107 protein-coding genes, 3 tRNA genes, 1 pseudogene and 1 riboswitch are annotated in these 115,343 nt (G+C 72.5%); of the genes and pseudogenes, 76 read left to right on the forward strand and 35 right to left on the reverse strand.

The features are described from left to right. Positions 1-600 (forward strand): annotated as a pseudogene (locus I847_RS27155) (glycosyltransferase family 2 protein); the annotation flags it as partial. On the opposite strand, the gene I847_RS0114020 reads toward I847_RS27155, so the two are convergent. Together I847_RS0114020 and I847_RS23810 are read right to left on the reverse strand one after the other, a co-directional pair. Further along, positions 575-2,695 carry a hypothetical protein gene (locus I847_RS0114020; protein WP_155856157.1) on the reverse strand — a complete coding sequence of 707 codons (2,121 nt, stop codon included), beginning with the start codon at positions 2,693-2,695 and terminating at the stop codon, positions 575-577. The pseudogene I847_RS27155 and the gene I847_RS0114020 sit on opposite strands and share 26 nt — an antisense overlap. A gap of 71 nt (positions 2,696-2,766) precedes the next feature. After that, positions 2,767-3,741, reverse strand: a complete 975-nt coding sequence (locus I847_RS23810) for a lysylphosphatidylglycerol synthase domain-containing protein (protein WP_051274913.1) — start codon at positions 3,739-3,741, stop codon at positions 2,767-2,769. Between the two features lie 58 nt (positions 3,742-3,799). Here I847_RS23810 and I847_RS0114030 point away from each other — a divergent pair, with 58 nt between their 5' ends. Then, complete coding sequence (locus I847_RS0114030; RefSeq protein WP_028050197.1) at positions 3,800-4,885, forward strand: glycosyltransferase family 4 protein; 1,086 nt, start codon at positions 3,800-3,802, stop codon at positions 4,883-4,885. Here I847_RS0114030 and I847_RS0114035 read toward each other — a convergent pair. Beyond that, a complete protein-coding gene (locus tag I847_RS0114035) occupies positions 4,882-5,607 on the reverse strand; it encodes a TIGR03089 family protein (RefSeq protein ID WP_028050198.1) in 726 nt (241 codons plus the stop codon). The genes I847_RS0114030 and I847_RS0114035 overlap by 4 nt on opposite strands. Positions 5,608-5,828: 221 nt before the next feature. Between I847_RS0114035 and I847_RS0114040 the strand changes: the two genes are divergently transcribed. The 3 genes from I847_RS0114040 (at position 5,829) to I847_RS0114050 (ending at position 11,366) form a co-directional block, all read left to right on the forward strand. After that, positions 5,829-6,158 (forward strand): WhiB family transcriptional regulator, encoded by a 330-nt coding sequence (locus I847_RS0114040; protein ID WP_028050199.1) that lies wholly within the window; start codon positions 5,829-5,831, stop codon positions 6,156-6,158. A 67-nt stretch (positions 6,159-6,225) separates the two neighbouring features. Further along, complete coding sequence (locus I847_RS0114045) at positions 6,226-9,756, forward strand: glycosyltransferase (protein ID WP_028050200.1); 3,531 nt, start codon at positions 6,226-6,228, stop codon at positions 9,754-9,756. Further along, the gene (locus I847_RS0114050) at positions 9,753-11,366 is read left to right on the forward strand and encodes a DUF5719 family protein (RefSeq protein WP_028050201.1); all 1,614 of its coding nucleotides are present in this window, start codon (positions 9,753-9,755) and stop codon (positions 11,364-11,366) included. The genes I847_RS0114045 and I847_RS0114050 overlap by 4 nt, the downstream gene beginning before the upstream one ends. On the opposite strand, the gene I847_RS0114055 is transcribed toward I847_RS0114050, so the two are convergent. Together I847_RS0114055 and I847_RS0114060 are read right to left on the reverse strand one after the other, a co-directional pair. Then, positions 11,363-12,226 (reverse strand): glycosyltransferase family 2 protein, encoded by an 864-nt coding sequence (locus I847_RS0114055; protein ID WP_028050202.1) that lies wholly within the window; start codon positions 12,224-12,226, stop codon positions 11,363-11,365. The genes I847_RS0114050 and I847_RS0114055 overlap by 4 nt on opposite strands. A 12-nt stretch (positions 12,227-12,238) precedes the next feature. Beyond that, the gene (locus tag I847_RS0114060) at positions 12,239-12,736 is read right to left on the reverse strand and encodes a metallopeptidase family protein (RefSeq protein ID WP_231384231.1); all 498 of its coding nucleotides are present in this window, start codon (positions 12,734-12,736) and stop codon (positions 12,239-12,241) included. A gap of 75 nt (positions 12,737-12,811) precedes the next feature. On the opposite strand from I847_RS0114060, the gene I847_RS0114065 reads away from it, so the two are divergent. The 6 genes from I847_RS0114065 to ahcY all read left to right on the forward strand — a co-directional run bounded on the left by I847_RS0114065 (position 12,812) and on the right by ahcY (position 17,725). After that, on the forward strand, positions 12,812-13,177 hold the full coding sequence (locus tag I847_RS0114065) for a DUF3499 domain-containing protein (protein ID WP_028050204.1): 366 nt from the start codon (positions 12,812-12,814) through the stop codon (positions 13,175-13,177). A 1-nt stretch (position 13,178) separates the two neighbouring features. Beyond that, positions 13,179-13,454, forward strand: coding sequence for a hypothetical protein (locus tag I847_RS0114070; RefSeq protein ID WP_028050205.1), 276 nt, complete (start codon positions 13,179-13,181; stop codon positions 13,452-13,454). Positions 13,455-13,485: 31 nt separating this feature from the next. After that, positions 13,486-14,949 (forward strand): phosphomannomutase/phosphoglucomutase, encoded by a 1,464-nt coding sequence (locus I847_RS0114075; RefSeq protein WP_028050206.1) that lies wholly within the window; start codon positions 13,486-13,488, stop codon positions 14,947-14,949. Continuing rightward, a complete protein-coding gene (locus I847_RS23815; protein ID WP_051274914.1) occupies positions 14,946-15,164 on the forward strand; it encodes a Trm112 family protein in 219 nt (72 codons plus the stop codon). The genes I847_RS0114075 and I847_RS23815 overlap by 4 nt, the downstream gene beginning before the upstream one ends. Next, complete coding sequence (locus I847_RS0114085; RefSeq protein WP_028050207.1) at positions 15,164-16,096, forward strand: cation diffusion facilitator family transporter; 933 nt, start codon at positions 15,164-15,166, stop codon at positions 16,094-16,096. Before I847_RS23815 ends, I847_RS0114085 begins: the two co-directional genes overlap by 1 nt. A gap of 147 nt (positions 16,097-16,243) precedes the next feature. After that, positions 16,244-17,725 (forward strand): adenosylhomocysteinase, encoded by a 1,482-nt coding sequence (ahcY, locus tag I847_RS0114090; RefSeq protein ID WP_028050208.1) that lies wholly within the window; start codon positions 16,244-16,246, stop codon positions 17,723-17,725. 9 nt (positions 17,726-17,734) lie between these two features. On the opposite strand, the gene I847_RS0114095 is transcribed toward ahcY, so the two are convergent. Beyond that, positions 17,735-18,547, reverse strand: coding sequence for an RDD family protein (locus tag I847_RS0114095; protein WP_028050209.1), 813 nt, complete (start codon positions 18,545-18,547; stop codon positions 17,735-17,737). Positions 18,548-18,645: 98 nt separating this feature from the next. Between I847_RS0114095 and I847_RS0114100 the strand changes: the two genes are divergently transcribed. Continuing rightward, positions 18,646-19,635, forward strand: coding sequence for a stage II sporulation protein M (locus tag I847_RS0114100; RefSeq protein ID WP_028050210.1), 990 nt, complete (start codon positions 18,646-18,648; stop codon positions 19,633-19,635). Positions 19,636-19,662: 27 nt separating this feature from the next. On the opposite strand, the gene I847_RS0114105 is transcribed toward I847_RS0114100, so the two are convergent. The 6 genes from I847_RS0114105 to I847_RS0114130 all read right to left on the reverse strand — a co-directional run bounded on the left by I847_RS0114105 (position 19,663) and on the right by I847_RS0114130 (position 26,529). Continuing rightward, positions 19,663-20,826 carry a winged helix DNA-binding domain-containing protein gene (locus I847_RS0114105; RefSeq protein ID WP_028050211.1) on the reverse strand — a complete coding sequence of 388 codons (1,164 nt, stop codon included), beginning with the start codon at positions 20,824-20,826 and terminating at the stop codon, positions 19,663-19,665. 56 nt (positions 20,827-20,882) lie between these two features. After that, positions 20,883-22,175, reverse strand: a complete 1,293-nt coding sequence (locus I847_RS0114110; RefSeq protein ID WP_028050212.1) for a DUF58 domain-containing protein — start codon at positions 22,173-22,175, stop codon at positions 20,883-20,885. Positions 22,176-22,200: 25 nt separating this feature from the next. Next, positions 22,201-23,229: a MoxR family ATPase gene (locus I847_RS0114115; RefSeq protein WP_028050213.1), complete on the reverse strand. Its 1,029-nt coding sequence runs from the start codon at positions 23,227-23,229 to the stop codon at positions 22,201-22,203. 149 nt (positions 23,230-23,378) lie between these two features. Further along, positions 23,379-24,581, reverse strand: coding sequence for a DUF4350 domain-containing protein (locus tag I847_RS0114120; RefSeq protein WP_028050214.1), 1,203 nt, complete (start codon positions 24,579-24,581; stop codon positions 23,379-23,381). After that, positions 24,578-25,258, reverse strand: a complete 681-nt coding sequence (locus I847_RS0114125) for a DUF4129 domain-containing protein (protein ID WP_051274915.1) — start codon at positions 25,256-25,258, stop codon at positions 24,578-24,580. Before I847_RS0114125 ends, I847_RS0114120 begins: the two co-directional genes overlap by 4 nt. Then, positions 25,255-26,529, reverse strand: coding sequence for a proline-rich domain-containing protein (locus I847_RS0114130; RefSeq protein ID WP_028050216.1), 1,275 nt, complete (start codon positions 26,527-26,529; stop codon positions 25,255-25,257). Before I847_RS0114130 ends, I847_RS0114125 begins: the two co-directional genes overlap by 4 nt. A 198-nt stretch (positions 26,530-26,727) precedes the next feature. On the opposite strand from I847_RS0114130, the gene mtrA reads away from it, so the two are divergent. The 7 genes from mtrA (at position 26,728) to secA (ending at position 36,897) form a co-directional block, all read left to right on the forward strand. Further along, the gene (mtrA, locus tag I847_RS0114135; RefSeq protein ID WP_028050217.1) at positions 26,728-27,411 is read left to right on the forward strand and encodes an MtrAB system response regulator MtrA; all 684 of its coding nucleotides are present in this window, start codon (positions 26,728-26,730) and stop codon (positions 27,409-27,411) included. Positions 27,412-27,486: 75 nt separating this feature from the next. After that, a complete protein-coding gene (mtrB, locus tag I847_RS23820) occupies positions 27,487-29,157 on the forward strand; it encodes an MtrAB system histidine kinase MtrB (protein ID WP_051274929.1) in 1,671 nt (556 codons plus the stop codon). Next, complete coding sequence (locus I847_RS0114145; protein ID WP_028050218.1) at positions 29,154-30,851, forward strand: LpqB family beta-propeller domain-containing protein; 1,698 nt, start codon at positions 29,154-29,156, stop codon at positions 30,849-30,851. Before mtrB ends, I847_RS0114145 begins: the two co-directional genes overlap by 4 nt. Before the next feature lie 77 nt (positions 30,852-30,928). After that, complete coding sequence (locus tag I847_RS23825) at positions 30,929-31,684, forward strand: ComF family protein (protein WP_034610372.1); 756 nt, start codon at positions 30,929-30,931, stop codon at positions 31,682-31,684. Positions 31,685-31,880: 196 nt separating this feature from the next. Next, positions 31,881-32,510: a ribosome hibernation-promoting factor, HPF/YfiA family gene (gene hpf / locus I847_RS0114155; RefSeq protein WP_028050219.1), complete on the forward strand. Its 630-nt coding sequence runs from the start codon at positions 31,881-31,883 to the stop codon at positions 32,508-32,510. Between the two features lie 131 nt (positions 32,511-32,641). Beyond that, on the forward strand, positions 32,642-33,868 hold the full coding sequence (locus I847_RS0114160; RefSeq protein WP_034610375.1) for a winged helix-turn-helix domain-containing protein: 1,227 nt from the start codon (positions 32,642-32,644) through the stop codon (positions 33,866-33,868). Between the two features lie 233 nt (positions 33,869-34,101). Continuing rightward, a complete protein-coding gene (gene secA / locus I847_RS0114165; protein WP_028050221.1) occupies positions 34,102-36,897 on the forward strand; it encodes a preprotein translocase subunit SecA in 2,796 nt (931 codons plus the stop codon). 110 nt (positions 36,898-37,007) lie between these two features. On the opposite strand, the gene I847_RS25760 is transcribed toward secA, so the two are convergent. Then, positions 37,008-37,586, reverse strand: a complete 579-nt coding sequence (locus I847_RS25760) for an Rv3235 family protein (RefSeq protein ID WP_051274916.1) — start codon at positions 37,584-37,586, stop codon at positions 37,008-37,010. Next, entirely contained in the window at positions 37,583-38,578 is a 996-nt protein-coding gene (locus I847_RS27615; protein WP_028050223.1) for a LysM peptidoglycan-binding domain-containing protein, read from the reverse strand. Before I847_RS27615 ends, I847_RS25760 begins: the two co-directional genes overlap by 4 nt. 220 nt (positions 38,579-38,798) lie before the next feature. Here I847_RS27615 and I847_RS23830 point away from each other — a divergent pair, with 220 nt between their 5' ends. Then, complete coding sequence (locus I847_RS23830) at positions 38,799-39,326, forward strand: hypothetical protein (RefSeq protein WP_034610410.1); 528 nt, start codon at positions 38,799-38,801, stop codon at positions 39,324-39,326. Positions 39,327-39,378: 52 nt separating this feature from the next. Here I847_RS23830 and I847_RS0114185 read toward each other — a convergent pair whose 3' ends face one another. Continuing rightward, positions 39,379-39,606 (reverse strand): helix-turn-helix domain-containing protein, encoded by a 228-nt coding sequence (locus I847_RS0114185; protein WP_028050224.1) that lies wholly within the window; start codon positions 39,604-39,606, stop codon positions 39,379-39,381. Positions 39,607-39,732: 126 nt separating this feature from the next. Between I847_RS0114185 and I847_RS0114190 the strand changes: the two genes are divergently transcribed. The 15 genes from I847_RS0114190 to I847_RS0114260 all read left to right on the forward strand — a co-directional run bounded on the left by I847_RS0114190 (position 39,733) and on the right by I847_RS0114260 (position 53,204). After that, positions 39,733-40,395 (forward strand): hypothetical protein, encoded by a 663-nt coding sequence (locus I847_RS0114190; protein WP_028050225.1) that lies wholly within the window; start codon positions 39,733-39,735, stop codon positions 40,393-40,395. Position 40,396: 1 nt separating this feature from the next. Beyond that, complete coding sequence (locus I847_RS0114195; protein ID WP_028050226.1) at positions 40,397-41,647, forward strand: hypothetical protein; 1,251 nt, start codon at positions 40,397-40,399, stop codon at positions 41,645-41,647. A 119-nt stretch (positions 41,648-41,766) separates the two neighbouring features. After that, complete coding sequence (locus I847_RS0114200; protein ID WP_028050227.1) at positions 41,767-42,222, forward strand: hypothetical protein; 456 nt, start codon at positions 41,767-41,769, stop codon at positions 42,220-42,222. Between the two features lie 139 nt (positions 42,223-42,361). Beyond that, positions 42,362-42,433: transfer RNA gene (locus I847_RS0114205), tRNA-Gln, on the forward strand. A gap of 99 nt (positions 42,434-42,532) precedes the next feature. Beyond that, positions 42,533-42,605, forward strand: a tRNA-Glu gene (locus I847_RS0114210). 145 nt (positions 42,606-42,750) lie between these two features. Continuing rightward, a complete protein-coding gene (locus I847_RS27570) occupies positions 42,751-42,876 on the forward strand; it encodes a hypothetical protein (RefSeq protein WP_255346397.1) in 126 nt (41 codons plus the stop codon). A 171-nt stretch (positions 42,877-43,047) separates the two neighbouring features. Next, positions 43,048-44,400, forward strand: a complete 1,353-nt coding sequence (locus tag I847_RS0114220; protein WP_028050228.1) for an LLM class flavin-dependent oxidoreductase — start codon at positions 43,048-43,050, stop codon at positions 44,398-44,400. A gap of 32 nt (positions 44,401-44,432) precedes the next feature. Further along, positions 44,433-45,974 (forward strand): ABC transporter substrate-binding protein, encoded by a 1,542-nt coding sequence (locus tag I847_RS0114225; protein WP_034610378.1) that lies wholly within the window; start codon positions 44,433-44,435, stop codon positions 45,972-45,974. Positions 45,975-46,040: 66 nt separating this feature from the next. Then, entirely contained in the window at positions 46,041-47,033 is a 993-nt protein-coding gene (locus tag I847_RS0114230; RefSeq protein ID WP_051274917.1) for an ABC transporter permease, read from the forward strand. 3 nt (positions 47,034-47,036) lie between these two features. Continuing rightward, positions 47,037-47,906: an ABC transporter permease gene (locus I847_RS23835; protein WP_051274918.1), complete on the forward strand. Its 870-nt coding sequence runs from the start codon at positions 47,037-47,039 to the stop codon at positions 47,904-47,906. An 8-nt stretch (positions 47,907-47,914) separates the two neighbouring features. Beyond that, on the forward strand, positions 47,915-48,769 hold the full coding sequence (locus tag I847_RS0114240; RefSeq protein WP_028050231.1) for an ABC transporter ATP-binding protein: 855 nt from the start codon (positions 47,915-47,917) through the stop codon (positions 48,767-48,769). Beyond that, positions 48,759-49,595: an ABC transporter ATP-binding protein gene (locus tag I847_RS0114245; RefSeq protein WP_028050232.1), complete on the forward strand. Its 837-nt coding sequence runs from the start codon at positions 48,759-48,761 to the stop codon at positions 49,593-49,595. The genes I847_RS0114240 and I847_RS0114245 overlap by 11 nt, the downstream gene beginning before the upstream one ends. 15 nt (positions 49,596-49,610) lie before the next feature. Continuing rightward, entirely contained in the window at positions 49,611-51,311 is a 1,701-nt protein-coding gene (locus I847_RS23840) for an FAD-dependent oxidoreductase (protein WP_034610381.1), read from the forward strand. 25 nt (positions 51,312-51,336) lie between these two features. Beyond that, a complete protein-coding gene (locus I847_RS0114255; protein ID WP_051274919.1) occupies positions 51,337-52,149 on the forward strand; it encodes an alpha/beta hydrolase in 813 nt (270 codons plus the stop codon). Continuing rightward, positions 52,149-53,204, forward strand: coding sequence for an LLM class flavin-dependent oxidoreductase (locus tag I847_RS0114260; protein WP_028050234.1), 1,056 nt, complete (start codon positions 52,149-52,151; stop codon positions 53,202-53,204). Before I847_RS0114255 ends, I847_RS0114260 begins: the two co-directional genes overlap by 1 nt. Before the next feature lie 130 nt (positions 53,205-53,334). On the opposite strand, the gene I847_RS0114265 is transcribed toward I847_RS0114260, so the two are convergent. The 3 genes from I847_RS0114265 to I847_RS0114275 form a co-directional block, all read right to left on the reverse strand. Then, positions 53,335-54,189: a LysR family transcriptional regulator gene (locus I847_RS0114265; RefSeq protein ID WP_028050235.1), complete on the reverse strand. Its 855-nt coding sequence runs from the start codon at positions 54,187-54,189 to the stop codon at positions 53,335-53,337. A 71-nt stretch (positions 54,190-54,260) separates the two neighbouring features. Continuing rightward, on the reverse strand, positions 54,261-54,491 hold the full coding sequence (locus I847_RS0114270; RefSeq protein ID WP_028050236.1) for a hypothetical protein: 231 nt from the start codon (positions 54,489-54,491) through the stop codon (positions 54,261-54,263). 2 nt (positions 54,492-54,493) lie between these two features. Next, the gene (locus tag I847_RS0114275) at positions 54,494-55,213 is read right to left on the reverse strand and encodes an IclR family transcriptional regulator (RefSeq protein ID WP_028046824.1); all 720 of its coding nucleotides are present in this window, start codon (positions 55,211-55,213) and stop codon (positions 54,494-54,496) included. A 105-nt stretch (positions 55,214-55,318) separates the two neighbouring features. On the opposite strand from I847_RS0114275, the gene leuC reads away from it, so the two are divergent. The 6 genes from leuC to I847_RS0114305 all read left to right on the forward strand — a co-directional run bounded on the left by leuC (position 55,319) and on the right by I847_RS0114305 (position 61,404). Continuing rightward, a complete protein-coding gene (gene leuC / locus I847_RS0114280) occupies positions 55,319-56,773 on the forward strand; it encodes a 3-isopropylmalate dehydratase large subunit (protein WP_028050237.1) in 1,455 nt (484 codons plus the stop codon). A 30-nt stretch (positions 56,774-56,803) separates the two neighbouring features. After that, positions 56,804-57,472, forward strand: a complete 669-nt coding sequence (gene leuD / locus I847_RS0114285; RefSeq protein WP_028050238.1) for a 3-isopropylmalate dehydratase small subunit — start codon at positions 56,804-56,806, stop codon at positions 57,470-57,472. A gap of 96 nt (positions 57,473-57,568) precedes the next feature. Further along, complete coding sequence (locus I847_RS25765) at positions 57,569-58,189, forward strand: HU family DNA-binding protein (RefSeq protein ID WP_051274920.1); 621 nt, start codon at positions 57,569-57,571, stop codon at positions 58,187-58,189. Positions 58,190-58,286: 97 nt separating this feature from the next. Further along, complete coding sequence (murA, locus tag I847_RS0114295; protein ID WP_028050239.1) at positions 58,287-59,615, forward strand: UDP-N-acetylglucosamine 1-carboxyvinyltransferase; 1,329 nt, start codon at positions 58,287-58,289, stop codon at positions 59,613-59,615. A gap of 20 nt (positions 59,616-59,635) precedes the next feature. Then, entirely contained in the window at positions 59,636-60,400 is a 765-nt protein-coding gene (locus I847_RS0114300; RefSeq protein WP_028050240.1) for a 1-acyl-sn-glycerol-3-phosphate acyltransferase, read from the forward strand. A 5-nt stretch (positions 60,401-60,405) separates the two neighbouring features. Further along, positions 60,406-61,404 carry an NAD(P)H-dependent glycerol-3-phosphate dehydrogenase gene (locus I847_RS0114305; protein WP_028050241.1) on the forward strand — a complete coding sequence of 333 codons (999 nt, stop codon included), beginning with the start codon at positions 60,406-60,408 and terminating at the stop codon, positions 61,402-61,404. Between the two features lie 297 nt (positions 61,405-61,701). Here the strand turns inward: I847_RS0114305 and I847_RS0114310 are convergent, their stop codons facing one another. Next, entirely contained in the window at positions 61,702-62,853 is a 1,152-nt protein-coding gene (locus I847_RS0114310; protein WP_028050242.1) for a PLP-dependent aspartate aminotransferase family protein, read from the reverse strand. 97 nt (positions 62,854-62,950) lie between these two features. On the opposite strand from I847_RS0114310, the gene I847_RS0114315 reads away from it, so the two are divergent. Both I847_RS0114315 and I847_RS0114320 read left to right on the forward strand, forming a co-directional pair. Continuing rightward, positions 62,951-64,084 (forward strand): D-alanine--D-alanine ligase family protein, encoded by a 1,134-nt coding sequence (locus tag I847_RS0114315; protein ID WP_028050243.1) that lies wholly within the window; start codon positions 62,951-62,953, stop codon positions 64,082-64,084. A gap of 334 nt (positions 64,085-64,418) precedes the next feature. Next, positions 64,419-65,498, forward strand: a complete 1,080-nt coding sequence (locus tag I847_RS0114320) for an acyl-CoA desaturase (protein WP_034610385.1) — start codon at positions 64,419-64,421, stop codon at positions 65,496-65,498. Between the two features lie 4 nt (positions 65,499-65,502). On the opposite strand, the gene I847_RS0114325 is transcribed toward I847_RS0114320, so the two are convergent. Next, a complete protein-coding gene (locus I847_RS0114325; RefSeq protein WP_028050245.1) occupies positions 65,503-65,979 on the reverse strand; it encodes a DUF3515 family protein in 477 nt (158 codons plus the stop codon). A gap of 47 nt (positions 65,980-66,026) precedes the next feature. Between I847_RS0114325 and I847_RS0114330 the strand changes: the two genes are divergently transcribed. After that, positions 66,027-67,004, forward strand: coding sequence for a thiamine-phosphate kinase (locus I847_RS0114330; RefSeq protein WP_028050246.1), 978 nt, complete (start codon positions 66,027-66,029; stop codon positions 67,002-67,004). 32 nt (positions 67,005-67,036) lie between these two features. Here I847_RS0114330 and I847_RS0114335 read toward each other — a convergent pair whose 3' ends face one another. Together I847_RS0114335 and rpmB are read right to left on the reverse strand one after the other, a co-directional pair. Then, positions 67,037-67,561, reverse strand: coding sequence for a GNAT family N-acetyltransferase (locus tag I847_RS0114335; protein WP_028050247.1), 525 nt, complete (start codon positions 67,559-67,561; stop codon positions 67,037-67,039). Positions 67,562-67,648: 87 nt separating this feature from the next. Then, positions 67,649-67,840, reverse strand: coding sequence for a 50S ribosomal protein L28 (gene rpmB / locus I847_RS0114340; RefSeq protein WP_028050248.1), 192 nt, complete (start codon positions 67,838-67,840; stop codon positions 67,649-67,651). A gap of 199 nt (positions 67,841-68,039) precedes the next feature. Here rpmB and I847_RS25770 point away from each other — a divergent pair, with 199 nt between their 5' ends. The 5 genes from I847_RS25770 to rsmD are packed head-to-tail and all read left to right on the forward strand — an operon-like array spanning position 68,040 to position 74,826. Continuing rightward, complete coding sequence (locus I847_RS25770) at positions 68,040-69,626, forward strand: DAK2 domain-containing protein (protein ID WP_051274921.1); 1,587 nt, start codon at positions 68,040-68,042, stop codon at positions 69,624-69,626. Positions 69,627-69,628: 2 nt separating this feature from the next. After that, positions 69,629-71,941: an ATP-dependent DNA helicase RecG gene (locus I847_RS0114350; protein ID WP_231384233.1), complete on the forward strand. Its 2,313-nt coding sequence runs from the start codon at positions 69,629-69,631 to the stop codon at positions 71,939-71,941. Between the two features lie 43 nt (positions 71,942-71,984). Then, positions 71,985-72,674 (forward strand): ABC transporter ATP-binding protein, encoded by a 690-nt coding sequence (locus I847_RS0114355; RefSeq protein WP_028050250.1) that lies wholly within the window; start codon positions 71,985-71,987, stop codon positions 72,672-72,674. Next, the gene (locus I847_RS0114360) at positions 72,671-74,287 is read left to right on the forward strand and encodes a DUF6297 family protein (protein ID WP_028050251.1); all 1,617 of its coding nucleotides are present in this window, start codon (positions 72,671-72,673) and stop codon (positions 74,285-74,287) included. The genes I847_RS0114355 and I847_RS0114360 overlap by 4 nt, the downstream gene beginning before the upstream one ends. Beyond that, complete coding sequence (gene rsmD, locus I847_RS0114365; protein WP_028050252.1) at positions 74,284-74,826, forward strand: 16S rRNA (guanine(966)-N(2))-methyltransferase RsmD; 543 nt, start codon at positions 74,284-74,286, stop codon at positions 74,824-74,826. The genes I847_RS0114360 and rsmD overlap by 4 nt, the downstream gene beginning before the upstream one ends. Here the strand turns inward: rsmD and I847_RS0114370 are convergent. After that, positions 74,818-75,462, reverse strand: a complete 645-nt coding sequence (locus I847_RS0114370; RefSeq protein WP_051274922.1) for a GNAT family N-acetyltransferase — start codon at positions 75,460-75,462, stop codon at positions 74,818-74,820. The genes rsmD and I847_RS0114370 overlap by 9 nt on opposite strands. Positions 75,463-75,527: 65 nt before the next feature. Between I847_RS0114370 and coaD the strand changes: the two genes are divergently transcribed. From coaD to mutM, 6 genes are all read left to right on the forward strand, one after another. After that, positions 75,528-76,016: a pantetheine-phosphate adenylyltransferase gene (coaD, locus tag I847_RS0114375; protein WP_028050254.1), complete on the forward strand. Its 489-nt coding sequence runs from the start codon at positions 75,528-75,530 to the stop codon at positions 76,014-76,016. Next, the gene (locus I847_RS0114380) at positions 76,013-76,501 is read left to right on the forward strand and encodes a hypothetical protein (protein ID WP_028050255.1); all 489 of its coding nucleotides are present in this window, start codon (positions 76,013-76,015) and stop codon (positions 76,499-76,501) included. The genes coaD and I847_RS0114380 overlap by 4 nt, the downstream gene beginning before the upstream one ends. A 110-nt stretch (positions 76,502-76,611) precedes the next feature. Continuing rightward, positions 76,612-77,190: a DUF177 domain-containing protein gene (locus I847_RS0114385; protein ID WP_028050256.1), complete on the forward strand. Its 579-nt coding sequence runs from the start codon at positions 76,612-76,614 to the stop codon at positions 77,188-77,190. 2 nt (positions 77,191-77,192) lie between these two features. Further along, positions 77,193-77,390 (forward strand): 50S ribosomal protein L32, encoded by a 198-nt coding sequence (gene rpmF / locus I847_RS0114390; protein ID WP_028050257.1) that lies wholly within the window; start codon positions 77,193-77,195, stop codon positions 77,388-77,390. 49 nt (positions 77,391-77,439) lie between these two features. Then, complete coding sequence (gene rnc, locus I847_RS0114395; RefSeq protein WP_028050258.1) at positions 77,440-78,138, forward strand: ribonuclease III; 699 nt, start codon at positions 77,440-77,442, stop codon at positions 78,136-78,138. A gap of 18 nt (positions 78,139-78,156) precedes the next feature. After that, positions 78,157-79,047: a bifunctional DNA-formamidopyrimidine glycosylase/DNA-(apurinic or apyrimidinic site) lyase gene (gene mutM, locus I847_RS0114400; protein WP_028050259.1), complete on the forward strand. Its 891-nt coding sequence runs from the start codon at positions 78,157-78,159 to the stop codon at positions 79,045-79,047. On the opposite strand, the gene I847_RS0114405 is transcribed toward mutM, so the two are convergent. After that, positions 79,044-79,991 (reverse strand): NAD(P)-dependent oxidoreductase, encoded by a 948-nt coding sequence (locus I847_RS0114405; protein ID WP_028050260.1) that lies wholly within the window; start codon positions 79,989-79,991, stop codon positions 79,044-79,046. The two genes, mutM and I847_RS0114405, sit on opposite strands and share 4 nt — an antisense overlap. A 68-nt stretch (positions 79,992-80,059) precedes the next feature. Between I847_RS0114405 and I847_RS0114410 the strand changes: the two genes are divergently transcribed. After that, complete coding sequence (locus I847_RS0114410) at positions 80,060-80,686, forward strand: response regulator transcription factor (protein WP_028050261.1); 627 nt, start codon at positions 80,060-80,062, stop codon at positions 80,684-80,686. 21 nt (positions 80,687-80,707) lie between these two features. Here I847_RS0114410 and I847_RS0114415 read toward each other — a convergent pair whose 3' ends face one another. The 5 genes from I847_RS0114415 to I847_RS0114435 are packed head-to-tail and all read right to left on the reverse strand — an operon-like array spanning position 80,708 to position 88,333. After that, positions 80,708-82,384, reverse strand: a complete 1,677-nt coding sequence (locus tag I847_RS0114415; protein WP_028050262.1) for a GAF domain-containing sensor histidine kinase — start codon at positions 82,382-82,384, stop codon at positions 80,708-80,710. After that, on the reverse strand, positions 82,377-84,137 hold the full coding sequence (gene cydC, locus I847_RS0114420) for a thiol reductant ABC exporter subunit CydC (RefSeq protein WP_028050263.1): 1,761 nt from the start codon (positions 84,135-84,137) through the stop codon (positions 82,377-82,379). Before cydC ends, I847_RS0114415 begins: the two co-directional genes overlap by 8 nt. After that, complete coding sequence (gene cydD, locus I847_RS0114425) at positions 84,134-85,768, reverse strand: thiol reductant ABC exporter subunit CydD (RefSeq protein ID WP_028050264.1); 1,635 nt, start codon at positions 85,766-85,768, stop codon at positions 84,134-84,136. The genes cydC and cydD overlap by 4 nt, the downstream gene beginning before the upstream one ends. After that, entirely contained in the window at positions 85,765-86,826 is a 1,062-nt protein-coding gene (gene cydB / locus I847_RS0114430; protein ID WP_028050265.1) for a cytochrome d ubiquinol oxidase subunit II, read from the reverse strand. The genes cydD and cydB overlap by 4 nt, the downstream gene beginning before the upstream one ends. A gap of 13 nt (positions 86,827-86,839) precedes the next feature. Continuing rightward, entirely contained in the window at positions 86,840-88,333 is a 1,494-nt protein-coding gene (locus I847_RS0114435) for a cytochrome ubiquinol oxidase subunit I (RefSeq protein ID WP_028050266.1), read from the reverse strand. Between the two features lie 499 nt (positions 88,334-88,832). On the opposite strand from I847_RS0114435, the gene I847_RS23855 reads away from it, so the two are divergent. The 5 genes from I847_RS23855 (at position 88,833) to proB (ending at position 95,884) form a co-directional block, all read left to right on the forward strand. Then, complete coding sequence (locus tag I847_RS23855; protein ID WP_081680958.1) at positions 88,833-92,147, forward strand: Rne/Rng family ribonuclease; 3,315 nt, start codon at positions 88,833-88,835, stop codon at positions 92,145-92,147. Between the two features lie 272 nt (positions 92,148-92,419). Further along, positions 92,420-92,728, forward strand: coding sequence for a 50S ribosomal protein L21 (gene rplU, locus I847_RS0114445; RefSeq protein ID WP_196804576.1), 309 nt, complete (start codon positions 92,420-92,422; stop codon positions 92,726-92,728). 60 nt (positions 92,729-92,788) lie between these two features. Beyond that, on the forward strand, positions 92,789-93,049 hold the full coding sequence (gene rpmA / locus I847_RS0114450) for a 50S ribosomal protein L27 (RefSeq protein ID WP_028050268.1): 261 nt from the start codon (positions 92,789-92,791) through the stop codon (positions 93,047-93,049). Positions 93,050-93,162: 113 nt separating this feature from the next. Continuing rightward, positions 93,163-94,686: a GTPase ObgE gene (gene obgE / locus I847_RS0114455; protein ID WP_028050269.1), complete on the forward strand. Its 1,524-nt coding sequence runs from the start codon at positions 93,163-93,165 to the stop codon at positions 94,684-94,686. A gap of 49 nt (positions 94,687-94,735) precedes the next feature. After that, on the forward strand, positions 94,736-95,884 hold the full coding sequence (gene proB / locus I847_RS0114460; RefSeq protein WP_028050270.1) for a glutamate 5-kinase: 1,149 nt from the start codon (positions 94,736-94,738) through the stop codon (positions 95,882-95,884). 135 nt (positions 95,885-96,019) lie between these two features. Here proB and I847_RS0114465 read toward each other — a convergent pair whose 3' ends face one another. From I847_RS0114465 to I847_RS0114480, 4 genes are all read right to left on the reverse strand, one after another. Next, on the reverse strand, positions 96,020-97,669 hold the full coding sequence (locus I847_RS0114465) for an ABC transporter substrate-binding protein (RefSeq protein ID WP_028050271.1): 1,650 nt from the start codon (positions 97,667-97,669) through the stop codon (positions 96,020-96,022). A 63-nt stretch (positions 97,670-97,732) separates the two neighbouring features. Next, entirely contained in the window at positions 97,733-99,364 is a 1,632-nt protein-coding gene (locus tag I847_RS0114470) for an ABC transporter ATP-binding protein (RefSeq protein WP_028050272.1), read from the reverse strand. Next, a complete protein-coding gene (locus I847_RS0114475) occupies positions 99,361-100,290 on the reverse strand; it encodes an ABC transporter permease (protein WP_034610391.1) in 930 nt (309 codons plus the stop codon). Before I847_RS0114475 ends, I847_RS0114470 begins: the two co-directional genes overlap by 4 nt. Before the next feature lies 1 nt (position 100,291). After that, positions 100,292-101,338, reverse strand: coding sequence for an ABC transporter permease (locus I847_RS0114480; protein WP_231384234.1), 1,047 nt, complete (start codon positions 101,336-101,338; stop codon positions 100,292-100,294). After that, positions 101,336-101,443: riboswitch (SAM riboswitch) on the reverse strand. Its footprint overlaps the gene before it by 3 nt. A gap of 183 nt (positions 101,444-101,626) precedes the next feature. Between I847_RS0114480 and I847_RS0114485 the strand changes: the two genes are divergently transcribed. The 11 genes from I847_RS0114485 (at position 101,627) to nadD (ending at position 112,600) form a co-directional block, all read left to right on the forward strand. After that, entirely contained in the window at positions 101,627-102,445 is an 819-nt protein-coding gene (locus I847_RS0114485; protein ID WP_028050275.1) for a nitroreductase family protein, read from the forward strand. Then, a complete protein-coding gene (locus tag I847_RS0114490; RefSeq protein ID WP_028050276.1) occupies positions 102,442-102,909 on the forward strand; it encodes a GNAT family N-acetyltransferase in 468 nt (155 codons plus the stop codon). The genes I847_RS0114485 and I847_RS0114490 overlap by 4 nt, the downstream gene beginning before the upstream one ends. Further along, complete coding sequence (locus I847_RS0114495) at positions 102,906-103,862, forward strand: aldo/keto reductase (protein WP_034610394.1); 957 nt, start codon at positions 102,906-102,908, stop codon at positions 103,860-103,862. Before I847_RS0114490 ends, I847_RS0114495 begins: the two co-directional genes overlap by 4 nt. 9 nt (positions 103,863-103,871) lie before the next feature. Then, complete coding sequence (locus I847_RS23860) at positions 103,872-105,392, forward strand: MFS transporter (RefSeq protein ID WP_051274923.1); 1,521 nt, start codon at positions 103,872-103,874, stop codon at positions 105,390-105,392. 18 nt (positions 105,393-105,410) lie between these two features. After that, positions 105,411-105,824, forward strand: a complete 414-nt coding sequence (locus tag I847_RS0114505) for a rhodanese-like domain-containing protein (RefSeq protein WP_028050278.1) — start codon at positions 105,411-105,413, stop codon at positions 105,822-105,824. Beyond that, the gene (locus tag I847_RS0114510) at positions 105,824-107,170 is read left to right on the forward strand and encodes a M20 family metallopeptidase (protein WP_028050279.1); all 1,347 of its coding nucleotides are present in this window, start codon (positions 105,824-105,826) and stop codon (positions 107,168-107,170) included. The genes I847_RS0114505 and I847_RS0114510 overlap by 1 nt, the downstream gene beginning before the upstream one ends. 43 nt (positions 107,171-107,213) lie before the next feature. Further along, complete coding sequence (locus I847_RS27445) at positions 107,214-108,212, forward strand: GNAT family N-acetyltransferase (protein WP_081680960.1); 999 nt, start codon at positions 107,214-107,216, stop codon at positions 108,210-108,212. Continuing rightward, entirely contained in the window at positions 108,209-109,315 is a 1,107-nt protein-coding gene (locus tag I847_RS0114525; protein WP_028050280.1) for an LLM class flavin-dependent oxidoreductase, read from the forward strand. The genes I847_RS27445 and I847_RS0114525 overlap by 4 nt, the downstream gene beginning before the upstream one ends. After that, positions 109,287-110,426 carry an LLM class flavin-dependent oxidoreductase gene (locus tag I847_RS0114530; RefSeq protein ID WP_231384235.1) on the forward strand — a complete coding sequence of 380 codons (1,140 nt, stop codon included), beginning with the start codon at positions 109,287-109,289 and terminating at the stop codon, positions 110,424-110,426. The genes I847_RS0114525 and I847_RS0114530 overlap by 29 nt, the downstream gene beginning before the upstream one ends. Beyond that, positions 110,423-111,733: a glutamate-5-semialdehyde dehydrogenase gene (locus I847_RS0114535; protein WP_034610398.1), complete on the forward strand. Its 1,311-nt coding sequence runs from the start codon at positions 110,423-110,425 to the stop codon at positions 111,731-111,733. Before I847_RS0114530 ends, I847_RS0114535 begins: the two co-directional genes overlap by 4 nt. Before the next feature lie 258 nt (positions 111,734-111,991). Next, on the forward strand, positions 111,992-112,600 hold the full coding sequence (gene nadD / locus I847_RS0114545; protein ID WP_028050283.1) for a nicotinate-nucleotide adenylyltransferase: 609 nt from the start codon (positions 111,992-111,994) through the stop codon (positions 112,598-112,600). A gap of 34 nt (positions 112,601-112,634) precedes the next feature. On the opposite strand, the gene I847_RS0114550 is transcribed toward nadD, so the two are convergent. Both I847_RS0114550 and I847_RS0114555 read right to left on the reverse strand, forming a co-directional pair. Next, positions 112,635-113,183, reverse strand: a complete 549-nt coding sequence (locus tag I847_RS0114550) for a hypothetical protein (protein ID WP_155856159.1) — start codon at positions 113,181-113,183, stop codon at positions 112,635-112,637. A 114-nt stretch (positions 113,184-113,297) separates the two neighbouring features. Beyond that, on the reverse strand, positions 113,298-113,768 hold the full coding sequence (locus I847_RS0114555) for a hypothetical protein (protein WP_155856160.1): 471 nt from the start codon (positions 113,766-113,768) through the stop codon (positions 113,298-113,300). On the opposite strand from I847_RS0114555, the gene I847_RS0114560 reads away from it, so the two are divergent. From I847_RS0114560 to I847_RS0114575, 4 genes are all read left to right on the forward strand, one after another. After that, positions 113,761-114,048 carry a hypothetical protein gene (locus I847_RS0114560; protein WP_155856161.1) on the forward strand — a complete coding sequence of 96 codons (288 nt, stop codon included), beginning with the start codon at positions 113,761-113,763 and terminating at the stop codon, positions 114,046-114,048. The two genes, I847_RS0114555 and I847_RS0114560, sit on opposite strands and share 8 nt — an antisense overlap. 22 nt (positions 114,049-114,070) lie before the next feature. Then, the gene (gene rsfS, locus I847_RS0114565) at positions 114,071-114,460 is read left to right on the forward strand and encodes a ribosome silencing factor (RefSeq protein ID WP_028050287.1); all 390 of its coding nucleotides are present in this window, start codon (positions 114,071-114,073) and stop codon (positions 114,458-114,460) included. After that, positions 114,457-115,149, forward strand: a complete 693-nt coding sequence (locus I847_RS0114570) for a histidine phosphatase family protein (protein WP_028050288.1) — start codon at positions 114,457-114,459, stop codon at positions 115,147-115,149. Before rsfS ends, I847_RS0114570 begins: the two co-directional genes overlap by 4 nt. A gap of 72 nt (positions 115,150-115,221) precedes the next feature. Beyond that, positions 115,222-115,294: transfer RNA gene (locus I847_RS0114575), tRNA-Ala, on the forward strand. Positions 115,295-115,343 lie beyond the last annotated feature (49 nt).

The raw sequence follows: 115,343 nt of genomic DNA on the forward strand, positions 1-115,343 counted from the left end.
ATCGCGGACCGGCAGACGTCCACGATCGAGCACTTCTCGCCGTTCAAGAAGATGATGCAGCGCGTGGGGAGCCGGGTCGTCAACTTCGCCGCCGACACGGACCTGCCGGACGCGGCGAGCGGGTTCCGGGCGTACTCGCGTGCCTCGCTGTACCGCCTGAACATCGTCACCGAGTTCAGCTACTGCATGGAGACGATCATCCAGGCGGGGCACAAGCGGCTGCGCATCGAGAGCGTTCCGGTGACGACGAACGCGAAGACCCGCGAGTCGCGGCTCTTCACCAGCAGCTTCCAGCACATGCGCAAGTCCGGCTCCGCGATCGTGCGCAGCTACCTGATGTTCAAGCCGTACGTGATCTTCGTGACCCTGACGGTCGTGTTCGGCGTGCTGGCACTCATCCCGTTCGTTCGCTTCGCTTGGCTCTGGACCAGCGGCGAGGGAGCCGGCGGCCACGTGCAGTCGCTGGTCTTCGGGTCGATCATGGCCGTCGCGGCCCTGCTGTCCGTGTCGCTCGGCGTGCTCTCGGACCTCCAGCGCGTCAACCGCGTGCTGCTCGAGGACCAGCTCGAACGGATCAAGGAGCTGCAGTACCGGAAGTGACCTCGTCGGGGTCGACGGGCGTGAGCGCGCCGTCCGCGCCGATCGTCGCCACCCACAGCCGCGAGGTCGTCCGGCCCGCCCGGTAGGGGATCCTCTGCAGGCGCTCGTGCCAGGCCGTGATCGTCGTCGTGCGCAGCGGGTCGGGCACCACCCCGTCCGGCCACGGCACGTTGTACGGGTCGAAGGTGACGAGCTTGACCTCCTGGTCGCCCCACGCCTCCTTGAGCGCCACCAGGTCGGCGGTCGACAACGTGGTCAGCGCCTGGATGACCTGGACGTCGCACATCGTCCGGAGCGTGGCCAGGTAGGGCGGCGCCTCTCCGGCGTGGACGTAGACCACCGGGTCGTCCCCGACGGCGTCGCACACCGTGTGTGCCTCGGGGAGGCGCCCGTCCTGCTCGATCGAGACCGCCGCGGGCCCCCAGGTCAGCGCTGGGAAGAGGGCGACGACGACGGCGCCGACGACGGCGGCTGCGGGGGCGGCCCATGACGACCTTCGGGACCAGAGCGCGTCGAGCGTCACGGCGGCGGCCAGCAGGAAGCCGGGGATGGTCACCGGGAGGAACCGCCGCATCGCCCAGATCTGGTCCGGCGTGATGTTGACGACCCACAGGTAGAGCAGCGACGGCGCGACGACGACCCCGAACACGAGCGCGAGTCGGGGGTCGCGCTTGGCCACGACCCGGTGCAGGACGACCGCCAGCCCGATGACCGCGAGCACCACCATGGGCCAGCCGTAGTACCAGGCGTGCCATGACAGGGACGACTCGTCGTAGCTGCGGGTCGGGTCGAGCACCATGCCGGCCTTCTCCTGCAAGGAGGCCACGTGCGCGGAGTACCCGCTGTGGGCCGGGACGTGGTGGTTGACCATCCACAGCGGGCGGCTGGCCAGGAAGACGGCGACGACCACCACGGCGGCCGCCGCGGCGTTGGCCAGCCTGGGCTTGTGTGCAAGGACCCACCGGCGCGCGGGGTCGAGCCGGTAGAGCATCCCGAGCACGACGACCCCCACCACCGCGACGACGAGCACGGCGATGAGCGAGGTGAACTGCTGGTAGTGGTCGAAGAGGTAGCCCTCGCTGTAGAGGCGCAGGTCCAGGTAGCCCAGCAGGACCATCGAGAGTGCGCCGCCCGCGACGAGCCCGACGGCGACGAGCTGACGGCGCCGGGTCCGCGGCGGGACTGCGGCGGCGGCCGTCAGCCCGATGCCGACGACCAGCCCCACGACCGACGCGGCCCCGTCGATGCGCACGAGGGCGGTCGCACCGATCATGGCCCCGGCGACCAGGTACCGGGGCGACGACCGGGTCTCGATCGCCGACCACGCCATGGTCAGCCCACCGAACACCAGGGCGAGCGCGAGCGGCTCGGTGTAGGCCGCGCGCGAGAAGACGACCATCGGCATGGAGAGCGCGAGTGCGACGACGGGGACGAGCGAGAAGGCGGGCCGCACGACCCGACGCGCCAGCGCGAAGACCGCCAGCAGGCCCACGGCGCCGATCAGCAGGTTCGCCCGCATCACGGCGTGCTCACCCCCGGCCCAGCCGGCCAGGCCGAGCATCCCGGGGAGCAGCTTGGCGCCCTGCACCTGCAACGACCCGCCCACCATCTCGTACGCACCGGTCGCTGCCGTCACGTCCTGGAACCCCAGGTCGACGGCCCGGGCGGCGCCGACCGGGATGTTGGGGGAGGCGTGGCCGGACAGCCAGAGACCCTCGAGCGTGAGGAAGCCCGGGTCGCGCCAGACAGTGATGAACTGGGACGCGAACGGGATGTTGACGCCCAACCAGACGACGACCGTCCCGAGCGCGGCGAACGACGACACGAGGTGCGCGCGCGTCACCGTGATCGCGGCGGGCGTCAGCCGCCAGGTCGCGACGACGACGACGACGAGCAGCGGCAGCACGACGAACGGCCGGAACTGCGAGCAGAGCACGCACACCGCGACCACGAGGGCGGTCCAGAACAGCAGCATCACGATCCGGTCGGGCAGACCCACCACGACCTTGGCCCAGCGGGCCGGCTCGGACTTCACGGGCGCGTGTGGGCTGGCCACCTGCTGCGGCTCGGCCGTACTCGTGCGCGTTGGGTTCACGTGCGCGGTCTCGTCTCTCTTCGGGGGCTGGGCACCGGCGACCCTATCCGCGCGGTCGGTGTCGCCGATTCTCACTGATCATCGCCGAGCACGGCGCCGGGCGCTCGACGTGCGAGCGCGGCACGGTGCCGGTTGTCGGCCAGGACGGCCGCGCCGGCGCTGAGGAAGTCGCCGGCGATCATCAGCGCACGGCTGACGAGAGCGAGCGCGAGAGCAGCGGACGCGTCCATCACCGGCGCCAGGGCGGCCACCAGCGCCACCTCACGCGCGCCCGCACCGGCGGGCAGGAAGACGATCACGAACCCGACCACCCAGGCCAGCGCGTAGGCGCCGGTGGTCAGCAGGCCGAGGCTCGGCGACGAGAACCCCGAGCCGGCCGCCAGGATCCACAGGTGCGCGCCGAACGCGACCCACATCACGAGCGCCCACACCGAGGACCGCAGCAGCGTCGGACCCGTGATCGCGTCGCCGCCGGGTCGGTGCAGGACCCGACGCGCGAGCGTCATGACCCTGTTGAACACCGCAGGCACGAGCATCACGATGCCCGCGACGGCGACGAAGAGCAGCCACCAGTAGGTGCGGACGGCGTCGGCCGACGCGATCGACAGGGTCGACCCCGCGACCACGATCCCCACGACGAGCCCGATGACGAGCTGGGTGAGCGCGGCCGACGCGGCCCTGCTGCGCGGGACGCCGTACTCCGTCGACAGCTCCGCCTGCGCGAGGACCGGCCAGATGGAGCCGGGGATGTACTTGCCCAGCTGGCTCAGGAAGAAGACCCGCGCGGCCGCGGGCACGGGCAGCGGCGAACCCATGCCCGCCAGCACGGAGCGCCAGGACAGCGCGGCAGCGACGAGCCCGACGAGCACGAACCCGAACGCACCGGTGATGCTGGCGGCGTCCAGCTGCCGCACGGCGTCCACGATGTCCGACCAGTGTCCGGCGAGGAACACCGCCACGAACGCCACGACGAGGACCGCCGCGGCCGCCTTGACCCACTGGGTGCGGGTACGGCGAGGGGTCGCCTGGTCCGGGGTGGGCTGCACCCGTCGATCGTACGGGCGCGTCGGCGCCGTCCCGGGCGCCGCCGGTACTCTCCGAGCCATGTCCACCGTGCTGTTCGTCACCAGGAAGTTCCCGCCGTCGGTCGGCGGGATGGAGACGCTGGCGGCGGACGTCTGGCACGCGCTCGAGGGTGACGGTGCCCGGCTCGTCGCTCACGGCGGCTCCAACAGGTCGCTGCCGGCGTTCCTCGTCCGCGCCGTGCGCACGACCAGGCGGGCGGCCCGTCGGCGGGAGGTCGACCTGGTCCTCGCGGGCGACGTCCTGATGTTCCTGGCCCTGCGGCCGTTCGTGCGCCCGGGGCGGGTGCGGCTCGCGACCATGGCCATGGGCAAGGACGTCGTCTGGCCACGGCGGCCCTACCAGTGGCTCGTCCGGCGGTGGCTTCCCGATGCCCACCTGGTCCTCGCGATCAGCCAGGCGACCGAGGCGACGACCGTCGCGGCGGGTGTCCCGCCTGATGCCGTGCGCGTGGTGCGGCTGGGCGTGGAGGTGCCCGAGCGGACGGTCGACCGGCCGGCGGCGCACCTGGAGCTGCGCTCGAGCCTCGGCGTCGACCCCGGCGCCGTCGTGATCGCGACCCTCGGTCGCCTCGTGCGGCGCAAGGGGGTCGCGTGGTTCATCCGCGAGGTGCTGCCGGGGCTGCCCGCGCAGTGCGTGTACGTGGTCGCCGGGGACGGCGAGGACCGGGCCGACGTGCTCGACGCGCGCGCCTCTCTCGAGGATCCCGGACGCGTCCGCCTCCTGGGCCGCGTCGACGATGCTGGTCGCGAGCTCCTGCTGCGTGGGTGCGACGTCTTCGCCCAGCCGAACATCCCTGTCGACGGCGACATGGAGGGTTTCGGCCTGGTGGCCGTCGAGGCGGCGATGCGCGGTGCGCTGGTCGTGGCTGCGGATCTGGAGGGGCTGCGCGACGCGGTCGTCGACGGCGAGACCGGCATCCTCGTGGCCCCGCAGGACACCGACGCGTGGGTCCGGGCGCTCGACGCGGTCGTGGGGGACGCCGGGGTCGAGGCGCTGGCCGAGCGGTACGCGAGCGGGTGCCGGCAGCTCTACAGCCGCGAACGGATGGGCGCGGAGCTTCGGCAGGCGGTCGGCCTCGCGCCGAGCGTCCGGTCCGGTTCCTAGCGGGAGACCGTGATCCGCTCGGAGGCGACGAGCCTCGCCGCTCGGTCGGGGTCGGCGTCGAGGGCCTTCGACAGGGCGTCGTCGACGAGCACCACCGAGCCACCCCGCGCGAGGACGCCGAGCACACGGGCGACGTCGTGCTCCGAGGTCCGACCGGGGCCGGCGGCGACGAGCACGCGGTCGGGACCGTCGGGCTGTGTCGCCAGGGCCCAGGCGACCAGCTCGCCGTGCGTCGGGCCGGGGTCCATGGCCGGGTCGGTCGGTGCAGGCTCGGGTGCCCACCCGATGACGTCGCCGTAGGTCATCACAGACGCTGCGGCGTCCAGGGCGCCGGGGGGCAGGTCGCCGAGGAACCTGCGCGCGAGGGCAGGCAGGCTCACCGCGACGAGCTGCGCGTGCGAACCGACGTGCTGGGCGGGGGAGTCGGTCACGACCACGTCCGTGCGCGGGCCGCCCGGAAGGACGACACAGCCGCCGGCGCGCCACACCGCGAGCTGCCACACCAGCGTCCGCCAGTGGGTCGGCAGGTCGAGCAGGACCCGGGTGCCGGGTTCGACGTCCAGCTCCTCGACCAGCAGGTTCGTGGTCTTCGACACCCAGTTGTCGAGCACCGCGCCCGAGAGCTCGACCCGGTCGCCGTCTGCCGCGTACCAGGTGATCCGCGGCCGGCCGGGCTCGCGCGTCAGGAGGGCGAGGAGGTCGGCGATGGTCGTCGGAGGCACGCCGCAACCCTACGGCGACACGCCCGGGGGTCGGGAATTGCTCAAGTTCACCCGGCAGAACCGGGCAAATACCACCTGTCCGCTTGACCAACGCGAACGACACGCGTGTAATTCCATAGAACGGATTCACCCGCGGCAGAACTCTCCCACAGCAGCACCGGGTGCAGCAGCACCCCATCCACAGCAGCACCCAGCACAACGAAGATCGCACGGAGGCACGCATGTGGAATCTGCTCGACAACGACGAGATCTTCCCGTCGGACGCACGCAAGGCTGCACAGACGCAGGCCTCCAACGTGCTTCCGATCTTCGGCGCCCTCGAGGACGAGGGGCCCATGGGATGGCAGGAGCGCGCGCTCTGTGCCCAGACCGACCCGGAGGCGTTCTTCCCTGAGAAGGGCGGCTCCACTCGCGAGGCCAAGAAGGTGTGCACCGGATGCGACGTCCGCTCCGAGTGCCTCGAGTACGCACTGCAGAACGACGAGCGCTTCGGGATCTGGGGCGGACTGTCCGAGCGCGAGCGGCGCAAGCTCAAGCGGCGTGTCGTCTGACCTTCACAGGTCGTCGGGGCGTGTCGCTCCCGGGCTCACGGGGACGCTGCCGCACGATGTCCCGAGCATGACTGACACGCTCCAGCCCGTGGACGTTCCCACGGCGACCTCGTCCACACCGGTGACCCCGCCGGTGTCCGTGCCTGTCTCTGCCGTTCTCGTCACCCACGGCCGAACCCCGTACCTCGAGACCACTCTTGCGGCCCTGGCGCAGCAGACGCGTCGTCCGATGCGCGTGTTCCTCGTCGATGTCTCCCACGTTCCCGACGAGGCCGTCGAGCCCGCGTTCCGCCGGATCTTCGCCGCGGCCGACGACGCATCGCGGGGGCCGTCACCCGCACTTCACCTCGTGCACACGCCCGGCGCGCGCACGTTCGGGCACGCCGTGCGACGCGCGCTCGCGAGCGAGGTCGGGCCGACGACCAGCTGGCTGTGGCTCCTGCACGACGACAGCGCACCGGCCGACACCGCGCTCGCCGAGCTGGTCCGCGCCGTCGGGCGGGCACCGTCCGTCGCGGTGGCGGGCGTCAAGCAGCGGACCTGGACGGATCCCGAGCGGCTGCTCGAGGTCGGTCTGCGCACGTCCCGCTCCGGCCGTCGGATGACGGACGTCGAGCCGGGCGAGCTGGACCAGGGGCAGCACGACGGTCGCGACGACGTGCTCGGGGTCGGCCTGGCCGGCGCGCTGGTCCGGCGCGACGTCTGGGACGCCCTGCGTGGCACCGACCCGCTGCTCGGACCCTTCGGGGACGGCTTCGACCTTTCCCGGCGGGCGCGCCTGGCCGGGCACCGCGTCGTCGTCGTGCCGTCGGCCGTCGTCCGCCACGCGCAGGCGGGATACCTCGGTCTGCGGACCGCGGAGTCGCGCGTCCCGACCGACCTCGATGGGGACGGCGAGGACGACGCCGCCGACCCGCGGCACTCGTTCGACGCCCGCCGACGAGCGCTCGTGCACAGCCGGCTCGTCGGGGCGCCCATGCCTCTGGTGCCGTTCGTCGCGCTCATGGCGATCGTCGGCGCGGTCGTCCGGTCGCTCTGGCAGCTCGCCGTGAAGCAGCCGGGACTGGCCGTCGCCGAGCTTCGCTCGGTGCTGGTCGCGGTCTGCCGGCCTGCGGGCGTGGTGCGCGCGCGGGCCCGAGCGACACGCACCCGCAGGCTGCCGCGGCGGGCTCTGCGTCCGCTCCAGGCCGGCGTGCGCGACGTGTGGTCGCAGTCCCGTGACCGGCGGCTCGCCCGCGCGGAGGTCCGGCGCGTCGTCCAGGCGCCCAGCGAGCTCGAGCTGCGAGAGCTCTCCGCGCTGGCGACCAAGCGCCGGGTCACGCTCGTCGTCCTCGTGGGTGGTCTCGCGATCATCAGCGCCGTCGCCCTCGGGACGCTGCTGGCCCCCGTGGTCGGCGGGGCCCGGCTGGTCGGTGACGCGCTCCTTCCGACGACCGCCCGGCTCGGCGACCTCTGGAGCGCAGCGACCTCGGGCTGGGTCGCCGGGGGTCTCGGCGCGCCGGGGCCGGCCGACGCGTTGCTGACCGTGCTCGTCGGCCCGACCGCCGCCGCCGGTGGCTCGTCGTCGGCCGTCGTGGCAGTGCTCCTGCTCGGCTCCCTCGTGCTCGCTGGGATCGCCGCCTGGGCAGCAGCGGGAGCCGTGACTCGCTCGGTGGGGGTGCGGGCCTGGGCCGCCGTCGTCTGGGCCGCTGCACCCGCGTTGCTCCTCGGTCTGGGCGCGGGCCGGCTCGGTGCCGTCGTGGCCCACGTGGGGCTGCCGTGGGTGGGCCTGGGGCTGGCGCGTGCGATCGGGGTGCAGCGGGTCGACCAGGTGCTCTCCGGCGTGGCGACCGCCAAGCGCGTCGACGACGACGACGTCGATCCCGAGGGACCCGTGACGTCGTCTCTGCCGCACCCCCGACTCGCGACCGACTCCGGACAGACCCCCGCGGTGGCGCCCGCCGACGTGACCGCTCGAGTGGGTGCAGCCGATCCCACGGGCTCGATCGCCGCGGCGGCCGGTGCTGCCCTGGCGTTCGCACTCGTCGTGGCGGGTGCACCGGTGCTGCTGGTTCCCGGCGTCCTGGCGCTGTGCGTCGTGGCGCTGTCCGCACCACGCCGCCGCGGGCGGGTCCTGCTCGCCGCCGTCCCGGCAGTGGTCCTGCTGGCCCCGACGCTCCTGGAGGCGGCGCGCCGCGGGCTCCCCGGCTGGTGCCTCCTCGTCGCCGACCCCGGTCTGCCCGTGCCGTCGCAGCCGACCGACCCGGTCAGCCGGCTGCTGGGTGTCCCGTCCGACCCCGGCTCGCTCGTGGGGACCGGGCTGGCGTCCGGACTCACGCACGCCCTGCCGCTCGCCGTCGGTGCGGTCGTCCTGGTCCTGGCCGTGCTCGCGCTCCTGCGCGGCGCACCCGTGGCGCGGGCCGTGCGCGGTGCCTGGGTGGTCGCGGGGATCGGGTTGGCGACCGCCACGGTCGTCGGGCTCGTCCCGGTGGCGGTCGACGGCGGGTCGGTCGTGCGCGGCTGGTCGGGTCCGGGGCTCTCGCTGGCCGGCGCCGGTCTGCTGGTCGCCGCCCTGATCGGCACGGATCGGTTGCGCGAGCGTCTCGGGCGCTACACGTTCGGCGTGCGTCAGCTGCTCGCTGCGCTGCTGTCGCTCGTCGCCGTCGTCGTGCCGCTGGTCTGGCTGGGCACGTGGACCTGGCAGGCCAGGACGGGCGACGCCGTCGCGCTGCGCACGCTCGACGGCCCGATCGTCCCGGCGGTCGGGCAGCAGGCGCAGGAGACGCCCGCTTCGTCGCGGGTGCTCGCCGTGAGCGCCGGTCCCGAGCAGGGCAGCGACCCGACCGCGACCTGGCAGCTGATGCGCGGCGACGGCCCGGCCCTGGTCGACCAGGCCGCCGCGGCGTGGACCCGGACGCTGGAGGGCGACCTGACCGAGACGTCGGCGACCCCGGCCGACGCCGCGACGCAGGAGGTCGACGCGCTGGTCGCGCGCCTCGCCACGGCCGCGAGCGGTGACGTCGCCGGTGAGCTGGGCTCGCTCGGGGTCGCGGACGTCCTCGTCCCGGCACTGCCCGGTCCGGTGGCCGCCGACCCGCTGGCCAAGGCGGCACGCGACGAGCTGGTGAGCAGGCTGGACGCGACGGCGGGCCTCCAGCGGGTCACGGCCAACGCCGCAGGCACGCTGTGGCGCGTCCAGGCGACGGCGCCCGGCGCCGGGATCGCCGCACCGAGCGTCGTGACGTCGTGGGCCCGGGTGCTGCCTGACGGCGCGGCGGTTGCGGACCCGTCGGCCCAGGCAGTCGAGGTGCCCTCGGCCGGCCGCGCCGTCGACACGTCGGTTCCGGCCGGCGACGCCGGGCGCCGCCTGGTCCTCGCCGAGCGTGCCGACCCGCACTGGCACGCCTACCTGGACGGGGAGTCGTTGCGAGCGCTCCATGACGGATGGCGGCAGTCGTTCGAGCTCGGCGCGGGCGCGGGTGACCTCGTCGTCCGGTACGACAGTCCCGACCGGACACCGGTGCTTGCTCTGCAGTCGCTCGTGCTGCTCGTCACCGTGCTGCTCGCGGTACCCGTCCGTCGACGCCGCGGCGGGCGTACCTGGAGCGGACGCTCATGACCGACACCGCCCCCTCCTCGTCGCGCGTCTGGCTCGGCCGGACCGCTCGCGCCGCGTCGGGACTCGTCGTGCTGGGCCTGACGGTCGCCGTCGTCGCCGCAGGCACCCGCGTACCGGACGTCGACGACTCGAGCGTCCCTGCGACCCGCGTGCCGGTCCCGCCGTCGGCGACGACGCTCGTCTGCCCGGGACCGCTGATCCTCCCGGACGACACGGGCCGGGGTGACTCGCAGTTCGACCCGACGCCGGTGGCCCCCATGACCACGCTCACGGCCCTCACCGCGTCCCCGACCGGGCCCGGCACCCTCGCCCCGCTCGATCGTTCGACGACGTGGGCGAAGCTCAAGGCCGGCGGCGACGCGGTCCAGGTGCCGTCGGTAGCAGCCCCGTCGATCGTGCGCGTCGAGCCGGTCGACGTCCCCGCGCGGGTCGGGGCGGTCGCGGCGGGACTCGTCACCGCCGGTGACCTGCGGGGTCTGTCCGCCGCCTCCTGCCAGCAGCCCGTGGGCGACGCCTGGCTCCTCGGCGGCGCCACCGATCTCGGCAGCACCGCCCAGCTGGTGCTGGACAACCCCGGTACGACGCCTGCGGAGGTGGGGATCGAGGTCTGGGGCCCCAACGGCCCGGTGGACCTCACCGGCGAGCGGTATCTGGTGGCGCCGGGCGCGGAGCGCGTGATCGTGCTCGGCGGCATCGCCTCGGAACAGCGCAGGCTCGGGCTGCACGTGGTGGCGACGGGCGGGCGCGTCGGCGTCCACCTGCAGGACTCGGTCCTCGACGGCTTCACCCCCGGCGGTACGGAGCTCGTCGTGCCCGGTGCCGTGCCGGCTACCCGACAGGTGGTGCCGGGCATCTCGGTGGTCGCGTCCACCGTGGACGATCCGAGCGCGCCCGCACTGCGCCTGCTCGCACCCGGTGACGCCGGGACCAGCGCGAAGGTCACGCTGCTCGGACCGGACGGCGTCGTCGAGCTCCCCGGCGCGGACACCGTCACGCTCGTACCGGGGGAGGTCACGGACGTCCCGCTCGGCGGACTCCCGGCGGGCGCGTACACCGCCGTGGTCGACGCTCGCGTACCGGTGCTCGCGTCGGCGGTGATGTCGCGACCCGGTTCGCTCGGACCGCTCGACGACGCGCCGAGCGTCGAGCGGGCCTGGGCCGCCGCGACCGTTCCTGGCCGTAGCGGTGTCGTCGCGCTGCCTGCGGGCACCAAGGGCACCCTCGTGCTCTCGGCCGTCGCGCGTGGAACGGATGCCGCGGACGGCGGCCCGGCCTCGGGTCGGCTGAGGCTTCTCGGCGCGGACGGGGTGGTGCTCGCGCAGCGCTCGGTCAGCATCCCGGCCGGCACGACCAGCGCCTGGACGCTGGACGAGCTTGCGTCGGGAACGGGGCCGGTCGGGGCGGCCGCGTCCAAGCCGGGCCCGTCCAAGGGCGTCGTGGGCCTGGATCTCGTGACCGACGACGGTGAAGCCGTCGCGCTCGCGTGGGCGCTCGTCGCGTACGTGACCGAGCCCGACGGGACGCTGTTCTCCGTCCTCGACCCCGTGGCGGTCCCGCACGCCGCGCCGGACGTGCCGGTCCGCGAGGACCCGCGGCTGGGCACCCGCTAGGAGGACGCCGCCCGGATCTCCGCGCGCTCGCGGAGCCGCAGGCCGAGCGCGGCCGCCCGGCGGACCGGCCACTGGTACCAGTGCGGGTAGCGGTGCCCGACGTACTTGGCGGCGCTCGCATGGTGCGCGGCGATCATCTTGGCCGGCTTCGCACGCCACGACGTGCCGCCCACGTGCGTCACCCTGGCCTGCGGGACGTAGAGGTTCGTCCACCCGGCGTGGCCCAGTCGCGCGCCGAGGTCGACGTCCTCGAAGAACATGAAGTAGTCGTCGTCGAATCCTCCGATCGCCTCGAAGGCCTCCCGGCGCAGCAGCAGGCACGCCCCCGACAGCCAGCCGGCGGCCCGCTCCTGGCCCGAGGTCTCGTGCTCGGCCCGGTACCGCCGCGTCCACGGGTTGCCCGGCCACACCCGGACGAACAGTGCATGGCCCGCGCCCTGCGTCAGGGAGGGGAGCGCACGCGCAGACGGGTAGACCGTGCCGTCCGGGTTCAGCAGCGCGGGACCCGCCGACCCGATCCGCTCGTCGGCACCCGCCGCCTCGACGAGCACGTCGAGCGAGCCCGGTTCCCACTCGAGGTCGGAGTTCGCGACGAGGATCCACGGTGCGGTGCACCCCTGCGCGCCCACGTTCGCACCGCCGCCGTACCCGAGGTTCGCGGGCGCGACCAGCAGGTGGGCGCCGAACTCGGCGGCGACGGCCGCAGAGACGCTCTGGTCCGTCCCGTTGTCGACGAGGACGAGCTCGACAGGGCGCGTGGAAGCCGTCGCCAAGGTACGGGCGAACGCCGCGAGCTCGTCGCCGGGATGGAAGACGACGCAGACGACGCGGACGAGAGTTCTCGGGACAACGGGGGTCATCGTCCGCACAGGTTAGTGCGCGTCCCGGTAGTCCGGGTCCACGTCGTCCGGGGACCGGCCGAGAAGGTGAGCGACCTGCTCGACCACGACGTCGCGAACCAGGTCCGCCATGTCGAACGGGTCACCGGCGCGAGACTCGACCGGGCGGCGGTAGATGACGATCCGGGCCTGCAGGCCGGCGTCCGCGGGGAAGTAGCGCCCGAGCGGCACGCCGCCGCGTTCCCACGGGGCGGGGTCCGAGGGTGGGACGTCCTCGACCGCGAACTCGGTGCCGGACAGCTGCCTGGTCCAGCGACGCTCGATCCGCTCGACCGCGTCCAGCACCAGGTCGTCGAACCTCTCCGCACGTGTGCGGTAGGCGGGCATCGTGCTGGGCAGGAGCGGCCCCCTCGGTCCCCGACCGCGCCGGTCCCGCCGTCGGACGGGCTGCACCGCGACCGAGGGGACCGACATGGCGCGACGCCCCACGCCGGCGGTCCGGCGGGCGGGGGGTGGGGGTGAGGTGCTCACCCGAGAACTGTAGTTCGAGTACCGGCGTCGGCGTGGGGAACGCGGCGTGTCTGGCCCCAGGGGTACCGTCAGCCCGTGAGATCTGTGAGGCAGTGCACGCGCACGGCGTGCGGCCGTCCGGCGGTGGCGACGCTGACCTACGTGTACGCCGACTCGACCGCGGTCCTCGGCCCGCTGGCGCAGCAGGCGGAGCCGCACTCGTACGACCTGTGCATGGAGCACGCGGAGCGGCTGACAGCCCCCCGGGGCTGGGAGGTCGTCCGGCTGACACCGGAGTTCGCCCCCGCTGCCCCGAGCCGCGACGACCTGCTCGCCCTCGCGGACGCCGTGCGCGAGGCGGGACGGCAGCCGGAGGCTGAGCCGCTCCCCGAGGCCGTCGGGTCGGCTCTGGCCGAGGCGCCTCGGCGTGGGCATCTGCGGGTGCTGCGAGGAGAGGGCTGACATGGCCCGGCGCAAGGGGGACGCGGCTCGCGCGCGTGCTCAGCAGGCGGCCGAGCCCCTCGGGTCGATCAGTCAGCCCCTGGGGCCGGCGGTCCCCGGGACGGCGGCGTGCCTGCGGTGCGGCGAGACCCAGATGACCCGGATCCGGATGGCACTGACCTCGGGGCGGCAGGTGCTCTTCGTCTCGTGCCCGGCGTGCGAGCAGCGCAACTGGTTCCCGCTCGACGGCAACGGCACCCCGCTGCCGCGCGACGAGGTCATGGGTGCCGACGAGTAGGGCGTCGAACGCCGCCGGGTAGCATGTCGCCGTGACCTCCCCTGCAGCTGACCGTGTCGATCTGTCTGCCCTGATCAAGGCCTATGACGTCCGGGGTGTCGTCCCCGAGGAGCTGAACCCGACGGTGGCGCGAGCCATCGGCGCAGCGTTCGCGGACGTCGTGGTCATCCCGGAGTCCGAGGGACGCGCGCGCGTCGTCATCGGCAACGACATGCGCCCCTCCGGTCCTGAGCTCGTCGCGGCATTCGCCGAGGGACTGGCGCTGCGCGGTGTGGACGTCGTCCGGATCGGCCTCGCGTCGACGGACGGCCTGTACTACGCGTCGGGCGCGCTCGACATCCCCGGCGCCATGTTCACCGCGAGCCACAACCCGGCGCAGTACAACGGGATCAAGCTCTGCCGCAAGGGTGCGCGCCCGGTGGGGCAGGACAGCGGGCTGACCCAGGTGCGCGAGCTCGCGGGCGACTACCTGGCGACGGGGGAGATCCCCGTGGTCGCCCCCGAGGAGGTCGGCTCCGTCACCGACCAGGACATGCTCGCGGACTACTCGGCGTTCCTGCGCTCGCTCGTCGACCTCTCGCAGATCCGGCCGCTCAAGGTCGTCGTCGACGCGGGCAACGGGATGGGCGGCTTCACGGCTCCCGCCGTGCTCGGCACGGGTGCCGGCCTGCCCGGGCTGCCGCTCGACGTGGTCCCGCTGTACTTCGAGCTCGACGGCACGTTCCCCAACCACGAGGCCAACCCGCTCGAGCCCGAGAACCTGCGTGATCTGCAGGCAGCCGTCGTCGAGCACGACGCCGACATCGGTCTCGCGTTCGACGGCGACGCCGACCGCTGCTTCGTCGTCGACGAGCACGGGGATCCGGTGAGCCCCTCCGCCATCACCGCGCTGGTCGGCCTGCGCGAGGTGGCGCGGGAGCGAGCCGCAGGCCGGACCCCGACGGTGATCCACAACCTGATCACGTCGCAGGTCGTCCCGGACCTGCTGGGTGCCGCTGGGGCGAAGACGGTCCGCACGCGCGTCGGCCACTCGTTCATCAAGGCGGAGATGGCGAACAACGACGCCGTCTTCGGTGGCGAGCACAGCGCGCACTACTACTTCCGCGACTTCTTCTTCGCGGACACGGGCATGCTCGCCGCGCTGCACGTGCTCGCCGCGCTCGGTGGTCAGCCGCACCCGCTGTCGGCCCTCGCGGAGCAGTTCCAGCCGTACTCGGCCAGCGGGGAGATCAACTCCAGGGTCACGGACGTGGCGGCCGCGCGGGGGCGGGTGGTCGACGCCTACGTCACGCAGCAGGGCGCCGGCCCGGTGGTCGTCGACGAGATGGACGGGTTGACCGTGTCGCACTGGGACGGGCACCCGCAGTGGTGGTTCAACCTGCGCTCCTCCAACACCGAGCCACTGCTGCGCCTGAACGTCGAGGCGGCCGACGAGGACATCATGGAGAAGGTGCGGGACGACGTCCTCGCGCTGGTGCGGCAGGTCGAGCCGTGAGCGACGACCCGCGCACCGATGCCCGCGTGCTGGAGCACTGGGCGCGTGACCTCCTGCGCTGCCCCGTGACGGGGGCGACCCTCGTCGACGGGGTCGGACCGGACGGCGAGCCGACGCTCGTCTCCACCGACCCGGACAACCCGCTGGCCTATCCCGTCCGCGACGGCATCCCCGTGCTGCTCGCCGACGCGGGCGTCCCCGTCAAGCGCGGCTGATGGCGCACGAGGGCGGCGGTACCCGGGCGATCCTGGCTGCGCTCGCAGCCAACCTCGGTATCGCGGCGACGAAGTTCGTCGCGTACCTGCTGACGCTGTCCAGCTCGATGCTGGCGGAGGCCGTGCACTCGCTCGCCGACTCGGGCAACCAGCTCCTCCTGCTGCTCGGCGGCAAGAGGGCAAGGCGTGAGGCGGACGTCGACCACCCGTTCGGCTACGGCCGAGAGCGGTACGTCTACTCGTTCATCGTCTCGATCGTCCTGTTCTCGCTCGGCGGCCTGTTCGCGTTGTACGAGGCGTGGCACAAGTGGCAGGACCCGCACCCGATCGAGGGCAGGTGGTGGTGGGTTCCCCTGGCCGTCCTGGGCGCGTCGATGGTGCTCGAGGGCTTCTCGTTCCGCACGGCGATCAAGGAGTCCAACCACACCCGCGGCGACCAGTCCTGGGTCTCCTTCGTGCGGACCGCGAAGGCGCCGGAGCTGCCGGTCGTGCTGCTGGAGGACTTCGGCGCCCTCATCGGCCTGGTCCTCGCGTTCTTCGGCGTGGGGCTCACGCTCGTCACCGGCAACGGCAAGTTCGACGCGCTGGGCACGGCCGGCATCGGCGTGCTGCTCGTCCTCATCGCGATCGTGCTGGCCCTCGAGACCAAGTCTCTGCTGCTCGGGGAGTCGGCGACGGCCAAGGACGTCGAGGCGATCAGCACGGCCCTCGTCGGCCCCGGCGTCACGTCCGTGATCCACCTGCGCACCCTGCACCTGGGTCCGGAGGAGCTGCTCGTCGCAGCGAAGATCGAGGTCGACGGCGCGACGAGCGCCGCCGACGTCGCCGCCGCGATCGACGCGGCCGAGCTGCGCGTGCGTGCCGCCGTCCCGATCGCACGGGTCATCTACCTCGAACCCGACCTGCGCAGGGCCGTCGAAAGCCCCGCCTGACCGGGTCGCGCGGCTAGCATGGCCGCGACGGCGTGGGTGATGCCCGCAGACCTAGAGGGGTCGCGCCGGCGTGAGCGTCCCGTGCACGCACGGGTCTGCTCCGCTGTGCTTATCGAATGCCCATCGCTGCGCACCGTCAGGAGTGACATGTCCACGTTCTCTGAGGCACCCGGCCGGTTCAAGGTCCGCGACCTCTCACTGGCCGAGGCCGGCCGTCACCAGATCCGGCTTGCCGAGCACGAGATGCCGGGCCTCATGGCCCTGCGCGCCGAGTTCGGCCCGACCCAGCCGCTCGCCGGTGCCCGCATCGCCGGCTCGCTGCACATGACCGTCCAGACCGCCGTGCTCATCGAGACGCTCGTCGCCCTCGGCGCGGAGGTGCGCTGGGCGTCCTGCAACATCTTCTCGACGCAGGACGAGGCCGCCGCCGCGATCGTCGTCGGCCCCGCTGGGTCCGTCGAGGCACCGGACGGTGTCCCCGTGTTCGCCTGGAAGGGCGAGTCGCTGCAGGAGTACTGGGAGTGCACCGAGCAGATCCTCGTGTGGCCCGGGGGAGCCGGACCGAACATGATCCTCGACGACGGCGGCGACGCCACGCTGCTGGTGCACAAGGGTGTCGAGTACGAGGCCGCCGGTGCCGTGCCCGGCAACCCGGTCCCCGGGGACGCGGACTACTCCGAGGAGCTCGCGGTCATCCTCGACACGCTGCGCGCCTCGCTCGCGGCCGACCCCCAGCGGTGGACCACCATCGCCGCGGAGATCAAGGGCGTGACCGAGGAGACGACGACCGGCGTGCACCGCCTGTACCAGCTCGCCGAGGCGGGTGGCCTCCTGTTCCCGGCGATCAACGTCAACGACTCGGTCACCAAGTCGAAGTTCGACAACAAGTACGGCATCCGCCACTCGCTGCCCGACGGCATCAACCGCGCCACGGACGTGCTGATGGGTGGCAAGGTCGCGTTCGTCGCCGGCTACGGCGACGTGGGCAAGGGTGCCGCGGAGGCGTTCCGCGGGCAGGGAGCCCGCGTGATCGTGTCCGAGGTGGACCCGATCTGTGCGTTGCAGGCCGCGATGGACGGGTTCCAGGTCGCCCTGCTCGACGACGTCCTCGGGCAGGCCGACTTCTTCATCACGACGACGGGCAACAAGGACGTCATCTCCGCCGCGCAGATGTCGGCCATGAAGAACAAGGCCGTCGTCGGCAACATCGGGCACTTCGACAACGAGATCGACATGGCCGGGTTGGCAGCGGTGCCGGGCATCACGCGCACGGAGATCAAGCCGCAGGTCCACGAGTGGACATTCCCCGCCGACGACGAGCGGCCCGAGCGGTCGATCATCGTGCTCTCCGAGGGACGGCTGCTGAACCTGGGCAACGCGACCGGTCACCCGTCGTTCGTCATGAGCAACTCCTTCTCCAACCAGGTGATCGGCCAGATCGAGCTGTTCACCAAGCCCGGCGAGTACGCCCGGGAGGTCTACCGCCTGCCCAAGGTCCTGGACGAGAAGGTCGCGCGGCTGCACCTGGACGCCTTGGGCGTCCGCCTCACGGAGCTGACCAAGTCACAGGCCGAGTACCTCGGCGTCGACGCGGCCGGACCGTACAAGCCCGAGCACTACCGGTACTGAGGTCCGGGTTCAGTCCAGCGGGTCCGGGATGCCGTGGGGAAGACGGTGCAGCTGCATCGCCTCGACGGCATCCCGGTGCCCGGCCCGCTGCAGGGCCACGTACTCGCGGTTGCGACGCTCGGTGAGCACCGCGGTCAGGAACGCCTCGGGATGCGTCCCCACCGGCGGCAGCGGGTTCACGTACCGCTCCATCTCGGTGCTGAGCCGGGTGCCGAGCTGGACGCGTGACGTCGGGTGCAGGGTGACCGTGCGACCCAGGAACTGACGCGCAGACAATGCCAGCGCGTCGGGCAGGCGAGCGATGTCGGCGGTGTGCGCCCACCGTGCGAGCTGCGGCGGCATCATCAGGGGAGCGCGCTGCGCCACGGTGCCTCGCACACGCACCGCGTAGGTCCCGGCCAGGACGTCGCCGACCCGTTTGCCCTGGGGGTTCACCGTCGAGGTGATGAACGCGACGGTGCCGAGGGTCAGCCAGAGCTCCACGATGCCGACGAGCGCCCGGACGAGCGACTGCCGGAGCACGATCGGGCCTCCGTCGTCGCGCACGATCCGGATCCCCAGCGCGAGCTTCCCGAGCGAACGCCCCCGCGTGAGGGTGTCCACGGTCGTCGGGACGACGAGCGTGATCGTCGCGATGATGACGATGGACATGATGCGGGCCGTGTGCTCGGTCGGGGAGAGCAGACCGGTGACCGGCAGGATCACGAAGAACACGACCGCACCGAGCACCAGCAGATCGATCAGCGCGGCGACGAGCCGGACCGGCGACGACGTGGGCCGCGACTCGAGGACGACACCCTCGCCGATGATGATCCCGTCCATGCAGCCCCCGTCCGTGCAGTTGCGCGTGCCCTCGTCCCGGTCGGGCTCTTGGCGCAGAGTAGCCGCTGCCGGCCTGCTCGGGATGGCACCATGTGCGGATGGACCTCGATGCGTACGAGCGGGTGCGTGCCGGCGCGTGGGCGCGGCTCGACGAGCTCGCGGGTCGGCGGCGACTGAGCGGCGCCGAGGCCGACGAGCTGGTCCGGCTGTACCAGGCCACCGCGACGGACCTCTCGGTCATCCGTTCCAGCGCTCCGGACCCGGTGACGGTCGCCAAGCTCTCGCAGCTGGTGGCTCGTGGTCGCACCGCGATCGCGGGCTCGCACGAGGCGAGCTGGCGCGACGTCACGCGGTTCGTCGTGGTGTCGCTGCCCGCGGCGCTCTATCGCATCCGCTGGTGGACCGTCGCCGTGGCCTTCGGCTTCGTGGTGCTGGCCTGTGCCTCGGGATTCTGGGTGGCCACGCAGCCCGAGGCGCTCGCGCTGATGGGCACGCCCGCCGAGCAGCAGCGGTACGTCGACGACATGTTCCAGCAGTACTACGACCCGGGCGCCGGCTTCGCGGCGATGGTGTGGACCAACAACGCCTTCCTGACCGCGGTCTGCATCGCCACCGGTTTCACCGGGATCGGACCGCTGTACTTCCAGGTCAGCAACGCGGTCGGCGTCGGTTCCACGGGCGGGATGATGGCCGCGCACGGACAGCTGGACGTCTTCCTGCAGAGCATCGCGCCGCACGGGCTGCTGGAGCTGACGTCGGTCTTCGTGGCGGGTGCCGCCGGTCTCCGGCTCTTCTGGACGTGGCTCGTCCCGGGGCCGCGCACCCGCTCGCGGGCCCTCGCCCAGGAGGGTCGGTCGTTGGTCACCGTCGTGATCGGGTTGGTCGGGACGTTGGCCGTCTCCGGGCTGATCGAGGGATTCGTGACCGGGTCGACGATGCCCTGGGCCCTGAAGATCGCGCTCGGCGTGCTCGCAGTGACCGCGTTCTGGGTCTACACGATCGTCCTGGGCAGGCGCGCGGTGCGCGACGGTGAGACCGGCGACCTCGAACCGGACCGCGCCGGGTACGTCCTGGCGATGGCCGGCTGAGGTCGACGCCCGTCCGCCGTCCGGCCCTCAGTCGTCGACGACGAGCACCCGGTGCGTGTCTGCCTCGTCGGCCATGAACCGGACGAGGCCGGCTGCCTCGTCCTCGAGGAGGCGTCGGTCCGACGCCGAGACGGCGGCGAACGGGCGGACGGTGAGCGTCGCCGGCTCGCCGCCCGTGCGGGACACGGCCCACGTCCCGGCCACGCGACCGTCGAGCAGGAAGGTGGCGGGGATGACGCCGTTGGGCGACGCGAGCAGGCGCCGGTGCTCCTGCGAGACGATCCGGGTCCGGTCGGCATGTCCGAGCAGGACGTTGTCGTAGTCCGGCAGGAACCGCACGGGTGCCGGCGTCTGCGGGTCGGGCAGGAGCCCGTCAGGGACGTCCAGCAGCTCGCGCGGCCGCACACCACCGGGAGCCGGATCGGCCCGGTAGCGCACGATGCGGTCGCCGAGACGGTTCACGACGTCGCGCAGCCCGCCGAGCCCGGACCAGCTCTGGACGTCCGTGACGGAGGCCGGGCCGAAGGCGCGCAGGTAGCGCAGCACGAGCCGTTCGAGCTCGTGGAGGCGCACGGCCGGGTCGGACAGGTCGGCCGACGCGCTGCCGAACCACGCGTCCGCCGTGGTCCAGGTGGTCGCGCCCGACCGTCCCCAGACGCCGCGGGGAGGCACCTGGACGAGCGGCAGGGTGTCTCGGGCAGCGTAGGCGAGCGAGCCGGGCGCGACGCTCGGCCAGCGTTCCGCCAGCAGGCGGCCGAGGTCGGTGGTGACCCGAGGCTCGTCCTCCACCAGGCTCCGGGCCGCGGCCGCGACCGCGGGGACGTCGACGCCCCGCAGGGCAGCGGCGTGCTGGGCATTGACCTGCAAATCGCGCGCGTAGATCGGGGCCATGAGCGCGGGCAGCACCAGCGCGTCCTGACGCGTCACCAGGTGGATGGTGCCGCGCATCACCGCGATGCGCGCGACCGTGCGGGCCCAGAACGCGTCGCCCAGCTCTGCGTGCCCGAAGTCCGCAACCCGGCTCCACAGACCGACGTAGGGCGACCAGGCGTTCTGCGCCTGCTGCCCGACGAGGTGCTCGACCACGCCCAGCGCGGGGCCCTCGTGCCGGTCGAGCAGGTGCTGGCGTGCGAGCAGCGCGCGGTTCAGCTGAGCGGGCGAGAGCAGGTCGCCCGGTGCGGGTGCGGTCACGTCGACCTCCTGTGTCGGACCGGGTCCCGGTGCGTCCGGCGCGTGCGGCCACCCTGTCAGAGGCGGCCGGCCGCCTTGAGGGCCAGGTACGTGTCGGCAAGCTTGGGCGCGAGGTTGTCGGGGAGGGCGTCCAGGACCTCGACGCCGCGCTGACGCAGCCGTACCGCGACAGCGGCGCGTTCCAGGCCCACGCGCTCGGCCGCGGCGGCGTCGAACACCGCCGCGGCGTCGTGCCGGGCAGAGCGCAGAGCGTCCACCTCGGGATCCGCGACCGACGCCAGGACGACCTGGTGCCGCTCGGTCAGCTGGTTCACGACGCCCAGCAGCCCGTGCTCGACGGCCGCCGGGTCGAGCGCGCTCAGCAGGACGACGAGTGCGCGCTGGCTCAACCGCTGGCGCACCTGTCCGACGATCCCCGCCCAGTCGGCCTCGATGAGCTGCGGCTCGGCGAGCGCGAGGGCGTCGGCGAACGCCGGCATGACCCGCGGGCCGCTCTGACCGGCCACCCGACCGCGCACCGTGCGGTCGTAGACGATCAGCTCGACGCGGTCGCCGGCGCGGGTGGCCAGGGCCGCCAGCAGGAGCGCGGCCTCGATCGACGCGTCGATCCGGGGGGCGTCCTGGACGCGGACGGCCGAGGTCCTGGACGTGTCGAGGACGATCAGGACCCGTCGGTCGCGCTCCGGACGCCACGTGCGCACGACCACGTCGGCGCGCCGGGCCGTCGCCCGCCAGTCGATCGCGCGCACATCGTCGCCGATGACGTACTCGCGCAACGAGTCGAACTCCGTGCCCGGGCCACGGACCTGGACCGCGGCGCGTCCGTCGAGCTCGCGCAGACGGGCGAGCCTGCTCGGCAGGTGCTTGCGCGACGCGAACTCCGGCAGCACGCGCAGCCGACCGGGCACGGTCAGCGACGCCTGCCGGCCGGCGAGGCCGAGCGGACCGAACGTCCGGATCGTCACCAGGTCGGCGTGCGCGTCGCCCCGGCGGGTGGGTCGCAGGGTCGTGGTCACCCGGCGTCCGTCGCCGGCCGGGACCTCGATGCGATGCCGGTTGTCGTCGGCGCCGCTCGACGGGGGCCACGCGTCGCGCACGAGCGCACGAAGCTTGCGTCGGCCCACGTTGGTCAGTGTCAGCGTCGAGCGTGCGGCCTCCGTCAACCGCACGGACGACGGCACCTCGCGGCGCACGGCGACCTGCCGGGGCGACGCGGCGAGCAGCGCGTCCAGCACGCACACCACGAGCACCAGCACGGTCCAGAGCAGCACGGTGCCGGTCGCGGGCAGCAGGACGACCGCGAGGATCCCGGCAGCCGCGAGCGCGACCGCGCGCCACGTGACCGCCATCAGCGCTTCCCGTGGATCACGGGTGTCATCGAGGGACGGGTACGGACGCGAGGACCGTGTCGATCACGCTCTCCGTGCTGACGCCCTCGAGCTCGGCCTCCGCCCGTAGCTGGACGCGGTGGCGCAGCGTCGGGTGGGCGAGCGCCTTGACGTCGTCGGGCGTCACGAACGCGCGACCGGACAACCACGCCCAGGCGCGCGAGGTGCCGAGCAGCGCGGTGGCCCCACGCGGCGAGACGCCCAAGGACAGCGACGGGGAGCGCCGCGTGGCCCGGCACACGTCGACCGTGTACCCGAGCACCTCGGGCGACATCTGCACCCGTGCCACCTCGGTGCGCGCGGCCGCCAGCATCGACGGCGACGCCACCGGGCGCACGCCGGCGGCCTGCAGGTCGCGCGGGTCGAAGCCCGCCGAGTGCCGTCGGAGCACCTCGATCTCCTCGTGGCGCTCCGGCAGGCCGAGCACCAGCTTGAGCAGGAATCGGTCCAGCTGTGCCTCCGGCAGCGTGTACGTGCCCTCGTACTCGACCGGGTTCTGGGTCGCGATCACCAGGAAGGGGTCCGGGAGCGGGCGAGGCGTGCCGTCGACGGACACCTGCCGCTCCTCCATGGCCTCGAGCAGAGACGCCTGAGTCTTGGGAGGCGTCCGGTTGATCTCGTCAGCGAGCAGCAGGTTCGTGAACACCGGCCCCTCACGGAACGAGAACTCGGCCGTCCGTGCGTCGTAGACGAGAGAACCCGTGACGTCACCGGGCATGAGGTCGGGGGTGAACTGGACGCGCTTGGTCTGCAGCTCCAGCGCCGCCGAGAGGGTGCGCACGAGAAGCGTCTTGGCGACGCCGGGCACGCCTTCGAGCAGCACGTGCCCGCGGCACAGGAGGGCGATGATGAGGCCGCTGATCGCGGCGTCCTGCCCGACGACGGCCTTGGACACCTCCGTGCGCACCGCGGCGAGCGCGGCGCGCAGCTCCTGCGAGGGGCCGGACGTCTGGGGCCGTGCCGCAGGCGCCGCGGGGGCCGCCAGGGGCGCCGCCGGCGCGGGCGGGTGCCCCACCGGCGCCGCCGGCGGGGGTGGCGCGGCCGGCGGGTAGCCACCTGCGGGGGGCCACGCGCCCGGCTGGGCAGGAGCCGCGGCACGGTGCGGCGCCCGCGCCGGCGCCGGGCTGGGTGGTGCCGTCGGCGGCCACTGCTGGCTGTCGTCGCTCACGATCGGTGAACCTCGCTCTCGAGATGGTCCAGGTCCCGCGCAAGCTGCGCGAGCCCGTTGTCGTCTGTGGGGGGTGGCCCGTACAAGAGCGCCTCGACCTGGTCCGATCGGCGCCCGGACGCGCGGGCGAGCGCCTCGATGACGACCAGCGGCGCCGCGGAGCGCGGCAGTCCGAGACGGGCGCAGGACCGTGCCGCCGCGCCGGCGCGCAGTGCTGCGGCGGCATGCCCGTACGCGCGCGAGCGCCGGTACAGCCGACCGCGTCCGCGTGTGGTCTCACCGGCCCGGACGACGACCGGCATCTTCTCGGTCACGACGCGACCGAGCCGACGACCGCGCCACAGTGCCGCCACCGCGGCGACGAGCAGCAGCTGCAGGCCGACGACGTAGACCACCGGTGGGACGACGTCGGCGATCCCGGGGCGGGACGAGCCGCCGGCCTCGACGTCGTCGGGCGACGGGATGTACCAGACGAGCCGCTCGTGGCGACCGAGCATGCGCAGCACCAACGCGGCATTGCCCTCGTCCGCCAGCCGCTCGTTGGTCAGCGGTGCACGGTCCGTCAGCACCGCCACGCGCTGATCGTCGACGGTCGTGACACCGTAGGCGCCGCCCGCGCTGGTCGCCGAGCCGGGGGCCGGGAAGCACACCACTGCGGTGCCGTCGAGGGCCTGCAGGTAGCCCGTCGCCGTGATCGTCCCGGCAGCGACGGCGTCCGGGTCGTCGCACTCGGCCGTCCGCTTCTGGGGGATGCCGGTGGTCGAACCGGCCCCGAGCGAGCCCGTCAGCTCGCTGACGGCCCAGTCCGCGTCGACGAGCACGAGGTCCGCGCCGGTCTTGCGCAGCACGTCGGTGTGCGAGGTGTCGATCAACGCGTCCCCGACGAGCAGCACGGTCGAGTCCGGGCCGGCGAGCCTCTCGACGTCGGCGATCCTGCGGACGTAGCGGACGTCGACGCCCTGGTCGCCCAGGATCTGTGCCGCGGCGCGTGCGCCACCCGGGAGCGCGTTGTCCGGGGCGAGCGACGCCGTCGAGGTGACTGGTTCGGGCAGTGCGGCGAGGAGGCCGACGAGGCAGAGCAGCCCGAGGATGCCCAGAGGCATCCGCCACCGGCGCCAGCGCGATGCCGCGCGAGACCGTCCCGTGGTCCCGTCGCCGACGACGGGCGCGGCGTGGGTGGTGAGGACCGGTGCGCTCATCGGGGCACGCTCGGCACCGCATCGGCAGGAGCGGACGGCCGAGCGGCGCGGACGTGGGCGTCGAGCTCGCGGACGAGGGCGTCGTCGTCGGGCGTCGCCGACTCGTGGCCGTAGGCGACGGCGTCGAACAGCCGTCCGGCAGCGACCAGGTCCGTGCGCAGACCGGGCAGCCGGACGGCCGCGTCGTCGGCCGCCTCGTGCGCCGTCCGGGCCGGACGCTCGTCGAGCACCGTGCGCTCCTCGAGGCTGCGCACGACGGCCCGGAACCGCTCGAGCACGGCGAGCGTCCAGTCCTGGGCCTTCGCGGCCGCGTCGGCCGCACGACGGATCTGGTCGGAGGTCCGGCCGTCGCCGGCGTCGAGGACGCTGCGCTCGGACGCCACCCGTCGCGCGCGGCGCACGGGCCCGTTCACGAGGAACGCGACGACGACGACGGCTGCGATGAGGGCTACGACGACCGCGAGGGCGACCGGGCTGAGGCCGCTCGGGGTGCTGATCCCGGAGAGCTGCTCCGACAGCCACGTCAGCAGCCGGCTGAGCAGGGACGGGCGCTGGTGGTAGACGGGGTCGAGGAGCTCGTCGCTGGCCCAGCGCCGAGCGGTCGCGGCGTCGGGATCGACCGGGACGTCGCCCGCCAGCCCCAGCGCGCCCGCGACCGCCCGGGCCGGCAGGTTCACGCCTTCTGCTCCGCGGCCCGCGCGAGCTCGACGTCGAGACCCTCGCGACGCATCCGGACGTCGATGTAGAGCAGCGCCGTGACGGCGGCGACGAACGTCGTCGCGAGCGTCAGCGCGATCACGTTGGCGATGCCGTTGATGGCGATGGAGGCGAACGACCGGCCGCCGGTGTCGCCCATGAACAGCGAGGTGAACAGCTGCGCGGGAGCGGTGAAGATCGCCGCGATGATGCTGGACAGGACGCTGGTCAGCAACCAGATCCCGAACAGCCGCCAGAAGCTGCCACGGGTGAGCCTCCAGGCGCGCGCGACGGTCTTGCCGAACCCCTTGCCCTCGAGCATGAGAGCAGGCGGGACCAGGAGCGTCCGCACGCTCGCCCACAGCACGACGACCAGGTAGCCGAGGGAGCCGAGGAGGCCGAGCACGATGGCGAGCCCGAGGTACCCGTTCGCGCCGAGCAGGGCCACGACGGCGACCCCCGCCCCGACCACGACGACGGCCGCCACGATCACGAGCAGGGAGAAGGCGACGACGAGCCAGACGCGTCCGGACCGCAGGACGTCCCGGACGGACACGACCTGGCCGAGGACGGACCTGCTCACGGACACGATCAGCAGACCCGTGAGGATGGTTGTCGCGAGCTCCGTGATCGGCAGCGCGGACAGCTGGGCCACCGACGCGCTCATGCTCGAGCTGAACCCGTAGAGGCCCTCGGGATCCAGCTCCTCCGCGAGATCGGTGAACTGCGCCGAGAGGAGGCCCTGGACGTACCAGGTGATGAGGGACTGGAGCGCCACGGCGATCGTGACGACGATCGCGGACAGGCCGAACATCACCTTGGGGTTCGCGCGGATCGCGCGGAAGGCGCCGTCGTAGATCTCGCCGAGCCCTATCGGCCGCAGCGGGATGATCCCCGGCTGCAACGCCGGCGGCCGCCACGAGGCGCCAGGGGGCGGGGTCATCGGCTGTCCCCAGCCGGGCGCTCCGGGAGCCGCGACCCAGCCGGGCGGGGGCGACTGGGGCTGGCCGTAGCCGGGCGGAGGGGCCTGCTGGCCGTAGCCGGGCGGAGGGGCCTGCTGGCCGTAGCCGGGTGCAGGGGCCTGCTGGCCGTACGCGGGAGGGGCCGTCGGCTGTCCGTAGACCGGTGGGTAGCCCCCCGGCGGGACGTAGACGGGAGGCTCGTCGGGCGTCGGGTGCGGCGCAGGGGCTTCGGTGCCGGCCGGGGAGGTCCAGGCCGGTTCCTGCGGAACGTCGTCGTGCGGGCTCGTCATGCGAGCGCTGCTCCCTCGGCTCGGTTGTGCGTTCACGCGGGGGAGCCAGTTCCGGGCCCCCGCGGAGGAATCATCGTGCCATGGCGGCCGGTCCGCGGGAGACGCGACCGGGTGATCTGTGTGCGGTGTGCCGCATGGCAGACACGCTCACGCCTGGTACTGGCCTCCCCGCAGACGCTGGAGTGCGAGAATGCGCGCATGAAGGGACGCGTACTGGTGGTCGACGACGACACCGCGCTGGCCGAGATGATCGGCATCGTGCTGCGCTCTGAGGGTTTCGACCCGGTGTTCTGCGAGGACGGTGACGCGGCGCTGGGCGTGTTCCGGGCGACGCAGCCGGACCTCGTCCTGCTCGATCTCATGCTGCCGGGCAAGGACGGCAACGAGGTCTGTCGGCAGATCCGCGCCGAGTCCGGTGTGCCGATCGTGATGCTCACGGCGAAGAGCGACACGGTCGACCTGGTGCTGGGCCTGGAGTCCGGGGCCGACGACTACATCTCCAAGCCGTTCAAGCCCAAGGAGCTCGTCGCCCGGGTCCGTGCCCGGCTGCGGCGCAGCGACGAGCCCGCACCCGAGCACCTCTCCATCGGCGACGTGTCCATCGACGTCCCCGGTCACCGCGTCTCGCGTGCCGGCAGGCCCGTGTCGTTGACGCCTCTCGAGTTCGACCTCCTCGTGGCCCTGGCGCGCAAGCCGTGGCAGGTGTTCACCCGTGAGGTGCTGCTCGAGAAGGTCTGGGGGTACCGGCACGCCGCGGACACCCGCCTGGTCAACGTCCACGTGCAGCGGCTGCGCTCGAAGATCGAGAACGACCCGGAGCAGCCGGAGATCGTCGTGACCGTGCGTGGCGTCGGCTACAAGGCGGGCGTGGCTTCGACGTGATGGTCGTGCCGTGAGTGCGGCGGCGGCGCTCCCGTGCGGGTGAGAAGCGCGTGGCGGCTGGTCCGGGCGCGCACGATGCGGCGGGTCCGCTCGGCTGCGCACGCGTGGCGCAGCTCGCTGCAGGTCCGCGTCATCACCACCACGATGGCCATCGGCCTCGTCGCGCTCGCGGTCATCGGTGTCTACGTGAGCCAGCGCATGCGGGACGACATCTTCCAGTCCCGCGTCGACCAGGTGCTCGAGGAGAGTGCGCGCTCCACCAAGGTGGCGCAGGCGACGTTCGACGCCTCGACGGCTGCCACGGGCACGGACCTCCAACGCCAGCTGTTGCTCGTCGCGTCCGCGCAGCAGTCAGGCGGCTCGGGGGAGCGAGAGGTCTTCCTCCTGCAGGCGCCGCAGCAGAAGGGCGTCGCGGCCACGGGGGCGACCACCACCACCGACAAGTCCCTCCTCGGCCTGGTGAGCCAGGAGCTCCGGTTGGCGACGGCCACGGGCGGTCAGCACTGGCAGTCGGTCGCCTGGCCGACCGACGGGGGTGACGAGCCCGCCGTCATGGTCGGCCAGGACGTCGAGGTGCGCGGCGCGGGGACCTACCAGCTCTTCTTCCTCTACAGCCTTCAGGCGGAGCAGGACCGGCTCGACTTCCTCCAGCGCACGCTCCTGGTGGCGGCCCTGGCCCTCGTCGCGCTCCTCGGCAGCATGACCTGGCTCGTCACGCGGCAGGCGGTCCGGCCCGTGCGCCGCGCCGCCGAGGTGGCCGAACGACTCGCGGACGGTCACCTGTCCGAGCGGATGCCGGAGCGTGGCGAGGACGAGATGGCGACGCTCGCTCGATCGTTCAACGAGATGGCGGCCAGCCTGCAGGACCAGATCCACCGCATGGAAGACCTGTCGACGCTGCAACGGCGGTTCGTCTCGGACGTGTCGCACGAGCTGCGCACGCCGCTGACCACGGTCCGGATGGCCGGCGAGATGATCTACTCCGCCCGCGGCAGCTTCGACCCGGCGGTCAAGCGCTCGGCGGAGCTGCTGCAGACGCAGCTCGACCGGTTCGAGGAGCTGCTCGCCGACCTGCTCGAGATCAGCCGGTTCGATGCGGGCGCGGCGACGCTCGAAGCGGGTGGACGAGACGTTCGTGACGTGGTCGTCGCGGCCGTCGACCATGCCACCCCGCTCGCGGAGCGGCGCAGCACGTGGCTGCGGGTCTACGTGCCCGAGAAGCAGTGCGTGGCGGACATCGACCCCCGCCGCGTCGAGCGCATCCTGCGCAACCTGCTGGTGAACGCGATCGAGCACGCCGAGGGGACGGCGGTCGAGGTGACCGTGGGCGTCGACGCGCACGCGGTGGCCGTGACGGTCAGGGACCGCGGCGTCGGCATGACGCCCGACGAGGCGCAGCACGTGTTCGACCGGTTCTGGCGGGCGGACCCGGCCCGGGCGCGCACCACCGGCGGAACCGGGCTCGGGCTTGCCATCTCTCTCGAGGACGCCCACCTGCACGGCGGCTGGCTGGAGGCCTGGGGCAGGCCGGGTCGAGGGGCGTGCTTCCGCCTCACCCTGCCGCGGCGCGCCGGCATCCGGCTGACCGACTCGCCGCTGCCGCTGGTGCCGGACGAGACGCCGGACGTCGACGCGGTGCGCGTCCCGGTCGTGCGCGCGAGCACCGACCCCGCCTCGCTCCCGGACCTGGACCACGGGTCGGGCGATCACCCCGAGCCCGCCGACGAGCGCCAGGAGGTCCGATGAGGTCGCACCGTGTCCGGCGCGCGCAGGGTGGCGGACTTGCTGGTCTCGTCCTGCTGCTCGCGTCCGCATGCGCGGCGATCCCGATGTCGGGTCCCCCGCAGAAGAGCGAGATCAAGATCTCCACGCCGGCCGACATCCAGGTGCTGGCAGCCGGACCGGCCGAGGACGCCACGCCGCAGGAGATCGTGGACGGCTTTCTCGCCGCGAGCGCGGCCGGATTCTCCGACGACTTCGACACCGCCCGTGAGTACCTCGCGGGTGCGGCGAAGGTGAAGTGGCAGCCGCTCTCGGGCCAGGTCGTCGCAGGGCCCATCGCGTGGGCGCCGAGCGCGAGCGTCGCGGAGGTCGTCGGGGACGTCCCCGTGTCGGCCCGCGTGGACGGCGACGGACAGTACGTCGAGGCACCGCCGAACGCGGTCGAGTCCGTCACGTTCGACCTCGTCCAGGACGACAGCGACCAGTGGCGGATCTCCGGGCTGCCCGACGGACTGATCCTGCGGGATCAGGACTTCGAGCGGACCTTTCAGTCGACCCCGATCTACTTCCTCTCGCCGGACAAGACGTTCCTCGTGCCGGACACGCGGTGGCTGCCGAAGAAGAACCTGCAGACCGCCGTCGTCCAGGAGCTCTTGCAGGGCCCGTCGCCGTGGCTCAGTGATGCTGTGACCTCGGCGATCCCGGAGGGCGCCCAGCTGGATGCGGAGTCCGTGCTCCTGAACCGCGACGACGGCGTGGCCCACGTCGGGCTCAGCCCCCTGCTGGCCGTGACCCGGGCCGACACGCCACTGCTGCTCGCGCAGATCAACGAGAGCCTGCGACTGGTACCGGGGGTCGGGTCGGTCGAGGTCACCGCTGTGCCCGCCGGCGGGAACGCGGCTACCGACGGGGTGCCGCTCGTGGGCGACCCCGCGAAGCTGGATCACGGCACGGCGCCCGCAGGGAACGTCGAGTTCCTCCAGGCAGACCGGCTCGTCTCGCTCTCGCGCAGCGAGGTCGTGCCCGTCGGAGGCGTCGGCACGCTCGAGGGCCTGGACGCGCGGAGCCCCGCGGTCAGTGCCGACGGGTCGCTGCGCGTGCTGCTCTCCGGCCCCAACACGTTGGTGACCGCACCGACGCCCGAGACTCCGGCGCATGCCCTGTTCACGGGTGGCTCGCTCGCCGCACCGTCGATCGACCGCCTCGGCTGGACGTGGACGGCCTCGTCGAACGACGGGATCGTCGCGGTCAAGGCGGGCTCTCCGACGGTCTCCGTCCTCGCCGACTGGCTCACGGGCCGGATCGTGCGGGCGGTGCGGGTGTCGCCGGACGGCACCCGGCTGGCGGTGATCTCGTCGGGGGCCGACGGCGTCGCGATCCAGGTCTCCGGGATCATCCGCGACGAGTCGGGGGCACCGCAGCAGATCGGTGACGGGGTCCGGGCGGGTGCGTCGATGGTCGATGCCACGTCCGTCGTCTGGATCGACGAGTCGACGCTGGGTGTGCTCGGACGCAGCACCGGCAACATCGCGGTGCACCTGGTCCCGGTCTCGGGACCCACGCAGTCGTTGCCTGAGGTCGCTGACCCGACGGGCATGGCGGGTGGCATCGTGATCTACGTGACGACGCTCGACGGGAGCCTGCGCCGGTACGTCGACACCACCTGGGCGCCGGTCGCCGGCGTCACGGGAGCGTCCTACCCGAGCTATCCGGGCTGAGCCGTCCCCAGCCCGGCCGTCTCGTGCTCGGGAAGAACGGAGCGCCCGAACGTGACCGAGGGGCTCATGCTCGTCGCGTGACCTCGTTCCTGCGTGACCTCGTCGGGCTCCTGCTCCCGGTGGAGTGCGCGGGTTGCGGCCTCGACGACCTCCCGTGGTGCCCGGGGTGCGCCGCGCTCCTGTCCGGCGCTGCCTGGCGGTGCGAGAACCGGGCGCCGCGCCTGGACCGCATGGACGGGCGCGGCGCCCTCCCGGTGTGGACGCTCGCGGACTGCACCGGGGACGTCCGGCGGGCGATCATCGCGTGGAAGGACCGCGGCCGCGGCGACCTGACCGCACCGCTGGCGGACGCGATGGCCCGCCAGGCGGCACAGGTCGCGGGGGTCCTTGCGCCGGCCGCACCGCTCCTCGTGGTGCCGGCGCCGTCGACGGCGGCGTCGCGCAGACGTCGGGGCGGCAACCTCGTCGACGAGCTCGCGGCGGCGGTCGTCGAGGGTCTGCTCGCCGACGGTGTCCGGGCCGAGCTCGCGCCGGTCCTGAACCGCGCGAGCGGCGGCGACCAGGTCGGGCTCGGGGCTCGGGACCGGGCACGCAACCTCGCCGGGCAGCTCTCGGTGCCGGACCGCAAGACGCGGTGGGTGACCGGGCGAGCCGCGGTGATCGTGGACGACGTCCTGACCACCGGCGCGACGTTCGCGGCGTCGCGCCGGGCCCTCGAGCGAGCCGGCGGCGGCGTCGTCGCGGGCCTGACGCTCGCCTCGACCCCGGGGCCGTCCCGCCCTCCGGTCCTTCCGGACCGGCCCGTTGTCCGCCCCTCGGACGCCCGCGGGTGATCCCCGGCGTGGGAGTGGTCACGGGTGGGTCACGGGGTTAGCGTGGGGCCAGAGCCGGCGCCGGGCCGGGGTCGATCCGACGGATCGACCCGGATCGGCTGCGGGAGGAGGTGACGCCGCCCGACTGCCTTCAGGGCAGCCCAACGCATGTCATCCGGGCGGAAGAAACCCGCCCCCGACCTCGCAGGAGGCTCACATGGAGATCGTGGTTGCCGGCCGGCACACCGAAGTGCTCCCGAAGTACCGGGCGCACGTCGAGCAGAAGCTCGCAAAAGTCGAGCAGCTGGCCCCCCGCGCCCAGCGCATCGATGTCGTCGTGTCGCACGAGACGAACCCCCGCCAGTCCGGAAGCTCCGAACGCGTCGAGCTCACCGTGGTGGACCGAGGTCCCGTGATCCGCGCCGAAGCGTGCGCAGACGACAGGTACGCGGCCCTCGACATGGCGCTCAACAAGCTGCTCGAGCGGCTTCGCAGGACACGTGACCGGCGCAAGGACCACCGCAACCACACTCCGATCACCCCGCTGGACGTCCGCCCGCCCGAGCCTGAACCCGAGGTCCCGGAGCCGGTCGACCCGCTGGCGGCGGTGGAGACGACGCTCGGCGACTCGCCGGTGATCATCCGCGAGAAGGTGCACGCAGCCCACCCCATGACCGTCGACGACGCGCTCTACGAGATGGAGCTCGTCGGGCACGACTTCTTCCTGTTCATCGACGCCGAGACCGCGCAGCCGTCCGTCGCGTACCGCCGGCGCGGCTGGAGCTACGGCGTGATCAAGCTCGACACCGCCGTGTCGCACGCCCCGCAGGTCGCCGGCGTCGTCTGACGGCAGCTCTGCGCGCCCGAGCACGCCACGGATGCGACGACGCCCGGCCCACCGGCCGGGCGTCGTCGTGTCCGTGCGGGTGTGTGCCCGTCGGGGCGCCGCGTGTCGGAGGTCGACGGCAGGATTGCCCCGTGACCGCCGAACGCCTCAGCCTGTCGCAGGCCCGACGCATCGCCCTGCGCGCGCAGGGCCTCGACGCGCCGCGGCCGCTACGGGGTGCACCACCGACGATGCGGCAGTTCCAGCAGGTGGTCGACCGGCTCGGCGTCCTGCAGATCGACTCCGTCAACGTCCTCGCCCGGGCGCACCTGATGCCGACGTTCTCGCGGATCGGCGCCTACGACACGTCGCTGCTCGACGCGGCCGCGGGACGGGCGCCGCGCAGGCTCGTCGAGACGTGGGCCCACATGGCCTCGTTCGTCCCACCCGAGACCTACCGGCTCCTCGACTGGCGCCGGCGCGCCTACCGCAGCGAGGCGTGGGGCTCGATCGCCGAGGTGCCGTTGAAGCGCGCACCGGTCCTGGCGGAGGTCCGGGAGATCATCGCGTCGCGGGGGCCCGTCACGGCGCGCGAGGTCCAGGAGTCGTTCGAGGCCGACCATCCGACCACCCGCACCGAGTGGGGCTGGAACTGGACGGTGGCCAAACGAGTGCTCGAGTTCCTGTTCTTCACGGGCGAGGTCACGTCGGCGGGTCGCAACGGCGCGTTCGAGCGCCGGTACGACCTGACGTCGCGCGTGATCCCGCCCGACGTCCTCGCCGCGGCCGAAACGCCGGAGGCCGACTGCGTCCGGGCCCTGGTCGAGATCGGAGCCCGGGCGCACGGCATCGGCACCCTGCGCAGCTTCGCGGACTACTTCCGCGTCAAGCAGGCCCCTGCGGCGCGGGCCGTCGCCGAGCTGGTCGAAGAGGGCAAGCTCGTCGAGGTCACTGTCGACGGGTGGGACGAGGGCCGGGTCTGGCGGCACCGCGACGCGAGCCTGCCACGACGAGCGACCGGGCGTGCGCTGCTCAACCCGTTCGATCCGCTCGTCTTCGAGCGACGCCGCGTCGAGGCGCTCTTCGGGCTGCGGTACCGGATCGAGATCTACGTTCCCGAGCCGCAACGGGTCTGGGGGTACTACGTGCTGCCGTTCCTGCTGGGTGAGTCGCTCCCGGCGCTCGTCGACCTCAAGGCCGACCGTCAGGCCGGTGTCCTGCGGGTCCAGGCGGCCCACCGCAGCCCGGGATCGCAGGCGCACGTCGTCGAGGAGCTGGCGACGGAGCTGCACGAGCTCGCCGCCTGGTTGGGTCTGGGCGAGGTCGTCGTCGCCGACCGTGGGGACCTCGCCGCGCCGCTGAAGGCTGCGGTCCGGTGAACGGCCGCTCTCTTCGACGTCCGAGAGCGGTGCCGCACGGCACCCGGACCAGCGTCGTCGCTGCCGGTCGCGCGCGTTCACGCTGGGCAGAACCCCTCCCGGGCAACCTGGCCGTGGATCTTCGCCCACGCCCGGTCGGCTCGCCTACGATGGACGGGCCCGGCCGTGCGGCCGGCACCCAAGCCGCTCCGACGCCGCGCGCGCCCGGAGTGCGAACACGTCGGGAGTAGTGCGTGCCAGCGATCCTCGAGAAGGTCCTGCGCCTCGGTGAAGGCCGGATCGTCAAGAAGCTGTCGGGCATCGCCCAGCAGGTCAACACCCTGGAGGACAGCTTCGTCGCGCTGTCCGACGCCGAGCTGCGCGAGGAGACCGACCGGTTCCGTGCGCGCCTCGCGGACGGGGAGTCCATGGACGATCTGCTCGCCGAGGCGTTCGCGGCGGTGCGCGAGGCCGCACGCCGCACGCTCGGCCAGCGACACTTCGACGTCCAGCTCATGGGTGGCGCGGCGCTGCACCTCGGCAACATCGCCGAGATGAAGACCGGCGAGGGCAAGACCCTCGTGGCCACAGCCCCGGCGTACCTGAACGCGCTGGCCGGCAAGGGCGTCCACGTCGTCACGGTCAACGACTACCTGGCCAGCTACCAGTCCGAGCTCATGGGCCGCGTCTACCGGTTCCTCGGCCTGACCAGCGGCGTCATCCTCTCGACGCAGACCCCGGCGGATCGTCGCGAGCAGTACGCGGCCGACATCACCTACGGCACGAACAACGAGTTCGGGTTCGACTACCTGCGCGACAACATGGCGTGGAGCACCGACGAGCTCGTCCAGCGCGGTCACAACTTCGCGATCGTCGACGAGGTCGACTCGATCCTCATCGACGAGGCGCGCACGCCGCTGATCATCTCCGGCCCCGCCTCGGGCGACGCCAACCGCTGGTACGCCGAGTTCGCCAAGGTCACCCGCCGCCTGCAGGCCGAGCGTGACTACGAGGTCGACGAGAAGAAGCGCACCATCGGCGTGCTCGAGCCCGGCATCGAGCGGGTCGAGGACTACCTGGGAATCGAGAACCTGTACGAGTCGCTGAACACGCCGCTCATCGGGTTCCTCAACAACGCGATCAAGGCCCAGGAGCTGTTCAAGCGCGACAAGGACTACGTCGTGATGAACGGCGAGGTCCTGATCGTCGACGAGCACACAGGCCGCATCCTGCCCGGCCGCCGCTACAACGAGGGCATGCACCAGGCGATCGAGGCCAAGGAGGGCGTGGCCATCAAGGCCGAGAACCAGACCCTCGCCACGATCACGCTGCAGAACTACTTCCGGCTCTACGGCAAGCTCTCGGGCATGACCGGAACCGCCGAGACGGAGGCGGCGGAGTTCCAGGGCACCTACAACCTCGGCGTCGTGCCCATCCCGACGAACCGCGAGATGCAGCGCATCGACCAGCGCGACTTCGTCTACAAGAGCGAGGACGGCAAGTTCGACGCCGTGGTCGCCGACATCGTCGAACGGCACGCGAAGGGCCAGCCGGTCCTGGTGGGCACGACGAGCGTCGAGAAGAGCGAGCTGCTGTCGAGCAAGCTCAAGAAGCAGGGCGTCCCGCACGAGGTCCTGAACGCCAAGCACCACGCGCGTGAGGCGTCGATCGTGGCGCAGGCGGGTCGCAAGGGCGCTGTCACGGTCGCGACGAACATGGCCGGCCGCGGTACGGACATCATGCTGGGCGGCAACGCCGAGTTCATGGCCGTCGAGGATCTGGCGTCCCGCGGGCTCGACCCGGCGGAGAATGCCGAGGAGTACGAGGCCGCGTGGCCGTTCGCCCTCGCGAAGGCCAAGGAGTCGGTGGCGGCGGAGCACGACGAGGTCGCCGAGCTGGGCGGGCTCTACGTGCTCGGCACCGAGCGGCACGAGTCGCGCCGCATCGACAACCAGCTGCGTGGCCGGTCCGGCCGTCAGGGCGACCCGGGGGAGTCCCGGTTCTATCTGTCGATGCAGGACGACCTGATGCGCCTGTTCAACTCCGGTCTGGCGGAGTCGATGATGACGCGGGCCGGGTTCCCGGAGGACATGCCGCTGGAGTCCAAGATCGTCACGCGTGGTATCCAGTCCGCGCAGTCGCAGGTCGAGTCCCGTAACTTCGAGATCCGCAAGAACGTCCTGAAGTACGACGACGTGATGTCCCGTCAGCGCGAGGTCGTCTACAAGGAGCGTCGACGCGTCCTGCAGGGTGAGGACCTTCACCTGCAGATCACGCACTTCCGCGAGGACGTCCTGACCGACTACATCGCCGCGGCGACCGCCGAGGGGCGTCCGGAAGACTGGGACCTGGACGCTCTCTGGACCGCCCTGAAGGCCGTGTACCCGGTCTCGATCACGCCGGACGAGGTGGTCGAGGAGGCAGGGGGACCGACCCGCCTCTCTGCGGACCTCATCAAGCGCGAGATCCTCTCGGACGCCGAGGTGGCCTACGCCGAGCGTGAGGAGAAGATCGGCGAGGAGAACATGCGCCAGCTCGAGCGGCGCGTGACCCTGTCGGTCCTCGACCGCAAGTGGCGCGAGCACCTCTACGAGATGGACTACCTCAAGGAGGGCATCGGCTTGCGGGCGATGGCCCAGCGCGACCCGCTGGTCGAGTACCAGCGCGAGGGGTTCCAGCTCTTCAACGCGATGAACGACGCGATCAAGGAGGAGACGATCGGCTACCTGTTCAACCTGGAGGTCCAGGTGCAGGAAGCGGCCCCGCCGGCCGTCTCGCTCGACTCCGTCGTCGCTGCCGCTTCTGGTCCCGGTGCGGCGGCCGCCGATCGGCCTGCCGCGGGCAAGCTCGTCGCGAAGGGCATCGACGGCCCGGCGGAGCAGGCGCCGCTGCAGTACTCGGCGCCGTCGGTCGACGGTGACGGTGGTGTGGTCACGCGTGGAACGAGCCCGTCCGGGAACAACGGCGGCACGCCCGCGTCCGGTTCCACCGACGGCTCGGGCAACCGTGAGGAACGCCGGAAGGCGGCAAAGCAGCAGCGCAAGCGCTGACGATCGACGCGGCTGGCCCGTCCACCTCCCGCGGTGGGCGGGCCATCGCTGTGCTCGCGCACGTCCCCGGTTTCGAGCGCCTCGCTGGCCGAACGTGCTCCCGCACCTCGTCAGCCGATCTCGAGGGCCGTCGCACGCCAGGCGCCGCGGTGCGCCTCGAGACGGAGTGCGACTGCCCGCACGCGGCCGGAGTCGTCGGCGACGACGCTGACCTCGTGCGCCGTCGCGACGATCGGGCTCAGCCGGAACCGTCTGACCACCGGCCGCCGAACGCCTCGTGGCGCCTGCACGACGCGCGCAGCCAGGGCGCTGCGCACCCGGATCGCCTCGTAGACCCCTGGCGCGAGCCAGCGGGCGAGCTGGGCGACCGGTCGGCGCCCCGCGAGCACCTCCAACGCCGCCAGCGCGATCGAGCACCCGACGGCAGCGGGGTCGGCCGACGGGACCGCGCTCGGGAGGTCGGTGTCGTCGGTCGTGGCGGCGCTCTCCAGTGCCCGCAGGACCGAGACCCGCGCCGTGAGCGTCGGGGCGGGCGGGTGCGCGGGTTCCGTGGCGAGGGGGACACGTGCCTTGGGCGGGTCCGGGACCAGTCGGATCCGAGGTTCGGCAGCCGGGATCGGCTCCGCGCCGAGCACCACGAACGCGTCCTCCGCGCTCGATGCCGTCAGGTCGAGCGCAACGGCGCTCATGACGAGGCCCCGTCGAGCGTGATCGGCGCAGTGAGCTCCTGACCGGCGACGATCAGGCCCGGATCGGGTCCGATCACGGTCGCGTTCGCGTGGTACCACTGCGGCCACGACGCGGCGATCTCGGCGTCACTCGCATCCGGTGCAAGGTGGCGGGCCGCGATCGCCCACAGGCTGTCGCCCGCGACGACGACGACGTCGCCGGTTCGCGCCTCCCGGTTCGTGCCTGCTGCAGGGGCTGGCGTCTGCGCAGCGGCGGGGGCTGCCGCTTGCGGTGCGGGGGCGACAGGCGTCGACACCGGTGCCGGGAGCGGCGTCGCTGGCGCCGGGAGCGGCGTCGCTGGCGCCAGTTCCGGCGTCGCTGGGGTCGAGACCGGCGTCGCTGGGGTGGGGACGGCCGAGGTCGCGGTCGGCGCACTGCCCGACGCAGCGGTGGGGACGTCGACTGGTGGAGCGGCCGTGGCGGGCGTGGGCCCGGGTGCAGCAGCGTCGGCAGGTGTGGTGACGGCCCAACCGAAGTCGTCGGCCGTGACGCTCGATGCCGCGGCCGTCGCGGTGGGAGGGGGTGTCGGCGCGACTGCTGCGGAGGCGCCTGTCGCAGCGCCGAGCCCGATGCTCGCGCCGACCACGAGGACGAGCGATCGGCGCACGACGGTCGGCGCGCACCGGTGCACGACGCGTTCTCCCAGGTGCCAGCTCGACCCGACGAGGCGCGCGGCCAGGCAGCCCAGTGCGAGGAGCGCGGACGCGGCGAGCCACCCGGCGACGAGCGCACCGGTCCCGCAGACGGCGATCTCGACGAGAGAGTCGACGGTACGAACCGACGACGCGGTGGCCAGCGTGTGCGCCCGGGTCGCCAGGCCGTATGCCAGCGCGCAGCCGACGAGCGTCGCGACGACGAGCCCGAGCGTCGTCGTCGCGATCGTCGGTCGGTGCGACCGGACGTGAGGAACCGGTGGAGCGGTCGCGCTCCGGGGAGCGGCGTCGATCGCCATGATTGACCCTCGATCGTGTCGTTTGATGCAGTTTGATCTGCCTTGAGGGTCATAGATGTACCTGAATGTCCGAGTTGTGTCCACTCCTGCCGTGGTGAGTGCCCGACGAACCCGCGCAGTGCTGCACCTCAGCACGGGGAGCCAGAACCTGACCGTGGACTCGGCGGCGCGCCCCGGAGCCGGTGGCGTGCGCCGCCGCTGCGTCCCCTACGGTGCTCGGATGCGGTGGGAGCAGCTGTTCGAAGACATGGAGGCCCAGCTGGCGGCGGGTCGGCTCGCGGACGTGCGCGCGGACGTCGCCGAGCTGGCTCGGGCCGAGCGTGCGTCGGTGACGCTCTCGGCGCGGGTGCGTGCGTCCGTCGGGCGGACGGTGCGCCTACGGATCGGCGAGGAGCAACCGATCACGGGGACGGTGGTGGAGGGGGCCCCCGAGTGGGTGCTCCTGGCGACGTCGTCGACCCGTCGCAGCCTCGTCCCGGTGGCCGCGATCGCGGCGGTGGACGGGCTCGTCCACGATGCTGCGCCCGCACCGGGGCTCGTCGAGTCTCGGCTGGGGCTCGGTCAGGTGCTGCGAGCGTTGGCGCGGGACCGTGTCGGGGTGCGCGTCAATGCTCGTGGCGTCGAGGTGATCGGCCGGATCGACAGGGTCGGCGCCGACCACCTGGACGTCACGGAGGTGGGCACGCCGGGACGGCCCACGATCTGGGCCGTGCCGTTCGACGGGCTCCGCGTCGTGCACGAGGCGTGAGCCACGCGCGGCCGCGCGTCTCCCCGGAGCGGACGTGGCCGGTCGCCTGCGGTCAGCCGGCGTCGGTGCTCGACGTCGCTTCCGACGAGTTGCGGGCGCGCGTCTCCTCGTACATGCGCTGGATGTACTTCTCCAGCTCCGCCGACTCGATGCGCCACTGCAGCCGGCCACCGATCTGGATGGCCGGCAGCTCACCGGAGCGCACGAGGGCGTAGGCCTGCGGGGCCGAGATGTTGAGGACCTCGGTGACGTCCGCGAGGGTCAGGAACCGCGAAGGCATGACCGCAGTCTGGCACGCAGTGGCGCCGGAACCGGTTTGTCCACAATGCTCCGTTCTCGCCCGCGGAGTGCGTTCCGCGCGGCAGGATGGCCGTCCGGCACCGGACGGCAGGCGGAACAGGGAGACATGGACACCAGCGTGATCGATCTGCCCGCGCCCGTCGCGGCGCGGCTGCGTCGGCCCGGCTGGCGCGACCCGCGTCTGCTCGCGGGCATCGCCATGGTCGCGGCCTCGGTGCTGCTGGGGTCGTGGGTCGTGCGGACCGCGCAGGCGACCGTCCCCGTCTACGTGTCGCGTGCGGCCCTCGTCCCGGGGGACCGGCTCGAGGCGAGCCGGCTCGCCGTCGTCGACGTCCGCCTGGGCACGGTGAACCTCCGCCACTATCTGCGCGCCGACGAGCCCCTCACCGACGGGGTCGTCGTGCGGGTCGTCGGTCGGGGCGAGCTCGTTCCGGCCTCGGCGATCGGGGACGCCGGCGAGCTCGACCTGCGGCCGGTGTCGGTCACGCTGGAGCGCACGCCGTCGCAGGACGTGACGGCCGGCGCGCAGGTCGACCTCTGGCTCACGCCGACGCCGCCCACCGGTGAGGACGTCGCTCCCGCGAGGCCGCAGCAGCTGGCGACGAACCTCGTCGTGGCCGAGGTGACCACGCAGGACGGTGCCTTCAGCGTCGGCGGAGGGACGCAGGTCCAGGTGCTCGTGCCGAGCGCGCAGCTGCCGGTCATCCTCGGGGCGCTCGCGGCCGACGGCACCATCGACGTGGTGCCCGTCCCGGGCACGGGGCGCTGACGTGTCGGTCGGGGTGCTGTGCGCGGTGCAGGGCTCCGCGGAGTCGATCATCGTGCAGGCCGTCGAGCGCACGGGAGGCCGACTGAGCGTCACCCGCCGATGTGCCGACCTGACCGAGCTGCTCGCGGCAGCGGAGGCGGGGCTGGGGAGGCTGGCGGTCGTCTCGGGAGACCTGGACCTGCTCGACCGCGAAGCCGTAGAGCTCCTGCACCGGGCCGGCGTGCGGGTGGTGGGCGTCGGTGACGTGACGCGGCCCTGGCTCGGCGAACGGCTCGCGGCGCTCGGCGCCGATCTCGTCGTCATGGAGCCGCAGGACGACGACGCAGGCGGCGCGATGGTCCGCGAGGCGCTCGCGATCCTCGAGTCGGGCGGTGGCCCGGAGTCCGCCCTCCCGCCGCCCGAGGAGGTGCCCGTCCGTCGTCCCGCTGCCGGGCTGGTCGTCGCCGTGTGGGGTCCGACAGGGGCGCCGGGTCGGACGACGGTCGCGGTCAACGTCGCCGCCGAGCTGGCTGCGGCGGGGCGCCGAACGCTCCTGGTCGATGCGGACACCTACGGCGGCTGCGTCGCGCAGGTGGTCGGGATGCTCGACGAGGCACCCGGGCTGGCCGCAGCGGCGCGTGCCGCGGGCCAGGGCGCTCTCGACCTGATGGCGCTCGCGCGCCTCACCCCGCAGATCTCGCCCGACCTGCGCGTGCTGTCCGGCATCTCGCGCGCCGATCGCTGGCCGGAGCTGCCCTCGTCGTCGCTCGATGCCGTGTGGGCCGTCTCGCGTGCGCTGTGCGAGTGGACGGTGATCGACTGCGGCTTCAACCTCGAGCAGGACGAGCTGTTGAGCTACGACACCCGGGCTCCGCGTCGCAACGCCGCGACCCTCAGCGCGCTGGAGGCCGCCGACGTCGTCCTCGTCGTCGGCTCTGGCGATCCGGTGGGCATCCAGCGCCTCGTGCGCGGCCTGAGCGAGCTCACGGACCTCGGGCTCGGCGGAACCCGGATGGTCCTGGTCAACCGCGTCCGGGCGTCGGTCGCCGGGGCGCACCCGGGCGACGCCGTGCAGCAGGCCCTCGCGCGGTACGCGGGTGTGGCCGACGCGCACCTCGTCCCTGACGACCGGCCCTCGCTCGACGCCGCGCTCCTCGAGGCCCGCACGCTGAGGGAGGTCGCACCCGGCTCGCCCGCGAGGCGAGCCCTGGCCGCGGTCGCCGCGCAGGTGGACGTGATGCTGGCGCCGGTCGCCGCGGCCGTCGCCGGCTGACTGCGGTCGTCAACGAGCCGACGGGTTTCTGGCGTGGGAGTCGCCCGATCCGGCGGAGGCGGGGTCGGGTTCTGGCGCGGGAGCGGACCGATGCGCGCTGCGCCGGGCACACTGGGCGGGTGCGCATCTACGTTCCCGCGACCCTCGACCAGATCGAGCCCGCAGCAGGCCCGCTGACCCCGCGTCGGGTGCATGCCGTCACGCCGGCGCTCCGGGAGATGTTTCCCGACGAGGACGACGAGGGTCTCGAGTTCGCGGCCCAGCTGGCGGCAGCCGACGACTCGCTCGCCCTGCTGGGTGAGCTCCCCGGCGCGCCGCGTGCGCGGCTCGTGGTGTCGGTCGACGTGTCGCAGGACGACGTGCGCCCGCTGCTCGACGACGACGAGGTCCCGAGTGCTCTGGACCTGCTGCGCGCGGTGGACCTCGAGGACATCGCATGCGTCCACGTGGACGAGCCGGGGGTGGGAGTCGACGTCGATGCGGCGATCAGCGGAGACGACGCGGCGATCGAGCGCCTCGACGAGCGCGACCTGCTCTGGTACGACGCCTCCGAGCTGGGCGCCATCCCGCGTTGAGGGTGGCCTTCGTCACGCAACGGGGGCCTGGTTGGACCCTGCCCCCGCGACCGGGTAGTGTTCACCGCCGGTACGACGTCCGGCTGCACACAGGTCCGCCCCGCCAGGCGACCCGCGCGCGCCGGGCGTTATACCCCCATGGGGTATGGTGTAATTGGCAGCACGACTGATTCTGGTTCAGTTAGTCTAGGTTCGAGTCCTGGTACCCCAGCGCGGCACGTGCCGTTCTGAAGTGCAGTTTCGGTGCACCGAGGTGCATCGGGTAAAGTGTTCACTCGCAAGCGAGGCCCACGGGTCCCGCAGCGTATAGGCCCCCGTTGTGTAGCGGCCTAGCACGCCGCCCTCTCACGGCGGTAGCGCCGGTTCGAATCCGGTCGGGGGTACGTAGAGAAAGGCCCGGTCCTGGAGGACCGGGCCTTTGTCGTTCCCGGGCAACCCACGCGGGCCGGTGATCGATCACGTCTGCTGATCGGTGGCGATGCGCACGCGTCGTTGGACGTCCCGCGATGCCGGCACCAGACTCGTCCCATGACCTCGGTCCTCAGCCTCGCCCCGCGCCGCACGGCGCTGGCCAGCCACGTGCTGGTCGTCGTGCCGCGTGCGTGTCGACGCTGTCCGGACTCGATGTCGAGCCACAGCCTCTCGCGCCGCTGATCTCGCGCCGCCCGCTGTCGCCCGTCGGCTGAGCCGACCAGGCCCCCGTCGTGGGGCCCTCCACGCACGTGCACGACACCCGCCTGCCCTGAGCCGTCTCCGGTGCGGTCGGGCGTCGGTGCTGCGCGCACCCAGGAAGCGACCACCGAACACCACACCAGGAGCATCATCGTGACCACTCGTCAGCTCAAGCTCGGCGCCGTCCTCATGGGCGTCGGCGGCCCGGGGCAGCACGCCACCTGGCTCAGCCCCGAGATCCCCGGCAACGCCAGCGTCGACATCCACTGGTACATCGAGCGGGCCCGACAGGCCGAGGCCGCCAAGTTCGACCTCGTCTTCATCGTCGACAGCCAGTTCATCACCCCCGACTCGCCGCACCACTACCTCAACCGCCTCGAGCCGTTGACGCTCCTGTCGGCCCTCGCCGTGAGCACCAGCAACATCGGGCTCGTCGGCACCCTGACCACCTCGTACAACGAGCCGTTCAACGTGGCCCGACGCCTGGGCTCCCTGGACGTGATCAGCGGAGGCCGTGCCGGCTGGAACGTCGTGGCGACGGGGGACGGCGGAACCGCGGGCAACTACAGCCGCGACGAGCACTTCGACTACGCCACCCGATACGGCCGAGCGCTCGAGCACGTGAACGTGGTCAAGGGCCTGTGGGACTCCTACGAGGACGACGCGTTCCCGCGGGACAAGGAGAACGGCGTGTTCTTAGACCGCACCCGCCAGCACCAGCTGAACCACAAGGGTGAGTACTTCTCGGTCGTCGGTCCGCTGAACATCGAGCGCTCGCGGCAGGGACATCCGGTGATCTTCCAGGCGGGCGACTCCGACGAGGGCCGCGACCTGGGTGCGACGATCGCCGACGCGATCTTCACGCACGCACCGACCCTGGAAGCGGGCCAGGCGTTCTACCAGGACATCAAGGCGCGGGCCGTCGCGCAGGGGCGCGACCCGGAGCACGTCCTGATCCTGCCGGGCGTCTTCCCGATCATCGGGGACACCGACGAGGACGCGCGCGCCAAGGAGCAGGCGATCCTCGGGAGCAAGAGCTTCGAGCGGGCGCTCGCGGAGTTCGGGCGTCCGTTCGGCTGGCACGACTTCTCGCAGTACGACCTCGACGCACCGTTCCCGGAGGTCGGCGACCTCGGCGACCGGAGCTTCAAGACCCAGGCCGAGCGGATCAAGGCGCTGGCCAAGGAGAACAGCTACACGCTGCGGCAGGTCGTCGAGGTCGTCTCGACGAGTCGCCGCTCGCCCTTCGTCGGCTCCGCTCTGACGGTCGCCGACGAGATCCAGCGCTGGTTCGAGGGCCGGGCGTTGGACGGCCTGAACATCCACACCAGCGTGCCGAGCGAGTTCGCCCGCTTCACCGACGAGGTGCTCCCGATCCTGCGAGAGCGCGGGATCGTCCGCAGCGAGTACGAGTCCACGACGCTGCGCGGCAACCTCGGGCTGCCCGTCCCGGAGAACGTCCACACGGCCGCCCGCGCGGATCAGCGCCAGCCGTCCCTCGTCTGACACAGCCCCATCCACACCACACGGAAAGTCCCATGAGACGACTCAGAACAGCCGCAGCCCTGACCACCGCACTCGCCGCGTCGCTCCTGCTCGCGGCCTGCGGCGGGACCGCCGGCGGAGCCGCCCCGGCCGATGTCACGCACACGCCCGACCCCGACAAGCCCCAGGTCCTCAAGTGGGCGATCGACTTCCCCGCCAACTGGGACCCGGTCGTCTCGGGCAGCGGCGCGCAGTTCCGCATCCTGGCGCTCGCCTATGCCTCGCTCACCGAGATCGACGACCACGGCGTCGCGCAGCCCGGCCTGGCGAAGAGCTGGGACTACAACGACGCCGGCGACCAGGTGACGTTCCACCTGCGCCCCGGTCTGAAGTTCACCGATGGGACTCCTCTGGACGCCGAGGCGGTCAAGCTCTACATCGAGCGCGCCAAGACGCAGGAGAACTCGGCGCTGGACGGCGACCTCGGCTCGATCGCGTCGGTCGACGCGGCCAGTGACACCGACGTCGTCGTGCACCTCACGCAGACCGACTACCAGCTGCCGCTCCTGCTCGGCCAGCGCGTCGCACAGATCACGAGCCCCGAGGCGGCGAAGGACCCGGCCAAGCTCAACACGTCGCCCGTCGGCGCCGGACCGTTCGTCGTCAAGGAGCTCGTCACGGGTTCGCACGCGGTCCTGGTGAAGAACCCCGACTACTGGGACGCCGCACACATCACCATCGACGAGGTGGACCTGTCGGCCGTCCCGGACCCCGCGACCGTCGTGTCGGGCATCCAGACCGGGGTCTTCGACTTCGCCTACCTCGCCCCGAGCCAGGTCAAGGCCGCCGAGGCGGCGGGTCTCGACGTCGTGAAGCAGCCCGGCTACAACGCGGCGAACATCAGCCTGAACATCAACAAGGCGCCGTTCGACGACCCCAGGGTGGTCGACGCCGTGCGCTACGCGGTCAACCGCAAGGAGTTCGTCGACAAGGTCACCTTCGGCACCGGCGCCGCGACGGACCAGCCGTTCCCGTCGGGCTACATCGCCTACGACCAGAAGTCCGCGAACCTGTGGCCGTACGACCCGGAGAAGTCCAAGGCGCTCCTGGCCGAGGCCGGCCACGCCCACGACATCTCGGTCGACCTGGTCATCCCGACCGAGCAGCCGGCTGCGGAGATCGTGCAGTCCCAGCTCGCCGCCGTGGGGATCACGGTCAAGATCAAGGTGCAGCCGGACTGGGCGACACCGTTCTTCGCCAAGGACCTCGCCCTGTCGCTCTACGGCACGACGGGTCGGGAGTCGCCGGTGCAGACGCTCACCGCGCACTTCGGTCCGCAGGGTCCGCTGAACCTCTCCTCGCCGTACGTCCCGCAGGGTTTCGACGCGGCGATCGCGCTGGCCCGGCAGACGCCGCTCGACTCGCCGGACTACGCGAAGAACCTGCAGGCGGCGACACGTGCGGGCCTGGAGAGCCAGGCGCTGGTGTTCACCTACAGCCAGCCCAACCTCTTCGTGAAGAGCCCTCGGGTCTCCGACCTGCCCGCCATCCCCGGCCAGGTGCACTGGACCGGCGTCACGGTCGCCGAGAAGTAGCGAAGGCCCGCCGGGGCGCGCCCCGCGCCCCGGCGGTCCACCGACACGAGAGAGGAGGTACTCACGATGAGCAGCACGACCGCGAACCGCGGCTGGGCACGGACGCACGGCGTCTCGCGCGCTCTGGGCCGCACGCTGGCCGTCTTCGTCCCCGTGTTCTTCCTCGGCACGTTCATCACGTTCGCGCTGCGGCAGCTGAGCGGTCTCAGCCCGGCGCACCTCCAGCTCGGCGAGTCCGCGACACCCGAGAAGGTCGCTCAGCTCGAGGCGCAGTGGGGGCTCGACGAGCCGTTCCTCACCCAGTACTGGCACTGGCTCGAGTCGCTGCTGCACGGCGATCTCGGCATGAGCTGGGTCGACGGCACGTCCATCTCGTCGGCGCTCGTCGGACGGGCGATCATCAGCCTGTCGATCGCGGGCCTCGCGCTCGTCATCGGGGTGACGGTCGGGTTCGCGCTCGGCACGCTCGCCGCCCTCTGGCAGACCACCTGGGTGGACCGCGCGATCACCGGGTTCACCACGGTCATCTCGGTGATGCCGTCGTTCGTCGTGGGGATCGCGCTGGTCGCCGTGTTCGCCGTGACGCTCGGCTGGTTCCCGTCCGCGGGCTACGTGCCGATCTCGCAAGGTCTCACGCCCTGGTTCGAGCACATCTGGCTCCCGGCGCTGGCCATCAGCTTCGACACCATCGCCGACGTCGCGCGGCAGCTGCGGTCGGGGCTCATCGGTGCCTACCGGGAGAACTACGTGACGGGCGCCATCGTGCGCGGACTGGGACCGCGACGGATCTTCTTCGTCCACGTGCTGCGCAACGGCATCGGCCCCGCGCTCACCGTCCTGGGCATGAAGTTCCCGAACCTGCTCGGCGGGGCGGTGGTCACCGAGGCGATCTTCGGCCTCGCCGGCTACGGGAAGTACGCCGCGGACTCCGCCCAGCGTGGCGACGTCCCCGCCGTCCAGGGCGTCCTGGTCGTCTCGATCGTCGTGGTCGTCGTCTTCAACCTGCTGGTCAACACCGCCCTGGTGCGGATCACGCCCGCGTCGTCGAGAGGGGTCTGAGCCATGGTCCGACGCATCGCTCGCCTCCGCAGCGGCCGGCTCGCGCTGGGGATCCTGCTCGTCGTCCTGGTCCTGGCGGTCTTCGGACCCGCGCTCGCGCCGTTCGACCCGCTCGCAGGGACGGACGCGGCGCTGGCCGGTCCGTCCGCCGACCACTGGCTCGGCACCGACTACCTCGGCCGTGACGTGCTGAGCCGCATCCTCGCCGGTTCGACCGTGAGCGTCCTGGGTGCCGTGCAGGTCGCTCTGATCGCTCTGGTCGTCGGCGCCGTCCCGGGCATCCTGTCGGTCTACCTCGGCCGCTCGTTCGAATGGCTGTCGCTGCGGCTCGTCGACACCCTGATCGCCCTGCCGTTCCTGGTCTTCGCCGTCGCGGTGACCGCGCTGCTGGGCAACGGCATCCCGCAGGCCATGTTCACCGTGGGCATCCTCGTCTCGCCGGTGTTCTACCGGGTCTCCCGCGCGGCGGCGCTCACGGTCTCGCGCTCGCAGTACGTCGAGGCGGCGCTGCTGTCGGGCGCCTCGATCGGCTGGGTCGTGCGCAAGCACGTGTGGGCGAAGGTCCTGCCGCCGCTGTCGATCGCGCTCGCGACGACCATGGGCGCCGGCTTCGTCGTCGTCTCGAGCCTGACGTTCCTGGGGATCGGGGTGCAGCCGCCCGCACCGACGTGGGGCGGCGTGCTCGCCTCGGAGCTCCAGTACCTGAGCTACCAGCCCTGGGCGCCGCTCGTGCCGACCGTCCTCATCATGCTCACGGTCTGGGCCTTCAACCTGCTTGCCGACGCCGTCCGAGACGTGACCGGCGAGGCCGGCCGTGCCCTCACGCGGCCCGTCACCACCCCCGTCGCTCCCGTCACCCAGAGAACCGCCTAGGAGATCCCATGGCCGACGACGACATCGTCCTGTCGCTCCGCGACGTCACGATCACCAACACCGCCGACGGCGCCCACCTCGTGCGCGGTGTCGACCTCACGCTGCGTCGGGGTGCCGTGCTGGGCATCGTGGGGGAGTCCGGGAGCGGCAAGACACTGACGTGCCGGGCGGTGCTGGGCATCCTCCCACCGCGGTTCGAGGTGTCCGGCGGCGAGATCGACCTGCTCGGCGAGGACGTCGCCGGCCTGTCCGCGAGGGACTGGCAGCGGTTGCGGGGCACCGAGATCACGGCGGTGTTCCAGGACCCGGCGTCGTACCTGAACCCGTCGATCCGGGTGGGCAAGCAGATCGCCGAGGTCGTGCGCGTCAAGAAGCGGGTGTCACGCAAGGCTGCCCAGGCGGAGGCGCTGGCCCTGCTGGACGCGGTCCGCCTGCGCAACCCCGCCCGCGTCTACGACCAGTACCCGCACGAGCTGTCGGGCGGGATGCTGCAGCGCGTCCTGATCGCCACCGCCGTCGCGTTGGACCCCCAGATCCTCATCGCCGACGAGGCGACCACGGCGCTCGACGTCACCGTGCAGGCCGAGATCCTCGACCTGCTCCTCGAGCTCAAGGAGCGCACCGGTCTGTCGCTGATCGTCGTCTCGCACGACCTGGCGGTCGTCGCGCAGCTCTGCGACGAGGTGCTCGTCATGCGGGGCGGCGAGATCGTCGAGCGCGGTCGCACGGACGACATCCTGTTCGACCCGCAGCACGAGTACACGCGCCTCCTGATCGACGAGCACAACCGGTACGGCCTGGACCGGTTCCTGACGCTCGGGACGGTCCCCGACGAGATGAAGGAGCTGACCGGTGTCGCCTGACGCTCCGCTGCTGCAGGTCGCGGACCTCGACGTGCACTACGGCTCCCGTCGCTCGCGCACCCAGGCGCTGCACGGTGCCTCGCTCGACGTCTTCCGCGGCGAGACGGTGGGCATCATCGGCGAGACCGGGTCCGGCAAGTCGACGCTGGCCCGCGCCGCCGTGGGGCTGATCTCCGTGTCCGGCGGCTCCGTGACGATCGGTGGCGAGGTGGTCACGGGATTCAGCGACCGGAAGTGGCGTGACTTCCGGCGTCGTGGCGTGGTCCAGCTGGTCTTCCAGGACCCGCTGCGGAGCCTCGACCCCGACAACACGATCGGTGCCTCGCTGGCCGAGCCGCTGATCCTGCAGGGCCGCGCGTCGCGCAGCGAGATCGCGGACGTGATCCGCACGCACCTCGCGCGGGTACGGCTGGACGAGGACGTGCTCGACCGGCTGCCCGGCGAGCTCTCGGGCGGTCAGCGTCAGCGCGTCGCCGTGGCCCGCGCCCTGGTCACCGGCCCCGAGCTGGTGATCCTCGACGAGCCCGTCAGTGCACTCGACTCGGCGAACCGGGTCCAGGTCCTCGAGATCCTTGCCGACCTGCGCGCGTCGGGAGTGGCACTCGTGTTCATCTCCCACGATCTGGGCTCCGTCGCCGGCATCACCGACCGCGTGGCTGTCCTGTACCAGGGCTCGGTCGTCGAGGTCGACGTGACCGACGCGATCGTCAACCGGCCCCAGCACGACTACACCCGACTGCTGGTGGGCTCCGCGCCCACCTTGGCCACCGGCTCGCTCGACCGAGCCCGTCGCGACGAGCTGCGCTCGCTCGTCGGAGCTCCCTGAGAGGTAGGCAGAACCATGACCGACGACAGACTCCGGGCGACCGGCGGCCGCGAGGTCGACACCGTCCGGTTCCCCATCGGCAGGCCGCCGCGCGAGGTCGACGTGCTCGTCGTCGGCGCCGGACCGGTCGGCCTGTCCGCCGCCGTCGAGCTGACCGGGCTCGGCGTCGACGTCGCGGTGGTCGACGCCGGCACCTCGGCCTCCCTGGCACGCGCCGGCGCGATCGGGCACACGCCCCGTGTCGTCGAGCTGTTCCGGCGTTGGGGCCTGCTGCAGCAGATCCGCGACGAGTGGACCTTCCCACCCGAGTGGAACCGCGGCACGCAGTTCGTCACCTCGCTCGCCGGCCACACGCTGGTCGCACCGCCGCGTCGAGGCTTCGCCCAGGCGAGCGTGACGCCGTTCTCCCTGGCGGACACCATCCGCCGGCCGCAGTCCGTGCTGCAGAAGGTGTTCCTCGAGCGGCTCGAGGCGCACAGCGTCAGCGTGACGGGCGGGTGGCGCGTCGAGGACGTGCAGGACTCCGGCGACGGCATGGTGACGACGGTCGTCGGCAACGGCGAACGGCGCGAGGTGCGTTCCCGCTACGTCATCGGCGCCGACGGGGGTCGGAGCACTGTCCGTCGGCTCGCTGGAATCGGACGGACAGGCGAGTACGCGACCGAGAAGCACTACCGTCTCGTCGTGCGCACGCAGCCGAGGGCAGTCGGCCCCGCGCCGAGCGGCGTCAACATCGTGTTCAACCAGCACGCCTCCGGGTTCCTGGCCGCCATCAGCAGCACCGACTGGCGCGCGTACTCCGAGCCGTACGCCCTGGACGCCGAGCCGACGCAGCACGAGCTTCTCGCCACGGCGCGAGCAGCGTTCGGGATCCCGGACCTCGACCTCGAGCTGGTGTCGGTGACGTCGTTCTTCCGCGCCACCCGGATCGCGGACACGTTCCGCCTCGGCCGCATCCTGCTCGCGGGCGACGCCGCGCACGTGCGGGCACCCGGCGGCAACCTCGGCGAGGGCTTCGGGGACGTCGTCAACCTCGGCTGGAAGCTCGCCGCGGTGCTGCGCGGGCAGGGCGGCGACGCTCTGCTCGACTCCTACGACCGTGAGCGACGGCCGCACAACTGGCGGGTCGCCGAGCACGCCCTGGCGCGCTCGCAGGCAGCGGCGGCGACGCTCGCGGAGATCCGTCGTCTCGGCGTGCCCGACGACGCCGACACGACCGCCGAGGCCGTGGCCACCCGCGCGCTCATCGGTGGTCTCATCTCGGCGGGCTACTCCCCGTCGCCCGGCGTGACGTTCGACGAGCGGTACGACGACTCGCCGGTCGTCGCGTACGAGCCGGGTCAGGCGCAGGACGACCACCCGTGGGCGGCCGAGCGCTACGTCCTCGACCCGCGGCCCGGACACCGGGCGCCCGATGGGTACATCGACGCGTTCGGCGACACGCTCTACGACCGCATCGGGCAGGACCTGGCGCTCCTGGTGCTCGGCGGGACGGGCGGGTCCGACGTCGAGGCGTTCGAGGCCTCCGCCGCGGAGCGCGGGATCTCGCTGTCGGTCGTGCACCTGGACGACGAGCACGTCCGGGACCTGTACGGCGCCGATCTCGTGCTCGTTCGGCCCGACCACCACGTCGCCTGGCGCGGCGACCACCTTCCCCAGGGCGCCGCCGCGGTGCTCGACGTCGTGCTCGGCCAGCGAGCTCTCGTCCACCTCTGACCCTCATAGAAACGGTTCCCCCACCATGTCCACCAGCACTCTGACGGCAACCCGGGTCCGGGTCCTGCCACCCTCGACCGTCCAGCCGCGCGGGGCCCTGCTCGTCGTGCCGGGCCGCGGTGAGCACCTCGGCCACTACGGCCGTTTCGCGCAGCGGATCGCCGCCGACGGCTACGTCGTCGACGTCCTGGACACGCTGCCGTCCGGCGCGGCCGAGCTGAGCGAGCTGCTCGCCGAGATCGACGGGGAGGAGTCGGCGATCGACGGCCCACGGGTCCTGGTCGGTGTGGACTCGGGTGCGGCGGTCGTCGTGGACGCGGTCCGGCAGGGGCTGGTCAGCCCGGCCGCGGTGATCGTCGCGGGTGCTGTCGTGGGGGAGGCCGTGTCGCACGCGGCCGACGACGCAGGCGAGATCGCCCAGCGGACGTCGTGCCCCGTGCACCGGGGGCTGCTCGGAGAGGACCCGCGGTACCGGCGCGCGCTCGGCACGGTCACGGACGCCTCCCGCGCGTGGGGGGTCTCGGTCGCCTCAAGGGAGCCCTCCGGCACGGCGAACGGACCCTGGTACGTCGGGATCCCGGTCCTCGCGCTGCACGGGAACGACGATGGCGTGTCGCCGTTGCGGGACGTCGTCCGGGCCATGTCGTGGTGGCCCGACGCCGAGCTGCTCGCCGTTCGTGACGGGGTTCACGACGTGCTCAACGACGTCTCGCACCGCACGGTCGCCGCCTCGGTGGTGCAGTTCCTGGAGCGCGTCCGGTCCGGCAACTCCCACCGGTCCCTCATCGTGCGGGTGCCGCTCGGCAACTCCTTCGAGCAGGACGGGACGGGCATCTGATGAGGTACGGCTACTGGACCCCGATCTACGGGGGCTTCCTGCGCAACGTGGGCGACGAGGGCATGCCGGCGACGTTCGACTACGTCAAGAAGGTCTCCCAGACGGCGGACCGGCTGGGCTACGACCTGACGCTCGTCCCAGAGCTCTATCTCAACGACCGCAAGGGTGTGACGGCGCCCAGCCTCGAGGCGTGGGAGCTCGCAGCAGCCATCGCGGCGGTGACCGAGCACGTCGAGATCATGGTCGCGGTGCGGCCCGGGTTCCACCTGCCGGCGGTGCTGGCCAAGCGTGCGGCGACCCTCGACGACATCAGCCACGGACGGCTCGCGCTCAACGTGGTCTCGGCGTGGTGGGCGCAGGAGGCCAAGCAGTACGGCGGGATCTTCGGCGTGCACGACGAGCGGTACGCGCGGACCGAGGAGTGGGTCGACGTGGTGACCGGCCTGTGGCGCGAGACGCCGTTCTCGTACGACGGCAGCTTCTACACGGTGGAGGACGCCATTCTCGAGCCCAAGCCGCAGCGCAGGCCGCCCATCTGGGCCGGGGGAGAGAGCGAGGGCGGCAAGGCGTCCATCGCGACGTTCGCCGACGCCTACGTGATGCACGGTGGCACGGTCGAGGAGGTGGGCGGCAAGATCGCCGAGATGGCCCGCCGCCGCGAGGCGATCGGCAAGGACCCGTTCGTCGAGACCGGGATGGCCGCCTACGTGATCGTCCGGGACACGGAGCGCGAGGCGCGGGCGGAGCTCGAGCGCATCACGACCGTGCCCGTCGAGGGTGCCGGCGCCAGCTACGCCTCGTACCGGGAGTTCGTGCAGCACTCGCAGCTCGAGCGATCGGTGAGCCTGCAGGAGTACTCGGTAGGCACACGAGGGCTCCGCCCGGGCCTCGTCGGGACCGCCGAGCAGGTCGCCGAGAAGCTGCTCGCCTACGAGGAGGCCGGGCTCGGGCTCGTGCTGCTGCAGTCCTCACCGCTGGACAGTGAGCTCGAGCGGATCGCCGAGCAGGTCTTCCCGCTGGTCGGCCGCACCGCGAGGCTGCCGGCCCTCGTCTGACACGAACGTCCGCACTCGTGTGGCCTATGGCGACCACGAGTGCGGACGTTGTCCCCTCGCCTGACGCGGACGTCCGCGCTCGTGTGGCCTATGGCGACCACGAGTGCGGACGTTGCGGTGTGTTGGTCAGTCAGGCGGCCACGAGGGCGCGGTCGTCGACGAGGCGACGCACCGCCGCGGCGGCGACCCGGCCGATCTCGGGGTCTGCGCCACGGCGGACACGTACCTCGAGCGAGAGCGGCTCGACGGGCGGGAGGTCCTCACGGACGACGAGCCCGAGGGGCGGCTCCCCGATGAGCGGGAGCAGCGTGACGCCGAGGCCGGCCCGCACGGCCGCGTGCACTCCCGCGAGATGCGGCGACTCGGCGGCGACGTGCGGGCGCAGACCCTCCGAGGAGAGCGTCTGCACCGCTCGTCGACGGATCGCGCACGGCTCGTCGAACGCGACGAACGACGTGCTCGAACCGCGCCTCCACTGCGGTGCGGACACCCAGACGAGCGGGATCGTGCCCGCGGAGTGCCCGGACGGGCTCGTGCTCCCGAGCAGGAGCGCGGCGTCGACGCTGCCGCCGTCGACGGCGTGGTTCAGCGCCGTGGTGCGGTCGAGCCGGAAGCGCAGCGTCCCACGGTGCAGGTCGCCGAGCGCACTGCTCACTGCAGGGAGGAGGTCGTCGGCACCGTGCTCGGTCGAGCCGAAGACGAGCTCGGCGACCGGGAGCCGGACGCCGAGGCTGCTCAGTGCGGCGTCGTGGGCCTCCAGGACCCGGCGTGACTCCGCGACCAGCACCTCACCGGCGACGGTGAACCGTGAGCCTCGGCCGTCCTTCTCGACGAGCGGGCGCCCGATGGTCCTCTCCAGGCGCCGGATGTGCTGGCTGACCGCGCTCTGGGTGAGGTGCAGCGACGCTGCCGCCCGATGGAACCCGCCACAGTCCGCCACAGCCACGAGGCTGCGGAGCGGGCCGATGTCCAGGGTGAGGTTCACGGCGGGGAGTCTGGGCCACGCCGTAGGGGCTGGCCAGGGATGAACGGGATCGTCTCACTCTGCGGGACCGTTCAGTGCTGGCCGCGCGGCCCGCCCGAGGTCGTCGGGAGCAGGCTGACCACCACCGCGGCGACGGCAGCGCACAGCCCGCCGAGGAAGATCCCGGTGACGATCACGTCGACGATCCCGCCGCCGCCGAGGGCGCTCAGCACGCCGCCGCCGACGAACCCGCCGACGAACGACCACAGCGCCGCACGCCTGCGCTGCCTGCGCCGAGCAGCGGCGGCGCCGCGGACCGCCACGGTCAGTCCGCGGTGCGGCGCAGGACCTCGGTCAGCCGGTTGGCCGCCGAGACGACCGCCGCAGCGTGCAGGCGACCGGGCTGCCGGGAGAGACGCTCCAGCGGACCGGACACCGACACGGCGGCAACGATCCGTCCGGACGGGCCGCGGACCGGCGCCGAGACGGACGCGACGCCGACCTCGCGCTCGGACACCGACTGTGCCCACCCGCGGCGACGGACGCCGGACAGGATCGTCGCGGTGAACTTGGCGCCCTGCAGACCGCGGTGCAGTCGGTCGGGCTCCTCCCACGCGAGCAGGATCTGTGCGGCGGACCCGGCGTGCATCGTCAGCGTCGCACCGACCGGGATCGAGTCGCGCAGCCCGATGGGGCGCTCCGCTGCGGCGACACAGATGCGCTGGTCACCCTGGCGACGGTAGAGCTGCGCGCTCTCGCCCGTGTGGTCGCGCAGGGCGGCGAGCACGGGCCCCGCTGCGGCCAGCAGCCGATCCTCGCCGGCCGCCGTTGCGAGCTCCGAGAGGCGCGGTCCGAGCACGAACCGGCCCTGCATGTCGCGGGCGACGAGGCGGTGGTGCTCGAGGGCCACGGCCAGCCGGTGGGCCGTCGGGCGAGCAAGATGGGTGGCGGTGACGAGCTGCGCCAAGGTGGCCGGACCGGCCTCCAGGGCGCTGAGAACGGATGCGGCCTTGTCCAGCACGCCGACTCCGCTAGAGTTGTCCATAGGTCGATATTGGCGTCTCGCAGGCTGAGATGCAAGTACGACGCACGGAGAGCCGGGAAATCCACACTCCCGGACGAATGAACGACGAGAGAACGGACCGAGAAGATGGCCGGCACGTTGGCAGAGAAGGTCTGGGACGCGCACGTCGTGCGGCAGGGCACCGAGGGTGCACCCGACCTGCTCTACATCGACCTGCACCTGGTGCACGAGGTCACGAGCCCGCAGGCGTTCGAGGGTCTGAGGCTCGCAGGCCGGAAGGTCCGCCGCCCGGACCTGACGCTGGCGACGGAGGACCACAACACCCCGACGCTCGACATCGACCGTCCGATCGCCGACGAGACGAGCCGGACGCAGATCCAGACGCTGCGCAACAACGCGGCGGAGTTCGGCGTCCGCATCCACTCGCTGGGCGACGCCGACCAGGGGATCGTCCACCAGGTCGGTCCGCAGCTCGGCCTGACGCAGCCTGGCCTCACGGTCGTGTGTGGCGACTCGCACACGTCGACGCACGGCGCCTTCGGTGCGCTGGCGTTCGGGATCGGTACCAGCGAGGTCGAGCACGTCCTCGCCACGCAGACGCTGCCGCTCGCTCCGTTCAAGACGATGGCGATCACGGTCGACGGCGCGCTCCCGTCCGGCGCGACGAGCAAGGACATCATCCTGGCGATCATCGCCAAGATCGGGACCGGCGGCGGTCAGGGCTACGTGCTCGAGTACCGCGGCGAGGCCATCCGCGCCCTGTCGATGGAAGCCCGCATGACCGTCTGCAACATGTCGATCGAGGCGGGCGCGCGCGCCGGCATGATCGCGCCCGACGAGACCACGTTCGAGTACCTCAAGGGCCGCCCGCACGCGCCCGAGGGTGCGGACTGGGACGCCGCGGTCGCGTACTGGTCGACCCTCAAGTCCGACGACGATGCCGAGTTCGACGTCGAGGTCGTCCTCAAGGCCGAGGACCTCGAGCCGTTCGTCACGTGGGGCACCAACCCTGGACAGGGACTGCCGCTGTCCGGCTCGGTCCCGGTCCCCGAGGAGATCGCCGACCCCAACGAGCGCGTAGCCGCCGAGCGGGCCATCGAGTACATGGGACTGACGCCCGGCCAGCCGCTGCGTGAGATCAAGGTCGACACGGTGTTCATCGGCTCGTGCACCAACGGCCGCATCGAGGACCTGCGCTCCGTCGCCAAGGTCATCCAGGGCAAGCGCCGGGCCGACGACGTCCGCGTCCTCGTGGTCCCCGCCTCCGCGCGCGTCCGCCTCCAGGCCGAGGCCGAGGGGCTCGACAAGATCTTCCTCGACTTCGGTGCGGAGTGGCGCAACGCCGGGTGCTCCATGTGCCTCGGCATGAACCCCGACCAGCTCGCCCCGGGGGAGCGGTCGGCGTCCACGTCGAACCGCAACTTCGAGGGGCGCCAGGGCAAGGGCGGCCGGACGCACCTCGTCTCGCCGCTCGTCGCGGCCGCGACCGCGATCCGCGGCACCCTGTCGTCGTACTCCGACCTCGAGTCGGGCGCCCCGACGCCCGACGGCAGCCCGCTCACCGACCTCCAGACGGTCTGACGACCGCAGAACTGGGAAGAGAGAACCGTCATGGAGAAGTTCAGCCAGCACACCGGCGTCGGCGTCCCGCTTCGGCGCAGCAACGTGGACACCGACCAGATCATCCCGGCCGTCTACCTCAAGCGCGTCACGCGCACAGGGTTCGAGGACGCTCTGTTCGCCGCCTGGCGCGGCGACCCGGCGTTCGTCCTCAACCAGGACGCCTACAAGCCCGGCTCGGTCCTCGTCGCCGGACCCGACTTCGGCACCGGGTCGTCCCGTGAGCACGCCGTCTGGGCGCTCAAGGACTACGGCTTCAAGGTCGTCATCTCGAACCGGTTCGCGGACATCTTCCGTGGCAACTCCGGCAAGCAGGGGCTGCTCGCCGCGCAGGCGTCGCAGGAGGACATCGAGCTCATCTGGAAGATCCTCGAGACCCGCCCGGGCACCGAGATCACGGTCGACCTCGAGTCGAGGACGATCACCTGCGACGACGTCGTGGTGCCGTTCCAGGTGGACGACTACACGCGCTGGCGCCTGCTCGAGGGCCTCGACGACATCGGCCTGACGCTCGAGCACGCCGACGAGATCGCCGCGTTCGAGGCGGCGCGTGAGCCGTGGCGTCCGGCCACCCTGCCGGCCAAGCACCTGCCCCCCGTCGAGATCGTCGCCGCGCGCCCCGTCGCCGCCGTGCCGGTCGAGATCGGCCGTCTGCCCTGACGTCGGTCTGCGGCGGGTCCCATCTGCGGATCCGCCGCAGGTCGCTACGGTGGGCAGCGAGCCCGGCGTAGGTGCGTCGGCCAGGAGGGACTGATCATGACGGGCAAGTCCGAGCTCGCCGACAGGATCGCGGCACGCGGCTGGAGCAGGGCGGCTGCCTCGAGTGCCGTCGACGCTGTGCTCGACGCGATCACCTCCGCCCTCGCCGCCGGCGAGCGCGTGACTCTGACCGGGTTCGGCACGTTCGAGTCCGCTCCACGGGCCGCCCGGACGGCGCGCAACCCCCAGACCGGGGCCGCGATCGACGTCCCGTCGACGACAGTGGCACGGTTCCACCCGGGAGCGACCCTGCGGTCGCGGGTGGCCTCCGGCGCGGTCACACCGCTCCCGGCGCTCTCTGCGGTGCCCGTCGGAACGCTCGCGCCGGCCGGTTCCGAAAGGGCCTCCGGCCGCACGCCGGCGACGTCGTCGGTCCCCAAGAAGGTCAAGGCGACGCCCGTCGCCGAGACGTCGACCGTCCCGAAGTCCAAGGACAAGGCAGCCGCGCCGGCAAAGGTCGCGAAGAGCTCGAAGGATTCGAAGAGCTCGAAGAGCTCGAAGGGTTCGACGAGCTCGGCGAAGGCCAAGAGCGAGACCAAGAGCTCCGCGGCCAAGAAGGCGTCGAAGCCCGCGGGCAAGAAGGCCGATGCCAAGTCCAAGGGCAAGAAGAAGAAGTAGTGGGCCCCCTCGACGCGGTGTGAACGTTCTGCACCATTGCGGCGTGCCGGACCGGGTCTGGTCAGGTGCACGAGGGCCGGTAGGAGACGATGGTCCGATGAGCGATCTGCTGTACATCGACGGGGGAAACCCGCTGTCGGGCGACATCACGGTCCGGGGAGCCAAGAACTTCGTCTCCAAGGCGATGGTGGCGGCCGTGCTGGGTGAGACCCCGAGCGTGCTGCGCAACGTGCCGCAGATCCGGGACGTCGCCGTCGTCACCGGTCTTCTGGAGCTGCACGGTGTGCGGGTCGACGCCGACGCCGCTGGTGGCACCCTGCACCTGGACCCGACGGACGTCGAGTCGGCGCACGTCGCCGACATCGACACGCACGCCGGCTCGAGCCGCATCCCGATCCTGTTCTGCGGCCCGCTGCTGCACCGGCTGGGCGAGGCGTTCATCCCGGACCTGGGCGGCTGCCGGATCGGCGACCGGCCCATCAACTACCACCTCGACATCCTGCGGCAGTTCGGCGCGGTCGTGCAGAAGACCGACAACGGCATCCACATCCGCGCACCGAGGCGGCTGCAGGGCACGAAGATCGCGCTGCCGTACCCGAGCGTCGGGGCGACGGAACAGCTCCTGCTCACCGCGGTGCGTGCCGAGGGCCTCACCGAGCTCGCCAACGCGGCGATCGAGCCCGAGATCATGGACCTGATCAACGTCCTGCAGAAGATGGGCGCGATCATCTCCGTCGACACCGACCGGGTGATCCGGATCGAGGGCGTCGACCGGCTCGTGGGCTTCCAGCACACCGCGCTCTCCGACCGGATCGAGGCGGCGTCCTGGGCCTCCGCGGCCCTGTCCACCGGCGGTGACGTGTACGTGCGCGGCGCCACGCAGCCCGAGATGACCACGTTCCTCAACACGTTCCGCAAGGTGGGTGGGGAGTTCGCCGTCGACGACCAGGGCATCCGGTTCTTCCACCCCGGAGGGGACCTGCGCTCTCTGCAGCTGGAGACCCACGTCCACCCGGGGTTCATGACCGACTGGCAGCAGCCGCTCGTCGTCGCGCTGACGCAGGCGCGCGGGCTGTCTATCGTGCACGAGACCGTGTACGAGAACCGGTTCGGGTTCGTCGACGCGCTCGTCGGCATGGGCGCGACGATCCAGGTCTACAAGGAGTGCCTGGGCAGTCGGCCGTGCCGGTTCGGGCAGCGCAACTTCTACCACTCGGCCGTGATCTCGGGACCGACGCCGCTGACCGCTGCCGACATCGAGGTGCCAGACCTGCGGGGAGGGTTCAGCCACCTGATCGCCGCGCTCACCGCCAAGGGCACGTCGTCCGTTCGTGGCATCAGCCTGATCGACCGTGGGTACGAGCGCTTCACGGAGAAGCTCGAGGCGCTCGGCGCGCAGTTCAGCCGCGAGCTGACGCGCGCTTGAGCCCGGTAGCATCGGCTCCCGTGCATCCCCCCGCAAGGTCCAACCGTGCCTACCGCACCGTCGCGCACCTCGTCCGTCCGCTGCTGAGGGCGATGACGCGCAAGGACTGGCACGGCGTCGAGCACATGCCCACCGAGCGCGGCTTCATCGCCGCGTCCAACCACATGACGAACATCGACCCTCTGACGTTCGCGTACTTCCTGTGGGAGAGCGGGTTCGCCCCGAAGATCCTGGCGAAGGCCTCGCTGTTCAAGGTTCCCGTGATGGGCAAGGTGCTGCATGCGACCGGGCAGATCCCGGTCTACCGGAACACCGTCTCCGCTGCGGAGTCGTTGACCGCCGCGATCGACGCCATCAACGACGGTGACTGCGTGGCGGTGTTCCCCGAAGGCACCCTGACGCGGGACCCGGACCTGTGGCCGATGGTCGGCAAGACGGGCGTCGCGCGGCTGGCACTGACCACCAGGGCGCCGGTCGTGCCCGTCGCGCAGTGGGGCCCGCAGCTGCTGCTGGGCCGGTACCAGAAGATGCTTCGGCCGATCCCGCGCAAGACGATCACCATCGTCGCCGGGCCCCCCGTGGACCTGAGCGACCTCTACGACAACCCGCAGGACACGGCCACGCTGCGCGAGGCCACCGAGCGGGTCATGGCTGCGATCGGCGCCTTGCTCACCGAGATCCGCGGTGAGCAGCCGCCCGAGGTCCGCTACGACATGCGCAAGCCGGTCGACCCGGGCGAGAACAGCGTCGCCGGCGACCACGCGACGAAGCCCGAGCAGCCGTGACGGCCTTGCGGGCTGCCGTTCTCGGTGCCGGATCCTGGGGCACCACGTTCGCCGCGGTCCTCGCCGACGCGGGGTGTTCCGTGACGGTCTGGGGCCGCGACGAGGAGGTGTGCCGGCAGATCACCGACGAGCACCGCAACGAGGCGTACCTGCCGGGGATCACCCTGCCCGCCGGTGTCACGGCATCGTCCGACCCGTCGGTGGTGCTCGCCGGTGCCGACCTGGTCGCCATAGCGATCCCGTCGCAGTCCGCCCGCGCGCTGCTGACCCCGCTGCGTCCGCTCGTCCCTGCGCACTCCGTCGCGGTGTCGCTGATGAAGGGCGTCGAGCTGTCGACGGACCGCCGGATGAGCGAGGTCGTGGCTGACTCGTTCGACATCCCGGCCTCGCGCGTCGCCGTGGTCTCCGGTCCGAACCTGGCGCTCGAGATCGCCCAGCGACAGCCGACCGCCACCGTGGTGGCGTCCACCAGCGAGGCCACCGCGCAGTTCGTCGCCAACGCCTGCGCGTCTGCGTACTTCCGCCCGTACACGAACGGCGACGTCGTCGGCGTGGAGCTCTGCGGAGCCGTCAAGAACGTGATCGCGCTCGCCGTCGGCATCTCCCAGGGGCGCGGTCTGGGCTACAACACCATGGCCACCGTGATCACCCGTGGTCTGGTCGAGATGACCCGCCTCGGTCTCGCGCTCGGTGCGGACGCCGACACGTTCCCCGGGCTCGCAGGCCTCGGCGATCTCATGGCCACGTGCGCCTCGCCCGACTCGCGCAACCACGCCCTGGGCGGGCACATCGGTCGCGGCATGACGCTCGACGAGGCGATCGCGGCTACCGGGGGGACCGCAGAGGGTGTGAAGTCCTCGCGGTCCGTCCTCGAGCTGGCCGCGTCGCTGGGCGTCGAGATGCCGATCACCTCCGCGGTCGTGCGCGTCCTGCACGAGGGGCTGCCGATCGAGCAGCTCGCCGCGTTGCTGCTCGCGCGCCCGCACAAGGCCGAGGGCGTCTGAGCCCGAGGTCGGTCCGCTGGACCCGTCAGTCCCGCGCCGGTGCCACCGGCGCGCGGATGCCCCTGCCGTGCGTGGCCGTGCTGCGCGGAGTGACGCTTCCGCGCGCGGCAGCCGAGGGTGTGTCGACCTAGCGCCTGGTGTGACGCATGGTGCCTGCTGAGGTGGCTCGGCCGCCGCACGCCTTCACTCCTGTCCCAGGAGGCGCTAGGTGCGCACGACGAGGCGCGCACGGCGAGCTCGGCAACGCGAGGCCCGTACGGCTGCGTCCCTACGGCTACGTCCGGACGGCCCCGCGGGCTAGGAGCCGGCGAGAGAGCGCAGGGCGCGGTCCAGGTCGCCCCAGAGGTCCTCGACGTCCTCGATGCCCACCGACAACCGCAGGAGGTCCTCGGGGACGGTGAGGGACTCGGTGGCGAAGCGACGCCGCCGCTCCAGGCTGGACTCGACACCGCCGAGGCTCGTGGCCGGGACCCAGAGCTCGAGCGCCTTGACGACCAGGTCCGCGGCCGCGGCACCGCCGCGCGGGCGCAGGCCGATGATCGACCCGTAGCCCTCCATGAGCCGGGTGGCGCGCTCGTGGCCGGGGTCGCCGCGCAGGCTCGGGTGGCGGACCTCGGCGACCGCGGGGTGCTCGGACAGACGCCGGGCCAGCTCGGCGGCGTTCGCCTGGGCACGCTCGACGCGCAGTGCCAGCGTGCGCAGCCCGCGCAGGGCGAGCCAGACCTCGAACGGCCCGGCGATCGACCCGTGCAGGGTGCGGTACGCGTGCAGCCTCGCGTGCAGGGCGTCGTCGTCGGCCAGGGCCGCCCCCAGGACCACGTCGCTGTGGCCGGCCAGGTACTTGGTGACCGAGTGGACGACGATGTCGGCGCCGTGCTCGAACGGTCTCTGCACGAGCGGTGTGGCGAACGTGTTGTCCACGCCGACGAGCGCGCCCGCGGCATGTGCGGCCTCGACGAGGACCGGAAGGTCGGCCACCTCGAGCATCGGGTTCGTGGGCGACTCGACCCAGAGCATCGACGTCCCGGGCAGCGCGGCGACGACCGAGTCGGTGTCGTCGATGTCGACCAGCGCGACGTCGACCCCGTGCCGCTCGGCAAGGTCGCGGGCGTAGCCGATGGTCACCTGGTAGGCGTGCCGGGGCAGGACGAGGCGACCTCCGTCGGGGATCAGCGAGAACGCGCCGGCGATCGCGGCCATGCCCGACCCGAAGACGAGCGCAGGATGTGCGGACCCCTCCAACCGGCCGAGCGCGTCCTCGAACGGGTGCCACGCCTCGGTGTCCATGCGCCCGTAGAGCAGCTCGCCGGCGCCGGGGACGCCCTGCGAGACGTTCGTCGACGAGAGCACCACGGGCAGGTTGAGGGCCCCACCCTGGTGGCGGTCCGGCCTGCCTGCGCTCACGACGACGGTGGCGGGCGACAGTCCGCCGGGCTGCTCTCGGGTCACCGGGCCAGGCTATCGGGGACGCCACGGAGCGGGCGCCGGGGCGTCCCGCCGGGCGCAGGGACGTCCGGCGTCGCACCGCCGGGTAAGGTTCGGCCCGATGGACACCACCGCAGACCTCCCGACCCGTCGACCGCGTGTGATGGTGCTGTTCGGCGGCCGCTCCGGCGAGCACGCGATCAGCTGTGCGACGGCGGGAGGCGTGCTCCGCGCGATCGACCGTGACCGCTACGACGTCCTCGCGGTCGGGATCACGCCGGCAGGCCGCTGGGTGCTCGCGGAGGACGACCCGGACCGCTGGGCGATCGTCGACGGTCGGCTCCCGCAGGTGGAGGACACGGCGGCCCACGTGCTGCTCCCGCAGGCGGTCGACGACCGTGACGTGCAGGTCCTCGAGTCCGGGCGGCTGCCGCGGGTGCTGGGCGAGGTCGACGTCGTCTTCCCTCTGCTGCACGGTCCCTTCGGGGAGGACGGCACGCTGCAGGGCATGCTCGAGCTGGCCGACGTCCGGTACGTCGGTGCCGGTGTCCTGGCCTCGGCGGTCGGCATGGACAAGCACATGATGAAGCTCGTCCTGGCCGGGCACGGCCTACCCGTCGGGCCGTTCGTCGTCGTCCTGCCGGGTGAGCTCGACCGCGACCCCGCGGGCGTCTCGGAGCGCGCTGCCGCCCTCGGGCTCCCGTTGTTCGTCAAGCCTGCTCGCGCGGGTTCCAGCCTCGGCATCACGCGCGTGACGGACCTCGCAGACCTACCCGCGGCGATCCGGGCAGCGCACGTGCACGACCCCAAGGTGATCGTCGAGGCGGCGATCGTCGGACGCGAGATCGAGTGCGGGGTGCTCGGCGGTCGCGACGGCGCCCGCGCGCGAGCGTCACTGCCGGGCGAGATCGTCGTCACGGACCCACGGCACACGTTCTACGACTTCGACGCCAAGTACCTGGACGAGGCCGGCGTGACGCTCGCGTGCCCGGCCGAGCTCTCGGAGGCCGAGACGGCTGCCGTGAGGGAGGTGGCTGTCCGGACGTTCGAGGCCGTGGGATGCGAGGGACTGGCGCGGGTCGACGTCTTCGTGACTGCGACGGGCGAGGTCGTCGTCAACGAGATCAACACGATGCCCGGGTTCACGCCGTTCTCCATGTATCCGCGCATGTGGCAGGCGTCGGGCGTCCCGTACTCGGAGCTCGTCGACGAGCTGATCCGGCTCGCGCTGGAGCGCCCGACCGGTCTGCGCTGAGACACGAGCTCGGCGCAATGCGGGCAGGCCCACGGAGCGCATTCGGGAAGACCCACGAGTTGCGTTCCCGGGGCAACGAAGTCACCATGAATTCAGCCGGGTGCCGTACTGTCTGGGCATTCGTGGTGGACTGGTCCGTGACGAGGACGTGGCGGATCAGCAGGCGTCTCCACCACTGTCGGGACGCCCACCAGCGTCTTTCGCCCCTGCCGAGCGGCGGGTGCATCGGCGGGTACGTCCAGAAGCGGGCGGCCCCACGTAGAACGGTTGTGACTTTCTTGAGCGTCGCGCTGCTCGCACCCCCCGTCCACCGCACGGCACCCTGGGCCTTCGCATGAGCCCCGAGGGTGCCGGAGCGACCGCTGAGCTGTCTGCGGGCGCCCGGAACGCCAGTGACTACTCCGCGCTGGCCGCGCAGATCCGCGAGTCGGGTCTGATGTCGCGCCGCTACGGCTACTACTGGAGCCGGATGATCCTGGCCGCCGCGGCGTTCGCCGGTGTCTGGGTCGCGGTCGTCCTCATCGGGGACTCCTGGTGGCAGCTCGCCGTCGCCGCAGTGCTGGCCGTGGTGCTCACGCAGCTGGCCTTCCTCGGGCACGACAGCGCGCACCGGCAGATCTTCACCTCCGGCGCGTGGAACGACTGGACCGCCCGCATCATCGCCGGTGGGTTCGTCGGCCTCTCAGCCTCGTGGTGGCGCAACAAGCACAACCGGCACCACGCCAGCCCGAACCAGCAGGGCTCGGACCCGGACATCGCGCCGGGTGTCGTCGCGTGGACGTCCGACGTCGTCGACGAGCGTCCGGGACTGCGTGGGTGGTTCGGGCGCAACCAGGGCTGGTTCTTCTTCCCGCTGCTCACGCTCGAGGGCATGAGCCTGCACCTCTCGAGCGTGCGTGCGCTGACGGCCAAGGGTCCGGTGGCCAACCGCGCGGTCGACCTGTCGATCGTCCTCGGGCGCCTCATCGCCTACGTCGCGATCCTGCTGGTGCTGCTTCCGCCGGGCAAGGCGGTCGCGTTCTTCTTCGTGCAGATGGCCCTGTTCGGCGTCTTCCTCGGCGGGTCCTTCGCGCCCAACCACAAGGGCATGCCGATCATCCCCGAGGGGATGAAGGTGGACTTCCTGCGGCGCCAGGTGCTCACGTCGCGCAACATCCGGGGCGGCGTGGCCGTCGACTTCGCGATGGGCGGCCTGAACTACCAGGTCGAGCACCACCTCTTCCCGAGCATGCCGCGCCCGAACCTCAAGCACGTCCAGCCTGTCGTGCGGGAGTACTGCGAGCGGTTGGGCGTGAAGTACACGGAGGTCGGGTTCTTCTCGTCGTACCGGATCATCGTCAAGTACCTCAACAACGTCGGGCTGGCCGACCGGGGTGCGTTCGACTGCCCGGTCGCGGCCCAGTACGGCCGCTGACGCGCTAGAGGCAGGAGCGGCGCTTCTCCGTCATCGCGACGGCGGGGCCCAGCTGGTCGACGTACGAGGTGTCGGTCGCCGCGGCCACCGAGGCGGGCACGTGCAGCTCGACGGCCGGGACGCGGCCGTACGTCGTCAGCGTCCAGCTGCCGTCGTCGTTCTCGACGGTGACCCAGTCGATGCTCGGTCCGCCGGGCGTCTCGACCTTCTGGCAGTGCTCGGTCGTGGGGCCCAGCGGTTCCACCCCGCACCGGAGGACGATCGGCGCGCCGGGCTCGCCCCACGCGGTCGTCGCCTGGGCGGTGGTGTCCCGCTGAGGTAGGCCCTGGCCGAGGGAGTCGGGCATCGCGAGCACGACGCTCGCGCACACCGGGTCGGTGGCGTAGGGGGCAACCTGGGCCGCGACCGCACCGGAGCACCCGGCGAGGAGTCCGAGGATGGCGACGACGGCGCCAGCAGCGGCGGGTCGTCGGTTGCGCACGGGGCCACGGTAACCCGGCGGCCCCGACGACCCTCTACCGTGTCCGGGTGAGCACCAGCGACGGCCCCCTCGTCTCGGAGCTGTCCGAAGAGGCGCTCCTGGCCCGGATCTTCCCTCTCCTCCCGCGCGGCTCGGGCACCCTCCTCGCACCCGGCGACGACGCAGCCGTGGTCGCCGCGCCCGACGGCCGGTTCGTCGTGACGACGGACGTGCTCGTCGAGGACCGGCACTTCCGACGCGCGTGGTCCTGCGGGCAGGACGTGGGCCGACGAGCGGCCGTGCAGAACCTGGCGGACGTCGCGGCCATGGGCGCGCGGCCGACGAGCCTGGTGGTCGCGCTCGTCATTCCGGCGGACCTCCCGGTGACGTGGGTCGAGGGGTTGGCCGTCGGACTGGCGCAGGAGTGCGGGCCGCGCGGCGTCGGGGTCGTCGGCGGCGACCTGTCCGGCGGTCCTGCGGTCGTCGTCGCGGTCACGGCGCACGGGGACCTCGAGGGCCGCGCTCCCGTGCTGCGGTCCGGCGCCCGGCCGGGCGACGTGGTGGCGCACGCCGGCGTCGCCGGGTGGTCGGCCGCCGGTCTCGCCCTGCTCCACGCGTCAGCTCCCGCCCTCGACGACGAGCTCGTCGGGGCCTATCTGCACCCGTCGTCGCCGCTCGAGGCAGGACCGGCGGCGGCGTTGGCGGGGGCGACCGCGATGATGGACGTCTCGGACGGCCTCCTGCGCGACGCCGGCCGGATCGCCCGCGCGAGCGGTGCGGTCCTGGACCTCGAGGCGCCCGCAACGGCCTTTGCCGACGACGTCGCGCGGCTCGGCCCTGTGGCTGCGGCGCTCGGTGCGTCTGCGGAGCGCTGGGTGCTCGACGGGGGAGAGGACCACGGCCTGCTCGCGACCTTCCCCCCGACCGTCCCGCTGCCCTCGGGCTTCCGTGTGATCGGGCGGGTGCGCGCGGGAGCGTCGGGGGTCCTCGTCGACGGGTCAGCGGCGTCGCCGACGTCGGGCTGGGACCACTTCGCGGGGCGCTGACGCCCGAACCGTCCCGTCGTCCGCCCGGGCGCTCAGCCGCGGCGGTAGCGGACCTCGAGCAGGTTCTCTCCGCCGATCTCGTCGTACCGCTCCACCCCGTCGGCCTGGAAGCCGTGCCTCCGGTAGAAGTGGCGCGCGCGCTCGTTGTCGGCCAGCACCCACAGGGAGATCGGGGTCTTCTCCCCGACGGACGCGATCACGGTCCGCATGAGGTCGCGCGCCACACCGTGCCCCCAGATGCCGGGGTCGAGGTAGATCGAGTAGATCTCACGGTCGCCGCGGCCGGCATCCTCGTCGCGGCTGGGCCCGATGGTGACGAAGCCGACCACGGAGGGTCCGTTCAGCGCGACCCACACGAGAATCTCGTCGGAGCCGCCGGGGCGAAGGTAGGACGCCCACTCTGCGGACCGTTCCTCGACGTCGAGCGCGGCCAGGTAGCCCTCGGGCACGATGCCGGCGTACGCCTCCTGCCATGACCGCACATGCACGCGGGCGATCCCAGCGGCGTCCCCCTCGGCGGCGGGGCGGATCGTCACGTCGTCCAGCTGCTCGACCATGGACGTCACCTTGCCACACGAACCGGACATGACGAAGGCCCCCGAGGTGAACAACCTCGTGGGCCTTCGTCGTTCGTCTGGAAGACGTCAGATGGCGCGCTGCACCTTGCCGGCCTTGAGGCACGACGTGCACACGTTGAGACGCTTGGGCGTCCCCGCGACGACGGCACGCACGCGCTGGATGTTGGGGTTCCAGCGCCGCTTCGTGCGCACGTGCGAGTGCGAGATGCTGTGCCCGAAGCTCGGGCCCTTGGCGCAGACGTCGCAGTTGGCAGCCACGGTCTTCTCCTGTTGCTCTGTACGGTCATCAGCCGCATGTTGCGGCGAAGTCTTTGGTCCTTCGTGGGCGAGAGCGCACGAGCGACCCGACTCCGGAACGAGGATTCGGGGGCCGCTGCGGGGCACCACCAGTGCCCGACATGGCCGGGCAACCGGTCAAGACTAGCCCATGACGCACGTCGACCCAAATGTGGGTCCCATGCTGCAAGGTGGTGCCCGGACGGGACGCTCGGTCGGAGCGGTCCGAGGGTGGACCCCCAAGCGGTCCGACAGCACGGACGAGATCGACGGAGGTGCGGTGGAGCGGTTGGAGGCAGCGGCGTTGCGTGCCTGGGCGGCTGCGTCCCACGCCGCGCTGACGGGTTCGCGCGATCGGATCGACGCCGTCAACGTCTTCCCGGTGCCCGACTCCGACACGGGCACGAACGTGTGGCTCACCGTCGCTGGGGGCGTCGACGCGCTCGAGGGCCAACCGGCCGTCGTGGGGGAGGACGCGCGGGACGTCGCCCGGACGTTCGCCCGCGGCGCGATGCGGTCGGCCCGCGGCAACTCGGGCGTCATCGTCAGCCAGTACCTGACCGGGTTTGCGCAGGCGCTGCCCGCGCACGCGGACGCGCTCGACGTCGCGCGGTGCCTGGCCGCGGGTGCCCGGGCGGCGCGCGGGGCGATGCAGGAGCCGCAGGAGGGCACGATCCTCACGCTCGCTGACGCCGTCGCCGCCGGTGCCGTCACCGCAGCCGACGCGGGTGCGGACCTCGCCACGATGCTCACGTCGGTCGTCGCAGACGCGCACGTGGCCCTCGCCGGGATCAGCGCCGAGCACCCCGTGCTCCGGGCAGCACACGTCCTGGATGCCGGAGCCTGTGCGTTGCTCGTCCTGCTGGACGCGCTCGCCCGGGTCGTCGGCGGTACGCCCCCGAACGGCGACTCGCTCGCGTGGCTGCCTGCATCGCCCACCCACCCGTGGCCGGTGGAAGCGGCCGGGGGCGCGTTCGAGGTGATGCTCCTGGTCAGCGATGTGGAGCGAGATCTCGATGCGCCCCTGCACGCAGCCATGGCGGTGCTCGGGGACTCGGTGGCTGTCGTCGGCGGGGACGGCACGTGGCATGTGCACGTGCACACCGACGATCCTGCGGCGGCCATCGCGGCGGCGGACATCGGCCGCCGCGAGCAGGTGCTCGTCCGGATGGTGGCTGCCGCGCACGCGTCCTCGGCGCAGAACGACGACGCGCGCTGCGGTGTCGTCGTCTGCACGAGCTCCGCACAGATGGCCGGCTGGTACGCCTCGACGGGTGCCGTCACGCTCGTGCGGTGCCCCGAGGTGCCCGTCAGCGCGCGTCACCTCGACCGTGCGGTGACGGACACGGGGGCGTCACGCGTCGCGGTGCTTGCCGGAGACGCGGTCGACGACGCCGAGCTGGCACGGCTCGTCGCGACGAACCAGGGCGTCGAGCTGCTGGACGCCGGCGACGAGCTGCGGGTCGCGGTCGCGGCGCTCGCGCTGGCGTCGGCCTCGGAGGCCGGGCTGTCCGCGGCGCGCCAAGCGCTGGGTCGGCTGCGGTCCGTCGAGCTCGACGACGTGTCGACGATGTCGGTGCGCGACGCAGCCGACGCGCTCGTGCGATCGGCAGGCGGTCCGGTCGAGAGCCTGACCGTGCTGCTGCGGGACGCCGGGTGGACCGTCGACGAGCTGGCCGGCTACCTCGCGGAGCACCACCCCGGTGTCGAGCCCACGGTGGTGGGGCCGACCGGTCGGGGGCCGGCGGTCCTGATCGGGCTGGACTGACGATGGCGGGTACGCAGCGAGCGCGGGCGAGCCGTAGCGGGCTCGTCTACGAGGACGGGGTGCACACGCCCACGGATCCGATGACGGAGCCGGTTCCGGCCCGGAACGCCGCGGACCTCAAGAAGTTCGCGACGCTCGGCATCGAGACCAAGGCCGACCTGCTGGTGCACTACCCCTGGCGGTACGCGGACTCGCGTGAGGTCACGGACATCGCGAGCCTCGCGATCGGGCTCAACGTCGCGCTGATCGCGCGGGTGCGCGGCGCGCAGATGAAGCACGCGGCCAAGACCGGAAGACCGCGGGTCGAGGCGACGATCACCGACGGCAACCGGTCGCTCAGCCTGGTGATCTTCACCGCGAACGAGGGCGTCGCGAGGTGGCACCTGGACCGCTTGGCGGTCGGCGAGCTGGGCCTGTTCTCGGGCGAGATCAACGTGTTCAACGGCAGGCTGCAGCTCGCCAACCCCGTGTACCAGATCCTCGGCAGCGTCGAGGACGAGGCGCGGGCGATGGAGGAGGCCGAGTGGCCGATACCGATCTACTCCGCCACCAAGGGCCTGGACTCGGAGTCGATCCGCGCGGCGCTGCGCAAGGTCCTCGACCCGCTCACCGACGACGAGGTCCCCGATCCGGTGCCACCTCACATCCGTGAGGCGCGCGGGCTCGGGTCGCGTCTGAAGGCCTTGCGGGACGTGCACGTCCCGCGCGAAGAGGCAGACGTGCACCGTGGGCAGGCCCGCCTGCGCTACGAGGAGGCGTTCGTCCTCCAGGTCGAGCTCGCGAGGCGGCGAGCACGCGCGCAGCGGGAGGCGTCGACGGCTCGTCCGCCACGCCCCGGGGGCCTGCTCGCAGCGTTCGATGCTCGGCTCCCGTTCGACCTCACACCGGGGCAGCTCCTGGCCGGCGCGCAGATCGGCGACGACCTGGCGCTCGACCGCCCGATGCAGCGCCTGCTGCAGGGCGAGGTCGGCTCGGGCAAGACGGTGGTCGCCCTGCGGGCGATGCTGCAGGTCATCGACGCGGGCGGCCAGGCCGCGATGCTGGCTCCGACGTCCGTGCTGGCCGCGCAGCACGTCCGGACGCTGCGTGCGCTGCTCGGCGACCTCGCCGAGGGCGGCATGCTCGGCGGCTCCGAGATCGGCACGCGGGTCGCCCTGCTGACCGGTGCGCAGGGGGCTGCCGAGCGCAAGACCAACCTGCTCGACGCCGCGAGCGGCCAAGCGGGCATCGTCGTGGGCACGCACGCGCTCCTCTCCAGCCCGGTCCAGTTCGCGGACCTCGGGCTCGTGGTGATCGACGAGCAGCACAAGTTCGGCGTCGAGCAGCGCGGCGCCCTGCTGGCCAAGGCCACGACCGTCCCGCACCTGCTGGTCACCACCGCCACGCCGATCCCGCGCACGGTGGCGATGACGGTGTTCGGCGAGCTGGAGATCTCGGAGCTGCGCGAGGTGCCGGCCGGGCGCAGCGGGATCACGACGCACGTCGTCCCGGTGGGTGTCCCGGCCTGGATGGACCGGACGTGGCGCCGCGTGGGCGAGGAGGTAGCGCGCGGCGGGCGCGCCTTCGTCGTGTGCGCGCGGATCGACCCCGACGACGACGCCCTCATGAACGAGGACGACGGCGACGACCTGTACCTCGACGCCGACGAGCCGACGACGGTCGGCGAGGCGACCGCACCGGGCGCCAAGCCGCCGAAGCGCCCGCTGCGCGCGGTGCTCGAGGTCGCCGAGACCCTGCGACAGGACGACAGGCTCGGCGGCGCGGCCGTCGGCGTGCTGCACGGTCGCATGTCGGGGGAGGAGAAGGACCAGGCGATCGCCGACTTCGCGTCCGGGAAGACGCCGGTGCTGGTCTCGACGACGGTGATCGAGGTCGGCGTCGACGTGCCTTCGGCCACGGTCATGGTCGTTCTGGACGCGCACGTGTTCGGGCTCTCGCAGCTGCACCAGCTCCGCGGTCGCATCGGCCGCGGTCGCCAGCCCGGCATCTGCCTGCTCGTCTCGGACGCGCCCGACGGCAGCACCGCGGGGAGGCGGCTCGAGGCGCTCTCGGCCACCTCCGACGGGTTCGAGCTGGCACGGGTCGACCTCCTGCTGAGGCGGGAGGGCGACGTGCTGGGCGCCGCTCAGTCGGGCCGCCGGGGGACGCTGCGGTTCTTGCGCGTGGTCAGCGACGGCGCCGTCATCGACCGGGCGCGCGAGGACGCGCGTGCGCTCGTCGACGCCGATCCCGACCTGGCGCAGTGGCCTGACCTGCGTCACGCGATCGACGACCAGCTCGCGGACGGTCGCGAGGACTTCCTCGGGCAGACGTGAGGCGCGGCGCCGGGGCGCTCCCGCCACGACTACCCTGACGATCGTGTCGAAGCCCGTCATCAGCGCCAAGGACCTGCTCGTCGGCTACGGCGGCGCCCCCGTCTGCGCCCCGGTCACGTTCACGCTCGCTCCCGGAAAGGTCATCGCGCTCGTCGGCGCCAACGGCTCGGGCAAGTCCACCGTGCTGCGCGCCGTCATCGGCCTCCTCGAACCCTCCGGCGGCACGCTGCAGGTCTTCGGCGCGAAGGTCGACGAGCGTGACGTCGGCTTCCGGACGAAGGTGGCCAGCGTCCTCGACGACGACGCGTACTTCCCGGCGCTCACCGTCTCCGAACACCTCTACCTGACCGCCCGCGGACACGGGGTGAAGGGCGCGGACGGCGTCGTCTCCGAGCTCCTCGGCGAGTTCGGGCTCGCCGACCACGCCAAGTCGCTCCCGGTCGCGCTCTCCTCGGGCCAGCGACGTCGACTCCTGCTCGCGGCCGGGTTCGTGCGGCCGCGCTCCCTGCTGGTCCTCGACGAACCCGAGCAGCGACTCGACCGCGCGATGCGGGACCGGCTCGCGGCCAGGATCGTCGCCGAGAAGAAGGCCGGCGGTGCGGTGCTCGTCGCGACGCACGACCCCGACCTGCTGCGCGCGATCGCCGACCGGGCCGTGCACGTCTCGGACGAGGTCTCCCGGCTGCTGCCCGCCGACCAGGCCGCGGACCTGATCTCGCGGGAGAACCCGTGAGCGAGGACGACCAGCTCGACGGCGGTCCCGCGGTCCAGCCGTTCCAGCTCAGCCCGATCCCGCGGGCGAAGAGCATCCGCAAGTACACCGCCCAGGCGGCGAGCGTGCGCAGCACCGCGACGATCGGGTCGTTGCTCGGGGACGTGTACTACGCGGTGATCAGCATCGCCATCGCCATCGGCATCGCCCTCGGGGCGTCCCAGGCGATGCGGGTGGCCCTGCCGCCGGAGCCGGACATCAGCAGCCCCTGGAACCTCAGCCTGGCCAGCCTGGTGATCGTCATCCTCATCGCCCTCGCCGGCGTGGTGCTGTCTCTCGCGGGCCGGCTTGGGCCGGTCGGTGCCGGGGGCGCCGAGGCGGCCTGGTGGCTGGGCCTGCCCGTCGACCGTCGTGGTCTGCTGCGGCCGGCTTCGCGGCGTCTGCCGGTGCTCGCGGGACTCGTCGCCGCGGTCATCGTGGCGCTGCTGGACGCGGGCCTGCTCGCAGACGCCGGATCGCGGGTCTCACGGGTCGCCGTGGCCGCTGCGTTCGTCGCGGCGGGCATCGTCCTGCTCGCCGGGGTGGGACAGTCGGCGAGCGTCTCGCGGCGCGCGATCGCGTTCGTCGGCGATGTCCTGCTGTTCCTGGCGCCCGTCGCGGCCGTCGTCCTCGCGGGGCTGGGCTGGTCCGCCGACGCGGTGCCGAGCCCGCCGTGGTGGCTCGTCGCCGCGCTGCTGGTCGTCGTCGCAGCTCTCGCGTTCCTCGTCGACTCTCGGCTCGCTCGGATGCCCGAGAAGACGCTGCGTGAGAGTGGCTCGGTGGCCACGCAGGCGGCCGGCGCGGTCGTGTCGATGGACTCTCGCGAGCTCGGCCGTGCGCTCACGGACGGAGCAGCCGCGCCGGTGCGCCGCTGGACGTCCAGGCTGCGTACCGCACGGGGCCCCGCGACTGCTCTGATCACCGCCGACCTGGCCGTCCTGCGGCGCTCGGCCCGGCACGTCGTGCAGCTGTTCGTCGCTGCTCTGGTCCCTGTGCTGGTCAGCACGGTGCCGGAGCTCGCGAGCCCGTTCGGTGTGCTGCTCTCGATCCTCGTCGCGGGGTACGTCGCGATGAGCGCGACCGGTGAGGGTGCGCGACGGGCTGAGATGGCGCCGATCCTCGACCGGCTCCTGCCGATCGACGCGCAGACCGTGCGACGACTGCGGATGGTCGTGCCCGCCGGCGCCATGCTGCTGTGGTCGGTCGTCGCGTTCGCTGCAGTCGGTCGCTGGGCCTCCGACGTGCCCAACTGGATCGCCCTCGGGGTCATCTCGACGCCGGTGTGGGCGGCTGCGGCGGTCAGGTCGTCGTACCGACCGGCCCCGGACTGGGGAGGGGCGCTGGTCTCGACGCCGATGGGTGCCCTGCCGACCGGTGTTGCGTCGGTCCTGGCGCGCGGCCCGGACGTCGTGGTCCTCGGCCTGCTGCCCGTGTGGATCGCCGTGCTCCTGCGCACGATCAACACGCCGCTCATGACCGCGCAGATCGTGCTGTCCGCCATCGCCGTGGCCGTCGCGTCGTCGATCAAGAAGGGCTCCCTCATGGAGCGGATGATGGATGCCCAGGAGAACGCCAAGGCGGGAGCCGCGAGGTGAGCCGTGTCGTCGCGGGATCCGTCGGCGGCCGGATCCTGCAGGTTCCGCGCACCGGCACGAGACCGACGAGCGAACGCGTCCGGGAGGCGCTCTTCTCGCGGCTCGAGCACCTCGACGTCGTGGACGGCGCGCGCGTGCTGGACCTCTACGCGGGGTCGGGCGCGCTCGGCATCGAGGCGGCGAGCCGCGGAGCGGCGCACGTCACCCTCGTCGACTCGGCCAGGGACGCGGCCGACGCGTGCCGCCGGAACGTGGCGGCCCTCGGGCTCGCCGACCGCGTCGTCGTCGCCGCCGAGAAGGCCGACCGGTTCGTGCAGCGCCCGACGACCTGGGACCTCGTCCTGGTCGACCCGCCGTACGACGTCACCGAGGACGACCTCGCGGCCGTCCTGGCACCGTTGGCCCTGTCGGCGCACGGGGTTCTCGTCGTCGAGCGGGCGCGGCGATCGCCCGAGCCGACCTGGCCGGACGGGGTGACGCTGATCGACCACCGCGCGTACGGCGACACGGTGATGTGGTTCGCCGAGACGTCAAGGTGACCCGCGCAGGACGGTGAGGTGCGGCCCGCCGAGGTCCACGCCGCCGACGGCGCTGAAGCCCGCCCGTCGGTAGAACGGCAGGTTCCGCGGATCGGTCGTCGCGAGGTACGTACCCAAGCCGTCGAGACGAGCCTGCGCCACGCCGGCGTCGAGCAGCATCCGACCGACCCCGCGTCCCTGGTGCTCGGGCGCGACGGCGAGGTAGTTCAGGTAGGCGGCGGGCTCTGCAGGCGCGAACGTCGACGCGCGCCCCAGCGAGCCGAGGATCTCGGCGGCACGCTCGGGCCCGACGAGCAGCGCGAGGACCTGTGCCGGTGCGGGGAGGGACGGCTCGACCGGCGGGCCGTCCGGCAGCCGCCAGGCCGCGACGCCGACGACCGAGCCGCGCAGGCGTGCGACGTGCACGCGGCCACCCGCGAGGTAGCGGTCCACGGACGGCCCCAGCCACGCGGCACACGCGTCGTCGCGAGTGGCGTCGTCCGGCAGCGCCCAGACCATCAGCGGGTCGTCGCGGTAGGCGCGGGCGAGAACGGTGCGGATGGCCGGCGCGTCCGCCCAGGTGGCGGCCTCGATGCTCGGGTGGTCCACGGCCGAGACGGCGTGCTCGTCGACGCCCGGCCCGCGAGTCTCGTCCATGGGCCGATGCTAGGGCGCAGCGTGTGGGCCGCGACCAGGCGGACGCGCTGGCCTACCCTGACGCTGTGACCATCGCCGTGTGCCCGGGGTCGTTCGACCCGATCACCCTCGGGCACGTCGACGTGGTCCGCCGCGCCCGCTCGATGTTCGACGAGGTGGTGGTGGGGGTCGCGACGAACTCGTCGAAGTCCGCGCTGCTGGGGGTGGAGGCGCGCGTCGCGCTGGCCCGCGCCGCCTTCGAGGGGATCGACGGTGTCCGCGTCGAGCCGGTGGACGGGTTGCTCGCCGAGTTCGTGCGGGCCGTGCGTGCGAATGCCGTGGTCAAGGGTCTGCGCGGTGGGGCCGACTTCGACGCGGAGCTGCCGATGGCCCTCATGAACAGACACCTGGCCGGCGTGGAGACGGTGTTCGTCGTGGGTGACCCGGCGCTCGCGCACATCGCGTCGTCGCTGGTCAAGGACGTCGCACGGTACGGCGGTGCGATCGACGACCTCGTCCCGCCGGGCGTGGGGGATGCGGTGCGTGCTGCAGTAGGACGAGAGGATCGAACATGACAGAGCAGGACGACCCGACGACCCGGCCCGAAGGGCTGACCGGCGTGCTGGACGCGATCGCCACGGCGGTCTCGACGGCGCGGGCGATGCCCATGTCGTCGTCGGTCCTCGTCAACCGCGCCGAGCTGCTGGACCTGGTCGAGCAGGCGCGCGACGTGCTGCCCACCCAGCTCACCCGCGCCGACCAGGTGCTGGCGGACGCGGCGGCGGCTCGCGCGGAGGCGCAGGCGGGTGCGGACGAGATCCTCGCGCGTGCGCGCCGCGAGGCCGCGGCGCTCGTCGACCAGGAGGCGGTCGTGGTGGCCGCGCGCGAGCGGGCCGCCGAGCTGGTGGCCGAGGCTGAGGAGACCGCCGAGCGCCTGCAGCGCGACGCCGACGACTACTGCGACCGCCGTCTGGCCGACTTCGAGATCGACCTGGGCAAGGTGCTCGGCCAGGTGCAGGCGGGGCGCGCGAAGCTCGCGGGCCGGTTGGGCGACGACTGAGACGTCCGCCACCCCGACACGATTTGGGTGGCCCGTGACCTGTGCCGTAGAGTTGTCCGTTGGTTCTGCCGGACATGGCACGGACCGAGATCAACGAGGGGACCCTGGCCGTGCAGCGCCCTGTTCACCTCGATCCTCGTTCGCCCTTCGTGCTCGACACGCACGAGCTCGGGAGACGTCCAGGATCGACGCGGACCGTGCAGCGCACCGTGGGCGCCCCGGAGGATCTCGGTACTGACGTGATCGGCGTCCCCACCGGGAACGACGTCGAGCTGGATCTGCGGCTCGAGGCGGTCATGGAGGGGGTCCTGGTCACCGGATCCGTCCGCAGCCGGGCGATCGGGGAGTGCGTGCGCTGCCTGGGTGAGGTCATCGAGGATGTCGATGTCTCGCTCACGGAGCTGTACGTCTATCCCGAGCGTGCGGCAGTTGCGGCCGAGGACGGAGACGACGAGGAGGACGTGCGTGAGCTCGAGGGTGACCTGATCGACCTCGAGCCTGCGTTGCGAGACACGGTTGTCCCGGCTCTGCCGTTCCAGCCGCTGTGCCGCCCCGACTGCCCTGGCCTGTGCTCCGAGTGTGGTGCCCGGCTGGCGGACGACCCTGACCATTCGCATGAGACGCTTGATCCTCGCTGGGCCGCTCTGGGCGGCCTCGTGAGCTCGAACGACGAGACGAAAGAGAGCTAGCCGTGGCTGTTCCGAAGCGCAAGATGTCGCGCAGCAACACCCGTGCGCGTCGGTCGCAGTGGAAGACCACTGCCACGACGCTCCACACCTGCCCCAAGTGCAAGGCGAACAAGATGCCGCACACGGCATGCCCGTCGTGCGGTACCTACAAGGACCGCTCGTACGCCGAGGCTGTCCGTAGCGAGTTCGAGGTTCGCTGAGCACGTCGCTGAGCGACGCCGTGCTGCACCCGATGACCGGAGGACCGGCGTGAGTGCCACGGCTGACCAGCTGCTCGAGAAGCTCGGGGTCCATCTGGACCCCGAGCTTCTTGTGCTTGCACTGACGCACCGGTCCTTCGCGCACGAGGCCGGCGGGCTGCCGACCAACGAGCGGCTCGAGTTCCTCGGTGACACGGTGCTCGGGCTCGTCGTCACGGAGTCCTTGTTCCGGACGCATCCCTCGCTCTCCGAGGGCTCGCTCGCCAAGATGCGGGCAGCCACGGTGTCCCAGCGCGCGCTCGCCGTCGTCGCCCGGGAGCTCGACCTGGGCAGCTACGTGCTGCTGGGCAAGGGTGAGCTGTCGACCGGGGGGACGCAGAAGGACTCGATCCTGTCCGACACCCTCGAGGCGGTGTTCGGCGCGGTCTACCTGTCGCACGGTCTCGAGACCGCGCGCGCCCTGGTCGAGCGGCTCGTCGGCCCGTCGCTCGTGGCCGCTGCCGACCTGGGCGCCGGCCTCGACTGGAAGACGTCGCTGCAGGAGCTGTCCGCGGCCATGGGTCTCGGGGCGCCGGTCTACGACGTCGACGGCGAGGGTCCCGACCACGCCCGCACGTTCACCGCGCGGGCCGTCGTCGACGGCGTGACCCGTGGCGTGGGGGTCGGCCGCGCCAAGAAGGTGGCCGAGCAGGACGCCGCGGCCGACGCGTACCGCACGCTCGAGGATCTGCGCTCGGCGCAGGCCTGATCCGGCTCGAACACGCACGTGCCCGAGCTGCCCGAGGTCGAGACCGTCCGCGACGGACTCGCGCGTCACGTGCTGGGCCGCACGGTCTCCCGGGTGGAGGTGCATCGCGACTACTCCGTCCGCCGGCACGTGGGCGGTCCGCTCGACTTCGCCGGCCGGCTCTCCGGACGACGCCTCGAGGCAGCGGTTCGCCGTGGCAAGTTCCTGTGGCTCCTGCTCGACGACGAGGACGACGCCCTGATGGCGCACCTCGGCATGAGCGGCCAGCTGCTGGTCCGCACCGAACCGGTCGACCACCCGCACCTGCGCGTGCGACTGACCCTCGACGACGGCTTCCTCGACTTCGTCGACCAGCGGACGTTCGGGCACCTGAGCGTGCCGGACCTCGTGCCGACGGCGGACGGAGCACCTGGAGGGCTCGGCGCCGACCGTCCGGTCGTCCCGGAGCCCGTCGCCCACATCGCGCGCGACCTGCTGGACCCGGCTCTCGACCACGACGCGCTCGTCAGGGGCGTCCGCACGCGGAAGACCGGGATCAAGCGCGCTCTGCTCGACCAGACCCTCGTGTCGGGCATCGGCAACATCTACGCGGACGAGGGCCTCTGGCGTGCGCAGCTGCACTACGCACGACCCACGGAGAAGCTCCGGGTGGCCGAGGTCGAGCGTGCGCTCGCGGGCGCCCGAGAGGTCATGAGCGAGGCGCTCGAGCAGGGCGGCACGAGCTTCGACGCGCTGTACGTGAACGTGAACGGGAACTCGGGGTACTTCGACCGGTCGCTCAAGGTCTACGGCCAGGAGGGGCGGCCCTGTCCGCGCTGCGGCACGCCGGTGCGGCGCGACGAGTTCATGAACCGCTCGTCCTACAGCTGCCCGCACTGCCAGCCCCGGCCGCGCAGCGGTCGCTTCTAGCCGCGGGCGACGACGTTCTTCAGCTCACTCCCGGCCAGGAACGCCACGAGGTTCTCGCTCACGAGCTCGCCCGCGCCGAGCGGTCTGCCTCCCGCTGCGTGGGGCGTGAGCAGGATCCGCGGTTCGGCCCAGAGCGGTGAGCCGGCCGGCAGCGGCTCCGTGTCGAAGACGTCCAGGGCTGCGCCCGCGATCAGGCCGTCGCGGACCGCACTCAGGAGCGCCTCCTCGTCGAGGACCGAACCCCGGCCCACGTTGACCACGAACGCGTGGTTCGGGAGCAGGTCGAAGACCGCGCGGTCGAGAACACGCGAGTTCTGGGGCGTCGCCGGCAGGAGCGAGACGAGGACGTCAGCCCGGGGGAGGGCATCGGGCAGGTCGAAGGTCGAGATGACGGGGTACCCGTGCCGGGTGCCCGCGGTCCGCGCGACGCCCTGTACCTCTGCGCCGAGCGCGGTCAGCAGCGGAGCGAGCCGTGCGGCGATCGAGCCGAAGCCCCAGATCAGCACACGTGCTCCCGCCAGGCTGCGGAACTCCATACCCGGGCGGAACGCCTGCATGCCGCCGAGCTCGTGGGCCCACCGATGCTCGTCCTGCGCGCGCACGCACTCGGGCAACCGGCGCGCGGCCGCCAGCAGCAGGGCGAGAGTGTGCTCGGCGACCGGTCCGTCGTGCAGACCGCGGCCCGAGGTGATGGTCACCTCCGGAGCGAACCCGGCAGCCAGCACCGCGTCCGGGCCCGCGGCGAGCGTCTGGACCCACCGCAGCCGGGTCAACCTGCGGGCGGCGTCCGACAGCTGGCGGTCCCCGTTGCCCCAGACGACGAGAGCCTCGGCGTCCAGCACGTCGTCGGGCAGCGGCTGGGCGATGTCGTAGCGGGCCACCTGGACACCGGTCGGAACGGTCGGCGAATCGGACATCGATGAGGGCAGCAGCAGGGTAGTCACCTCGCTACGATGCCACCGTGCCAGCCATCAGCGCTCCCGCAGTCGTCGAGGGGTGGCCCATCTCGGTGATGATCGTCGACGACCACGAGGTCGTGCGTCGCGGGATCGCGGAGGTCGTCGACCGTGCCGACGGCATGCGTGTCGTCGCGGAGGCGAGCTCGGTGGCCGAGGGGCTGCACCGGGCAGGTCTGGTACGACCCCAGGTCGTCCTCGTGGACCTGCTCCTGCCGGACGGCACGGGTGTCGACCTGATGCTCGCCCTGCACCGGGCCCTCCCGGACACGCGTTCCATCGTGCTCACGTCGTTCGGTGACGAGGACGCCGTGGATGCGGCGCTGGAGGCCGGCGCCGTCGCGTTCCTGCTCAAGACCGTGCGCGGCAGCGAGATCGCCGACGCCATCCGAGCCGTGGCCGCGGGCCGGATCCTGCTCGACGAGCGGTCGGTGATCCGTCACCGCGGCGAGAACGGGGACCTGCGGAGCACCCTTACGCCGAGTGAGGCGCGCGTGGTCGACCTCATCGCGGACGGGCTGTCCAACCGGGAGATCGCGGAGCGGCTCGGCGTCGTGGAGAAGACGGTGAAGAACCACACGACGTCGATCCTCGCCAAGATGGGTCTGCAGCGCCGGACGCAGGTCGCCGCCTGGGTGGCGTCGCGCAAGCACTCCGGTTGGCGTGGCGAGCCGAGCTCCTGACGCCTGCGTCGACCCCTCTGGTCAGGACAGAGGTGCCGACCACGCGAGCAGCGTGCCGACACCGTCGTGCACGGGTCGCACCGCGAACGTCCCTTCCCGCGCACGTGCCCGCGAAGCGAGATTCACTGTCCCCGACCGGCGCGCGGGGTCCGCCGGGATGCCGATGCCGTCGTCCTGCACCTCGACGAGCACCGCAGACGGGGTCACGACGAGCCGTACGGCGACGGCATGGGCCTCGGCGTGCCGGGCGGCGTTGGCGAGCGCCTCGCGCACGACGGCGACGACGTCCGAGGCCAGAGATCCACCGACGCGTTCGTCGAGCCGGTCCTCGTCGAGGTCGCCCTCCGTCGCCGTCGTGCCGTCCAGCGTCGCGACGAACCGAGGTGCGAACCCGAGCCCGGTCCGCGCGAGCTCGACCTCGCGCCGCAGGCGGGCGACGAGCCCGACGCTGCCGTCCGGGTCGCGCAGGTCGTGCACGATGTGCCGGATCTCGCGGACCGAGCCGTCGACGTTCTCCAGCGCGAGGTCCACGACGTCGGTCAGCTCGGCGGGGTCGACGCCGCGGGCGGCACGGCGGCGCACCGTCTCGAGCTGCAGGCCGGTGGCGAAGAGCTGCTGGATCGCGAGGTCGTGCAGGTCCCGGGCGATCCGCTCGCGTTCGTCGACGAGTGCCGCCGCGTCCTCGGCGGCCCTCGCCTGAGCGAGGACGTAGGCGAGCGCGGCCCGCTGGGAGAACGACACGGCGGTAGCCAGGTCGGCGTCGTCGAACTGGGGCCCACCCGTCGCGCGGAGCAGGATCAGCACGCCGAGGCCGCGGCCGGGCGCGTGGAACGGGGCGAACAGTGCCGGCCCGAACGCACGCATGACCGGCGAGGCGACGGTCTCGGCATCCTGGAGCGACGGGATCCTCATCCCCGTGCCGGTCACGAGGACCAGGTCGGCCCGCGAACCGGTCGGCATGGGCGTGCCGACCAGGCGCTCGCCGTCCTGACCGACCGCCAGCTCGACGATCAGCTCGCCTCCGACCCCGGGCAGCGCGAGCGCGACGGTCTGGGCCTCGCCCACCTCACGGGCGGTCGACGCGATGTGCCGGAGCGCGTCTTCGGCGTCCACACCCTCCAGGAGCATGGTCGTGATCGCCTGCTCGGCCCGCAGCCAGGTCTCTCGACGCTCGGCCTCGGCGTACAGCTGGGCGTTGCCGACCGCGGCACCAGCGGCGCCGGCGAGCGCCGCGACGATCTTCTCGTCGGCGGCCGTGAAGGGCACCGGCTTGCCGGCGAGGTACAGGTGGCCGAACACGCGAGAGCCGACGTGCAGGGTTGCGCCCAGGAACGAGCCCGGCGCCGGTGCACCCGTGTGCGGGAAGCCGTCGAACGACGGGTGCTCGCGCAGGTCGACGAGTCGATGTGCTCCCTCGGTCGGGAGGGCACCCAGGACCGCGGGGCGCTGCGGTCCGTCCCGCAGTGCCTTGGCGAGCGCGCCGGCCTCGCCGGTCCGGACGAACGTGATCGACCGGCCGTGCGAGTCGCGCACGTCGATCGCGCCGTACCGTGCCCCGGTGAGCCGTGCGCTGACCCGCACGAACCGGTCGAGGACCGCCTCGAGGTCGAGCTCGCCGGCCACTGCCACCATGGCGTCGAGCAGCTCGTCGAGCGCCTCGGCGCTGAGGTCGGAGCCGGACGCCACCTCGTCACGCACGAGCCGTCCCCCCGCCCTCGCTCTCGAGCTCCAGCGCCACACGGTAGTCGGGAACGCTTGCCCGCAGGTCTGCGTGGGTGCCGCGGGCCTGCACCCGCCCGTCCTGGAGCCAGAGCACGTCGTCCGCCGCGCCGAGGGGGCTCAGGCGGTGCGTCACCACGACGACTCCTCGGGGATCGCGCAGGAGGTCGGTGACCAGGGCATCAGCGGTGGCGGGGTCGAGGTGCTCGGCCGGCTCGTCGAGAAGCAGCAGGGGTGCCGACGAGAGCAGTACGCGAGCGACGAGCAGGCGTCGGCGCTCGCCGCCGGAGACGGTTCGTGCGTCGGGTCCCAGCACGGTGTCCAGGCCCTGCGGCAGGCCGGCCAGCCAGGCGCCCAGGGCGACGCGGTCGAGGACTGCGGTCGCCTCCTCGCGCGTCACGTCGCCGCGTGCGACGCGCAGGTTCTCCAGGACCGTCGTGCCGAACACGTGCGCGTCCTCGGTGCCGACCAGCACGGTGGCAGCGACCGCCTCCCGGCCGTAGTGCGAGATCTCGGCTCCGTCGAGCACCAGCGTGCCCGAGCGTTCCGGCAGCAGGCCGGCCAGCGTCAGCAGCGTCGTCGTCTTCCCTGTCCCCGAGGGGCCGACGATCGCGACCGACCGCCCCGGCCGCAGGGCGAGGTCGAGGCCGGCCACGACGGTCGGGCCGTCCGGCCAGGCGCAGGCGAGGTCGGTCGCGACGAGGTCGGGCAGCGGCCGACGCGCATCGTCCTGCATCGAGCCGGCGCCGCCGGTCCCGCCCGTCGCGGCTGAGTCGTCGAGGAGTGCGAGCACCCGCGCCGCGGCGGCGCGCGAGCGGTGCACCTGGACCATGGCGGCGGGCAGGAGCGCGGTCGCCTCGAACGCGGCGAGCGGGGTCAGCACGATCACCGCGAGGTCGACGGCCGCGAGTCGACCCGCAGTGACGGCCGGGATGCCCGTGACGAGGGCGGCGAGCACCGCGAGACCGACCGCCAGCTGGCCCAGGCCCGCGGCGATCGCCGCCGACGGCGCGCCGCGGTCGGTGGCCTCGGCTATCTGGCCGTCCGCCGTGCGCAGCGCGGTCATCTCCGTGGGAACCCGGCCGGCCACTGCGAGCGGCCCGGCGTCGTCGAGCAGCCCGAGCGCCGCAGCGGTCATGTCCGCGTGCCCCTGCACGGCGCGCTGCTCGCTGATCCGCGCGCCCCGAGAGGCGAGCGCCGGCGCGACGACGCCGGCGAGGACCAGGCAGGCGGCCAACGCCAGCCCGGCGGGTGGCCAGAACAGGCACATGACGACGGAGGTGAGCAGCCCGAGAAGGGCGGCGACCCCGATCGGCAGCAGCCCGCGGACGACGACGTCACCGACCGCGTCGACGTCGGCACCGACCCGGGCGAGCAGGTCGCCGCGACGCAGCCGCAGCAGCGACTCCGTCCGGCCGACGGCGAGCCGGTCGTAGAGCGTGGTGCGCAGCCGGGTCATGCCGCGCAGCGCGACATCGTGCGACACGAGGCGCTCGACGTAGCGCAGCACCCCGCGACCGACTCCGAACGCACGGACGGCGACCGTGGCGACGGACAGCTCCAGCACGGGTGGCATCTGCGACGCGCGGGCGATCAGCCAGGCCGCCGTTCCGGCGAGCGCGACCGCGCAGCCGAGCGCGAGGGTGCCGAGCAGCAGGGCGAGCGCGACGCGGCGACGGTCGACGTCGAGCAGCCCGACCGCACGGCGCAGCGTTCCCCGGGGCGGCGTCATACCGGCACGGCTCTGTCGATGCTGGCACCGACCTCGACGACGACGTCGGCACAGGCCACGAGCGCGGGCCGGTGCGCCACGAGCAGTACCGTGCGCCCGGCCTCCCGCAGCGCCCGGATGGTGTCGAGGACCACCCTCTCGCCGGCGGCGTCGAGGTGCGCGGTCGGCTCGTCGAGGATCACCAGCGGTGCGTCCGAGACCAGTGCCCTGGTCAGGGCGACCCGCTGCCGCTGGCCGAGGCTGAGGCCCGCCCCGCCGCGTCCGAGCTCGGTCTGCCAGCCGTCCGGCACGCTGGCCAGCACCGCGTCGAGGCCCGTGAGGGCGGCCGCTGCGGCGTTCGAGCTCCCGACGACAGACGCGACCGTGCCCGGCTCCAGGACGGGCCGCTGGGGGAGCCACGACACCTGCGACCAGAAGGTCGCGGGGTCGATCTCCGACAGGTCGAGCGCCCCCACGGTCACGGAGCCCTCGTCCGGCCGGACGAGGCCGAGCAGGACGTCGACGGCCGTCGACTTTCCCACGCCGCTCGGCCCGGTCAGAGCGACGACGGCGCCGGGGTGGATCGACAGGTCGAGACCGGCGGGCGTGCATCCGCCGGACGTCCGGACGCCGACCGCGGTGAGGGTGATCGTGGCGGTGCGCAGGTCGGGGGCCGGTTCGACGCCCGCCGGCGGCAACGGCGTCTCCAGGACGGCGAACGCCTGCGCGGCTGCCGCGACTCCGTCGGCCGCCGCGTGGAACTGCGCGCCCACCTGGCGCAGCGGCAGGAAGACCTCGGGCGCGAGGACGAGCACCGCGATCCCGGTGGTGAGCGCGAGGTCTCCGGCGACGAGTCGCAGCCCGATCGCGACCGCGACGAGCGCGACGGAGAGCGTGGTCAGCAGCTCCAGCACCATGCCGGACAGGAAGGCGATCCGCAGCGTTCCCATGGTCGCCTCGCGGTGGGCGTCGCCGAGCGCCCGCACCCGAGCCCCCTGCCCACGCTCGCGACCGTGCGCGCGCAGCGTGGGCAACCCGGCCAGCAGATCGAGCACCTGCGCGCCCAGCCGCTGCATGGTGACCAGGCCCCGCTCCGAACGACCTTGGGTCAGCTTGCCGACGAGGATCATGAAGATCGGGACGAGCGGAAGAACGCCGACCATGATCGCGGCGGAGATCCAGTCCAGGCCGAGCACGACCAGCAGGACCCCGGGCGTCACGGTCGCGGCCAGCAGGAGCTGCGGGAGGTACCGGACGAAGTACGGCTGCAGGTTGTCGAGCCCCCGGGTCGCGAGGGTGACCACACCCGGACCCTCGCCGGACGCCAGCCAGCGTGGTCCGAGCGCGACCGCGTGCTCGACCACCTGCTCGCGCAGCTCGGCGATCGTCGCCGTCGCCGCGCGATGAGCGAAGCGTTCCTGCCCGCTCGTGACCAGCACCCGTGCGCCGACGACGGCCGCGAGCCACGCGATCGTCGGCCGGAGCGAGGCCAGGGTCGCACCGTCGTGCACCGCGCCTCCCAGGGCGTGCGCGAGCAGCAGCGCCTGGCAGACGACGAGAGCCGCCGTCGCGACCCCGAACCCGGTGGTGAGGAAGACGTATCCCCGAGCGGAGCGGGCGTACCGCAGCAGCCGCGGGTCGAGCGGCCTCACCCCTTGGCTGCGGGCTGGGGCTGCTCGACCTTGTCGAACGTGAGGCCCGTGTGCTCGGGGATGCTCGACGTCGAGATGCGCTTGCGGAACACCCAGTACGTCCAGCCCTGGTAGAGCACGACGATCGGCGTCAGGACCACGGCGACCCAGGTCATGACGACGAGTGTGTAGTGCGTCGAGGACGCGTTGTCGATGGTCAAGGAGTTGGCCGGGTCGAACGCGGGCATGACGTCCGGGTACATCGAGCCGAAGATCAGCACGACGGCGGAGACGATGGCCACGGCGGACGCGGTGAAGGCGAGCCCTTCTCGACGACCGCGTGCAGCCACCACCACCACGACGAGCGAGATCGCGGCGGCCGCGACGGCGATCCAGGTCCACGCGACCGAGTACGCGATCTGCGCCCACACCGCCCAGGAGCCCGCCACGACCAGCGTCAGGATCGACGACCGAGCGGCGAACGCGCCGGCCCGTTCCCGGATGTCGCCGTCGGACTTCAGTGCCAGGAACACCGCTCCGTGCGTCAGGAAGAGGAGCAGGGTGGTGGCCCCGCCGAGCAGCGCGAACGGGTTGAGCAGGGTCCAGAACCCGCCGACGTACTGGTGGTCCGCGTCGAGCTCGACCCCGCGCACGAGATTGGCGAACGCGACGCCCCACAGCAGCGAGGGAACCCAGGACCCGACCATCAGCGCGCCGTCGGCGAGCGAGCGCCACCGGTCGTCGTTGATCTTCCCGCGCCACTCGAAGGCCACGACCCGCACGATCAACGCCAGCAGGATGAGCAGCAGCGGCAGGTAGAAGCCGCTGAACATCGTGGCGTACCACTCCGGGAACGCCGCGAACGTGGCGCCGCCGGCGGTGAGCAGCCAGACCTCGTTGCCGTCCCAGGTGGGGCCGATGGTGTTGATCATGACGCGGCGGTCGCGGTCACGGGCGGCACGGTCCCCGCGCGCCATGAGCCCGAGCAGTATCCCGACGCCGAAGTCGAAGCCCTCGAGCACGAGGTAGCCGGTCCACAGGACCGCGATCAGCAGGAACCAGACGACGTTCAGATCCATGGCCGGGTTCCTCTCAGTAGGCGAACGACAGCGGACGCTCAGCAGCATCCGGGTCGATGTGGTTGTCGGGGTTGTCGGGGCTGTGGTCGCGCTCGGAGTCCGCGACGCCCTCGATGGTGTAGCGGTGCATCAGGCGGTACCAGAACACCGCGAGCACGCCGTAGAGGAGCGTGAACGCGATCAGCGACGTGGCCACGGTTCCCGCGCTGACGACCGTGGACACCCCGTGCTGCGTCAACAGCCAGACGCCGTCGACCCCTGACGGGTTGGGCGCGACCACCCAGGGTTGGCGGCCCATCTCGGTGAAGACCCAGCCGAAGGACGACGCCAGGAACGGGGTCGCGAGCGCGACGATCGCCAACCGGCCGATCCACGGGCTCCCGCTGACCCGCCCACGACGGGTCACCCAGAACGCGAAGACCGCGAGCGCCGCCGAACCGAGGCCGAAGCCGATCATCAGGCGGAACGACCAGTACGTGATCGCGAGGTTGGGCTGGTAGGAGATCGGGTTGCCTGCGTCGTCGGTGAACCCGTACTTCTCCTCGTACTGCTTCTGCAGGTCCTGCACGCCGGGGAGCGGGGCACTCCAGTCCCCGCTGGCCAGGAACGACGTGAGCCCGGGAATCTCGATGATGTGGTTGACGCCCTCGCACGAGTTGCTGAGGTCACCGATGGCCAGCAGCGAGAACGACGCACCGTCCACGGTCTCGCACAGGGCCTCGGCCGACGACATCTTCATCGGCTGCTGCTGGAACATCAGCTTGGCCTGCTGGTCGCCGCTCAGCGCGACCCCGACTCCCGCGAGGAACATGACGACGACGCCCAGGACGACGGCGGGGCGGTAGACGTCGCGTGCCTTGTCGACCTGCCCGGCGCGCACCAGACGCACCATCCACCACGCCGCGATCCCGGCGACGAAGGTGCCCGCCGTGAGGAAGGCCGCCGTGATGGTGTGCGGGAACGCCGCCCACAGCGTCGAGTTGGTGAGCACGGCGCCGATGTCGTTCATCTCGGCGCGGCCGGTCGCCTCGTTCCAGACGGCGCCGACCGGGTGCTGCATCCAGGAGTTGGCCGCGAGGATGAAGAACGCCGACAGGTTGGTGGACAGCGCGACGGCCCAGATGGTGGCCAGGTGGATCTTCTTGGGGAGCTTGTCCCACCCGAAGATCCACAGCCCGAGGAACGTGGACTCGACGAAGAACGCGGCGAGTGCCTCCATGGCCAGGGGCGCCCCGAAGACGTCCCCGACGAACCGCGAGTACTCCGACCAGTTCATGCCGAACTGGAACTCCTGCACGATGCCGGTCGCCACACCGATCGCGAAGTTGATCAGGAGGAGCTTGCCGAAGAACTTGGTCAGCCGCAGCCAGCGCTCGTTGCCCGTGACCACCCAGATGGTCTGCATGATCGCGACCAGCGGTGCAAGCCCGATCGTGAGCGGCACGAAGATGAAGTGGTAGACGGTCGTGGCGCCGAACTGTAGGCGGGCCAGGTCGAGCGGGTCCACGGGATGCCTCCGTCGGGTGTCTGCAACGGTCCTCCCCATCCTGCCTCTAGCCGGGCCGTCTGAGTACAGGGACCTTCGGCACATGCGGACGCCGTGTCACATTCGGTAGGCCAGAGGGGACTCGGAGCTCCGGAGCCAGGCTCCGCACGAGCGGCAGGGCGGTTGCGTCGGCGCGGTGCAGCTCGGCGTGGTGCAGTTCGGAGTGGCAGCACGCGACGACCGGTCGCTGTGCGATACTGGCCGCGGCTCCCTGGGCGACCACACCGTCACGGGACCCTTGAGCTCGCAGCATCAGCTTGTCGTGCGCGCCAGCCGCCGCCCTGCCAGTCGGACGCCCCAGATCGGGACGCCGGCCAGGCCTCGCAGGCGATGGCGCCGACTCGGTGCAGCAGCCACGACCGCCGACTTTCCGTCGCCGCGCAGAACGCGTGCGACGACCGACCTGCCGAGTACCGCCTGATGTGTGGGTGGCGATGCTCGGTACCCAGGAGCACTTCGCGTGACCGACGAATCCACCCGTACCCAGCAGGACGCAGCAGCAACGACGGACGCCGGGGCCGGAGCGCCACCGTCCCCCCCGCGTCGCCGCCGTGCCACCCGTGTCACCGCCGCGCCGAGCAACGATGCACCGGCCGAGGCCATCACGACGCTGCCGACCCCGCAGCCCGAGCCCGTGGCGGCGCCGGTCGCAATCGAGCCGGCCGAGGTCGCTGCGCCCGCGGCACCCGTCAAGAAGTCCCGCCGCGTGACCCGAACCGTCGTTCCGGTGACCTCGGAGCAGGCCGTCGAGACGACCACCGAGACGACCGCCGCCGAGGGCTCCGCTGTCCCGGCTGAGCCTGTCGAGGCGCCGGCCGTCCTGCCCGCGGACGCCACGACCCCCGACGACGCACCGCCTGCCAAGGCGCCGCGTCGTCGCCGCGCCAGCGCGCGCCCCGTCGCGACGCCGGAGCCCATCGCCGAGACCGAGCCCTCGGACGTCGCCGAGACCGAGCCCTCGGACGTCGTCGAGACCCCGGAGGACGTCGAGCCCGAGGTCGCCGAGGAACCGAAGTCGACGCCGACGATCGACGTCCTGGCCGAGTTCGCATCGAGCGCACCTGCCGCACCTGCCGCACCCGCGTCCAGCACCACCAGCACGACGACGACCGGTCCGCGGCTCGCGACCACCGCGCTGCTCTTCCAGGCTCCGGAACCGAGCGCGACCCGCCCGCGGCGCCGTCGTGCGCAGGCCGGCACCGGATCGCCCGAGGAGATCTCCGAGGCCGCGCACCGGGTCGAGCCGGAGGCCGTCGTCGAGGCCGTCCAGGACGTCGAGGTCGACGTCGAGGTCGAGGCCGACGTCGTCGCGACGGAGACCGGGACGTCATCGGCGTCGCGCGGCTCTCGTCGACGGGGCCGGCGGGGTCGCAGCGGCACCGCTGCGGGTTCCGACGACTCCCTGGATGCGGTTGCCGAAGACCTGGAGGCCGCGTTCGCACGTGACCTCGCGCAGGACCTCGCACAGTCTGACGAGGGTGCGGACGAGAACGTCGAGGACCAGGACGACGACGAGGACGACGAGGGTGCCGAAGGCGGCGGGACGGGTACCGGTGCGCCGCGCCGTCGTCGTCGCCGGGGCGGTCGTGGCCGTCGAAGCCGTTCCGACTCGCCGGCCGGTCCGGGCGCGTCCGACGAGGACGAGGACGACACCGACGAGCACGCCGCGGCGGACGACGCCGACGGCTCCGACGAGGCCGACTCGGACGAGTCCGGCGCCGACGAGGGCGGGACGAGCCGTCGTCGGCGCCGTCGTCGTCGCGGCTCCTCCGGTGGTTCGGGCGACGGCGGCGAGCCGCGCGCGGCTCGCACCCGGGCGCCCAGCGACGAGGTCACCGCGCTGCGTGGCTCGACGCGTCTGGAGGCCAAGCGCCAGCGCCGCCGGGACGGTCGGGACGCCGGTCGTCGTCGGCAGATCATCACCGAGTCCGAGTTCCTGGCCCGCCGTGAGTCGGTCGAACGCACGATGATCGTCCGCGAGAAGAACGCGCGGACGCAGATCGCGGTGCTCGAGGACGGCGTGCTGGTCGAGCACTACGTGTCCAACCAGGCGCAGACGTCGATGGTCGGCAACGTCTACCTCGGTCGCGTGCAGAACGTGCTGCCCAGCATGGAGGCGGCCTTCGTCGACGTCGGCAAGGGCCGCAACGCCGTGCTGTACGCGGGCGAGGTCAACTGGGACGCCACGGGCCTCGAGGGCGGCTCCGCGCGCCGGATCGAGCAGGCGCTGAAGTCCGGCGACCCGGTGCTCGTCCAGGTCACCAAGGACCCGATCGGGCACAAGGGTGCCCGGCTGACCTCGCAGGTCACGCTCGCCGGCCGGTACCTGGTCTACGTCCCCGGTGGCGGCATGACCGGCATCAGCCGCAAGCTCCCGGACACCGAGCGCAACCGCCTCAAGCGGATCCTGCGTGAGATCGTCCCCGAGGCGGCCGGCGTCATCGTGCGCACCGCCGCCGAGGGCGCCTCGGAGGACGAGCTGCGCGCCGACATCGCCCGCCTGCAGGGCCAGTGGGAGGCGATCGAGAAGAAGTCGAAGACCGCGTCCGCGCCCGCACTGCTGCAGGGCGAGCCGGACATGGCCATCCGCGTGGTCCGGGACATCTTCAACGACGACTTCTCGAAGCTCGTCGTCGAGGGTGCCGAGGCGTGGTCGACGATCTCGTCGTACATCGACGAGCTGGCACCGGACCTCGCGCAGAAGGTCGAACGCTGGACCTCGCAGACGGACGTGTTCTCCGTGCACCGCATCGACGAGCAGCTGGCCAAGGGCATGGACCGCAAGGTCTGGCTGCCCTCGGGCGGCTCGCTGGTGATCGACCGCACCGAGGCGATGACCGTCGTCGACGTCAACACCGGCAAGTTCACCGGTTCCGGCGGCACGCTCGAGGAGACCGTGACGCGCAACAACCTCGAGGCCGCCGAGGAGATCGTCCGTCAGCTCCGGCTGCGTGACATCGGCGGGATCATCGTCATCGACTTCATCGACATGGTGCTCGAGTCGAACCGCGACCTCGTGCTGCGCCGACTCGTCGAGTGCCTGGGTCGCGACCGCACCAAGCACCAGGTCGCGGAGGTCACGTCCCTGGGTCTGGTGCAGATGACGCGCAAGCGGGTCGGCCAGGGCCTGGTCGAGGCGTTCAGCGAGACGTGCGAGCACTGCCACGGCCGCGGCTTCATCGTGCACGACGAGCCGATCGAGAAGGCCAACCAGCGCCCCGACGCCGGCGAGCAGCTCCCGCCGTCGAACGGTGACGGCGCCGCCCCGCGGTCCCGCCGCAAGCGTGGTGGGACGGCCAAGGAACCGATCCTGCACCTGCCGCACGTCGGCGTTCCCGTCCTGCCGGAGGCCCGTGAGGCCGTCAAGGCGACCCTCGCGACCATCGCGGCGGCAGCGGCGCACGCGCACGAGCACGAGCACGAGCACGCTGCTGCCGTGGTCCTCGACCAGGAGGCGCCCGCGCACGAGGTCACCGAGGTGGAGACCGAGCAGGCCAGCCCGGCGGCTGCGCTGGACGTCTTCGCGGAGCTCGCGGTCTCGCACCCCGGTGCCGGCACCACGACGACCGACGAGCCGGCCGACGGCGAGGTCGAGGAGCTGGAGCTGACCCCGGTCCCGGCCGACGTGTTCGAGTCCGACGACGAGGCTGGGGACGAGTCTGTAGACCAGTCCCACACGGAGTCCGCCGACGAGCCCGTCGACGAGCCGGTCGACGAGCCCCAGCCGGCCGACGAGTCCGCGAGCGAGACCGAGCACGAGTACGACCAGCACTGAGCCCGACCCCCCGGGGCGGCGTGCGTTGTGTCACGTCGCCGCCGGGGGAGCCGTCCAGGTTTGACCCGCAGCCGTGTGGTCCGTACTCTTGAACGTCGGCGCGTCGTGTGCGCGCTGATCATGTGTGCCGCCTGATCCTGAGGATCGGCGTCGACGCGAACCCCCCACGGGACCGGCGCAGACCGGTGGTGCGGGATGTGCGCGGGCGCTGGGGGCAGGTACGAGCAAGTTCTACGACATTCGCAGTTCGACGAGCAGAGATGAGCAGCAACGTGGTGTACGCGATCGTGAAGGCTGGCGGCCGCCAGGAGAAGGTCGCTGTCGGCGACGTCGTCGTCGTCGACCGCCTCTCCGCGCAGGCCGGCGCGACCATCGAGCTGCCCGCCCTGCTGCTCGTCGACGGTGCGACGGTCACCACCGACGCCTCGGCGCTGGCCAAGGTGAAGGTCACGGCGGAGGTCGTGCGGGACGAGAAGGGTCCCAAGATCGACATCCTCAAGTACAAGAACAAGACCGGCTACCGCAAGCGCCAGGGTCACCGCCAGAAGCTGACCCGCCTCAAGGTCACCGGCATCTCCTGATCTCGCGCCGCGGCCGATGGCTGCGGACCCCCACACTCTGAGCACGAAAGCAGGAATGTCATGGCACACAAGAAGGGCGCGAGCTCCTCGCGCAACGGTCGCGACTCGAACGCCCAGCGCCTCGGCGTCAAGCGGTTCGGTGGCCAGGTCGTCAAGGCCGGCGAGATCATCGTCCGCCAGCGCGGCACGCACTTCCACCCCGGCGTGAACGTCGGCCGTGGCGGCGACGACACGCTGTTCGCGCTCGCCCCCGGTGCCGTCACGTTCGGCACGCGCCGTGGGCGCAAGGTCATCGACGTCGTGGTGGCTGCTGAGGTCTGAGTGTTGTGACGCGCGGCATCGGTCCGCGTCAGGTATTCGTGGAGGGGCGCACCGGTGCGGTGCGCCCCTTTCGCGTGTGAGTATCGAACGAGAGCAAGAAGAGAGGTTCAGCCGTGGTGACATTCGTCGACCGGGTCGTGCTGCACGCGACCGGCGGTGACGGTGGGCACGGTTGTGCGTCCATCCACCGGGAGAAGTTCAAGCCGCTCGCGGGCCCCGACGGGGGCAACGGCGGCAATGGTGGATCGGTGATCATCGAGGTCGACCCGCAGGTCACGACGTTGCTCGACTACCACCACCTGCCGCACCGGCACGCCCCGTCGGGCACCCAGGGCATGGGCGACCACCGCTCGGGCTCGACGGGCGGCGACCTCGTGCTCGGTGTCCCGGACGGCACGGTGGTCAAGGACGTCGAGGGCAACGTGCTGGCAGACCTCGTCGGCGTGGGTGCCCAGTACGTCGCAGCCCCCGGCGGCCGCGGTGGCCTGGGCAACGCGGCCCTGGCGTCGGCCCGCCGCAAGGCCCCCGGCTTCGCGCTGCTGGGGGAGCCCGGCGAGGCGCACGACGTCGTGCTCGAGCTCAAGACGATCGCGGACGTCGCCCTCGTCGGCTACCCGAGCGCCGGCAAGTCGAGCCTCGTGGCCGCCATCTCGGCGGCCCGTCCGAAGATCGCCGACTACCCGTTCACGACGCTGGTGCCCAACCTCGGCGTCGTCCAGGCCGGCACCGCCCGGTACACCGTCGCCGACGTCCCCGGGCTCATCCCGGGCGCGTCCGAGGGCCGCGGCCTGGGCCTGGAGTTCCTGCGCCACATCGAGCGCTGCGCGGTCATCGTGCACGTTCTCGACTGCGCGACCCTCGAGCCGGACCGCGACCCGATCTCGGACCTCGACGTCATCGAGGCCGAGCTCGCGACGTACGCGGGCGACCTGAGCATCGAGGGTGGTCGGGTGCCGATCACCGAGCGACCGCAGATCGTCGTGCTCAACAAGATCGACGTGCCCGAGGCGCGCGACCTGGCCGAGCTGGTCAAGCCCGAGCTCGAGGCCCGTGGGCTGCGCGTGTTCGAGGTGTCGACAGCCAGCCACGAAGGTCTGCGACCGCTCACGTTCGCGCTCGGAGAGATCGTCGACAAAGCTCGTCGAGACGCACCTGTGCCCGAGAACACGCGGGTCGTCCTGCGTCCCAAGGCCGTCGACGATGCGGGGTTCACGGTCACGCGGCGCGAGGTCGAGGGCCAGGGCGTCTACTTCTGGATCCGTGGCGACAAGCCTGAGCGCTGGGTCCGCCAGACGGACTTCTCGAACGACGAGGCCGTCGGCTACCTCGCCGACCGGCTCGCGCGCCTCGGCGTCGAGGAGCAGCTCTTCAAGACCGGAGCCGTGCCCGGCGACGAGGTGCGGATCGGCCCCGAGCACAATGCGGTCGTCTTCGACTGGGAGCCGACGCTCATGACCGGCGCCGAGTTCCTGGGCGGCCCTCGCGGCGTCGACCTGCGCATCGAGGACCGGTCGCGTCCGACGCGTGGTGAGAAGCGTCAGGAGTACAAGGAGCGCATGGACGCCAAGACGGAGGCGCGCGAGGAGCTCTGGACCGAGCGCGAGGCCGGCGTGTGGACGGACGCGGCCTCCGAGTGACGTCCGGCTCGCGGATATCAACCGGGATCTGCCCTGTTCGCGCGGCAGAATGCCGGTCGTGACCGTCGACGCCCTGCAGGACCGCCAGCAGCTGGTCACCGCGTCTCGCGTCGTCGTGAAGATCGGCTCCTCGTCCCTGACGACCCCCGACGGTCGGCTCGCGCCGGAGCGTCTGAACGCGCTGGTCGACGTGCTCGCGGCGCGGCGCGCGGCCGGGGGCCAGGTCGTGCTGGTGTCGTCCGGGGCCATCGCGGCCGGGATCGGGCCCCTCGGCCTGGCGGCTCGTCCGAAGGACCTGGCGACCCAGCAGGCCGCCGCCTCGGTGGGCCAGGGGCTCCTCGTCGCGCACTACACGGCGGCGTTCGCGCGGCACGGGCTGCAGGTCGGGCAGGTGCTGCTGACCGCGGACGACACGGTCCGACGCGTGCACTACCGCAACGCGCACCGGGCCCTGACGCGCCTGCTCGACCTCGGCATCGTGCCGGTGATCAACGAGAACGACGCCGTCGCCACCGACGAGATCCGGTTCGGCGACAACGACCGCCTGGCCGCCCTCGTCTCGCACCTCGTGCACGCCGACGCGCTCATGCTGCTCAGCGACGTCGACTCGCTCTACACGGGACCGCCCTCGCGGGACGGCTCCCGGCGCATCGCCTCGGTGGTCGTCGCGGAGGACCTCGAGGGGATCGACGTGGCCTCGCGGGGGAGCGCCGTGGGCACGGGCGGCATGGTGACCAAGCTGGAGTCGGTGGCGATCGCGACCCAGTCGGGCGTCCCGGTGATCCTGACGTCTGCGGCCCAGGCCGCGCAGGCGCTCGCCGGCGAGGACGTCGGCACCTGGTTCACCGCGACCGGTCGGCGCACGTCGATCCGCAGGCTCTGGCTCGCGCACGCCGCGCACACCCGCGGTCGGCTCGTGCTCGACGCCGGTGCCGTGCGTGCCGTCGTCGAGCGGGGGACCTCGCTCCTGCCTGCGGGTGTGACCGGGTTCGAGGGGGCCTTCGAGGAGGGCGACCCCGTCGAGCTCGTCGGCCCGGACGGCGCGCTGATCGGCCGCGGGCTCGTGGCCTACGACGCGAGCGAGGTGCCCGGGCTGCTCGGCCGCTCGACGCAGGACCTGCGCGCCGAGCTCGGCCCCGGCTACGACCGGGAGCTCGTCCACCGCGACGACCTGGTCCTGGTCCGCAAGCGCCGCTAGCCCGCGCTTCGTCCCCGCAACGTCCGCACTCGGTGGGGTTACTGCCCCCACGAGTGCGGACGTTGCCGAGATCGGGAGTTCTCCGCGAACGACGAAGGGGCGGGCCGACGCTGCGGCCCGCCCCTTCGTGCGGTGTCAGCTACCGATCCACGCCTGCGTCAGCTGGTCGAGGCGCGAGTCCGCACCCAGCTGCACGTCGTGCACGTCGCTGTTCAGGCCGAGGAACGTGGTCAGCTCGTGCACCGGGACCACGTGGTGCTGCGTGACCAGTCGCTCCTGCGCGTCCGCGAGGACGGCGTTGCGTTCCGTCGCGTCGCCGATGGTCAGCTGCTTCTGCAGGAGGGTCTCGAGGTCGGGGTCGGCGATCTTGTAGAAGTTCGTCGCCGCCGTCGAGTACTGCGTGCGCAGGACGTCACCGTCGGCCCGGCTGAGGTTGCCCCACACCAGGTCGAACGAGCCGTCCTTCAGCTTCGCCTGGAAGTCCGGCACCGTGCCGCTCCAGAGCTGCGCGTCGATGCCGTTGGCCTTGAGCTCCTGCTGGATGAGCTCGACCGAGGTCTGGTTCGGGGAGAAGTTCGTGATCCAGACCAGGACTGGGGCCAGCGGCTTGCCGTCCTTGGCGTAGATGCCGTCCGATCCCTTGGCCCAGCCGGCCTTCTCGAGGACCGACGCCGCCTTCTTCGGGTCGGTCACGATGTCCTTGCTGACGTCGGCGACGCCCGGCGTCGTGCTCGCCAGCGGCCCTTCGGCGACCGCGAAGCCGTCGTTGAGGGCCGTGTCGCGGACCTCGGTCGGGTTGACGGTGAGCGCGATGGCCTCGCGGACCGCCGGGTCCGAACCGAGTGCGCCGGCCTCGTTGAACGTGAGGCCGAACGTGATGCCGGGGTTGGCCCGGCTCACGAGGTCGAATCCGGAGTCCTTCAGGGTCGCGATGTCGGTCGGCTGCACGCCGCCGATCACGTTCACCTGGTCGGAGGTCAGCGCTCCCGTGCGCACGCCCGCCTCGGGGATCACCTGGAACGTGACGGAGTCGAGGTGGGCGTTGCCGGTGTTCGTGCGGCCGTCGGGGCCCCAGGCGTACTCGGGCCGGGCCTTCAGCACGGTCTCCGTGTCCTTCGTGTAGTGGTCGAGCGTGAAGGGCCCGGTGCCGACGACACCCGTGCCGCTGGCGCGGTCGTCGAACGGGATCGCGAGCGTGGAGTCGGCGACGATCCCGAGGGCGACCGCGGACGTCGCCTGCGGGAACGCCGCGTTCGGCGCCTTGAAGGCGACCTTCACCGTCAACGGGCCGACGGCGGTCGTGCCCACGTAGCCGGTGAAGTTCGGTGCCGCGGAGCTCTTGGCACCCGCCGCGACCGCGTCGTCGAAGGTCTTCTTCACGGAGTCTGCGGTGAACGGCGTGCCGTCGGAGAACGTCACGCCGTCGCGCAGCGTGAAGGTGAACTCGGTCGCGTCGGCGTTCGCCTCCCACGTCGTGGCGAGCCAGGGCTTCAGCGAGCCGTCGGCGGGGTCCTGCCAGAGCAGGGAGTCGACGATCTGGCGGGTCACGTACAGGGTGTCGTTGCCGGAGCCGATGCCGGACGGGTTCAGCGAGATCGGGTCGTTCCCGATGGCGAACGTGAGGTCGCCGCCGTCGACCGGCGTGTCGGCGGCCTGCGAGGCGCTCGACGAGCTCCCGTCGCTGGCCGCGTCCGAGCCCGACGAGCAGGCGGCGAGCAGCAGGGCGGTGGTGGCGATGCCGGCCAGGAGGACGGCGTGACGGCGCGAGGGTCGTCGGACGGACATGATCTGGTGCTCCTTGCTGAGGGTGGGTGAGGGCGCGCGGGGCTCAGTCGCGTCGACACGAGGTCACGACGCACCCCCTTGGCCGACGCGCACACGGCCGCCGGGGATGGCCGACAGCAGTTCGGCGGTGTACGGGTCGGCGGGTCGTGCGAACACACCCTCGACCGGGCCCTGCTCGACGATGCGGCCGCGCTGCAGGACGGCGACCTCGTGGGCCACCTGACGCACCACGGCGAGGTCGTGCGAGATGAACAGGTAGGACAGCCCGAGCTCCGCCTGGAGCTGGGCCAGCAGGTCGAGGATCTGCGCCTGGACCGAGACGTCCAGCGCGGACACGGGCTCGTCCAGGACGACCAGCTCGGGCTTCAGCGCGAGGGCGCGGGCGATCGCGACGCGCTGTCGCTGCCCGCCCGAGAGCTCGGCAGGTCGGCGCAGGAGGACCGTGCGGGGCAGCGCGACGACGTCCAGCAGCTCGGCGGCCCGGGCGGCGCGCTCGGTCCGCGACCCGACCCCGAACGCGTTCAGAGGCTCGGTGATGATCCGCTGGACGGAGAAGCGCGGGTCGAGCGAGGCATAGGGGTTCTGGTAGACCACCTGCATCCGGCGACGCAGCAGCCGGAGCGCGGCTCCGTGGGTGTGGGTGACGTCGACGCCGTCGACCAGCACCGACCCAGACGTCGGCTCCGCGAGCCGCAGCGCGAGCCGGGCGGTGGTCGACTTGCCCGACCCGGACTCGCCGACGAGCGCGAGGGTGCGACCCTTCGGCAGGACGAACGAGACGTCGTCGACCGCCCGGAGCGTCCCGCCCCCGGCGGAGCGGGGGAGCGTGAAGTCCTTGGTCAGCCTCCGCACCTCGAGGACCGGGACGGCGGACGGGGGCACGGGCGCGGCGATGACGCGGGCTCCGCGCAGGCTGGGCGCCGCGGCCAGCAGCTCGCGCGTGTACGGGTCGCTCGGCGAGCCGAGCACCTCGTCGGGAGTGCCCTGCTCGACGACCCGTCCCTGGGACATCACGACGATGCGGTCCGCACGGTCGGCGGCCACGCCCAGGTCGTGCGTGATGAGCAGCACGCCGGTACCTGCTCCCGTGGTCAGCTGCTCGAGATGGTCGAGGATCTGGCGCTGCACCGTGACGTCGAGTGCGCTCGTGGGCTCGTCGGCCACGAGCAGGCGCGGCTTCGCGGCGAGCGCGATGGCGATGAGCACGCGCTGGCGCATACCGCCCGAGAGCTCGTGCGGGTACTGGCGGGCGCGGACCTCCGGATCGGACAGCCCCGCGCGCCGGAGCGCCTCGACGGCCTCGAGGTCGGCGTTCTTGCGGTCGGCGAGACCGTGGATGCGCAGGACCTCCGCAACCTGCTCGCCGATCCGCGTCACGGGGTTGAGGGACACGGTCGGGTCCTGCGGGACGAGTCCGACCAGGATGCCGCGGACGTTCCGCAGCGCCCGCTGGGAGGCGTTGACGACGTCATGGCCGAGGAGGTCGATGCTGCCGTGGTCGACGACCGCGGCCGGTGCGAGCAGCCGGACCACCGCCGCGGCGGTGGTCGACTTGCCGGAACCCGACTCGCCGACGACCGCGACGGTCTCGCCGGCGTCGACGTGCAGGGAGACGTCCCGGACGGCGCGAACGGTGCCTCGTCGGGTCCGGTACGCGACCTCGAGGTCGGTGACGGTCAGCAGGCGCTCGCTCACAGGACGTTCCCCTCCTGCCGGTCGATCGCCCGGGAGATGCGGCCGGCCGCCAGCACCGTGAGCGCGATCGTCAGACCTGGCAGCGTGGTGAGCCACCAGGACGTGCGCAGGTAGTCGCGCCCGCCCGAGACGAGGGCTCCCCACTCGGGCGCGGGCGGTGGAGCGCCGAACCCGAGGAAGCTCAGTGCGGACACCGCGAGGATGGCGGTGCCGAGCTGCAGCGCTGCCAGGACGACGACAGGACCGGACGCGTTGGGCAGCACGTGCTGGAACAGCACGGACCACCAGCGGCTGCCTCCGGCGTGCGCTGCCTCGACGTACACCGACGACCGCACGCGCAGGACCTCGGACCGCATGATCCGCGAGACGGTCGCCACGCTGGCCAGGCCGACGGCGACGGCCACCTTGACGGTCCCGAACCCGAGCGCGGTGATCAGGGCGAGCGAGAGCAGCAGGGCCGGGATGGAGAGCAGCACGTCGACGATCCGCATGACGACGTCGTCGAACACCCCCCCGACGAAACCGGCCAGGAGGCCGACGACCGCGCCGACGAGCAGGCCGACCCCGACCGCCACGAGGGCAGCCTCGAGGGTCAGGTGCGTGCCGTGCACCACCCGCGTGTACAGGTCGCGTCCGAGCTGGTCCGTGCCGAACCAGTGGGCCGACGACGGACCCTGCAGCTTGTCCGCGGGAACGCCGACGAGGGGGTCGCCGGGCGCGAGGAGGCTCGGCGCGAAGGCGGCGAGGAGCACCACGGCGATCCAGGCCGCCGCGATCAGCAGCCCGGGCGTGCGCAGGAGGTCACGGAGCCAGGCGAACCGGCCGCGGGCCTGGGCGTCCTGCCGGTCGCGCAGGGCGTCGGCGAGGCGGTCCTTGGAGGTGGTGGCGAAGTCGTCGACCGTCGGGTCGTCGAGGAGGTCGGTCATGTCACACCCCCGCCGTCGCGGGCTCGAGCGCGGGAGCGGCCTGGGCCCCAGGGGCGACCTTGGCCGCCCGTGGGTGGCGCACGATCCGGGGGTCGAGCAACGGGTAGAGCAGATCCACCGCCAGGTTGACCAGGACGAACACCGCGGCGGCGAACAGCACGATCCCCTGCACCACCGGGATGTCCTGCGCGCTGACCGAGGTCGCGGTGAGTCGGCCGATCCCCGGGCGGGAGAACACGGTCTCGGTGACCACGGCCCCGGCGAGGAGCTCGCCGATGACCAGGCCGATCACCGTGAGGGCGGGGAGCGAGGCGTTGCGCAGCGCGTGCCGGAAGTGGACACGCACCGGGCCCGCGCCCTTCGCGCGTGCGGTGTCCACGTACGGCTGCCGCAGGCTGTGCTGGAGGCTCCGGGACAGCATCTGCGCGATGATCGCGGCCGTCGGCACGGCCAGCGTCACCGCCGGGAGCACGATCGAGGAGAAGCCCTTGTTGCCGACGGCCGGGAAGATCGGGTGGGCGAACGAGAACCACTGCACGAGCATCAGGCCGAACCAGAAGGACGGGATCGCGACGCCGAGCGGCGGCAGACCGAGGAGGGCGTTGGACAGTCCGCGCGAACGGGCGAGGGTGGCGACGACGGCCAGCCCACCGCCCACCACGAGCGCGAGCAGGAACGCGGCGGCGGCGATGGACGCGGTCGACGGGACGGCGTCGGCGATCAGGGCGGCGACGGGGCGGTGCAGGACGACCGACGAGCCGAGGTCTCCGTGCAGGGCGGCGCCCAGGTGCGTGACGTACTGCGCCGGCAGGGGCTGGTCGAGCCCGTACTGCGCTCGCAGCGCGTCGAGCTGCGCCGGGGTGACGTCCGAGGAGTCGCTCCCGTACATCAGCGAGACGGGGTCACCGGGCAGCGCGTAGAGCACGACGAACGAGACCGTGTAGGCCGCCCAGAGCACCAGGAGCGCCTGCCCGAGACGGGCGAGCACGTAGCGGTTCATCGTGGGCCCCGGCGGTAGGCGCGCATCGGTCGTACCTCGCTTCGTCATCTGTGCTTGCACGGCGGGTGCCGTGCCGGGTCGTCACCTGGAGCACCCCGTCACGGGAAGGGTTGCTGTCCGACCAACCAGGGTTTGTCGCCGGAGCTCGAGACCGGCCGTGAAAGTAGGGACCCGGTCGGTCGTCGTCAACGGTCTGCCGGGACGTCTCACGAACTGGACAGGGCGCCCGCAGACCGAGATGTGAGACGTCTGCCGTCGACCGTTGACTTCCGTCCCGTCGCCGCAGACGCTCCCGCCGCCCGTCGACACAGCGCTGACCAGCTCACCAGGGGAACCATGTCCGTCGTCCTCGTCCCGTCCACCCTCGAGGCCCGCTACGGCGGGATCGCTCCGGCCGACGTCGCCAGCAGCGACGTCATCGAGCTCCAGCTCGCGCACCGCTCGGTGCGGCGCTATCTGCCCGACGACGTCTCGGACGCCGAGCTCGCCGCCGTCGTCGCCGCCGCGCAGTCCGCCGCGACCAGCTCGAACCTCCAGCTGTGGAGCGTCGTCGCGGTCCGCGACGAGGAGCGCCGCGCGGCTCTGGCCGCGCTCGCAGGCAACCAGGCGCACATCAGCCAGGCGCCGCTGCTGCTCGTCTGGCTGGTCGACCTCGGCCGCGCCCACGCCATCGCCGCGGCGCACGACGCGCCTACCGAGGGCGCCGACTTCCTCGAGACGGCGGTCGTCGGTTTCGTCGACGCCGCCCTGGCCGCACAGAACGCGGCGCTCGCGGCCGAGTCGCTGGGGCTGGGCACCGTGTACATCGGAGCGCTACGCAACAGTCCGGCCGAGGTCGCCGACCTGCTGCACCTGCCGCGTCACGTCTTCGCCGCCTTCGGGCTCGTCGTCGGGCGGCCCGACCTGTCCGAGAACACGCGGGTGAAGCCACGTCTGCCCCAGTCGGCCGTGCTGCACCACGAGGTCTACGACGACGCGGAGCACGCGGACGCCGTCGCCGGCTACGAGGAGCGCATCGGAGACTTCTACGCCGCCGAGGGGCTGTCGCACTCCTGGGTCGAGCGGCTGCTCGCCCGGTTGTCGGGCCCGGAGGCGCTCAACGGTCGTGACCAGCTCCGCTCGGCGCTCGAGGCGCAGGGGTTCGAGCTGCGATGAGCACAGCCACGATCACGATCACCGCAGTGCCGTGGACACACCCGCACGCGGGGCGGCTGCGCGACCTGATGGACGAGGAGCTGGGCGCCCGCTACGCCGACCTGAGAGCACTGCGCGGGCCGCGCGTGCCGGTCGAGCCCGCCTCCGTGCTGGTGACGTTCGTCGCGTACGACGGCGAACGCCCGGTCGCTACGGCTGCACTGCGCCGTGCGCACGGGTTCTACGAGGTCAAGCGCGTGTTCGTCGCCGCATCGCACCGCCGCGTCGGCCTCGCAGCCCGCCTGCTCGGCGCACTCGGCGACCGGGCGTCGGCGGCCGGGGTGCGGACCCTCGTGCTGCAGACCGGGACGCGTCAGCCGGAGGCCGTCGCCCTGTACGAGCGGGAGGGCTGGCAGGCAGCTCCGGCATTCGGTGAGTACGTCGGCGACGAGCTCAGCCTGTGCTTCGCCAAGGAGCTGTCATGAGCCGCGCTCTCGGTCCGCTCTCCGTGTCGCCCGTCGGTCTCGGCGGCATGTCGCTGACCGGTGCGTACGGCACGGCCGACCGCGAGGAGTCGGTGGCGACCGTGCTGCGCGGCCTCGACCTCGGGGTGACGTTCTTCGACACCGCCGACGTGTATGCGGACGGAGAGAACGAGCGCCTGCTCGGTCCGCTGCTCGCGCCCCACCGGGACCGGGTGGTGCTGGCCACGAAGGTCGGCCTGGGCGTGGCCGGGCGCGAGGTGGACGGTCGGCCCGAGCACGTGCACCAGGCGATCGACGCGAGCCTGCAGCGGCTGGGCTGGGACCACGTCGACCTCTACTACCTGCACCGGGTCGACCCTCAGGTGCCGATCGAGGAGACCGTCGGTGCGCTCGCGGACGTGGTGCGGGCGGGCAAGGCCCGGCACGTCGGCCTGTCGGAGGCGTCCGCCGCGACGATCCGGCGCGCGCACGCCGTGCACCCGATCGCGGCCGTCCAGAGCGAGTACTCGCTGTTCCACCGCGGAGCCGAGGACGAGGTGCTGCCCACGCTGCGGGAGCTCGGCATCGGCTTCGTGCCGTTCTCTCCGCTCGGGCGGGGGATCCTCACCGGCGCCGTGACGTCGACCGCCTTCGACCCGGGCGACACGCGCGCACGCCACGAGCGCTACCAGGGGGAGGCGTTCGCGTCGAACGTGCGCCTCGTCGAGCGGCTGAGCGCGCTCGCCGACGCCCGCGGCGTGCCCGTCGCGCGGCTCGCGCTCGCCTGGGTGCTCGCGCAGGGCGACGACATCGTCCCGATCCCCGGCACACGGCACGCGGACCACCTCGCGTCCAACGTGGCTGCCGCCGACCTCGTGCTCGACGACGCCGACCTGGCCGCGATCGTCGACGCCGTGCCCGCCGGCGCGGTCGTCGGTGTCCGGCACCCGCAGCCGCACCTGCTGGACGGCTGACGCGCACCGATGACGACCACCTCTGACGTCCGGGAGGCGCCGGCCGGACCCGTGGTCCGGTCCCGGGTGCTCGCGGTCTGCCTCGTCGTGGGGTTCGCGACGCTCGTGGACCAGGCGATCCTGACGGTCGCCGTCCCCTCGATCCGCGGGTCGCTGTCGGCCGGCACGAGCGAGGTCCAGTGGATCCTCGCGGCCTACTCGTTGGCGTTCGCGGTCGCCCTGGTCCCCGCCGGGCGGCTCGGAGACGCACGTGGGCGCCGCGCCCTGCTCATCGGGGGCGTCGCCGCCTTCTCGGTGTTCAGCCTCGTCGGCGCGACGGCGCACGACCCGGCCGTGGTCGTGATCGCCCGGCTTCTTCAGGGCGCCGGTGCAGGTACCGCGAACCCGCAGGTCATCGGCCTCGTCCAGGATCACTTCCCGGGACGCGAACGGACACGCGCCCTCGGCCTGTACGCGACCGTCGGGGCCTTCGCGGGCGTGGTCGCGCCGTTGATCGGCGGGACCGTCATCGGCGTCGCCGGAACACCGGACGCCTGGCGCTGGGTCATGGTGTTCAACGTCCCCTTCGGCCTGGCTGCGGCCGTGCTGGGATGGCGCTGGCTCCCGCGCCGCTCGACGGTCCCTCGGACGCCCGACCTCGACCTGACCGGGCTCGGTCTGCTCGCCGCGGCGACTGTCGCGTTGCTGGTACCGGTCGTCGTGGTCAGCGGAGGCGGCGACCGCGCGACCGGCCCTGCCGGGATCCCGACCGTCGCGTACGCGACGCTGTTCGCTCTCGCGGTGGCGGGCTTCGTACTGTGGGAGCGTCGCTACGCGCGGCGCGGCCGCACCCCGATCCTGCTGCCGCAGCTGATCGGCAACCGTGGCTTCGCGCTCGGCACGGCCGTGGCGATGTTCTCGTTCGGTGCCGCCCTGGGTTCCTCGCTCGTGCTCACCCTCTTCCTGCAGGAGGGCCTCGGGCTGACCGCCCTGCACGCGGGTCTCGTCTCCACGCCTGCCGCCGTGATCGGTGGCGTGGCGTCCGCGCTCGCCTGGCGGATCTCCGGCGGACGCGGTCGTTCCGCAGTGACGTGGAGCTTCGGCGTGGTCGTGCTCGGCACGCTGGCCACCCTCGCGCTCGTCGTGCTCGCGCCGCCGACCGCCGCGGTGGTCGGCATCACGATCACGCTGGTCGTCACGAGCGCGGCCGGTGGCCTGGCGGCCGTGCCCAACCAGTCGTTGACGCTCGGGCACGCCACCGCCGGTGCGCACGGGCTCGCCGCCGGCTTCCTGCAGGTGTCCCAGCGCATCTCGTCGACCGTCTGCATCGCGGGACTGGGAGGCGTGGTGCTCGCGTCGGCCGTACCCGGCGACCTCGGGTCCTACCGGCGAGCGACTGCCACCGGTCTCGCGATCACGGCTGGCCTGGTCCTGTGCGGCGCCGTCTGCTCGTGGCTCGACCGCACGCCCCGCTCGTCCGTCCCGACCCAGGACGTCACGACGCAGACCGTCCCGACGACGTCCGCCCTGTTCACGGCCGCCCGGTCGTAAAACCACGAGGAGAACACCATGACCGAGACCGCATCCCGTCCCGGCGCCCCCGCCGAGCACCTCAGCCTGGAGGAGGCAGCAGCGCTCGCGCCCGCGGTCAGCGCCCAGGAAGCCGCCGAGCGCGTCGCAGACGGCGCGTTCCTGCTGGACGTCCGCAGCGACGCCGGGCGGTCTCGCACGGGAGCCATCCCCGGCGCGACCGTCGGCGACCGGTACGCCATCGACGACGAGTTCGACCTCGCGGCCGCCACGCGCCACGCGCCCGTGGTCTCGTTGGACACGCCGATCGTGGTCGTCTGCGGCTCGGTGCGCGGCTCGGGGCCCGTCGCCGCGGAGCTGCGGGCGAAGGGCTTCACCGACGTCGTCCACGTCGACGGCGGCTTCGGTGCCTGGAAGGAGGCGGGGCTGCCCGCCAAGGAGCCGACGGCCTGATGAGCGTCCCCTCCACCGCGTTCCTCGACGAGCTGCGCGCGCTCACGGAGCGGCGCCGCGCATCCTTCGTCCCGCTGACGTCCCCGTTCGACGGGGCGGACGAGGCGTCGCGCGCCCTCGTGCGGGCAGCGGCGAGCGCCGGGGAGGGCGACGTCCTCGATGTCGCGCGCGCGATCCACTCCCACCCGGAGGAGGCGTTCCGCGAGGTCCGCTCGGTCGCGGCGATCGCGGATCTGCTCGGTTCGCGCGGTGTTCCCACGACGGTCGGTTCGCACGGACTCTCGACGGCGCTCCGGGCGGGCTTGACCAAGGTCGGACCCGACGACGGCGCTGTTCGGGCGGACGCCGGTCCGACGATCGCGATCCTCGCGGAGTACGACGCCCTGCCCGACGTCGGTCACGCGTGCGGGCACCACCTGATCGCCGGCGCCGCGACCGGGGCGTTCCTCGCGCTGGTCCGGGCGGTCGGGAGCGGCCTCGACCTGCCGGGCCGTGTCCTGCTGCTGGGCACGCCGGCGGAGGAGGGGAGCTCGGGCAAGGAGATCCTGGCGCGCAACGGGTTCTTCGCGGGCGTGGACGCCGCGATCATGGTCCACCCGTTCGGCTTCGACGTCGTCGACCACCCGTTCCTCGGCCGTCGGCAGCTGCGCGTCACGTACCACGGGGTCGCCGCGCACGCGTCGGCGAGCCCGTTCATGGGGCGCAACGCCCTCGACGCCGTGGCGCTGAACTACCAGGCGGTGGCGATGCTCCGCCAGCACATCCCACCGAGCGACCGCGTGCACGGCGTGGTGCTCGAGGGCGGGACCCGGCCGAGCGTGGTGCCCGAGCGGGCCACCGTCGAGTACTACGTCCGCTCGGCCAGCCCGACGACCCTCAAGGACCTGTCCGAGCGTCTGGCGGACATCGCGCGCGGTGCCGCCCTGGCCACGGGCACCACGGCCGAGCTCGTCTGGGACACCGCACCGTTCACGCTCCCGGTCCGGACCAACGGCCCGCTGGGGGAGCGCTGGGCCGTGCACCAGGCCGGTCAGGGGCGGACCGTGCTGGCCGGCGGCGTCGTCCCGGAGCTCCTTGCGGCGTCCACCGACTTCGGGAACGTCAGCGTGCGGCTGCCGGGCATCCACCCGATGATCGCGGTCAGCGACCCCGACGTCGCGCTGCACACCCGCGAGTTCGCGGAGGTCGCCGGCGGTCCACGGGGGGACGCGGCCGCGATCGACGGCGCGGTAGGGCTCGCGCTGACGGCGCTCGACTACCTCGCCGACCCGGCTCTGCGGGCGGCCGTCACGCAGGACTTCGAGGACGCCGGCGGCGTCCTGGACGTCGAGGGGTACTTCTCATGAGCGAGCTGCTCCGGTGCCCCGTTGCTCGAACGAAGGAGACGGCATGAGCGTCGACGTGCGGACCGCGCGGCCCGACGAGTACGACGCGGTCGCAACGCTGACCGAGCACGGGTTCGCGACGGGGCCGTTCGGCCCGTCCCAGGATCCGGCGCGGCTCGCTCTCCTGCGCGACGCCGCCGGCCGGGCAGCGGCCGGCGACCTGCTCGTCGCCGCGGACGGGGACCGGTTGCTCGGCACCGCGAGCCTGCTGCGCCCCGATTCCGGGTACACCCGGCAGGCCCGGGACGGCGAGGCCGAGCTCCGGCTGCTCGCCACGGCGCCGGACGCGCGCGGACAGGGCGTCGGCGCGGCCCTGCTGGCAGCGTCGGTCGATCGCGCACGCGCGTGGGGCGTCTCGGCGCTGGTGCTCGACACCGGCGCACGCAACGTGGCCTCCCAGCGGCTCTACCACCGGCTCGGGTTCGAGCGGCTGGTCGAGCGCGAGTCCGTCGAAGGTCTGGTCGTGTTCGGTTACGACTTCTCGCGGACCGGCCTGGTCGTCCGCCTCGTCGCGCCGCACGAGTACGAGCGCGTCGCCGAGCTGTCGGTGGAGGCCTACGCGCACGACTACGACATCTCCGACGAGTACCGCACGTCGCTGGCCGACGTGGCGACCCGGGCGCGCGAGCACGAGGTCTGGGTAGTCGAGGACCTGGCGACCGGCGAGCTGCTCGGGACGGTCGCCACCCCGCGGCCGGGAGGGCACATCTCGCCGCTCGGCCAAGAAGGTGAGCTCGACTTCCGGCTGCTCGCGGTCTCCCCGGCCGCCCGGCGCCGGGGGATCGGGGCCCTGCTCACCGAGCACGTGATCACCCTGGCCCGCCGGCGCAGCCTCGACCGCGTCGTCATGAACTCCGGACCCCAGATGCTCGGCGCACACGCGCTCTACCACCGCCTCGGCTTCGTCCGGCTCACCGATCGTGAGACCCGGGTCGTCGCCGGCGGCACCCTGCTCGCCTTCGGGTTCGACACCGCCCCACTAGCGCAAGGAGCACGTCCGTGAAGTTCCAGGTCCTCGACATCGTCCCGCACGGCCCCCACCCCGTCACCGGCGAGCTGCTCGACCCGTCCACCCGGCTGGAGCGCGTCGTCGAGACCGCGGTGCTCGCCGAGCAGCTCGGGCTCGAATCGTTCGCGGTGGGGGAGCGGCACGCCGGTGACTTCCTGTCGTCGTCGCCGACCGTCCTGCTCGGCGCGCTCGCGCAGGCGACGGAGCGGATCCTGCTCAGCACGGGTGTGACCGTGCTCAGCCTGCTCGACCCCGTCCGTGTCGCCGAGGACTACGCGACCATCGACCTGCTCTCGCGCGGGCGGCTGGAGATCGTCATCGGCAAGGGCAACGAGGACCGGCACTTCCCGCTGTTCGGGCTCGCGCTGGAGCACCAGTACGACTACCTGGAGGAGAACTACGAGCTCCTCAAGCGCCTGCTCGGCGAGGAGCACGTCGACTGGCAGGGCACGTTCCACGCACCGCTGACCGACGCCACGACGCTCCCGCGTCCGTACGACGGCCCCTTCCGCATCTGGCACGGCTCGGCGACCAGCACGATCGCGGTCGACCTCGCCGCCAAGCACGGCGACCCCATCGTGTCCGCCAACGCCCTGCAGCCGCGCGAGAACTACAAGGTGCTCATCGACCGGTACCGCGAGCAGCTGGTCGCCCACGGGCACGACCCGTCCGTCGGCTACGTGGGCTCCGGCTCGGGTGGCCTGTTCCTGGCCGACACCACCGAGCAGGCGACCGAGGAGTACCGCGCGGTGTACGAGGGGTTCGCGGCGCGCATGGCGGCCCGGCACGTCGGCGAGACGCGGCCCGGCAAGGTCTCGTCGTTCACGCACATCGAGGACGCCGTCGAGCGTGGCCCGGCCCTCGTCGGCTCCCCGGAGCGTGTCGCGGAGAAGATCCTGGACTACCACGGCTCGTACGGGCACGACCTGCAGTCGGTCTCGCTCAACCCGGTGCTGCCGTACGAGCAGCAGAAAGACGTGCTGCGCCGGTTCGCCGAGGAGGTCGTCCCGCTGGTCCGTGCCGAGGTGTCGACGACCCTGTGGGGACCGCAGGATCCGGGTCGCGCCCGTGGCCTGGACCGCCTGCTGGCCGTCTGACGTGGCGGTCGAGTTCCTCGGCGCCGGGTACGGCAACCCGTCGACCGAGACCACGCCACTCGTCGGACCTGTGTGGGATCCCGGCTACACGCGGGAGATCGTGCGCGCGCACGAAGCGAGCGGCTGGGACCACGTGCTGTTCCCGTACGCGTCCGACGGTCCGGACCCCGCGCAGGCGGCGGCCTGGGCGGCGGCGCACACGGACCGTATCCGGCTGCGGGTCGCGCACCGCCCCAACGTCTCGGCGCCCACCTTCGCCGCCAAGACGTTCGCGACGCTCGACACCGCGTCCGGCGGGCGCGTCACCGTGCACCTCATCGCGGGCGGTCTGACCAGCGACCAGCGGGCCGAGGGTGACGACCTCGACAAGGACGCGCGCTACGACCGGCTCGCCGAGTACGCGATAGTGCTCCTGCAGTCGTGGACCTCGTCGCGGCCGTTCACGCACGTCGGCCCGTACTACCGCGCGCAGGAGTTCGTCCTGCGCGCTCGGTCGCCGGCGCGCCCTGGCCTCTCGGCGGGCGGAGCGTCGCGACGAGCCCTCGAGGTCGGTGCGCGCGTCGCCGACGTGTTCGCGTTCTTCGGCGAACCGCTGGCGGCGACCGCTGCGCAGGTCCAGCTGCTCCGGTCGTTCGCCGCCGCAGCAGACCGGCCGTCGCCGCGCCTGCAGATCGCGTTCCGGCCGATCGTCGCGCCCACGGACGAGGAGGCCTGGGCCAAGGCGCGTGCCATCCGCGCGCGCATCGACGAGCTGGCGGCGCCGCGGGCGGTCCGGACCCTGACCGAGGCGCCACGCGAACCGGGCAAGCTGCCTGAGAACACCGCGAACCTGCGCCTCGCCGAGCTGGCCGCGTCGGGGGAGCGGCACGACCGGGCGCTGTGGACCCCGACCGTCGCTGGTGCGGGCGGCCTGCCCACGAGCGCGACGGCTCTCGTCGGCTCGTACCGAACCGTCGCCGACGCCCTGCTGGACTACGTCGACCTGGGCTTCGAGATCTTCGGGCTGCGCGGGTACGACCTGCTCGCGGACGCGGTCGAGTTCGGCGAGAACGTCATCCCGCTGGTCCACGCGGGTGTGGCCGCTCGCGCCGGGACTACCCTGACCCCATGACCACGTCGCTCGAGCAGCCGCTCCTGCAAGCACCCGAGACGCCGGACGTCACGGCCGCTGTCCGCACCGTCGCGGAGCGCGCCAAGGTCGCGTCCCGCACCCTCGCCACCGCCACCCGCGCGACCAAGGACGCCGCGCTGCGTGCCATGGCCGACGCCCTGGTCGAGGCGACGCCGCAGATCATCGAGGCCAACGCGGTGGATCTGGAGCGCGGACGCGTCAACGGCACGTCCGCCGGTCTCCTGGACCGCCTGGAGCTCACACCGGAGCGGATCGTCGGGATCGCCGACGCCCTGCGTGAGCTCGCCGCGCTGCCCGACCCGGTCGGCGAGGTGGTCCGCGGCTCGACGCTGCCGAACGGGCTGCGCATGCGGCAGGTCCGCGTCCCGATGGGCGTCGTGGGCATGATCTACGAAGCCCGACCGAACGTGACCGTCGACGCCGCCGGGCTCGCGCTCAAGAGCGGCAACGCGGTGATCCTGCGCGGTGGGTCCGCCGCTGCGGCGAGCAACGAGCTGATCGTCGACGTCCTGTCGCGCGCCCTCGTCTCCCAGCGCCTGCCCGGTGCGCTCGTCCAGTCGATCGACGCGTACGGGCGCGAGGGTGCGGTCGCACTCATGCACGCCCGCGGGCTGGTCGACATCCTGGTCCCGCGCGGCGGAGCCGACCTGATCCAGACCGTCGTCCGCGAGTCGACCGTTCCCGTGGTCGAGACCGGCGTCGGCAACGTGCACGTCTACGTGGACGAGACCGCGGACCTCGCGATGGCGCTGCCCATCCTGCTGAACGCGAAGACGCAGCGTGTCGGGGTCTGCAACGCCGCGGAGACCCTTCTCGTCCACCGGGCGGTGGCCGACGAGTTCCTGCCGGTGGCGATCGCGATGCTCGCCGACGAGGGCGTGACGATCCACGGGTGTGAGGAAACTCTCGCGCTGGCACCCGAAGAGGCTGACGTGGTGCCGGCCACCGACGAGGACTGGGCGACGGAGTACCTCTCGCTCGACCTGGCTGTCCGCGTCGTCGACGACCTGGACGAGGCCCTGGAGCACATCCACCGCTGGAGCTCGGGGCACACCGAGGCGATCGTCACGCAGGACCTGGCCGCCTCCGAGCGGTTCGTGGCCGAGGTGGACTCCGCCGCGGTCATGGTCAACGCCTCGACGAGGTTCACCGACGGTGGTCAGCTGGGCCTCGGCGCGGAGATCGGCATCTCCACGCAGAAGCTGCACGCGCGAGGGCCGATGGGCCTTGCCGAGCTGACGACGACCAAGTGGATCGTGCACGGAGACGGGCACGTCAGGCCCTGAAACCACAGCCGATCGTGCGACACTGATCGCACCCGCCCCACCCCTGGAGGACTGTCGTGCGTGTTGCCGCTGAAGCTGCCGAGGCTGTGAACGAGCTGCCCTTCGAGCCGTGGGTCTTCGGCGTCGGCGCGTTCGTCGGGCTCGTCGCCATGATGCTCATCGCGTACGCGTTCAAGAGCGTCGGGACGCGCCACTGACCCGGACCCCCGGAGGGAGCGACCGCTCGCGCGGTCGAGGGATCGACGGAGGGATCGACCGATGACGCAGTCGTCCGTCCGGAGGCAGCGCCTCGGGGTCATGGGCGGCACGTTCGATCCCATCCACCACGGCCACCTGGTCGCCGCGAGCGAGGTCGCCGCGAGGTTCGACCTCGACGAGGTCGTCTTCGTCCCCACGGGTCAGCCGACGTTCAAGCTCGACCAGGCCGTGACGCTCGCGGAGCACCGCTACCTGATGACCGTCATCGCGACGGCGTCGAACCCGCGGTTCACCGTGAGCCGGGTGGACGTGGACCGAGCGGGTGTGACATACACCGTCGACACGCTCCGAGACCTCAAGACGGCGCGACCGGACGCCGAACTGTTCTTCATCACGGGTGCGGACGCCATCACGCAGATCCTGACGTGGAAGGATGCGGACGAGCTCTTCTCGATGGCGCAGTTCGTGGCGGTCACCCGCCCAGGACACGCGTTGTCGATCGACGGGCTCCCCGGGGATCGAGTCCAGGTCCTGGAGGTCCCAGCCCTGGCGATCTCGTCGACGGATGTCCGCGCACGCGAGAGTGCCGGGCAACCGGTGTGGTACCTCGTCCCGGACGGGGTTGTTCAGTACATCGCCAAGCACAGGTTGTATCGAGGAATGTCATGAGTGAAACCGGAGAGCGGCGCAGTCGCCGTGAGCTTCACCGGCCCGAGACGGGTTCCGTCGAGGGTGTCGCGCCCGACGCCGGGTCCGCGGCGCCCCAGCCGACCCCGCCGGCCACGTCGGCGGCTCCGGTCTCCCGCCGTGCGATGCGCGAACAGGGCACCGACAGCTCGGCTGTCACTGGTGCCACCGACGCGGCGCGGTCCCGCCGATCCATCCGGGACACCGCGCTCGACCCCACGAGTGCCCGACCCGGCTCGCCGGCGGTCCCGACGACACGACCGGAGTCCTGGTCCGCGCCGTCCCCGTCCTCGGGCGGCTCCGTGCCGAGCCCGTCCCGGACGCCGGCGTCGACCCAGCAGGCTGCGTCGGCGACGGCCAGGCCCTCGTCGCCACCGGCGGCAGCGCCCGCACGCCCGCAGCCCGCCGCCCCGGCGCGGCCGCCGGCCCAGTCGCGGTCGGCGCAAGCGCAGCCGTCGGCTCCTGCACCGACCGCCCAGCAGTGGGGACAGCGCGGCGCCGAACCGGGACCAGCGTCCGCTCCGGCGCCGGGATCCGGCTCGGCCGCACCGGTCGCTCGCCCCACCCAGCCGTCCCCGGTTCCGACCCGCACCCCGGTCCAGGCCGCGGGCGCACAGCCGCCCGCGACCTCCGCGACCCGTCCAGGAACGACTCCGCCGTCGGCCCAGCCGGTCGGTGCTCAGCCGAACGTCCCTGCGCGGTCGAGCGTCCTGCCCGGTGCCGCGCAGCCGGCCCCGACAGCGCGTCCGGCGACGCCCCCCGGGTTCGGGCAGCAGCCGCCGCTCGCTGGGCAGTCGTCGCCCGCGTCGGGACTCGACGGTCCGGCGGCGGCACGCCGTGATGGGCCGAGCTGGATCGCCGCGACCCCGGCCGCCTCCGCAGCCTCCGCCCCGCCGGCCTCCGCCCAGGCGTGGGCGCCGGCTGGTGCGACCGAGGTGCAGGGCGCGCCGACGTGGCAGCCCAGTCCGGCGCAGTCCCGCTCGACCGCACCCGCCGGCGGCCGACCGAGCGAACCCCAGGCCTCCGCGCCCGCGCAGAGCTGGGCCCCGACACCGAGCGCCTCCGCGGACGTCGCTCCGGCACCGGTGGCCTGGGCCCCGACGGCCCCGGCCTCGGCGGGTGGCACCGTGCCGGCCCCGCGCGTGGGCACGGAAGGCTTCGCCGCCGGCCCGGTCGCCGCCTCGGCGCCGGCCCAGGCGACCGGCGCGCCTCACGACGAGGACGACGAGGACGACGAGGACCTCCGGCCCCGGCACCCGTACAGCTGGTTGCACTTCCTCGCGCTGATCCTGGTGGCGTTCGTGCTCGGCTTCCTCATCGTGCTCCTGTGGAGCCAGTCGGGTGGCCTCAGCGCCTCGGGTACCGGCCCGGCACCCGCATCGGCCTCGGCCGTGCCCATGTCACTCGGCCTCGTCGCCGATCCCGTCTGATCCCCCCAACCCGAGGAGACCCGTGGCTGCGACCGAACGTGCTATCGAGCTTGCCGTAGCGGCGGCTCGCGCCGCGTCCGACATCAAGGCCGAGGAGATCATCGCGCTCGACGTGAGCGAGCAGCTGGTGCTCACCGATGTCTTCCTCATCGCCTCCGGCACCAACGAGCGGCAGGTCGGCGCGATCGTCGACGCCGTCGAGGAGTCCCTGTTCAAGCTCGGTGCGAAGCCGATCCGGCGCGAGGGCAAGAGCGCGGGCCGCTGGGTGCTCGTCGACTTCGGTGACATCGTCGTCCACGTACAGCACGCCGAGGACCGGGTGTACTACGCGCTCGAGCGGCTGTGGAAGGACTGCCCGGTGATCGACCTGCCCGCCGACGCCCGGGGGACCGACGAGGGCGCCGACGCGTGACGGCTGGTCGTCTGCTCCTGGTACGGCACGGTCGCACCGCCTACAACTCGCAGGCGCGGCTGCAGGGCCAGGTCGACATCCCGCTCGACGAGGTGGGCCGCTGGCAGGCTCGTACGGCCGTGGCGCTGCTCCTCGCTCGGCACGAGCCGACCGTCGTCGTCACCTCCGACCTGACGCGCGCCCACGAGACGGCGAGGTTCGTCGCACGGGCGGCAGGGCTGGACCTCCTCGTCGACCCCCGGCTTCGCGAGCGCGGGTTCGGCGTCTGGGAAGGGCTGACCGGCGACGACCTGCGGCGCGACTGGGCCGACGAGTTCGCCGTCTGGCGGGCCGGCGGCCAGCCCGAGGGTGTCGGCGCCGAGACGCGCGCCGAGGTCGCTGCGCGGACGAGCGAAGGCATCAGGGAGCACGTGGCCGCGCTCGGTCGCGACGACACCCTGGTGGTCGTCTCGCACGGCTCGGCGATCAGCAGCGCGGTCGGCGCGCTGCTCGGGATGCCGGAGGACTGGCACGGATTCAGCGGCATGCACAACGCCCACTGGACCGAGCTGATCGCTACCCGGGGGGACATCGCCCCCGCCTGGAGGATGGTCGGCTACAACCTCGGTCCGACGGATGCGTCCTCCGACTGGAACGCCGGTCCGGACTCCGCGCACGACGCCGACTCCGAGACCCGCGACCCCGATTAGCGTTTGGGCGGCCGATCGTCGTAAACTCTCCCAGCGCCCGCAAGGGCGTGGTGGCCCGTCACGGCGGGCCGCGGGGCTGTGGCGCAGCTGGTAGCGCACCTGCATGGCATGCAGGGGGTCAGGGGTTCGAATCCCCTCAGCTCCACCGAAAGTGCTGGTCAGAGGCCACGCCGGGATCCTGAACATAGGAGCCT

The organism is Cellulomonas sp. URHD0024, assembly GCF_000426185.1.
In the GTDB taxonomy this organism is placed as follows: domain Bacteria; phylum Actinomycetota; class Actinomycetes; order Actinomycetales; family Cellulomonadaceae; genus Cellulomonas.

Coding starts and splice junctions, on each gene's coding strand:
- I847_RS0114535 (WP_034610398.1), top strand. CDS start 110,423: ATGACCACGTCGCTCGAGCAGCCGCTCCTGCAAGCACCCGAGACGCCG.
- cydC (WP_028050263.1), bottom strand. CDS start 84,137: ATGACGCCGCCCCGGGGAACGCTGCGCCGTGCGGTCGGGCTGCTCGAC.
- I847_RS27615 (WP_028050223.1), bottom strand. CDS start 38,578: ATGGCGATCGACGCCGCTCCCCGGAGCGCGACCGCTCCACCGGTTCCT.
- I847_RS0114350 (WP_231384233.1), top strand. CDS start 69,629: ATGGCGGGTACGCAGCGAGCGCGGGCGAGCCGTAGCGGGCTCGTCTAC.
- I847_RS0114050 (WP_028050201.1), top strand. CDS start 9,753: ATGACCGACACCGCCCCCTCCTCGTCGCGCGTCTGGCTCGGCCGGACC.
- I847_RS0114110 (WP_028050212.1), bottom strand. CDS start 22,175: ATGGCGGTCACGTGGCGCGCGGTCGCGCTCGCGGCTGCCGGGATCCTC.
- leuC (WP_028050237.1), top strand. CDS start 55,319: ATGGCCGGCACGTTGGCAGAGAAGGTCTGGGACGCGCACGTCGTGCGG.
- I847_RS0114490 (WP_028050276.1), top strand. CDS start 102,442: ATGAGCACAGCCACGATCACGATCACCGCAGTGCCGTGGACACACCCG.
- I847_RS0114230 (WP_051274917.1), top strand. CDS start 46,041: ATGAGCAGCACGACCGCGAACCGCGGCTGGGCACGGACGCACGGCGTC.
- I847_RS0114370 (WP_051274922.1), bottom strand. CDS start 75,462: ATGGACGAGACTCGCGGGCCGGGCGTCGACGAGCACGCCGTCTCGGCC.
- I847_RS0114190 (WP_028050225.1), top strand. CDS start 39,733: ATGGACACCAGCGTGATCGATCTGCCCGCGCCCGTCGCGGCGCGGCTG.
- I847_RS0114475 (WP_034610391.1), bottom strand. CDS start 100,290: ATGACCGACCTCCTCGACGACCCGACGGTCGACGACTTCGCCACCACC.
- I847_RS0114335 (WP_028050247.1), bottom strand. CDS start 67,561: ATGGTCGAGCAGCTGGACGACGTGACGATCCGCCCCGCCGCCGAGGGG.
- I847_RS0114495 (WP_034610394.1), top strand. CDS start 102,906: ATGAGCCGCGCTCTCGGTCCGCTCTCCGTGTCGCCCGTCGGTCTCGGC.
- I847_RS0114465 (WP_028050271.1), bottom strand. CDS start 97,669: ATGTCCGTCCGACGACCCTCGCGCCGTCACGCCGTCCTCCTGGCCGGC.
- I847_RS0114380 (WP_028050255.1), top strand. CDS start 76,013: ATGACAGAGCAGGACGACCCGACGACCCGGCCCGAAGGGCTGACCGGC.
- I847_RS0114275 (WP_028046824.1), bottom strand. CDS start 55,213: ATGGACAACTCTAGCGGAGTCGGCGTGCTGGACAAGGCCGCATCCGTT.
- I847_RS0114040 (WP_028050199.1), top strand. CDS start 5,829: ATGTGGAATCTGCTCGACAACGACGAGATCTTCCCGTCGGACGCACGC.
- hpf (WP_028050219.1), top strand. CDS start 31,881: ATGGAGATCGTGGTTGCCGGCCGGCACACCGAAGTGCTCCCGAAGTAC.
- I847_RS0114055 (WP_028050202.1), bottom strand. CDS start 12,226: ATGACCCCCGTTGTCCCGAGAACTCTCGTCCGCGTCGTCTGCGTCGTC.
- mtrB (WP_051274929.1), top strand. CDS start 27,487: ATGCGGCGGGTCCGCTCGGCTGCGCACGCGTGGCGCAGCTCGCTGCAG.
- I847_RS25770 (WP_051274921.1), top strand. CDS start 68,040: ATGCTGCAAGGTGGTGCCCGGACGGGACGCTCGGTCGGAGCGGTCCGA.
- I847_RS0114510 (WP_028050279.1), top strand. CDS start 105,824: ATGAGCGTCCCCTCCACCGCGTTCCTCGACGAGCTGCGCGCGCTCACG.
- I847_RS27445 (WP_081680960.1), top strand. CDS start 107,214: ATGAGCGTCGACGTGCGGACCGCGCGGCCCGACGAGTACGACGCGGTC.
- I847_RS27570 (WP_255346397.1), top strand. CDS start 42,751: ATGACCTCGGTCCTCAGCCTCGCCCCGCGCCGCACGGCGCTGGCCAGC.
- I847_RS0114255 (WP_051274919.1), top strand. CDS start 51,337: ATGTCCACCAGCACTCTGACGGCAACCCGGGTCCGGGTCCTGCCACCC.
- I847_RS0114240 (WP_028050231.1), top strand. CDS start 47,915: ATGGCCGACGACGACATCGTCCTGTCGCTCCGCGACGTCACGATCACC.
- I847_RS0114320 (WP_034610385.1), top strand. CDS start 64,419: ATGAGCCCCGAGGGTGCCGGAGCGACCGCTGAGCTGTCTGCGGGCGCC.
- rpmA (WP_028050268.1), top strand. CDS start 92,789: ATGGCACACAAGAAGGGCGCGAGCTCCTCGCGCAACGGTCGCGACTCG.
- I847_RS0114130 (WP_028050216.1), bottom strand. CDS start 26,529: ATGACGAGCCCGCACGACGACGTTCCGCAGGAACCGGCCTGGACCTCC.
- I847_RS0114505 (WP_028050278.1), top strand. CDS start 105,411: ATGACCGAGACCGCATCCCGTCCCGGCGCCCCCGCCGAGCACCTCAGC.
- proB (WP_028050270.1), top strand. CDS start 94,736: ATGCCGGTCGTGACCGTCGACGCCCTGCAGGACCGCCAGCAGCTGGTC.
- I847_RS0114070 (WP_028050205.1), top strand. CDS start 13,179: ATGGCCCGGCGCAAGGGGGACGCGGCTCGCGCGCGTGCTCAGCAGGCG.
- I847_RS0114145 (WP_028050218.1), top strand. CDS start 29,154: ATGAGGTCGCACCGTGTCCGGCGCGCGCAGGGTGGCGGACTTGCTGGT.
- I847_RS0114480 (WP_231384234.1), bottom strand. CDS start 101,338: ATGACGAAGCGAGGTACGACCGATGCGCGCCTACCGCCGGGGCCCACG.
- I847_RS25760 (WP_051274916.1), bottom strand. CDS start 37,586: ATGAGCGCCGTTGCGCTCGACCTGACGGCATCGAGCGCGGAGGACGCG.
- I847_RS0114225 (WP_034610378.1), top strand. CDS start 44,433: ATGAGACGACTCAGAACAGCCGCAGCCCTGACCACCGCACTCGCCGCG.
- I847_RS0114095 (WP_028050209.1), bottom strand. CDS start 18,547: ATGGACGGGATCATCATCGGCGAGGGTGTCGTCCTCGAGTCGCGGCCC.
- I847_RS0114410 (WP_028050261.1), top strand. CDS start 80,060: ATGATCGTCGACGACCACGAGGTCGTGCGTCGCGGGATCGCGGAGGTC.
- mtrA (WP_028050217.1), top strand. CDS start 26,728: ATGAAGGGACGCGTACTGGTGGTCGACGACGACACCGCGCTGGCCGAG.
- leuD (WP_028050238.1), top strand. CDS start 56,804: ATGGAGAAGTTCAGCCAGCACACCGGCGTCGGCGTCCCGCTTCGGCGC.
- I847_RS0114045 (WP_028050200.1), top strand. CDS start 6,226: ATGACTGACACGCTCCAGCCCGTGGACGTTCCCACGGCGACCTCGTCC.
- nadD (WP_028050283.1), top strand. CDS start 111,992: ATGACGCAGTCGTCCGTCCGGAGGCAGCGCCTCGGGGTCATGGGCGGC.
- I847_RS23860 (WP_051274923.1), top strand. CDS start 103,872: ATGACGACCACCTCTGACGTCCGGGAGGCGCCGGCCGGACCCGTGGTC.
- I847_RS23830 (WP_034610410.1), top strand. CDS start 38,799: ATGCGGTGGGAGCAGCTGTTCGAAGACATGGAGGCCCAGCTGGCGGCG.
- I847_RS0114260 (WP_028050234.1), top strand. CDS start 52,149: ATGAGGTACGGCTACTGGACCCCGATCTACGGGGGCTTCCTGCGCAAC.
- I847_RS0114315 (WP_028050243.1), top strand. CDS start 62,951: ATGGACACCACCGCAGACCTCCCGACCCGTCGACCGCGTGTGATGGTG.
- I847_RS0114100 (WP_028050210.1), top strand. CDS start 18,646: ATGGACCTCGATGCGTACGAGCGGGTGCGTGCCGGCGCGTGGGCGCGG.
- cydB (WP_028050265.1), bottom strand. CDS start 86,826: ATGGATCTGAACGTCGTCTGGTTCCTGCTGATCGCGGTCCTGTGGACC.
- I847_RS0114030 (WP_028050197.1), top strand. CDS start 3,800: ATGTCCACCGTGCTGTTCGTCACCAGGAAGTTCCCGCCGTCGGTCGGC.
- I847_RS0114185 (WP_028050224.1), bottom strand. CDS start 39,606: ATGCCTTCGCGGTTCCTGACCCTCGCGGACGTCACCGAGGTCCTCAAC.
- I847_RS23835 (WP_051274918.1), top strand. CDS start 47,037: ATGGTCCGACGCATCGCTCGCCTCCGCAGCGGCCGGCTCGCGCTGGGG.
- I847_RS0114085 (WP_028050207.1), top strand. CDS start 15,164: ATGGCGCACGAGGGCGGCGGTACCCGGGCGATCCTGGCTGCGCTCGCA.
- I847_RS23840 (WP_034610381.1), top strand. CDS start 49,611: ATGACCGACGACAGACTCCGGGCGACCGGCGGCCGCGAGGTCGACACC.
- I847_RS0114120 (WP_028050214.1), bottom strand. CDS start 24,581: ATGAGCGCACCGGTCCTCACCACCCACGCCGCGCCCGTCGTCGGCGAC.
- I847_RS0114485 (WP_028050275.1), top strand. CDS start 101,627: ATGTCCGTCGTCCTCGTCCCGTCCACCCTCGAGGCCCGCTACGGCGGG.
- ahcY (WP_028050208.1), top strand. CDS start 16,244: ATGTCCACGTTCTCTGAGGCACCCGGCCGGTTCAAGGTCCGCGACCTC.
- murA (WP_028050239.1), top strand. CDS start 58,287: ATGAGCGATCTGCTGTACATCGACGGGGGAAACCCGCTGTCGGGCGAC.
- I847_RS25765 (WP_051274920.1), top strand. CDS start 57,569: ATGACGGGCAAGTCCGAGCTCGCCGACAGGATCGCGGCACGCGGCTGG.